103 protein-coding genes and 5 tRNA genes (2 of these 108 only partly in view) are annotated in these 115,343 nt (G+C 43.9%); 23 read left to right on the top strand and 85 right to left on the bottom strand.

What is annotated here, in order from left to right; all coding sequences use genetic code 11:
- The 4 genes from KUA50_RS14700 to KUA50_RS14685 form a co-directional block, all read right to left on the bottom strand.
- Positions 1-2,339, bottom strand: partial view of a SusC/RagA family TonB-linked outer membrane protein gene (locus KUA50_RS14700; RefSeq protein ID WP_218456437.1) — the 5' portion only. The gene continues 529 nt to the left of window position 1, outside the view; 2,339 of the gene's 2,868 nt are visible here — the first part of the coding sequence; its start codon is at positions 2,337-2,339; its stop codon lies off the left edge, out of view.
- A gap of 36 nt (positions 2,340-2,375) precedes the next feature.
- Positions 2,376-4,367, bottom strand: coding sequence for a RagB/SusD family nutrient uptake outer membrane protein (locus tag KUA50_RS14695; RefSeq protein ID WP_218456438.1), 1,992 nt, complete (start codon positions 4,365-4,367; stop codon positions 2,376-2,378).
- 18 nt (positions 4,368-4,385) lie between these two features.
- A complete protein-coding gene (locus KUA50_RS14690) occupies positions 4,386-7,517 on the bottom strand; it encodes a SusC/RagA family TonB-linked outer membrane protein (protein WP_413777435.1) in 3,132 nt (1,043 codons plus the stop codon).
- A 142-nt stretch (positions 7,518-7,659) separates the two neighbouring features.
- Entirely contained in the window at positions 7,660-9,054 is a 1,395-nt protein-coding gene (locus tag KUA50_RS14685; protein WP_218456440.1) for a cellulase family glycosylhydrolase, read from the bottom strand.
- A gap of 534 nt (positions 9,055-9,588) precedes the next feature.
- On the opposite strand from KUA50_RS14685, the gene KUA50_RS14680 reads away from it, so the two are divergent.
- A complete protein-coding gene (locus KUA50_RS14680) occupies positions 9,589-13,677 on the top strand; it encodes a two-component regulator propeller domain-containing protein (protein ID WP_218456441.1) in 4,089 nt (1,362 codons plus the stop codon).
- Between the two features lie 250 nt (positions 13,678-13,927).
- Positions 13,928-15,598 (top strand): glycoside hydrolase family 43 protein, encoded by a 1,671-nt coding sequence (locus tag KUA50_RS14675; protein ID WP_218456442.1) that lies wholly within the window; start codon positions 13,928-13,930, stop codon positions 15,596-15,598.
- 87 nt (positions 15,599-15,685) lie between these two features.
- Here KUA50_RS14675 and KUA50_RS14670 read toward each other — a convergent pair whose 3' ends face one another.
- Both KUA50_RS14670 and KUA50_RS14665 read right to left on the bottom strand, forming a co-directional pair.
- Positions 15,686-16,516 (bottom strand): bifunctional metallophosphatase/5'-nucleotidase, encoded by an 831-nt coding sequence (locus KUA50_RS14670; protein ID WP_256624190.1) that lies wholly within the window; start codon positions 16,514-16,516, stop codon positions 15,686-15,688.
- 70 nt (positions 16,517-16,586) lie between these two features.
- Positions 16,587-17,363 (bottom strand): 5'-nucleotidase C-terminal domain-containing protein, encoded by a 777-nt coding sequence (locus tag KUA50_RS14665; RefSeq protein ID WP_413777434.1) that lies wholly within the window; start codon positions 17,361-17,363, stop codon positions 16,587-16,589.
- 202 nt (positions 17,364-17,565) lie between these two features.
- Between KUA50_RS14665 and rplS the strand changes: the two genes are divergently transcribed.
- Positions 17,566-17,931: a 50S ribosomal protein L19 gene (gene rplS, locus KUA50_RS14660; RefSeq protein ID WP_218456443.1), complete on the top strand. Its 366-nt coding sequence runs from the start codon at positions 17,566-17,568 to the stop codon at positions 17,929-17,931.
- A 95-nt stretch (positions 17,932-18,026) separates the two neighbouring features.
- Here the strand turns inward: rplS and KUA50_RS14655 are convergent, their stop codons facing one another.
- Positions 18,027-18,359, bottom strand: coding sequence for a hypothetical protein (locus tag KUA50_RS14655; protein WP_218456444.1), 333 nt, complete (start codon positions 18,357-18,359; stop codon positions 18,027-18,029).
- A gap of 169 nt (positions 18,360-18,528) precedes the next feature.
- On the opposite strand from KUA50_RS14655, the gene KUA50_RS14650 reads away from it, so the two are divergent.
- Together KUA50_RS14650 and KUA50_RS14645 are read left to right on the top strand one after the other, a co-directional pair.
- Positions 18,529-19,713, top strand: coding sequence for a phosphoribosylaminoimidazolecarboxamide formyltransferase (locus KUA50_RS14650; RefSeq protein WP_233524625.1), 1,185 nt, complete (start codon positions 18,529-18,531; stop codon positions 19,711-19,713).
- A gap of 61 nt (positions 19,714-19,774) precedes the next feature.
- Positions 19,775-19,972 carry a hypothetical protein gene (locus tag KUA50_RS14645; RefSeq protein ID WP_022328416.1) on the top strand — a complete coding sequence of 66 codons (198 nt, stop codon included), beginning with the start codon at positions 19,775-19,777 and terminating at the stop codon, positions 19,970-19,972.
- A gap of 65 nt (positions 19,973-20,037) precedes the next feature.
- Here KUA50_RS14645 and pgeF read toward each other — a convergent pair whose 3' ends face one another.
- From pgeF to hpt, 5 genes are all read right to left on the bottom strand, one after another.
- A complete protein-coding gene (pgeF, locus tag KUA50_RS14640) occupies positions 20,038-20,877 on the bottom strand; it encodes a peptidoglycan editing factor PgeF (protein ID WP_218456445.1) in 840 nt (279 codons plus the stop codon).
- Positions 20,877-22,037, bottom strand: coding sequence for a GTPase ObgE (gene obgE / locus KUA50_RS14635; RefSeq protein WP_022109760.1), 1,161 nt, complete (start codon positions 22,035-22,037; stop codon positions 20,877-20,879). Before obgE ends, pgeF begins: the two co-directional genes overlap by 1 nt.
- 155 nt (positions 22,038-22,192) lie before the next feature.
- Positions 22,193-22,765: an adenylate kinase gene (locus KUA50_RS14630; RefSeq protein WP_022109761.1), complete on the bottom strand. Its 573-nt coding sequence runs from the start codon at positions 22,763-22,765 to the stop codon at positions 22,193-22,195.
- Positions 22,766-22,912: 147 nt separating this feature from the next.
- Positions 22,913-23,155 carry a DUF6722 family protein gene (locus tag KUA50_RS14625; RefSeq protein WP_153092324.1) on the bottom strand — a complete coding sequence of 81 codons (243 nt, stop codon included), beginning with the start codon at positions 23,153-23,155 and terminating at the stop codon, positions 22,913-22,915.
- Between the two features lie 10 nt (positions 23,156-23,165).
- On the bottom strand, positions 23,166-23,705 hold the full coding sequence (hpt, locus tag KUA50_RS14620; RefSeq protein ID WP_218456446.1) for a hypoxanthine phosphoribosyltransferase: 540 nt from the start codon (positions 23,703-23,705) through the stop codon (positions 23,166-23,168).
- Between the two features lie 133 nt (positions 23,706-23,838).
- On the opposite strand from hpt, the gene KUA50_RS14615 reads away from it, so the two are divergent.
- Positions 23,839-25,356: an NAD(P)H-hydrate dehydratase gene (locus tag KUA50_RS14615; RefSeq protein WP_218456447.1), complete on the top strand. Its 1,518-nt coding sequence runs from the start codon at positions 23,839-23,841 to the stop codon at positions 25,354-25,356.
- A gap of 60 nt (positions 25,357-25,416) precedes the next feature.
- Here KUA50_RS14615 and KUA50_RS14610 read toward each other — a convergent pair whose 3' ends face one another.
- The gene (locus KUA50_RS14610) at positions 25,417-26,373 is read right to left on the bottom strand and encodes a helix-turn-helix transcriptional regulator (RefSeq protein ID WP_218456448.1); all 957 of its coding nucleotides are present in this window, start codon (positions 26,371-26,373) and stop codon (positions 25,417-25,419) included.
- A 434-nt stretch (positions 26,374-26,807) separates the two neighbouring features.
- Between KUA50_RS14610 and KUA50_RS14605 the strand changes: the two genes are divergently transcribed.
- The 8 genes from KUA50_RS14605 to KUA50_RS14570 all read left to right on the top strand — a co-directional run bounded on the left by KUA50_RS14605 (position 26,808) and on the right by KUA50_RS14570 (position 38,591).
- A complete protein-coding gene (locus KUA50_RS14605) occupies positions 26,808-27,392 on the top strand; it encodes a DUF3575 domain-containing protein (protein WP_022109766.1) in 585 nt (194 codons plus the stop codon).
- 74 nt (positions 27,393-27,466) lie between these two features.
- A complete protein-coding gene (locus KUA50_RS14600; RefSeq protein ID WP_218456449.1) occupies positions 27,467-28,894 on the top strand; it encodes a DUF3868 domain-containing protein in 1,428 nt (475 codons plus the stop codon).
- A 221-nt stretch (positions 28,895-29,115) separates the two neighbouring features.
- Positions 29,116-30,549 carry an Mfa1 family fimbria major subunit gene (locus tag KUA50_RS14595; RefSeq protein ID WP_218456450.1) on the top strand — a complete coding sequence of 478 codons (1,434 nt, stop codon included), beginning with the start codon at positions 29,116-29,118 and terminating at the stop codon, positions 30,547-30,549.
- A gap of 250 nt (positions 30,550-30,799) precedes the next feature.
- Positions 30,800-31,942: a FimB/Mfa2 family fimbrial subunit gene (locus KUA50_RS14590; RefSeq protein ID WP_218456451.1), complete on the top strand. Its 1,143-nt coding sequence runs from the start codon at positions 30,800-30,802 to the stop codon at positions 31,940-31,942.
- A gap of 15 nt (positions 31,943-31,957) precedes the next feature.
- Positions 31,958-33,631, top strand: coding sequence for a hypothetical protein (locus KUA50_RS14585; protein WP_218456452.1), 1,674 nt, complete (start codon positions 31,958-31,960; stop codon positions 33,629-33,631).
- A gap of 19 nt (positions 33,632-33,650) precedes the next feature.
- Positions 33,651-35,768 (top strand): DUF1566 domain-containing protein, encoded by a 2,118-nt coding sequence (locus KUA50_RS14580; protein WP_218456453.1) that lies wholly within the window; start codon positions 33,651-33,653, stop codon positions 35,766-35,768.
- 23 nt (positions 35,769-35,791) lie between these two features.
- Positions 35,792-37,582: a hypothetical protein gene (locus KUA50_RS14575; protein WP_218456454.1), complete on the top strand. Its 1,791-nt coding sequence runs from the start codon at positions 35,792-35,794 to the stop codon at positions 37,580-37,582.
- A 208-nt stretch (positions 37,583-37,790) separates the two neighbouring features.
- Complete coding sequence (locus tag KUA50_RS14570) at positions 37,791-38,591, top strand: DUF5106 domain-containing protein (protein WP_218456455.1); 801 nt, start codon at positions 37,791-37,793, stop codon at positions 38,589-38,591.
- Positions 38,592-38,618: 27 nt separating this feature from the next.
- On the opposite strand, the gene KUA50_RS14565 is transcribed toward KUA50_RS14570, so the two are convergent.
- The 10 genes from KUA50_RS14565 to KUA50_RS14520 all read right to left on the bottom strand — a co-directional run bounded on the left by KUA50_RS14565 (position 38,619) and on the right by KUA50_RS14520 (position 51,549).
- Positions 38,619-39,113 (bottom strand): hypothetical protein, encoded by a 495-nt coding sequence (locus tag KUA50_RS14565; RefSeq protein ID WP_218456456.1) that lies wholly within the window; start codon positions 39,111-39,113, stop codon positions 38,619-38,621.
- A gap of 422 nt (positions 39,114-39,535) precedes the next feature.
- Positions 39,536-40,549 carry a class II fructose-bisphosphate aldolase gene (locus tag KUA50_RS14560; protein WP_118190424.1) on the bottom strand — a complete coding sequence of 338 codons (1,014 nt, stop codon included), beginning with the start codon at positions 40,547-40,549 and terminating at the stop codon, positions 39,536-39,538.
- 220 nt (positions 40,550-40,769) lie between these two features.
- Positions 40,770-41,981, bottom strand: coding sequence for a sugar MFS transporter (locus tag KUA50_RS14555; protein ID WP_022111366.1), 1,212 nt, complete (start codon positions 41,979-41,981; stop codon positions 40,770-40,772).
- Between the two features lie 1,226 nt (positions 41,982-43,207).
- Entirely contained in the window at positions 43,208-44,761 is a 1,554-nt protein-coding gene (locus KUA50_RS14550) for a glycoside hydrolase family 43 protein (RefSeq protein WP_218456457.1), read from the bottom strand.
- A gap of 295 nt (positions 44,762-45,056) precedes the next feature.
- A complete protein-coding gene (locus tag KUA50_RS14545) occupies positions 45,057-46,367 on the bottom strand; it encodes a DUF58 domain-containing protein (protein ID WP_218456458.1) in 1,311 nt (436 codons plus the stop codon).
- A gap of 44 nt (positions 46,368-46,411) precedes the next feature.
- A complete protein-coding gene (locus KUA50_RS14540) occupies positions 46,412-47,377 on the bottom strand; it encodes an AAA family ATPase (protein WP_118116678.1) in 966 nt (321 codons plus the stop codon).
- Between the two features lie 46 nt (positions 47,378-47,423).
- Positions 47,424-48,809 (bottom strand): DUF4350 domain-containing protein, encoded by a 1,386-nt coding sequence (locus KUA50_RS14535; RefSeq protein ID WP_318346049.1) that lies wholly within the window; start codon positions 48,807-48,809, stop codon positions 47,424-47,426.
- Positions 48,799-49,485 (bottom strand): DUF4129 domain-containing protein, encoded by a 687-nt coding sequence (locus KUA50_RS14530; RefSeq protein ID WP_218456460.1) that lies wholly within the window; start codon positions 49,483-49,485, stop codon positions 48,799-48,801. Before KUA50_RS14530 ends, KUA50_RS14535 begins: the two co-directional genes overlap by 11 nt.
- Before the next feature lie 37 nt (positions 49,486-49,522).
- Complete coding sequence (locus tag KUA50_RS14525; protein ID WP_218456461.1) at positions 49,523-50,503, bottom strand: hypothetical protein; 981 nt, start codon at positions 50,501-50,503, stop codon at positions 49,523-49,525.
- A gap of 38 nt (positions 50,504-50,541) precedes the next feature.
- Positions 50,542-51,549, bottom strand: coding sequence for a stage II sporulation protein M (locus KUA50_RS14520; protein ID WP_022111374.1), 1,008 nt, complete (start codon positions 51,547-51,549; stop codon positions 50,542-50,544).
- 128 nt (positions 51,550-51,677) lie between these two features.
- On the opposite strand from KUA50_RS14520, the gene KUA50_RS14515 reads away from it, so the two are divergent.
- The gene (locus tag KUA50_RS14515) at positions 51,678-52,406 is read left to right on the top strand and encodes an RDD family protein (protein WP_218456462.1); all 729 of its coding nucleotides are present in this window, start codon (positions 51,678-51,680) and stop codon (positions 52,404-52,406) included.
- A 16-nt stretch (positions 52,407-52,422) separates the two neighbouring features.
- Here KUA50_RS14515 and KUA50_RS14510 read toward each other — a convergent pair whose 3' ends face one another.
- Positions 52,423-55,488, bottom strand: a complete 3,066-nt coding sequence (locus KUA50_RS14510) for a PEP/pyruvate-binding domain-containing protein (RefSeq protein WP_218456463.1) — start codon at positions 55,486-55,488, stop codon at positions 52,423-52,425.
- Between the two features lie 141 nt (positions 55,489-55,629).
- Between KUA50_RS14510 and KUA50_RS14505 the strand changes: the two genes are divergently transcribed.
- Both KUA50_RS14505 and KUA50_RS14500 read left to right on the top strand, forming a co-directional pair.
- On the top strand, positions 55,630-56,403 hold the full coding sequence (locus KUA50_RS14505; RefSeq protein ID WP_413777433.1) for a septal ring lytic transglycosylase RlpA family protein: 774 nt from the start codon (positions 55,630-55,632) through the stop codon (positions 56,401-56,403).
- A gap of 206 nt (positions 56,404-56,609) precedes the next feature.
- Complete coding sequence (locus KUA50_RS14500) at positions 56,610-57,815, top strand: IS256 family transposase (RefSeq protein ID WP_218458245.1); 1,206 nt, start codon at positions 56,610-56,612, stop codon at positions 57,813-57,815.
- Positions 57,816-57,948: 133 nt separating this feature from the next.
- Here the strand turns inward: KUA50_RS14500 and KUA50_RS14495 are convergent, their stop codons facing one another.
- From KUA50_RS14495 to KUA50_RS14235, 53 genes are all read right to left on the bottom strand, one after another.
- Positions 57,949-58,806, bottom strand: coding sequence for a hypothetical protein (locus KUA50_RS14495; protein ID WP_218457706.1), 858 nt, complete (start codon positions 58,804-58,806; stop codon positions 57,949-57,951).
- 180 nt (positions 58,807-58,986) lie between these two features.
- On the bottom strand, positions 58,987-59,484 hold the full coding sequence (gene rplQ / locus KUA50_RS14490; protein ID WP_218457705.1) for a 50S ribosomal protein L17: 498 nt from the start codon (positions 59,482-59,484) through the stop codon (positions 58,987-58,989).
- 28 nt (positions 59,485-59,512) lie between these two features.
- Positions 59,513-60,508: a DNA-directed RNA polymerase subunit alpha gene (locus KUA50_RS14485; protein WP_118116698.1), complete on the bottom strand. Its 996-nt coding sequence runs from the start codon at positions 60,506-60,508 to the stop codon at positions 59,513-59,515.
- 12 nt (positions 60,509-60,520) lie between these two features.
- Positions 60,521-61,126, bottom strand: coding sequence for a 30S ribosomal protein S4 (rpsD, locus tag KUA50_RS14480; RefSeq protein WP_118116700.1), 606 nt, complete (start codon positions 61,124-61,126; stop codon positions 60,521-60,523).
- Between the two features lie 50 nt (positions 61,127-61,176).
- Positions 61,177-61,566, bottom strand: a complete 390-nt coding sequence (gene rpsK, locus KUA50_RS14475) for a 30S ribosomal protein S11 (RefSeq protein WP_022122153.1) — start codon at positions 61,564-61,566, stop codon at positions 61,177-61,179.
- A gap of 20 nt (positions 61,567-61,586) precedes the next feature.
- Positions 61,587-61,967 carry a 30S ribosomal protein S13 gene (rpsM, locus tag KUA50_RS14470; RefSeq protein WP_006848813.1) on the bottom strand — a complete coding sequence of 127 codons (381 nt, stop codon included), beginning with the start codon at positions 61,965-61,967 and terminating at the stop codon, positions 61,587-61,589.
- 98 nt (positions 61,968-62,065) lie between these two features.
- Positions 62,066-62,182 (bottom strand): 50S ribosomal protein L36, encoded by a 117-nt coding sequence (gene rpmJ / locus KUA50_RS14465; protein ID WP_006848814.1) that lies wholly within the window; start codon positions 62,180-62,182, stop codon positions 62,066-62,068.
- 17 nt (positions 62,183-62,199) lie between these two features.
- Positions 62,200-62,418 (bottom strand): translation initiation factor IF-1, encoded by a 219-nt coding sequence (gene infA, locus KUA50_RS14460; protein WP_022109852.1) that lies wholly within the window; start codon positions 62,416-62,418, stop codon positions 62,200-62,202.
- Positions 62,419-62,420: 2 nt separating this feature from the next.
- Positions 62,421-63,221, bottom strand: coding sequence for a type I methionyl aminopeptidase (map, locus tag KUA50_RS14455; protein WP_022109853.1), 801 nt, complete (start codon positions 63,219-63,221; stop codon positions 62,421-62,423).
- A 15-nt stretch (positions 63,222-63,236) separates the two neighbouring features.
- Positions 63,237-64,574, bottom strand: coding sequence for a preprotein translocase subunit SecY (gene secY, locus KUA50_RS14450; RefSeq protein ID WP_118116704.1), 1,338 nt, complete (start codon positions 64,572-64,574; stop codon positions 63,237-63,239).
- Between the two features lie 4 nt (positions 64,575-64,578).
- A complete protein-coding gene (gene rplO, locus KUA50_RS14445) occupies positions 64,579-65,025 on the bottom strand; it encodes a 50S ribosomal protein L15 (protein ID WP_218457704.1) in 447 nt (148 codons plus the stop codon).
- 25 nt (positions 65,026-65,050) lie between these two features.
- Positions 65,051-65,227, bottom strand: a complete 177-nt coding sequence (gene rpmD / locus KUA50_RS14440) for a 50S ribosomal protein L30 (protein ID WP_118116708.1) — start codon at positions 65,225-65,227, stop codon at positions 65,051-65,053.
- Positions 65,228-65,243: 16 nt separating this feature from the next.
- The gene (gene rpsE, locus KUA50_RS14435; RefSeq protein ID WP_218457703.1) at positions 65,244-65,756 is read right to left on the bottom strand and encodes a 30S ribosomal protein S5; all 513 of its coding nucleotides are present in this window, start codon (positions 65,754-65,756) and stop codon (positions 65,244-65,246) included.
- Positions 65,757-65,762: 6 nt separating this feature from the next.
- Positions 65,763-66,107 carry a 50S ribosomal protein L18 gene (rplR, locus tag KUA50_RS14430; RefSeq protein ID WP_118116712.1) on the bottom strand — a complete coding sequence of 115 codons (345 nt, stop codon included), beginning with the start codon at positions 66,105-66,107 and terminating at the stop codon, positions 65,763-65,765.
- An 18-nt stretch (positions 66,108-66,125) separates the two neighbouring features.
- On the bottom strand, positions 66,126-66,698 hold the full coding sequence (gene rplF, locus KUA50_RS14425) for a 50S ribosomal protein L6 (protein WP_118116714.1): 573 nt from the start codon (positions 66,696-66,698) through the stop codon (positions 66,126-66,128).
- Between the two features lie 14 nt (positions 66,699-66,712).
- Positions 66,713-67,108 (bottom strand): 30S ribosomal protein S8, encoded by a 396-nt coding sequence (gene rpsH, locus KUA50_RS14420; RefSeq protein ID WP_118116716.1) that lies wholly within the window; start codon positions 67,106-67,108, stop codon positions 66,713-66,715.
- A 76-nt stretch (positions 67,109-67,184) separates the two neighbouring features.
- Complete coding sequence (gene rpsN / locus KUA50_RS14415) at positions 67,185-67,487, bottom strand: 30S ribosomal protein S14 (protein WP_118116718.1); 303 nt, start codon at positions 67,485-67,487, stop codon at positions 67,185-67,187.
- A 5-nt stretch (positions 67,488-67,492) separates the two neighbouring features.
- On the bottom strand, positions 67,493-68,047 hold the full coding sequence (gene rplE / locus KUA50_RS14410) for a 50S ribosomal protein L5 (protein WP_022122149.1): 555 nt from the start codon (positions 68,045-68,047) through the stop codon (positions 67,493-67,495).
- Complete coding sequence (gene rplX / locus KUA50_RS14405) at positions 68,047-68,364, bottom strand: 50S ribosomal protein L24 (protein ID WP_118116720.1); 318 nt, start codon at positions 68,362-68,364, stop codon at positions 68,047-68,049. Before rplX ends, rplE begins: the two co-directional genes overlap by 1 nt.
- 19 nt (positions 68,365-68,383) lie before the next feature.
- On the bottom strand, positions 68,384-68,749 hold the full coding sequence (gene rplN, locus KUA50_RS14400; RefSeq protein WP_004369535.1) for a 50S ribosomal protein L14: 366 nt from the start codon (positions 68,747-68,749) through the stop codon (positions 68,384-68,386).
- A 2-nt stretch (positions 68,750-68,751) separates the two neighbouring features.
- A complete protein-coding gene (gene rpsQ, locus KUA50_RS14395) occupies positions 68,752-69,018 on the bottom strand; it encodes a 30S ribosomal protein S17 (protein WP_006848827.1) in 267 nt (88 codons plus the stop codon).
- A gap of 2 nt (positions 69,019-69,020) precedes the next feature.
- Positions 69,021-69,215, bottom strand: a complete 195-nt coding sequence (gene rpmC, locus KUA50_RS14390; RefSeq protein ID WP_006848828.1) for a 50S ribosomal protein L29 — start codon at positions 69,213-69,215, stop codon at positions 69,021-69,023.
- Positions 69,216-69,217: 2 nt separating this feature from the next.
- Positions 69,218-69,646, bottom strand: a complete 429-nt coding sequence (gene rplP, locus KUA50_RS14385; protein ID WP_118116722.1) for a 50S ribosomal protein L16 — start codon at positions 69,644-69,646, stop codon at positions 69,218-69,220.
- 14 nt (positions 69,647-69,660) lie between these two features.
- Positions 69,661-70,389, bottom strand: a complete 729-nt coding sequence (rpsC, locus tag KUA50_RS14380) for a 30S ribosomal protein S3 (protein WP_118116724.1) — start codon at positions 70,387-70,389, stop codon at positions 69,661-69,663.
- Positions 70,390-70,397: 8 nt separating this feature from the next.
- A complete protein-coding gene (rplV, locus tag KUA50_RS14375) occupies positions 70,398-70,802 on the bottom strand; it encodes a 50S ribosomal protein L22 (RefSeq protein WP_218457702.1) in 405 nt (134 codons plus the stop codon).
- 36 nt (positions 70,803-70,838) lie between these two features.
- Positions 70,839-71,105, bottom strand: a complete 267-nt coding sequence (rpsS, locus tag KUA50_RS14370) for a 30S ribosomal protein S19 (protein ID WP_006848832.1) — start codon at positions 71,103-71,105, stop codon at positions 70,839-70,841.
- 10 nt (positions 71,106-71,115) lie between these two features.
- Positions 71,116-71,943: a 50S ribosomal protein L2 gene (gene rplB / locus KUA50_RS14365; protein WP_089543925.1), complete on the bottom strand. Its 828-nt coding sequence runs from the start codon at positions 71,941-71,943 to the stop codon at positions 71,116-71,118.
- Between the two features lie 8 nt (positions 71,944-71,951).
- On the bottom strand, positions 71,952-72,245 hold the full coding sequence (gene rplW / locus KUA50_RS14360) for a 50S ribosomal protein L23 (RefSeq protein WP_118116730.1): 294 nt from the start codon (positions 72,243-72,245) through the stop codon (positions 71,952-71,954).
- Positions 72,246-72,262: 17 nt separating this feature from the next.
- The gene (rplD, locus tag KUA50_RS14355) at positions 72,263-72,892 is read right to left on the bottom strand and encodes a 50S ribosomal protein L4 (protein WP_118116732.1); all 630 of its coding nucleotides are present in this window, start codon (positions 72,890-72,892) and stop codon (positions 72,263-72,265) included.
- Complete coding sequence (gene rplC / locus KUA50_RS14350; protein WP_118116734.1) at positions 72,892-73,506, bottom strand: 50S ribosomal protein L3; 615 nt, start codon at positions 73,504-73,506, stop codon at positions 72,892-72,894. The genes rplD and rplC overlap by 1 nt, the downstream gene beginning before the upstream one ends.
- A 20-nt stretch (positions 73,507-73,526) precedes the next feature.
- Positions 73,527-73,832 carry a 30S ribosomal protein S10 gene (gene rpsJ / locus KUA50_RS14345; protein WP_006283658.1) on the bottom strand — a complete coding sequence of 102 codons (306 nt, stop codon included), beginning with the start codon at positions 73,830-73,832 and terminating at the stop codon, positions 73,527-73,529.
- A gap of 111 nt (positions 73,833-73,943) precedes the next feature.
- Entirely contained in the window at positions 73,944-76,058 is a 2,115-nt protein-coding gene (gene fusA, locus KUA50_RS14340; protein ID WP_218457701.1) for an elongation factor G, read from the bottom strand.
- Positions 76,059-76,082: 24 nt separating this feature from the next.
- Positions 76,083-76,559, bottom strand: a complete 477-nt coding sequence (gene rpsG, locus KUA50_RS14335) for a 30S ribosomal protein S7 (protein WP_022110377.1) — start codon at positions 76,557-76,559, stop codon at positions 76,083-76,085.
- Between the two features lie 180 nt (positions 76,560-76,739).
- Positions 76,740-77,120, bottom strand: coding sequence for a 30S ribosomal protein S12 (gene rpsL, locus KUA50_RS14330; protein WP_022110378.1), 381 nt, complete (start codon positions 77,118-77,120; stop codon positions 76,740-76,742).
- A gap of 338 nt (positions 77,121-77,458) precedes the next feature.
- Complete coding sequence (locus KUA50_RS14325) at positions 77,459-77,779, bottom strand: DUF3467 domain-containing protein (protein ID WP_022110379.1); 321 nt, start codon at positions 77,777-77,779, stop codon at positions 77,459-77,461.
- A gap of 335 nt (positions 77,780-78,114) precedes the next feature.
- Entirely contained in the window at positions 78,115-82,446 is a 4,332-nt protein-coding gene (gene rpoC, locus KUA50_RS14320) for a DNA-directed RNA polymerase subunit beta' (protein ID WP_218457700.1), read from the bottom strand.
- 31 nt (positions 82,447-82,477) lie between these two features.
- Positions 82,478-86,290: a DNA-directed RNA polymerase subunit beta gene (gene rpoB, locus KUA50_RS14315; RefSeq protein WP_218457699.1), complete on the bottom strand. Its 3,813-nt coding sequence runs from the start codon at positions 86,288-86,290 to the stop codon at positions 82,478-82,480.
- A gap of 108 nt (positions 86,291-86,398) precedes the next feature.
- Positions 86,399-86,776 carry a 50S ribosomal protein L7/L12 gene (gene rplL, locus KUA50_RS14310; protein WP_089543935.1) on the bottom strand — a complete coding sequence of 126 codons (378 nt, stop codon included), beginning with the start codon at positions 86,774-86,776 and terminating at the stop codon, positions 86,399-86,401.
- A gap of 57 nt (positions 86,777-86,833) precedes the next feature.
- Positions 86,834-87,352 carry a 50S ribosomal protein L10 gene (gene rplJ, locus KUA50_RS14305; protein WP_218457698.1) on the bottom strand — a complete coding sequence of 173 codons (519 nt, stop codon included), beginning with the start codon at positions 87,350-87,352 and terminating at the stop codon, positions 86,834-86,836.
- An 18-nt stretch (positions 87,353-87,370) separates the two neighbouring features.
- A complete protein-coding gene (gene rplA, locus KUA50_RS14300) occupies positions 87,371-88,063 on the bottom strand; it encodes a 50S ribosomal protein L1 (RefSeq protein WP_218457697.1) in 693 nt (230 codons plus the stop codon).
- Positions 88,064-88,084: 21 nt separating this feature from the next.
- Positions 88,085-88,525: a 50S ribosomal protein L11 gene (rplK, locus tag KUA50_RS14295; RefSeq protein ID WP_118116751.1), complete on the bottom strand. Its 441-nt coding sequence runs from the start codon at positions 88,523-88,525 to the stop codon at positions 88,085-88,087.
- 58 nt (positions 88,526-88,583) lie between these two features.
- Positions 88,584-89,126 (bottom strand): transcription termination/antitermination protein NusG, encoded by a 543-nt coding sequence (nusG, locus tag KUA50_RS14290; protein ID WP_118116754.1) that lies wholly within the window; start codon positions 89,124-89,126, stop codon positions 88,584-88,586.
- A gap of 12 nt (positions 89,127-89,138) precedes the next feature.
- The gene (gene secE / locus KUA50_RS14285) at positions 89,139-89,327 is read right to left on the bottom strand and encodes a preprotein translocase subunit SecE (protein ID WP_118116756.1); all 189 of its coding nucleotides are present in this window, start codon (positions 89,325-89,327) and stop codon (positions 89,139-89,141) included.
- Positions 89,328-89,343: 16 nt separating this feature from the next.
- Positions 89,344-89,416: transfer RNA gene (locus KUA50_RS14280), tRNA-Trp, on the bottom strand.
- A 58-nt stretch (positions 89,417-89,474) separates the two neighbouring features.
- A complete protein-coding gene (tuf, locus tag KUA50_RS14275; protein WP_118116758.1) occupies positions 89,475-90,671 on the bottom strand; it encodes an elongation factor Tu in 1,197 nt (398 codons plus the stop codon).
- A 71-nt stretch (positions 90,672-90,742) separates the two neighbouring features.
- Positions 90,743-90,814 (bottom strand) — tRNA-Thr (locus KUA50_RS14270).
- A 14-nt stretch (positions 90,815-90,828) separates the two neighbouring features.
- Positions 90,829-90,901 (bottom strand) — tRNA-Gly (locus KUA50_RS14265).
- Between the two features lie 13 nt (positions 90,902-90,914).
- Positions 90,915-90,996 (bottom strand) — tRNA-Tyr (locus tag KUA50_RS14260).
- 14 nt (positions 90,997-91,010) lie between these two features.
- A tRNA-Thr gene (locus tag KUA50_RS14255) sits at positions 91,011-91,084 on the bottom strand.
- A gap of 99 nt (positions 91,085-91,183) precedes the next feature.
- Positions 91,184-91,483, bottom strand: coding sequence for a ribosome hibernation-promoting factor, HPF/YfiA family (gene hpf, locus KUA50_RS14250; protein ID WP_022110492.1), 300 nt, complete (start codon positions 91,481-91,483; stop codon positions 91,184-91,186).
- A 22-nt stretch (positions 91,484-91,505) separates the two neighbouring features.
- Entirely contained in the window at positions 91,506-92,387 is an 882-nt protein-coding gene (locus tag KUA50_RS14245) for a tyrosine-type recombinase/integrase (protein ID WP_218457708.1), read from the bottom strand.
- A gap of 140 nt (positions 92,388-92,527) precedes the next feature.
- Positions 92,528-92,719, bottom strand: coding sequence for a 30S ribosomal protein S21 (gene rpsU, locus KUA50_RS14240; protein WP_006848852.1), 192 nt, complete (start codon positions 92,717-92,719; stop codon positions 92,528-92,530).
- 225 nt (positions 92,720-92,944) lie between these two features.
- Positions 92,945-94,750 carry an aminopeptidase P family protein gene (locus KUA50_RS14235; protein WP_218457696.1) on the bottom strand — a complete coding sequence of 602 codons (1,806 nt, stop codon included), beginning with the start codon at positions 94,748-94,750 and terminating at the stop codon, positions 92,945-92,947.
- Between the two features lie 570 nt (positions 94,751-95,320).
- Between KUA50_RS14235 and KUA50_RS14230 the strand changes: the two genes are divergently transcribed.
- The 4 genes from KUA50_RS14230 (at position 95,321) to KUA50_RS14215 (ending at position 99,538) form a co-directional block, all read left to right on the top strand.
- Positions 95,321-96,313: a malate dehydrogenase gene (locus KUA50_RS14230; protein WP_118116762.1), complete on the top strand. Its 993-nt coding sequence runs from the start codon at positions 95,321-95,323 to the stop codon at positions 96,311-96,313.
- 433 nt (positions 96,314-96,746) lie between these two features.
- Positions 96,747-97,607 (top strand): DUF3737 family protein, encoded by an 861-nt coding sequence (locus KUA50_RS14225; RefSeq protein ID WP_218457695.1) that lies wholly within the window; start codon positions 96,747-96,749, stop codon positions 97,605-97,607.
- Between the two features lie 106 nt (positions 97,608-97,713).
- The gene (locus tag KUA50_RS14220) at positions 97,714-98,913 is read left to right on the top strand and encodes a MalY/PatB family protein (RefSeq protein ID WP_218457694.1); all 1,200 of its coding nucleotides are present in this window, start codon (positions 97,714-97,716) and stop codon (positions 98,911-98,913) included.
- Between the two features lie 100 nt (positions 98,914-99,013).
- Positions 99,014-99,538, top strand: coding sequence for a nitroreductase family protein (locus KUA50_RS14215; protein WP_218457693.1), 525 nt, complete (start codon positions 99,014-99,016; stop codon positions 99,536-99,538).
- A 381-nt stretch (positions 99,539-99,919) separates the two neighbouring features.
- On the opposite strand, the gene KUA50_RS14210 is transcribed toward KUA50_RS14215, so the two are convergent.
- Complete coding sequence (locus KUA50_RS14210) at positions 99,920-101,221, bottom strand: 3-deoxy-D-manno-octulosonic acid transferase (protein ID WP_218457707.1); 1,302 nt, start codon at positions 101,219-101,221, stop codon at positions 99,920-99,922.
- 130 nt (positions 101,222-101,351) lie between these two features.
- Positions 101,352-102,869, bottom strand: a complete 1,518-nt coding sequence (gltX, locus tag KUA50_RS14205) for a glutamate--tRNA ligase (protein WP_118116770.1) — start codon at positions 102,867-102,869, stop codon at positions 101,352-101,354.
- Positions 102,870-103,080: 211 nt separating this feature from the next.
- Between gltX and KUA50_RS14200 the strand changes: the two genes are divergently transcribed.
- On the top strand, positions 103,081-105,132 hold the full coding sequence (locus KUA50_RS14200; protein ID WP_218457692.1) for an HD family phosphohydrolase: 2,052 nt from the start codon (positions 103,081-103,083) through the stop codon (positions 105,130-105,132).
- Between the two features lie 167 nt (positions 105,133-105,299).
- Positions 105,300-106,859 carry an OmpP1/FadL family transporter gene (locus KUA50_RS14195; RefSeq protein ID WP_218457691.1) on the top strand — a complete coding sequence of 520 codons (1,560 nt, stop codon included), beginning with the start codon at positions 105,300-105,302 and terminating at the stop codon, positions 106,857-106,859.
- A 147-nt stretch (positions 106,860-107,006) separates the two neighbouring features.
- Here KUA50_RS14195 and priA read toward each other — a convergent pair whose 3' ends face one another.
- The 6 genes from priA to KUA50_RS14165 all read right to left on the bottom strand — a co-directional run.
- A complete protein-coding gene (gene priA / locus KUA50_RS14190; RefSeq protein WP_256624332.1) occupies positions 107,007-109,409 on the bottom strand; it encodes a primosomal protein N' in 2,403 nt (800 codons plus the stop codon).
- 122 nt (positions 109,410-109,531) lie between these two features.
- Entirely contained in the window at positions 109,532-110,161 is a 630-nt protein-coding gene (locus tag KUA50_RS14185) for a porin family protein (RefSeq protein WP_218457690.1), read from the bottom strand.
- 149 nt (positions 110,162-110,310) lie between these two features.
- The gene (gldN, locus tag KUA50_RS14180) at positions 110,311-111,357 is read right to left on the bottom strand and encodes a gliding motility protein GldN (protein WP_218457689.1); all 1,047 of its coding nucleotides are present in this window, start codon (positions 111,355-111,357) and stop codon (positions 110,311-110,313) included.
- A gap of 110 nt (positions 111,358-111,467) precedes the next feature.
- Positions 111,468-113,024 (bottom strand): gliding motility protein GldM, encoded by a 1,557-nt coding sequence (gene gldM / locus KUA50_RS14175; RefSeq protein ID WP_218457688.1) that lies wholly within the window; start codon positions 113,022-113,024, stop codon positions 111,468-111,470.
- A gap of 32 nt (positions 113,025-113,056) precedes the next feature.
- Positions 113,057-113,989, bottom strand: coding sequence for a gliding motility protein GldL (gene gldL / locus KUA50_RS14170; protein WP_218457687.1), 933 nt, complete (start codon positions 113,987-113,989; stop codon positions 113,057-113,059).
- Positions 113,990-113,994: 5 nt separating this feature from the next.
- Positions 113,995-115,343: the 3' portion of an SUMF1/EgtB/PvdO family nonheme iron enzyme gene (locus tag KUA50_RS14165; protein WP_022110542.1), read on the bottom strand. It continues 112 nt past the right edge of the window; only the last 1,349 of its 1,461 coding nucleotides appear in the window; its start codon lies beyond the right edge, outside the window; it ends in the stop codon at positions 113,995-113,997.

The raw sequence follows: 115,343 nt of genomic DNA, 5'->3' as shown, positions 1-115,343 counted from the left end.
TCGATGTACTTCAAGTCACCAGGCTTCACTTCATTACCCAGTTTGCTCTGGTCAGCCCACTCAGCTATCTCTTCCTTACTCTGGAAAATGCCTGCGGTCTTGAATCCCCAGATGCCATCGAGTACCTTTCCTTGACGATTCTGATAATCATAGAGGTTGACCTCGTCACGCTTGGTGGCCTTGGTAGTATAATAAGTACCGGTTACACCGAGTGCCAAATCTACCTCACCAAACTTCTTGTTGGCTGTCAACGCAAAGTCGAAACCTGTACGACGGTCGGCATTGAAGTTGACCACAGGAATGAAACCACCTGTAGGATAACCATTACTCAAGTAAGATGGATAGTAAGTTGGATTGGAAACCAACAAGCCATCGGTTGTCGTTACGAAGAAGTTGGCATCCAAGGTCAGCAATTTCTGCCACAAAGATGTACGGAAGTTGACTGAGAACTCCTTACGGCTGATAAATCCCAAGTCATTATTTCCACCTTTGGTAGAATAGGCATATTGGTTGGTACCACCATCAGCCCAAGCATATCCGTAAGTCTGGCTCCAAGCTGGCATATAGAGATAATAACGCTGGTCATTAACAGCAAAGTCTATATCTTGCTTGATGTCGCTGTAGGATGCACTGATCATCATATCATCCACCACCTTGCTGTCCTTCAAGAAATTCTCATTCTTCAATCTCCAACCCAATGTCAAGGAAGGTGAAAGAGCCTCGCGATGTCCTGGAGCCAACTGTGCTGAATGGATGGCTGCCATACCGAAGTCGAGATAGTACTTCTGGGCGTAGTTGTAAGACGCATCCAAAGCTAGGTTGGCACTTGAGTTCTTGTGATAAACAGCCGACTTGGTCTGCTGGAAACCAGAGGCAATCAACATGGCAGAAAGGTTATGCACCTTGCTGAATGTATTCTGATAGTTGAACTGCGCAGAGAAGAGCATCGTCTGGTTATCCACACTATTACTGATGTTCTGTACACCAGGATGCTTGTCATCGCCTTCCTTCTTCAAGCTTACGATTTCATCCTTACCATTGATGTTTGCCCAAGTTGGGATATACACCGCATAATTATTGTCGAAAGAGGTATTATAAGAGGTGGCGTAATCGACTGCAAACTTTGTCTCGAAGGACAAGCCCTTGAGTAACTTCGCTAAGTTGATCTTGATACCTGTGTCGAACTGGAACTGGCGGCTTGTATATTTAGTCTTACCAGCTGAATAGATGTCACCAAAGATATGGGTAGAGTTCTCCTGGCTACCTGCCAAGAAGTACTTACCATCTATCAAGTTGGCATTGTTGATCAAAGCCCAGGCATTGGTTGCCGATGGAGAGATATAATCAATTGGTATCAATGGAGCTGCATTCTGTGGATAGTTTGGACGCATAGAAGCGGCAGTTGACCAATAGTTACCCTTGGCAGAGCTTGCATCATAGAATGTAGCATTGGCATTGACATAAGCCTTGATATCATCGCTGATGTTGACATCTACGTTACCACGTACATTGAAACGGTTGGTATGGTTGTGTTTAGCCTCACCAAACTTGAAGACATCACCTACTCGATAGAAGTTGATGTTGCTGTAGAAGTGAGCACGCTTGCCACCACCCTCAATCTCAGCAGTAGCCTCAGAGCGGTTGTATGCCTTTCTGATGTAATCAGAAGAGTAGTAATCCACATTAGGATAACGGTAAGGATTATCGCCAGCACCGAAGTCATAAATCTCGTCCTTATAGAGAGGAGACAAGCCATCGCTGGCACGTCCCTTATTATATAAGGTCATGTACTCAGCTGAGCTAAGATACTCAGGATAAGACTTGGCTACATACCAGCCTGTATTGGCAGTGACATCTACCTTGATGCCATCCACCTTACCTCGCTTGGTGGTGATGAGGATAGCACCCTTGGCAGCCTTGCTACCATAGAGTACCACAGCCTGAGCACCCTTGAGGAAAGTAATCTGAGAAATCTCTGAAGGAAGTACATTGGTTGCCTCACGTGGCACGCCATCCACCAAGACTAAGTAGCCTGCGTTGTTGGCATCCTGTGCCCAGAGTGAGTTGCCATTCCAACCACCTACCAACGCTTGCATGTTGTCAAGGCTATAGGTATGGTAGTCTTTCTTCATCAAGTCCTCTACATCGACCACAGAGACACCACCGAGGAGTTCATCCTTAGCCACCTGGCGGTAAGCCACTTGAACCATCTCCTTGTCAGCGTTCAGCGAGTCGGTTTCGTCTGCTGGCGCCGTCTTGGCATCGGCACTCAATGGAGCCAAAGCCACAAGACCTGCGACAAACAACTTGTAATTATATGATTTGAATGTTGAATTCATACGATCATCTATTAATTTGATATATTATAGTTTTGCTTACCAACCAGGATTCTGTGGGAACTCTGCATAGAGTTGAGTCTGATCGGTTGGGAATGGGAACCAATAGTGCTTGGCGGTGAAGTCACGTTTAATGATAACTTTCTTGCCATAGCCAGATACTTGTCCATTCTCAGGATGTTTAGGGTCGCTGTTGACACGCTCAAACACCTGTTCGTACTTGGTATTGTAAGGAGCCTCCGTCAAGAGCAACCAACGCTGCAAGTCATTGAAACGCATTCCCTCAAAAGCCAACTCCACCTCACGCTCACGACGAACTTCGTCCATGAACTTGTGAGCATTGGCTACATATTCAGCTGCTACATGTCCTGCGCCACAACGGTCACGAATGGTATTGATGGCAGCTTCAGCCGTCTTGCTAAAGTTGGATGACTTACCTTGCGCACCAGAGGTGGCGGCACAAGCCTCAGCATACATCAAGTAGATATCGGCAAGACGCATGTAAGGCAAATAGGCATTAAAAGCCTTGTCGTAATATTGATCAACAGAATTTGCAGTATGAGGAACCAATTTCTGAATGAAGTACCCCGTTTGGCTACCATTCTCTACACTACGCATTGTCTGCATCCCATCTGAGGTGGTAGATTCTGATGAAGAAAGGTTACAATAGATATAATTTTTCAATACACCTGCTGCGCTACCAACATCATTGATAAACTTACATCCATCATATACGATGTCGTGATAGAAACGAGGATCACGGTTCTTCCAAGGATGCTCTGGGTCGAAACCGCCTGCAAGATTAGGCACCAACTCGCCATTCTCTATCAAGAAAGCAGGCTCGCCATTCGCCATACCATAAGCCTCTACCAAGTTGGCTGTAGGCTGGTGGATGACATTGTCATGAGGAACGATGCCATTCATCTTAGGACCAAACAACTTACCATGGTTCCATGGTGAAGCCCATCTATTCTCATCACATGGACCACGGAAGATAGCTTCTGTAGAACCAGGCATCTGGTAGTTCTGATTGACGGTGTAGAAGATGTCATCGAAGCTAGAAGACTCGCTGGAAGAGATGACGTGATTATAAATATCGTCATAATTATAGGAAGCCAAAGCATATTGCGTCTGACCACCTTCTACCAAGTTGAGCAACTCACCGAGAGCCTCAGCTGCCTTCTTGCTATACTCTGCATCATAGTCGTATGTGATTTCACTCTTAACAGCTCCGAGTTTTGCACCATTCTTCATCAAAGGACTGGCTGCCCAGAGATAGTTCTTGCCAAGATAGCCCAATGCCATGATCTTGTTGATGCGAAGTTGGTTATGACCAGAGGTCTGCTTACCAGCTGTGGTCTTATCCCAATCGATAGGCAACAGGTCGGCAGCCTTGCGGAAGTCCTCTCCAGCCTTGGCTGCACATTCTTGATAAGAGAGACGAGGCAAAGTCAATTTACTACTAGCATCCAGCACTTGATCGATGTATGGAAGACCACCCAACTGCTGCATCATCTCGAAATGCCACCATGCACGGAAGAAATAAAGCTGACCAGCAATCAAGTTTTTCTCCTCTTGGGTAGCAGTTGTCAACTTGTCGAGATTAGCAAGACCTAAGTTGCACTTACGGATGCAATACCAAGCATGAGGATAGATAGAGTGAGACTTGGCATTAATGGATGTAGGATTGCTATCTGAACGATAGAACCAAGATCCATACCCATTCTCATAGATGTTACGGAAGTTTCCCAAGTCCATCTGATGAGTCATCTCGCCATCAGCCTTCGAGTTAAAAACTTCATCGTCACCCCAATTCCAAGAAGGGCAATAGTTACACTTCACCTTGTCAGGTACACAGTTGTAGATTTCCTCGATGAATCCTTGGAAATTCTTGAAGGTCTTGAAAGCATCCTCAGAAGACACCGTTGCCTCTGGCGACTTATCCAAGTAATCCTCGCAGGAACTCAACGATGTGGTGAGCGTCAGGGCTAGACAACCTGTATATAGTATGTTTTTAATATTCTTGTTCATTTGTATTCTCTTTAAAAATTACAATGTAAACTTGACACCTAAGTTGAAACGTCTTACAGTAGGATAAGCTCCAAGTGAGCCCCATGTAGAGAGGTTTGACTCACGGTCGTCTGGCATACGTGTCCAGAGCCAAAGGTTATTACCATTGAGATAGACCTTCAGGTAGTTGATTCCCAAGTGCTTGATCCATCCCTTTGTCCAAGTATAGGCAATTTCCACATTCTTCAGACGGATATAAGAACCATCATAAAGGAACTGGGTACCATTGCTGTAATCTGAACTCGTAGCACCCCAACGAGGAACGCGGACATCAGCATTGGTATTGTCCTTATCCCACCAAGAGCCTTGATCAAAGACGGTATTCAACTTGCTGCCAAAGCTGGTAAGACTTACCTCACGAGTTACATTGGTGACACCATAGAACTGAGCAAACGCTGAGAAACCTTTCCACTCGAAACCGATGGTGGCATTGTAAGTATTCTGAGGACTGTTGCTATAGCCGTATGGAGCCTTATCGTTGGAATCAACCACACCATCACCATTGTAGTCGATGATGTAATAGTCACCTACCAAACGGTAGTTCTCATTCACATCATGGGCAGGAGAGCCATACAAGTCATCGATGTTGTTTAAGTAACCATTGCTCAACCAAGCCTTGGTCTGGTTGATGGCATAGCCTGCTTGTCTCAAGTTGGATGGTGCCATACCTGGGTCATCCTTGATGAGCACCTTGTTCTTGGCATGGGTCATATTGAAGTTACCCCAAAGACGAAGACCATTAGCAAAGGTCTTGTTGAGCTTTACTTCCCACTCATAACCTGTGGTACGAACTTTACCCAAGTTGGCTGTTGGCGCAGAACCACCGAGATAAGAAGGAACGGAACGCTCGTTACCACGTACCAAGATGTTGTCACGAACATCACGGAAGACATCGAAGGAACCTGTAATCAAACCACCCAAAAAACCGTAGTCAGCACCAATGTTCAACTTCTTAACTGTCTCCCACTTCACGTTTTCATTGCCGATGGAAGCCTCACGATACCAAGTATAGATACTCTTGTTGTACTTTTCATCCATGATGGTGTTGCCACCGTATGCCCACTGGCTCATATACAACCAACGGTTGCTATCGAGGAATGGATCACCCAAGTTGTCATCACCAATCTCACCGTATGATGCACGGAACTTCAACATATCAATGATGTGCTTGTCACGAAGATTCTTCATGAATTTCTCCTCAGTAACAGTCCAACCAATAGCACCTGAATTGAAGAAAGCGAAGCGATTATCCTTGCTAAACTTCTCTGATCCGTTGTAAGCACCATTGTACTCGATGAAATAGCGACCATCATAGTTATAGGTAGCACGGAAAGCCCAGTCTTCACGATAGGTAGGAATGACACTACCTCTAGCATCTTCCTGGCGTGAGAACAAGCCCATGGCAGAAACGTCGTGCTTGCCAAACTTGCGTGCCCAGTTGAGCTGTGCCTGATAGTAGAGGTTGCGAACGGTAGCAGAGTTGTTGACCTCACCTGCCATTGTTGTCCAACCCAGAGGTTGCTGATAATCAAACTTGTTGTTCGTCTCATTCTTATATCTATAACTAACAACACCTGTATCAGGATCGATCCATTTCTGAACAGGATTATTGTTGGCATCATTGATACCACGCTTTACCTCGATGAAGTTATTGTCCCAAGATACCGTAGCACGGAAATTCAAGCCCTTGGTGATGAAGTCGAGTTTCTGTTCCAAGGTGAAGTCGGTGTTGATACGAGTGGTAGTGGTCTTAGAAGCACCACCTGTAGAAAGTATCATCGCCGAGTTGGTGGTGTTGGAAACAGCATCGTAATAACCCCAAGTTCCATCTGAGTACTTTGGAAGAAATACATCTGGAGCGATGTTGTAAGCACCTGACCACTGCTGACCCATCTGCCAAGCATCATTACTATTGATATCGTTGAGCATAGGAGCCTTCTTCACACCATTGGAACCTGCGAGGTTCACCTTCAAGGTCGTAGTAGGAGTGATGGTGAAGTCCAAGTTGCTTCGCACGTTGATACGATCATAGCCATATCCAGACTTGTAGTTTCGTCCGTTGTCATACACACGGAAGAGGTCACCCTCATGCACATAGTCGGCAGAAGCGAAGTATCTTACAAACTTGGTACCGCCACTTACATTGACATTGGCATTGTAAGCCATAGCAGCATCCTTGAAGAGGGCATCTTGCCAATCCACATTAGGATAACGCTCACGCTGTTCCTGGGTGGTCTGATTGCGATAGTTGTTGATGAATTCCTGTGAGCGGATATTTGCCCAAGAATCAGGCTTAACTCCCAACTCATGCTCGATAGCTCTGTTGCGGAGCATCAAGGCATCGTAAGAGTCGTACTTGTTAGGCAACTTAGAAGGAGACTTCAATGTAGTATTGAAACCTACGTCAATCTTAGCCTTGCCTTCCTGACCACGCTTGGTGGTAATCAAGATGACACCATTGGCACCCTTCACACCATAGACGGCGGTGGCAGAAGCATCCTTCAATACAGAGATAGACTGTACGGAAGAGATATCCACACTGCTCATAGGACGCTCGATACCATCGACGAGGACGAGAGGGTCGCTGTTGTTCCAAGAGCTAGAACCACGAATGATAATCTGTGGCTCCTCCTCACCAGGCATACCATTACCCTGCATGGTAGTAACACCAGGGAGGTTACCCGTCAAGGCTGCACCAATGTCGCTGACACCGGCGGCACGCTCCAAAACCTCACCAGTAGTCTGGGTGATGGAACCTACGACAGAAGCCTTCTTCTGCTGACCATAACCAACGACTACAACTTCGCCGATGGCATTGTCGTCTTCGAGGGTAAGTTTGATCTCTCTCTTCGTACCTACCTTTACTTCCTTGGTCTTCATACCTACGTATGTAAATACGAGGGTAGAATTCTCTGAAGGAACACTGATACTGAAATTACCATCTAAGTCGGTGATAGCACCGACACTGGGATTTCCCTTTACTTTTACAGTGGCACCTATCAGAGGCTCACCTGTACCGTCAACAAGATTACCCTTGACCAGGATCTTCTGCGCCTGAGCATTCAGGCTACAGAAAGCACCCACCAAGCATAAGGCTGCTGTCCGTTTCATTGTTAACACTTGTTCAATCATGTTCTATTCATTTTTGATTTATGCTTTAAAAATTTAGGCGTGTACTAAAATTGTTTATTCACGGCGACAAAGGTATGGATTTCTTTCGAAACTTACTTTGCGTGGTGTAACATAAAGTTTATCATTTCAGAAAAACCTTGCGAGAACGTATTTTTCCATTACTTAACAGTTGTTTTATTATATAAACACCTGCAGTTGGTTTTTCAACCTCTTTTCCTTCTATATTATAATATAAGGTGGAAACCACGTCTTCCTGGGTTTCTAATTGTTTAATTCCTGTTGTATTTTGTTTCAAATACCATTCCTTGTACCAGTTGAAGCAAGCATAGGAGCAGCACTCCTCAAAGAGACCATGTTTCTTGGCATTTTGCAAACCAGGCTGTACCTTTCCCGTCTTCAGATACTCATCAATGTCGTAATACTCTTGTGGATGAGTGATGGTCATGCCGATGTTGCTAAAGTGGTCATGCACTGCCTTCCATGCCAAGCCCCATTTGGAGGTGGAGCCTGTAGCCCAAGTGCCGAGATTAGGAGCTGTCCACTGTCCCCACTCATTGTAGTGCCCTTCGCTTGCCTTGTCAGGATCCTCTGGGCTCCAGTCTATCTCTGTTACCATGATAGGCTTGCTTGTTACCATAGGCACCTGCGCCTGGAAGTTCTTGATAAAGGTATTGTGATCACAGTTCTTATCTGTCATGTTGCCATACCAGCCTGAGTAGACATGCACTGCGTAAGAGAAATTGTTCTCCGTATCGGTAATAGGATATTTTGAATAGCCCACATAGTTGCTCTGATAGCCAGAACCTGGCACCCAGATAATGCCCTTGAAGCCAGTGGCACGAATCTCATCTACCACAGGCTGGAAGAAATCATGGAGAGCCTTGTCTGATTTAGAGCCATTTGCCAGCAACACATTAATAGGCTCATTGGCTAGCTCTATGCTCACCTGTCCGGCATTCTTCTGGATGGTGGCATTGGAAGCGAAGAGTTTCCACACCTTCTTAAGATATGCCTGATATTCATCTCCCACCTTGATATTCTGTGGACAAACGCCAGGAGGGCGAACGATTACATATAGTCCATGAGCCAAGGCTTTCTCCACAAGCTTGACATAAAGTCTGCTCAAGAATGTCTTGTATCGAGCCTCACTAAAATATTGGATGTTGTTTTCTTGGGTTCCAACTGGTGCCTTGTAGTTAGTCCAACAAGGATCCATATGAAGACGGAACACCGTACAATAAGCACCTTGGTTCTTGTCGGTGATAGCGGTGAACATCTTCTCGAAATAATTCAAGCAAGGAGTCACATCACCTACTTCATAACCACCCATACCCCAACGGTTACCGTTGAAGTAGCGGTTCGGCGTATCCATTACGCCATGCAAGACAACAATCTTACCATTGGCATCCACCAGGTTCCTACCCTGCACACGGAGTGCCGGCAGATTATCTGCAGCCTGCCCCGCCATTGACAGCATAGCCATAGCGAGTGATATTAACAATTTCTTTCTGTTCATGTTATTTTATTTTTAGATTTTATCACTTTTCCAAATTGTCAATTAATTATTAAGCCCGAAAAACAATTTTAGATACCTTTAAAGAGAATGGCGCGTATCCCTACGCACCATTCATAGAAAACCAATTAATCATGATCTTTTCAATCATAAATGTTCATTTAAAATTGAACTCAAATGCTATAAACCTATATTAAACTAACTAAAAACCATTCTAACTAAAATCATTCAAAAAACTACTATTTCGCATATTTCACAATAACCATAACCTAATGCCAATGCAAAATTGACTCTGTTTGACGGGGCAAAGGTATCAAGAAATCGGGAAACAGGCTTTATCCTGCGTAACCGATAGTTTATGAGGAGTTTAGACGTGTAACATATACTTTTCGTCATGTAACATCACCTGATAATAAACACCAAAAGGCATATTATTTGTTTCCTGTAATCAAAAAAGAAAGAATTATTGGGATATTCCAACTAAAAATCGTATTTTTGCAAGCAGAAAATAACACTATATAAATATAAACAAGAAACATGAAAACGATAAGCCAATTAATCATCACGATGATGATTTGCCTCTTCTCCATCCAGACATGGGCACAGAGCGGCAAACTCTTCAACACGGACAATCAGCTCTCGAGCAACCTCGCCACGCAGGTGTTCCAGGACAAGAGCGGATTCATCTGGATAGCCACCCGCAACGGTTTGAACAACTACGATGGTTACCACATCACCGTAATAAAGAAGGATATGTCAAATTTTTTAGGTCTCAACAGCAACTACATCAATAGCATTGCTCAAGACGAGAAAGAACATATCCTGCTAGGTACCAACAACTCTCTATTGGAATTTACGGGAAGTGAATTCCTAAAAATCCCTATGCTCGATTCCAAAGGCAAAGAACTCGCCACCTACGTAAAGCAGATATATCCGCTAAGAAACAAAGACGTAGCCGTGGCTACATCGGGCTATGGCATCATGCTCAAAAAGCAGGATGAGCAAAAATGCCATGCCATGAAGGGAGAGGTGGAAAAACTGAAATATATCCACAAACTCCTGGAAGATAAACGGGGCAGACTCTGGATCATCACCGAAGACGGGAAACTCTACCGCAAGGAAACAAACGGCAGAGTCACCTCACACTTTACCGGTACCGAAGGCGTGGGCGCACAGGATATCCGGCAGGACGCCCTGGGCAACCTCTATCTCGCCAGCAAGAACCAGGGCGTATATCTGCTCAGGGCAGGAAGCAACGCCTTTACCCGAATCAGCAACATCGGAAACCTGCCCATCGACAACATCTATATCAGCCGCAACAACAAGCTCTATATCGGCTGCGACGGACTGGGCATCTATGTATATGACCCTCAGACCGGATTCCTGCAGGATAACCCTCTCTTCAGCCGACTGGTGAACCTGGCAAAAAGCAAGGTGACCAGCATCATAGAAGACAATCAGGGCAACATCTGGGTGAGCATGCTGCAGAAAGGCGTGTTCATGCAGAGCAACATACAGAACGACTTCAACTACATGGGCTTCCGCCTGGGCAACCGCAACGTGATTGGCGAAAACTGCGTTACCAGCCTCAGCATCAACCAGGGCAACCAGGTGTGGGTGGGTACCGACAAGGATGGCCTATACCTATTTAATATAGCAACCCGCAGCGTAGAGGGGCATTTCCTAAACCAAAGCACCGTGCTCACCCTCTGTAAGGACCAGCAGGGCAGAACCTGGGTGGGAACCTATACCGACGGTCTGGGCTATATGGATGCAGCCGGAAGCTTCCACCCTGTTGATTTGGGCATCAGCAAGTCGGTGGGCATCTTCGATATCAAGCAAGACCCACAGGGCAACATCTGGATAGCCACCATGGGCGAAGGTCTCTTCTGCCTGCAGAAAGACGGTAGCCGAAGGAACTACAAGGCTAAATATGGTGCAGATAATAACCTCAAAATCAATTGCCTGCCCAACAACTACCTCATCAAGCTCAGCTTCTCCAACGATGGAAACCACCTATATGTAGCCACCTCAGTGGGACTGGCGTGCCTCGACCGCAAGCAAAACAGCTGGGTTTCCACCTTCAAGGGCATCAACTGCCTGAACAAGAACAGTTTTTCGCACTGCGTGTTTGTAGATAGCAAAGACCACGTATGGTATGGCACCGAGGATGGAGCCTTCTGCTTCGACTTCAGAAAGGGAATAGAGCCTAAACATTATTCCACAGCCCAAGGACTCACCGACAACGGTGTGGCGAGCATCACAGAAGACAACAAGGGCAAAATATGGCTGGGTACAAACAGCGGACTCAACATGCTGAACCCCAAGGATGGCAGCATCATCAGGTTTTATACCGAAAGCGGACTGCAGAGCAACGAGTTCAGCGATGCTTCCGTATGCACCACCCAGGATAAGAAGGTGATTCTGATAGGTGGCTCTGGCGGAATCAACTGGTTCCAGGCCGACCGGGTAAAGCAGCACCCATGGCAGGCAAAGGTGGTTATCTCGGGCTTCGTGGTCAACAACAAGGCAGTGACCCCAGGCATGGAGTCGGGCAGCTATACCATCACGAACAGCTGGGTAACTGTGGCACGGGAGTTCAATCTCTCGCACGATGACAACACCTTCTCCCTGCAGCTCTCTACCCTCACCTATAATAATGTGGAGCAGATAAGATACGCCTACAGCATCAACGGCGATGCCTGGCGCACCGTGCCAGCCGGACAGAACGAACTTGCCTTCTCGCACATGGCTCCCGGCAGCTACAAATACCGCATCAAGGCCATCTGCAACGGCTACGAAACACCGGTGAAGGAGTTCACCATCATCATTCACCCAGCCTGGTATGCCAGCATCTGGGCAAAGCTCTTCTATCTGCTGCTCCTCATAGCAGCCATCATGCTCTACCTGCGCCACCGCAAGCGCCAGATGGAAGACCAGCTCATCCTGCAGCAGCACATCCACGCCGAAGATATGGGCGAGGCGAAGATCAAGTTCTTCATGAACATCAGTCATGAAATCCGCACGCCGCTCACACTCATCATCACGCCGCTGCTCTCGCTCATCAAGGAAGACAAGGAGCCTCACCGACAGGGCATCTACGAGATTATCCGAAAGAACTCGGAACGTATCCTCCACCTCATCAACCAGATGATGGACCTGAGAAAGATAGACAAGGGGCAGATGGTGATGCGCATGTGCCAGACCGACATGGTGGGGTTCATCAACGAGGAATACGAACTCTTCAGGCAGCAGGCTCTGGCCAAGAACATCGACTTCGAATACCAGCACGACAGCGAAGAACTGCCCGTATGGATAGACCGAAACAACTTCGACAAGGTGATTATCAACCTCCTTTCGAACGCCTTCAAGTTCACCCCTACGGCAGGCCACATCCTACTCTCGCTCACCCACACCGACCACCATGCCTACATCAGCGTCAAGGACAGCGGCATCGGTATTCCAAAAGACAAGCTGGAAACCATCTTCCAGCGCTTCTACCAGACCCCTGCCGACACTAGCGACCGCAACGTCGGTACGGGCATCGGTCTCGACCTCACCCGCTCGCTCGTGGAACTGCACTACGGCACCATCTCTGCCCGCAACAACGAGGGCGAGAAGGGAAGCAAGTTTGAGCACGGCAGCGAGTTCATCATCCGCATTCCGCTGGGCAAGGACCATCTGAAACCCGAAGAACTCATCGACGAAGAAGAGATAAAGGAAAAGCAGAACCAGGAACTTGCCGAGGTAGAGCAGCTGGAACAGGAGGTGAAGGAGACGGAAAATGCCGAAAAAGCCGAAAGCGCAGCCGGCACAACGGATATGCAGGGCAATCTGCCAGCCTCAGCAAGTGGAAACAAGGCTGAAATCGTGATTGTGGAAGACGAAGAGGATATTCAGGATTACCTGAAGGCCCAGCTCTCCAGCGACTTCAAGATTCGCACCTACCCTAACGGAAAGGTGGCACTCAACGAGATTCTGAAGAATAAGCCTGACCTCATCATCAGCGACATCATGATGCCGGAAATGGACGGAACCACCCTCTGTGCCAAGCTGAAATCAAACATCAACACCAATGATGTGCCTATCATCCTGCTCACCGCCAAGAGCCGTGAAGAAGATCAGCTGGAAGGATTACAGACCGGTGCCGATGCCTACATACTGAAGCCATTCAATATGGACATCCTGCGCCGCACCATCATCAACCTGCTCACCATGCGCCGCACGCTGAAAAACAAATTTACGGGCAAAGAGAGTCAGGAGGAGAAGGTGGAGCAAAGGAAGATTCAGACTCCAGATGATGCACTGATGCAGCGCGTGATGGAGGTGATTAACGAGAACATCGGCGATTCCGACCTGAGTGTCGATATGATAGCCCAGAAGGTGGGCATCAGCCGAGTGCACCTGCATCGCAAGATGAAGGAGCTGACCAACCAGACTCCACACAGCTTCATCCGCAACATCCGACTGCAGCAGGCAGCCAAGTTGCTGAAGAATGGCAAGCAGAGCATCACCGAAGTGATGTACGCTTGCGGTTTCTCCAATTCCGCAAGTTTCAGCACCATGTTCAAGAACCTCTATGGCTGTTCTCCTAGAGAATACATGCAGAATGCCACAAAGGAGTAGAAACATTTCTAAAAAGGATAGATAAAAATTATATGTAACAATACAGACTGGCTACGAAACATAGCGAAAAGTTTTGGTTACATTTCAAAAAGAAAGATTATAAAGAAAGCAGTAACTTTGCAGCGGAAAATCCAAAGGCTTATCACCCTCTTGGTTTTCCGCTGCTTTGTTTTTATCAAAAGAACAGAAAATCAGCAGCTTTTGAAATATAATCTTTGAAATATATAATCTTTAAAAATTAACGGACATAATGAAGAAATTAGCAATCTTATCGCTTTCGATGATGCTTGCTGCCGGAGCTCAGGCGCAGAACGCTCAGTTCGACTACTTCAAGTATGCAGGCAACGATGCACGATTCAACGTGCCTATCGACAAGACTCATCAGTATTACAACCCTGTGCTGGCAGGTTTCTATCCTGACCCATCGCTCTGCCGCGTGGGCGACACCTATTATCTGGTGAATTCATCCTTCACCTTCTTCCCAGGTGTACCTCTCTCTACCAGCAAGGATTTGGTAAACTGGACTCCTGCCGGACATGTGCTCACCCGCCAATCGCAGGTGCCTCTGAAGGGACAACAAGTATCAGCCGGCATCTTCGCACCAGCCATCAGCTACAACAAGAAGAACAAGACCTTCTATATGATCACCACCAACGTGGGTGCCGGAAACTTCTTCGTCAAGTCAAAGAACCCATCCAAGGGCTGGAGCGATCCTATCTATCTGAAGAAGATTGACGGCATCGACCCTAGCTTCTTCTTCGATGACAACGGAAAGGGATACATCGTGCATAACGGTCCGGTGGCAGGCGGTGCCGACTATGAGGGCCAGCGTGCTATCCGCTGCTTCGAATTCGACGTGAAGGGCGACAGCATCAAGGGCGACTTCAAGGAGATTCTGCGTGGCGGAACCCATGTTGAGGCTCGTCCTATCTGGATTGAGGGTCCACACCTTTTCAAGAAGGGCAGGTTCTATTATCTGATGTGTGCAGAAGGCGGTACGGGCGGATGGCACAGCGAGGTAATCCTGCGTGCCAAGAATCCGATGGGTCCATGGGAGGAATGCCCTAACAACCCTATCCTCACCCAGCGCACAGGCTTGGATCCAAACCGCAAGGACCCTGTATCAAGTGCCGGCCATGCCGACATCGTAGAAGATGGCAAGGGCAACTGGTGGGCAGTGTTCCTGGCTTGCCGCCCTTACGAGGAAGATATGTACAACACAGGTCGCGACACCTATCTCCTGCCTGTAACATGGAAAAACGGATGGCCAGAGATTCTCGCCAAGAACACTCCTATTTCTACAGTAGGCGAAAAGGCAGGTTTGAAGCCAGCCGCAAAGAATGAGTTCTCAGGCAACTTCAGCTATGTGGATAACTTCGATGCAGCCGACAACGGTGTAGGTCTGAAGGATTTGAACCCACGCTGGATGTTCCTCCGCGACTTTACAGATTGCTATAAGGTAGAAAACGGCAAGCTGAACCTGAATCTGCTGCCAGGCAATATCTACAAGCGTGAACCGATGTCTGCCATCTGGGCACGCCAGCAGCACGGCACTTTCTCTGCCGAGACAGAAATCAACTTCACTCCTCGCAACGACAAGGAGATAGCAGGTTTGGCACTTCTCCAGAAGGAAGACCACAACTTCGTGTTGGGCAAGACCATGAAGAATGGCAAGCTGATGATTACCCTGACCCGTGCCGAGAAGAACAACGTCACCATCGCCTCAGCCCCTATCAAGGCTGGCAAGCTGAAGCTGAAGGTAGAAGGTCATGACAGATATTATGATTTCTATTATGCAGAGGAAGGTGGCGACTGGCAGCTGCTCGCCAAGGGCGTGGATGCCTCTAACCTGAGCACCCAGAAGAGCGGCGGCTTCCTCGGTGCCTGCATCGGACTCTATGCCTCTTCTAACAAGGAATAACAGATATCATGATATGATATAAAAAATACAAAAAGACTCCCCGGAAAAGCTCGGGGAGTCTTTTTGTATTTTGTCTTTGTATAAGTTTTATTTATTTTTCACAATATCCAATGTCATTTTGCCAACCCAGATGGCGCCCTTGCCGTTCTGATCTACAGGCACTGGCTTGCCATCAAGATTATTCAGGAATTCCAGCTGCTGGAAGTAGGTGTGGCTATGACCGCCCAATATCAGATCGATGTCGCGGGTGGCTGGGGCTACCTCGGAATCATCAATGCCATCTATCTTCCAGCCCAGATGGGAAATGCAGATGATGACATCACATTTCTCCTTCTTCTTCAATATCTCTGTCATTTCCTTCGCCTTGGCGATGGGGTCGAGATATTTGATAGGGCCATAGTTGGCTTCGGTAACCAAACCGGCAAGTTCCGGACCTAGGCCGAAGACGCCTATCTTCAGGCCCTTGCGCTTCAACACTACGTAAGGTTTCACGATGGAAGCCAGTTCAGTGCCCGCGAAATCGTAGTTGGAGCAGACGATAGGGAACTTCGCCATCTTGAAGATGCGAACCATGTTGTCGATGCCGAAATCAAACTCGTGATTGCCGATGGTGGCGGCATCATACTTCATCTCGTTCATCAACCCTACCTCTACATCGCCCTTGAAGAGTGAATAATAAGGGGATCCCTGCGAGAAATCGCCACTGTCGAAGAGCAGCAGGTCGGGATTCGCCTTGCGCTCCTGCTTGATCATGGCTACGCGGCGGAGATAGCCGCCACGGTTTGCCATCGCCGTATCGGCAAGATTGGGATTGATGGGCATCACGCAGGAATGCGTATCGTTGGTATGGAGCACCACCAGTTGTTTCTCCACTTTAGCCGGCTTTTTCGTTTTGGCCTGAGCTGCATCTGGCTGCATTGCAAAAAATGCAAGAGCCATCCCTATATATAATAATGTATGCTTCATCATTTCTACTTTTATTTTCTCATTACTCAACTATGCATCGTCCTTCTATCTTAGACTCCACGCACTTTCCTTGCTTCTGCATCTCACGGAAATAATCCATGATAATATAGCGCACGTTATTTTCTTTCTGCTTAGGTGAAAGAACATCCGTACCGCTCTTGAAAGCCACTAACTGGTCGTTACCTTCAGCCAGGTAATCGAGCGTAGCAATGCGATAAGACTTAGAAGGGTCAACAGGCTGACCGTTGATAGTAGCCTCCTTCAATTTGCCATCCTTTGTAATAATAAGGCGGACAGCATGACTCAAACCTTCTCCCCCACGATGGGCTATCTGCTGGAAGAGTTCGAGCACCTTATCGCCCTTGAGGGTGAGGAAACAGATTTTGTTCTCAAAAGGAGCCATATCGTTTACATCACCCACGGTGATCTTTCCCTTGGCAAGATTGCTTCGGATGCCACCCATGTTATACACCGAGAAGACAGGCTGCTCATTAAACTGTCTGCCACCCCAAACTAAGATATCACAGAGCAGATTACTGAGTTCGCTTTCAGGGCGATGACGAGTCATATCGTGGGCAATACTACCAACAACAGGCCCCATAATACTATCCACCTTATTTTTATAAGGAGCAATAAACTGGGCAGCCTCAGCATCAGGTTTAGCATCCCACCGCTGATCGATGAGAATGCGAGTACGTTCCACCTTTGCCACCTTGTATTTTTGAGCAGCAGAAGGACTGACCATCAGCAACATAGCAGCTGCTGCCAGCATACATTTACCACTATTTTTTTTCTTCATACTTACTAAATTTAAAACATGATGACACAAAGATACGAATATTTGTGGAAAAAACTAAGAAAAATGATTGAAAATTTGCGAGATAGAAGAAAAAAGCGTAACTTTGCACCCGCTTTTCGGCGTAACCGCTGTTGTCTGGGCAGAAGAGTTGCCCGTCCATGTTGCGCAGGAACGACAAACAATTTTTAATTCTATACAAAAAATGGATTTGATTAAAGTTGCTGAAGAAGCATTTGCAACCGGCAAGAAGTTCCCTGAGTTCAAGGCAGGTGATACTATCACAGTCGCTTACAAAATCGTCGAGGGTACAAAAGAGCGTATCCAGCTCTACCGTGGTGTTGTTATCAAGATCTCTGGTCATGGTGACAAGAAGCGTTTCACAGTTCGTAAGATGTCTGGTACAGTAGGTGTTGAGCGTATCTTCCCTATCGAGTCACCAGCTATCGATTCTATCGAGGTGAACAAGCATGGTAAAGTACGTCGCGCTAAGTTGTATTACTTGCGTAAGCTCACTGGTAAGAAGGCTCGTATCGCTGAGAAGAAGACTATTGCCAAGAACGCAGAGTAATTCACTTGATTACTATCCAAGTAAAATAAAAAGGAGATTCCTTGCAAATCATTTGCGGAATCTCCTTTTTTGTTTTTTCACAAGACAATTTTCTATCAATCAATATCATCCGAAGAATCAGGCTTCAGTTCATGATCTTCATCCGTATCATAGCTCAGATTTCCATCATCTTCACCATGAAGAGCCTCATGAAAATCATCCCAACTTTGATACCCTACGAAAAGTGCCAGTTTATTGAGCGTTTCCTTGGTAGGTTTTTCCTTACCACTCACATATCCCCACACCTTGTGCAGTCCCTGTGCACTCACCTTGAGATGATGTTTCACAGAGAAGATAGAAGCTAATTTTTCAAAATCAGAACCTACATGAATCTTCTTACCAATCTTCTTCTCCACCTCATGGGTGAGAAGTACTAAGTCATTTTTCATAACATCATGAAATTTGCAATTCTCTTTATCTTTTTACTAACGTATTCTCTACTTTTTCTCTATCGTTACCTAATTGCCTGCAAAAGTACAAAAAAGTTTGATTCGATGCTACAAAAATGCGATATTTTTTGTAACTTTGCAGCAAATTCTTAATAAATACATGTTTGCAATGAAAGAATTAGCACTCAAGTACGGATGTAATCCGAATCAGAAACCTTCCAGAATCTATATGGAGGATGGAAGCGAACTGCCTATCGAAGTAGTGAATGGCCGCCCTGGCTATATCAACTTCCTCGATGCCTTCAATTCTTGGCAATTGGTCAAGGAGCTCAAGGCTGCCACTGGTCTTCCAGCTGCAGCAAGTTTCAAGCACGTATCTCCTGCCGGAGCCGCAGTAGGACTTCCTCTCAGCGACACTTTGAAGAAGATCTACTTCTGCGATGATGTCAACTTCGAGTTGTCTCCATTGGCTTGCGCATACGTTCGTGCACGTGGTGCCGATCGTATGTGTTCTTATGGTGACTTCGTAGCATTGAGCGATGTTTGTGACGAGGCTACAGCTCTCCTCATCAAGAGAGAAGTCAGCGATGGCGTGATTGCTCCTGGTTATACTCCTGAGGCCATCAAGGTGTTGAAGGAGAAGCGCAAGGGTACCTACTGCGTCATCCAGATTGATCCTGACTACGTGCCAGCTCCTATCGAGCACAAGCAGGTATTCGGTGTTACCTTCGAGCAGGGACGTAATGAAGTTAAATTAGACGACCCAGCACTCTTCGAGGATATTCCTACACAAAACAAGAATTTCCCTGCAGATGCTAAGCGTGACCTCATCATAGCACTCATCACATTGAAATATACACAGAGTAACTCTGTATGCTATGTGAAGGACGGACAGGCTATCGGTATCGGTGCCGGTCAGCAGAGCCGTATCCACTGTACTCGTCTGGCTGGTAACAAGGCTGATGAATGGTGGTTGCGCCAGTGCCCTAAAGTCATGAACCTGCCTTTCAAGGAGAAGATCCGCCGTGCAGACCGTGACAATACCATCAACGTATATATCTCAGACGAATGGGAAGACGTTCTTCAGGATGGTGTTTGGGAGCAGTTCTTCACTGAGAAGCCTGAGCCTTTGACACGTGAGGAGAAGAAAGCATGGATTGCACAGAACACAGGTGTTTGCCTGGGTAGTGATGCCTTCTTCCCATTCGGTGACAACATTGAGCGTGCTCACAAGAGTGGCGTAGAATATATCGCACAGGCTGGTGGTTCTATCCGTGACGACAATGTTATTGAGACATGTGACAAATATGGTATCGCCATGGCGTTCACACATGTTCGCTTGTTCCATCATTAATTTAGTGAAGAACGAAGAGTGAAGAGTGAAGAATTCATCCCCCCTTCAATATAAAAACGACATGAATGATATAGACGATATAATCATGGGCGGCATGGTCTTCAAAAGCGGTGGTGGTCCTAAAAAGGACGACGACGGCAAGGTGAAGACTAAGGCCAAAAAGAAAAAGTACATTACCGGCGCCCACGGCAGTGGCTCTGCTCGTCAGAAAGCTAAATATCGCCAACAACGCGCCAACCGCAAGTCGCAGAAAAAGTAATCAATAGAATATAAAAAAACATCCACGAACGTACCGAAATGCGTTTCGTGGATGTTTTTTTATCATTATTTCAACATAATAGCTGTATAAATTCGTCCGCTATCTGTTCCAAGTTTGCGGGCTGAAAAATATTCATCAGAATGAGCAAATGTACAAATGCCACAATCATGGATATTTTCCTCCAGAACACCGCAATGGGTAAGAATCTCCTTGTTGCAAAGTGGCAGATTGATGTGCCATTTCAAAGGTTGATCAATATTTCCCTCAGCTGCCATGCGCTCACGTTCCTCAGGATTGGCCTTGAAAGCAGCGTTAGGATATTGCGCTGCTATTTCTTCCATTGGGAAAGCGGCTTGTTCAAAAGCCTCGTAAACCTCATCTCCCACTTCAAAATTCTCCATAGAGATGCCAGGACCTATCACTGCCTTGAGATGTTTAGGCTCTGTCTTGTAGGCAAAAGCCATCTCTTGCATGGTCTTATGTACGATGCGAGCCAAGGTTCCTCTCCAACCGGCATGAATGGCAGCCACGGCATGATGCTCCTCATCATAGAGAAGTACAGGAATGCAATCAGCCGTTGAAACACCGATACAGACATTTTTCAGATTGGTCATAATAGCATCAACTCCCTCCAACACCATTTTACGGATATTTTCAGGCATTGAAAGAAACTCACCTGCAATCTGTCTTACCTCCACGCCATGAACCTGATGTGGGATGAGAATAAGATTTTCCTCAACACCCAGTTCATGAGCCAAAGCCTTGCGGTTAGCCTCCACGCATTCCGAATTATCACCACAAAACTCATTTATATTAAATTCACCATAGTTGCCCTGGCTCACCCCACCCTGACGAGTGGTAGAAAAAGCCATGACATCAGAGGCTATATTATATTCCTTTATCATTACTCGTATTCAAAATCATCCAGGTCTTCTACGTCCTCGATATCATCCTCATCGATATATTCAACGATATCCTCACCTTCATCAGCCAATTCCTGCTGGAAGCGAGACATATCCTTATCACGATGAACTAACGTATCTTCTGCAGTAATCTCCTGGAGCTTATTACTCTCTGAGTTCAACTCTTTCCACAGAATATCCTTGAGTTCCTGAATACCCTGTCCTGTCACTGAAGATATGAAAACCACAGGCAGGTCGGTAGGAAGCGTTTCCTTGAGCATCTCTATGAGTTCCTCGTCAAGAAGGTCACACTTGGTGATGGCAAGTACACGATGCTTGTCGAGCATCTCCGGATTGAAATTCTTCAACTCACCCAGCAGCACCTCATATTCTTTCTTGATATCGTCCGTATCTCCTGGTACCATAAACAGCAAGAGAGAGTTGCGCTCAATATGGCGGAGGAATCGCAAACCGAGTCCCTTTCCTTCGCTCGCACCCTCGATGATGCCAGGAATATCAGCCATGACAAAACTCTGGTGATCGCGATAATCCACGATACCTAATGATGGTTCAAGCGTAGTAAATGGATAGTTGGCTATTTTAGGACGAGCACTTGACACAGCAGAGAGAAGAGTTGACTTTCCCGCATTAGGGAAACCAACAAGACCCACATCAGCCAGAAGTTTCAACTCCATGATGATGGTCATTTCCTGCATAGGTTCTCCTGGTTGAGCATAACGTGGCGCCTGATTGGTAGAAGTACGGAACTGGAAATTACCAAGTCCACCACGACCACCCTTGAGCAGGAGCACTTCTTGCCCATCATAAGTTACATCACAAACGTACTTGCCAGTCTCAGCATTGTAAACCACCGTACCACAAGGTACGTCAATATAGATGTCCTTACCGTCAGTGCCATGACATTTATCACGTCCACCATTACCACCATGCTCAGCAAAGAAGTGACGTTGATATTTGAGGTGCAGCAACGTCCAGTAATTGTGGTTGCCGCGAAGATAAATGCTTCCTCCACGTCCGCCATCACCACCATCAGGACCACCATTAGGTTGGTACTTCACGTGGCGCAGGTGCATGGAGCCTTTACCACCCTTACCAGAGCGGCAATTGATTTTTACATAATCTACGAAATTGGATTCAGCCATTTTTTTTCTATTGTTTAATGTTTATGTTTGATTCTCTTCCTGATAGATCCTCTTCCTGGTTGAAAGAAAGTAATGTGCAATGCCTAATTTTTATCAAGCTGCACCCAAGGCGCAAACCCAACTAAACATTAAACATTACACATTAAATATGATCATTAGAGGTTGTCAATCACATTGCAAACACGAGCGAAGATCTCATCTACAGTACCGAGACCCTCGATGTGGTGATGAATACCTTCCTTCTCATACCAATCGATGAGAGGAGCAGTCTGTGTATGATATACATTGAGACGCTTCTTGATAGTCTCCTCGTTATCATCAGAGCGACCGCTTTCCTTACCACGGTTGATCAAACGAGCCATCAACTCATCCTCAGGAACAGCCAACTCAATCATGGCAGCAATCTTATGACCACGCTCAGCCAACATCTTCTTCAAAGCCTCAGCCTGTGGAGTGGTACGTGGGAAACCATCAAAAATCACACCCTTATGCTCTTTACCAAAGCTATCATATACGCTTGCGAGGATGTCGATCATCAACTCGTCTGGAATCAACTGACCATTGTCGATATAACCCTTAGCAGTCTTACCAAGTTCTGTACCGTTCTTGATTTCATTACGGAGTACATCACCTGTAGAAATGTGACCGAGACCATATTTCTCGATCATCTTGTCGCTCTGAGTACCTTTACCAGCACCTGGAGCACCGAAAATTACGATATTTTTCATTTTTACCTTAATATATATAAATTGTTTTATGTTGTGTCAGAAATTAATATTCATTCATCCATTTCTGCCCCCAAGGAGACAAAAGTATAGCAATCGTTACACCAAAGAAAACAGTGAACATACCTAAAAAGATTAAAGTGTTCATACTTATATCCTCCTATTTTTATTATTAAACTTAGTATATTTTTTACGTCTTTCTTCTTTCTCTTTCTTACCTTTCTTGTCAAAATACAGAGCGACCCAAAAAAGCCCCACTGCCAAGATAAAGCTAATCAGATAAATAAGCCAATGAAGTTCTTCCCCAATATCACCAACAAAAGTCGTTATAAACGCTGCTGTTATAAGATACTTGGAGACATCCAAGCAATAATCACTAATTTTCTCCCACATGCTTCACCCCCTATTCTTCTACAATCGTGTAGATGTCGCGGAGGTTTCTGCCTTCTTGGTCATAATCTAATCCATATCCTACGATGAAATCGTTAGGGATTTCCATCACTGCATAATTGATATCGAGATTAACCTTCAAGTTACCCGGTTTCACGAGAAGAGAGCAGATTTCTACTGATGCAGGATTCATTTTCTTGAGTTCCTCTATCATGTGGGCCATGGTAAAACCAGAATCAACGATATCCTCCACAATAATGACATGGCGACCCGCCAAATCCTGATTGAGACCCATGAGCGTCTTCATGCTGCCGGTAGAGGAAGTGCCCTCATAGGAAGCATATTTCACAAACGAAATCTCACTCGGTATCGTTATCATGCGCATCAAATCGGCAGCAAAAATAAACGAGCCATTCAACACTGCCAAGAACACAGGTTTCTTACCCTCAAAGTCCTTGTTTATGCGGTCTGCCACGACCTGTACTTTCTTCAAAATCTCTGCTTCCGGAATGGAAGTCTTAAAGGTTTTGTCCTTGATTTTAACTATACCCATAGTCTTGAAAATAATATTTTGTGCAAAATTACGAAAAAAATACGAAACTTCGTGCTTTCATCGGGCTTTTTTTAGTACTTTTGCATTTGTAGAAAAAGAACACCCCCACAATAATAGGAGAAATAGGAGAAATATGAAGATATTTACAAGTACTCAGATTCATGAATTGGACAGATATACCATCGAGCATGAACCTATCTCATCGCTCAATCTGATGGAGCGTGCGGCTAAAGCCATTACCCGAAGCATTGAGGAAGAATGGTCCAGCCGTACTCCCATTGTTGTCTTTGCCGGTCCTGGCAACAATGGCGGTGATGCGCTTGCGGTGGCCCGACTACTGGCAGAAGATGGTTATCCTGTTTCGGTATATCTGTTTAACGTACATAATAAACTCTCTGCAGACTGTGCAGCCAATAAGAAGAGGCTTACAGAATGCAAACAGATCAGACAATTTACAGAAATTACGGTCAACCTTGATCCGCCGCAGCTCACAGACAAGACCGTTGTCATCGACGGCATGTTTGGCAGCGGTCTTAACAAGCCTTTAGCCGGAGGTTTTGCTGCAATGGTGAAATACATCAACCAGAGTGCAGCCAAGGTGGTAAGTATCGACATCCCGTCCGGACTGATGTGCGAAGATAACACCTATAACATCCACGCCAACATCATCCATGCAGACCTAACCCTGACACTCCAGCAGAAAAAGCTTTCCATGATGCTTGCCGACATGCAGCAGTACATCGGGCGCCTCAAGGTACTGGATATCCGCCTTTCGCATGAGTTCATACAAAATGCCGACTGCAAATGTTCCATCCTGGAAGAAAGCGATATCCGCCACATGATGAGACCTCGCAACGACTTTGCCCACAAAGGCAGTATGGGCAATGCGCTTCTCATCGCAGGAAGCTATGGAATGACAGGAGCAGCCATATTGGCAACCAAAGCCTGTCTGAGAGCCGGTGTAGGAAAAGTTACTACCCATACGCCCAAGCGAAATTACGATATCATGCAAATCAGCGTACCGGAAGCTGTCCTCCAACTGGATCACGAAGAGACATATTTCAGTGAACCTACAGATGCAGACACCTTTGATGCCGTCGGAATCGGTCCGGGATTAGGTATCAACGAAGGAACAGCCATCGCCCTGATTGCACAAATACGACGTACCGCCTGTCCACTCGTCGTAGATGCAGATGCTATCAATATTCTGGCAAGTCATAGAGCCTGGATGCAGCAACTGCCGAAGGGAATCATCATGACTCCCCACCCTAAGGAATTAGACCGTCTGGTAGGTAACACCTGTACAAATAGTTACGAACGGCTGATGAAAGCCAGTGAACTGGCAGAGCGGCTCCAGGCGTACATCATTCTCAAAGGGCATTATTCTGCACTCTGCTCGCCAAACGGGCATATCGAATTCAATTCCACAGGCAACAGCGGAATGGCTACTGCCGGCAGCGGAGATGTCTTGACAGGCATTATCACTGCCTTATTAGCCCGAGGTTACAGACAGGCAGAGGCTTGCAGGATAGGTATGTATCTTCATGGACTCGCTGGCGATTTAGCTATAAAAGACATAGGTAAGGAGAGCCTCATCGCAGGCGATCTCATAGACTATCTGCCTAAAGCTTTCCTGAGAATGGAAGATTAAAAGACAGTTCATCAACATCAATGAACGGTTGACACAAAAATAATAGAGATAAGAGATGGCCTAAAGCGCATCTCTTATCTCTATTATTTTTAATTCCAAAGTACGCCGCAGATCATCCTTACGGCCCATTTTCAGTTTTCTGCGAATATGGCAGCGCTGGCTGGTGATATTAGACTCAGACTTGTTGAGTAAAGAACAGATTTCCTTCAGAGTCTTTCCTTCCAATATCAATTTGCAGATAACCTTTTCGCTTTTGGTCAGTTCCACACATACCAGATCCCAAGCTAAGAGTTCCCTTTCTTCCCGTTTCAACCGCTCAGTGGCTAGCCCCACTAAACGGTGACGCATTTCAGGACTAAGTCTTTCCAGCAAACTTTCTGCTTTATCGTGATCCAAATCGCGAATATTGGCAAGCATTTCCAATGCCTTCTTCTCTTCCTGATTGATTTCACGCGGTTGGCGCAATCCTTTAGTCACCTTACTCATATTATAGGTATAGACATAGCCAAACATCAATATGCCCACGAGTAAAGGCTTCAATGAAAGCCATAAGGTAACAGAAGGTTCTGCATAGATATATATAGCTAATACAGGAATCATCGCCAGAGCTACGACCAAAGCCGTTTTACGCAACATCAGACTGAGAGCGGTAATTCCGATAACCATCATGACGAAGACATTACCCAAAACCGTGATATGGTCTTCGACAACTCCAAAAAAAATACAGAATATACTGTCAATCATCAGTTTACCAGCAGCCAGCATCAGCAGGGCAGACAAACCATTATCGAAACTTAAGCGTTGCTTCCAGATGGTCCATTGGATGACAGAGAAAACTATCAGATGCGCACAGGTAAGTGCAAAGCCTATAGGCTCCCAGAACATCAGGAACAAGAAAAAATGCAGAGGAATCACAACAGCTTCTATCAGTGTAAAGAACAGATAAGCTATCACTCTTCTTCTATCAATAACACCACAATATTGTGGACAAAGATACAATTCTATAAATCGTATCATTTTCACCGTACTATTACTAAGACCTTTCATACAATAATTCTATCAAAAAGTTAATGATCATCTTTTTCGCAAAAATACGCTTTTATTTTGAGATCCGTATTCTTTTTGGGGATTTTTTTAGTTTTTAGGGGTAAATTTCAGTGTTTTTTAGTTGTAAATATAGAAAAAATCGCATTTTTCAGTATTTTTCAGTGCTAAAAAACTTGCAACCAAAGAGAATTCATCATAAATTTGCCACCAGAAAGAACAAAAAATCTACCATTTAACGATTCTAAGAACTTACAAAGTTTAGAGGAAAGATAAAAGTAATGATTTCTAAAACCAATAAAAAGTAAAAGACAAGAATCATAAAAGTAATTTTTCTAAGAACTTCAAAGTTTAAAAGAATAATAAAAATAAATATTTCTAAGAACAAAATCATAAAACATAAGATTATGAAGCAAAAGATGATTATAACAATGATTGCCTGCATAGGATTTTCCTATTCGGCAATAGCCCAAAAGGCAGCCATCAAGACCAACCTCTTGTATGATGCAACAACCACCTTCAATCTTGGAGTTGAGTTCAGCCTTGCACCAAAATGGACATTCGATCTGTCGGGAAATTATAATCCTTGGTCTTTCTCTGACAATAAGAAGTGGAAGCATTGGATCGTACAACCTGAAGCGCGATATTGGTTCTGCAACAAGATGATGGGTCACTTCCTTGGTTTCCATGCCTTGGGTGGACAGTATAATATAGGTAATATTGATGCAGACTTCATGTTACTGGGAACTGATTTCTCCAAGTTGAAAGAACATCGCTTCGAGGGATGGATGATAGGAGCCGGAATCGCATACGGCTACACCTGGACACTCTCCAAGCACTGGAACTTGGAAGCAGAGTTGGGATTAGGGTACGTTTTCTCCAAGTATGACCAATACGAATGTGAGAAATGCGGCGAGAAAGTAGAAAGTGACAAGAGCCACCACTACGTAGGCCCTACCAAGGCAGCCATCAACCTGGTGTATGTCTTCTAAACGACATCAGCAAGGTAGTATTCTTATCATTTAGGCATTACATTGTTTCTATCATTTAGTAAAAGACTTCAATTATGAGAACATTTCATATCATCAAATTAAGCCTCGCAGCAGCAGTCATTCTGCTCTGTATGCCTGCCAAAGCACAGCAATTGGTAGGTGGAAAAGTGAGCCTTCTCAACAAGGAAGTGAAAAAAACAGGCAATAACATTGCTGTCAATATGGATTTCAAGCTTGACAACCTTCAGGTGAAAAGCAATAAGGGAACCGTCATCATCCCGATGATCGTCAACCAGCAAGATACGCTCAAAATGCCTGCGGTGGAAATCATGGGACGCAAACGCTACATCTATTACCAGCGCAACAATAAGACTGCCACCCAAAATCCACTTATCGTTACCAGACGTAACAATAAGGAAACGCAGACCATACATTATGCTTATACAATTCCATATCGCGAGTGGATGAACAACTCACAACTCGTTGTCGGACAAGATGTCTGCGGATGTAACCAAGCTATTGTGGAAAACGGTTTGTTCAGCCGCATCGGTGAAGCCCTGCCAGGACCAATGAAATTGCAATATGCATACGTGAGACCTAAGGCAGAACCTATCAAGAACCGACAGGAAAAGGGTACGGCACAACTCAACTTTCATATCAACAAAGCAATTATCAATACAGAACTAGGCAACAATCAAGCAGAATTAGACAAGATGCGCAAGACTATCGACCTGGTGAAGAACGACGCAGACGTACACATCACTTCGATTACACTACATGGTTACGCCTCCCCAGACGGCAGCTATGCCAACAATGAGAAATTGGCTAAGAACCGTACTAAAGCCGTTTATGACTATCTGCGCAACCTCTATCCAGTGGAAAAGGAACTGTTCAAGTTCTCCTCTACTGCAGAAGACTGGCAGGGAGTGCGTGACTACGTAGGCAAGAACAACATCCCTCAGAAGGCAACCGTGCAGAACATCCTCAACAGCAACATGGGACCAGACGAAACGGAAAGAGCTATTGCAGCCAAGGCAGGAGATGCACACAGATATCTTATCAATCAAGTATATCCATCTTTGCGCCGCACCGAATATGAAATCAATTACGACGTAAGACATTTCAATCTCGAAGAAGCTCGCAAGATTATCAAGACCCGTCCACAAAAGCTATCCCTCGAAGAGATGTATGCCGTAGCCAACAGTTACGAAAAGGGAAGCAAGGAATACAATGAGGTATTTGATATCGCCGTAAAGATGTTCCCAGAGGAAGAACTTGCTAATCTCAACGCAGCCTATACTGCCATCGACAGAGGCGATAAGGTAAGCGCAGAGAATTACTTGAAGAAGGCTGGAAATGGTCCGGAAGTGGACAACGCTAAAGGCGCACTTGCTGTTCTGAAGAATGATTATCAGACTGCCAAGACCTACTTCGAAAAAGCTGATAAGGCTGGATTGAAGGAAGCCAAGATCAATCTTCAGGAACTTCTCAGAAGGATGTAATCAAAGGATGAATATCTATATATATAATGTATAGTAAAAGATGATTATTCAACAAAAGAGGATTTCATAAGTAAAAGATGACTCATAAATTGTAAAGAGGTTTAAGTTTAAGAAGGTTTATACAAAAAGCAAATAACTTTTGCTACAAAATATGCGAAACTTCCTTTTTAGAATTAATGTATAAGTAAAATAATTGTTTAACGTTTTAAGAACTTAAGATTATGAAGAAATTTAATCTATTCGCAATGAGTATGTTAGCGATAGCAGCATTCACATTCAACAGTTGCAGCACTGACGATACAATGTCTCCTACCACTGGTCAGGAAACAGTAGATGGTTTCTATAACATGACTATCCAAGTAAAAGGTTCTGCTGGTGATGCTACCAGAACTATCCAATCTAACCCTGAAAACGGAACTGTAGAGGAAAGTGCCATCACATCTGGTACCATCTATATCTATCAAGGTTCAGAAAGAATCTTCAAGAAGAACGTAACGGCAAGCGACTGGAAGACAGCTCCTACCCAGACAACAGTTGGTGAGACCAAGCCTATCAAAGTGAGTGTAACCAAAGTGAAAGAGAACACACCATACACCGTTTACTTCTTGGCAAACGCAGAATTGGACAATCCTCTCGCAGCCAATGCAGCATTTGCAGGATCAACAGTCGGAGGTGCAAACTATGCAGGCAACAACCATTTCGTGATGTTCAACCAGAACGACAAGAACAAGCAGGCAGCTCATAGTACTGTTACCTTTACAGCAGACAATAAGAACGAGGCTACCCCTGCCATTGCTACCCAGATCTCTCTCGACCGAGTTGTAGCAAGAGTAGATGCTCCTACCGTAGAGGTAAACAAGATTGAAAGAAAGCCAGAAACTACCACCAAGAACTTTGAGGATTATCTGGAAGGTGTAGTTTATGACACATACGCACTGTCAAACTTGAACAACAACTCTTACGTAGTGCAGAATTGGAACACAACAGGTAAGTGGACACTCAATGCGCTGATTGCAGAAACTACTCCTTACTACAAGCCAACAACAGAGTACGGTAACAAGTATCAGGCTGCAGGTCTTGAGAATTTCACCACCAACGCCCGTACTCCTAAGAACTATATGTTTGAAAATACGACAAATGAAAAGGATGATGCAACATCAATCTACTTCTGCATCAAGGCCACATTGACAGAAAGTGCTAAGGCAAATGCAGACTTCGCAGATGGCACATTCTATCGCTATGACGGCAAGCTTTACACCCGTATCGCAGATTTGATGGCAGACGATGAAGTAAGTAACCCATTCGGAGAGCTCACAGCAGCAGAAGTGGTAAATAATATTAAGGATGCAAACGGCAAATTGATTGAGGAAGGCGAAAAGTTAGCAAACTTCCGCAAGGCCAACAACATCGAAGTTTACCGTGCAGGTAAGATGTACTACTGCTACACCATTGAGGACAACTACTACGTACGTGAAGGTTATTACTCAATTCTCCGCAACAGCATCTATCGCATGAATGTGAATGGTATCTACGACTTAGGTAAGGATGTTCCTAACGGACCAACTCCAGACGATATCCAGCCTAACTACTACATGAATGTAACAGTAGCTATCAACCCTTGGGTACTTAACTCTACTAATATTCAGTTGAAGTAACAATCATCAATCTTTCGGGGGCATTGCCTCCGAAAGATTTCCTCCAAAGAATCAAGAACGAAGCCTTCATAAGACAGTGATATAAAACTCACCCCCTACTACTTCCTCCATCCGAAAGATGGGATTACCCAGTGCTTCCAGTAAAGCACCCCAAAGACGAAATCAACGATGCCCTACCCTAAAAGCAGGGCACTCCAGATAACTCAAGAGAACTTTTCTAAGAATATTAACAATATAAAGATTTAACGATATGGCAAAATTCATCAACAACAACTGGTTTAAATTGGTATGTTTCTCAGCCATAGCACTAACCACAATGTCTTCTTGCATCAAGGAAGACATGGACGACTGCCCGCCTGCAATAAGTAAAGTGGCTCTCCAGTTCGACTATACATATAACGTGAAACAAGCTGACGCTTTCGCCGCTGAAGTTAAGAATATCAACGTTTATGCCTTTGATGAAAACGGCAAATTCTTTGACTCTTATATCGAAAGCCGAGAAAAGTTTGAAACTGGACACACGATGGAAATTACGGGTCTGAAGGATGGGAAATATACCTTCGTATGTCTGGCTCGCGACCGTCAGGTGATGTCAAGAGCAGAAGATGACGAGATGGAGTTCAGCTTTGCTTCTCTTACACCGGGCGTTTCTACCATTGACGACCTGACCGTAAGGATGGGTAAGGACAATAGCGAAGAAATCAAGAACGACAAGGAGTTTGCTGCCTTATACACAGCAAAGACTCAGGTGGACTTCCAGCGGCTGAACCAAAATGGAAACGAAGGTACAGTAGTGACTTCTACACTCAGTTTAATGAAGTGTACCAAGACTTACCGCATCGTATTGCTCCCTTACGAGAACGACCAGGCGGATTTCAAACCTGAGAATTTCGACGTTCGCATCGAAGGTTCTGCTGCATGGCTCGATCACAATGGAGAGAAAGTGAAGAACGAAGGAATCACCTACTTGCCATACAACATGGAGCGCAGAGCAAACTATGACGGTGCACATACCGAGGTGAATGAAGAACCTGTAGATCAGGCCTTGATTTACGATCTCTCATCTTCTCGTATGTTTGAAAGACAGAGTGACAGACGTGCCGTAAGGGATGGTGACAAAAGCAAATATGATGACAAGCGCATCATTATCACCGACCTGCGCGATAAGGATAATCCTATAGAATTATTCAATCATTCTCTCCCTTGGTTCCTTGCTCTTTGCGGAGAAAAGGTAAACCAGAATTGGGATGATCAGGAATATCTGGACCGTGAAGACCATTACGTTCTGATGTTCTACGTATCGGACAAGAGAGATTACAACATGATCACCAAGGTGAATGTCAATGGTTGGAATGTCAACCTCAAAGATACAGAATTAGGCAATAATCAATAAAGAAAGGAGGACGCTATGAATGACTTCATTAAATTATACAAAAGAAGGAATCGAATCAAGACCTTCTTGATGGCACTCACGGCATTGCTACTCTCGCTTTTAGCCATCAGCGTCTTCACATCATGCGTCTATGACGATTATGGTCCAGGCACTGCCAATGACGACAGCGAGACCTATTTGAATCTCAGTTTTCTGACTTCCTCTCCTACCGAGTCAAGGGCAGCGATGAGTAGAGCAGATGACTTCGACAGCAACCCAGCCAATCCTGCTACGGAAAGCAGCATCCACAGCATCAGAGTTTGGGCTTTCAATTCCAACTCTACAGGTGATGATGCCATCGCAGTAAGCTATAGAGAAGAAATTCTCACCACTCCTGTCAACGGCGAAACAGCCGTAAAGACAGTAAGCATGAAAATTCCTCGCAAATCGGGAGGAAACGAACTTGAGAATCTCGACCTTTTCATTCTGGCAAATGCGGAAAGCATCGAGGGTATTTTCCCAGAAAATACTGCCAACAAGATGTTGCCCCGCAAGCAATTGAAGGAAATGGTCATCAAGAATCAGTTCGGCATCAACGGTGAAGGTAAAGCTCAGGCAACAGAAGTTCCTGCTACAGGACTGCCACTGTCAAGAGTCATCACCCATATCTCTGTAGCAGATCATGTGGCAGATACAGAAACTGCTGCTGCAGCCAAGAGCGTGATCATCCCGTTGGTAAGAGCCGTTTCTAAATTGCACTTCTTCTTCGCAAGAAAGACTGATGGAGGAACAGAAGAGGCATTGATCACCAAGATAGAATTGAATGAGGACATCATACCACAAGCCAGTTATGTCTTCCCTGATGCAACCACCTATGCATACCGCGAGACTGCCGGACTCATCTCCACCCAGTATAATAGAACTACCACCTACGTACAGTCAAAGGTGACGCTCGGAGGAGTTTCCAACAGATACATTACCAGTGTTGCAGACCCAACAACTTTCCACAGAGGAAGCAGTGAAAAAGCAGCTGAATACATGACGCGTCTGGATGGAGCCAACTTCGTATCCCAGCACCGTACTTATCTCAGAGAGAGCAACCGACCTATCACAGGTAGAATTTATTTCAAACTGAGTGAGGACTCTCCAGAGCAAAGTACCACCTTCACGATACCTTCCAACATGAAGCCTGCAGCACGCAACCACGAGTTGGTAGTCTATGCATACTTTCTCGAAGGCGGCAAGTTGCAAATCAACCCTACCGTACTCGACTGGGAAGATGGCGGAAAGTACAACTATGTAGATAAGGTAGAAATCCATACCGTCGTAGAAGGCGATTATCAAACCCATGACGGAGGCATACAAGTAGCTTTCAATGAGCCTACCTGGGGACCGAAGATTACCTTCGAAAATATCTATACAGGTGGCAGGAAATGGATTCTCCAGAGCAACAATCCAGTCTTCGGATTTGTGATAGCGGGAGACGAAAGTGGAGAAATCAAGAATACCCTGGAAGGCAACGGCAACAAGGAAACCATCAGCTTCTATGTAGTGCCTAAGAAGATTCTTGATATGGCAAATCCACACAACTATCATGCAAATATCTTCTTGACGATCGTTCCAAGCAACAAAGCACTCATCAACGTGGGTGAAGGCGAAGAAAAATTGCCAGGAACCTCTACGGAAATCAGTTTTGTTCAAGTGAAGTAACATTTAAAATGACACCATCATGAAGATCAATTATCAATATAACAGAACCTGGAAAGCAATGCTGACCTTCATCATGGGCGTACTCTTATCCGGGTGCGCTGGGGAAGATGCCTTCAACGATACGATCGGAATGGAAGAGAGCCTCAGCATTTATCCACAGGTGACTGATGCCAAGACAAGAGTTGCATCCGACATGAGCCTCAACGAGGCTAAGTTGGATAAGCTCGATGTGAAAATCTTTGGTAAAGCCGATGCAACGCTCAAGTTGAGCAAGACATTGCCAAGCATGACTCAAGGTACTACTGCTACTTTGGACCAGGGCAACTGGAAAGACAAGAACCAGCTGGTAGAAAATGAAACTTACCAGGTTGTTACCATTGCCAATGCCAAGGAATCACTGCAAGGCATCAATGTTCTGAGCGAATTAGCAGGAAAGACCCAGACGGATGCAGACATCTGGAAACCATACCAGACGAATACCAATCCTGGCAAGAACTTCCTGATGAGCAGCACGACCGATTATCTCGTAACAACAGCTGCCCGCCAGACCATTCAAACCAGTCTCTGCCGTGCAGCAGCTAAAATCCTGGTAAAGCTCAACATCAATGTGCCTGGATACACTGTTGGCAATCCAAGTTGGAATTTCCAGAACTACAATACTGCTACCACATTCTTCGGCGAGAACTCTGCCAAGACTTTGGGCAATATGAGTGGAGCTTACGAAAGTGCTATGGGGGAAAACGGAAACTTTACCATTACCACCTACAGCTATGCTACCCAATGGGACAATACGGAGCAGATGCCTAAGTTGATTGTGAAAGTACCGCTGACCAAGATTTCAGAAGATGCTGAAGGAGAAGGAACCGTTGGCGAAACCACAGACAACTTCTATAGCATACCTGTACGTGACATCAACGAAACAGAGTTGAAACGCAACCATATCTATACCGTCAATGCCAACATTACCAATCGTGGCAGCAGTACTGAAATCGTCTATGGAACCCAGGCGGATATCCAATACGACGTGATGAAATGGACAGAAGGCGAAGAAACCGTTATCAATGCCGATAAGCATAGTTATCTCCTGGTTACCCCTACCTTCCATATCATGAGAAATGAGAAAGTGGATAACAAGACGATCCAATTCTATGCTTCCGATGCTTGTACTGTCCAAATAGACGAAGTTTATTATTACGACAAGAACGGCACGAAGAAGACGATTAAGTCAGGAAGTACTTATCCACAAATCAGTCTGAATTTCGCCAATGGTCATACAGAGAAGAAAGACCAGGGTATCGTCAATATCCAAGCTAAAGAATTTGTTCCGTTGACCGTAAAATACATCAAGTTTACCATATCCTGCGGTGAAGGAGAAAACAAGAAGACAGAACAGGTAACCATCAAGCAATATCCATTGGAGTACATACAGGCCATTGCAGGATGGTACTCTACCAAGAGTCTGGACGGATGGATTGATTGGCAAGAACATCAAAAAGCCCACAAAACCAGCAAGATATCATCTGATAATAACTTCAAGGCAAAGGTTTATACCTATGGTAAGATACAAGAAGGATGGGGTTGGTGGTCAGATATCATAGAAGGCACATATATTTGGGAATACCAAGATGAATATAAAGAAAATGCATACCAAGCCACTCTGAATAAAGCAAGAAAAGACCAATCCAACAACAACATGTATGTGGTTCAAATCACGCACACCAACGGAAACTATACGATTGGGCATGTAAACAACATCAATCCGACCACAAAGTTGTCTTCAGAAGACGTAGTATCACCTGCTTTTGCTCTGGCATCTCAGCTCGGTACCGTAACCGTTTTCAGCAAAGGAGTCAACGCATCCAAGCACTGTGATGACTATGTAGAAGTAGGAACAGACGGAACCCGTTATGACAATTGGCGACTTCCTACGGAATCGGAAATCAAAGTGATTGTAAACTACCAATACAAATCTGGTCAGGATGTCGTAACAGAGGTCCTTAGAGGCTATTCATATTGGTCTTTGAGTGGAAAGCTGGTAACAGCAAATTCGAAAGGTTCTGATGAAGAAGGATTCGTACGCTGCGTCCGCGACCTTACACCTGAAGAAGTAACTGCATTAGAAAACAAGAAAGAATAAACCATCACAAAGGAGGCACTATTATGAAACATTTAAAATATTATATGAGTATGATTGCAGGACTGTTGGCTATGCTGACAGCCTGCACAAACGACATGGTTGAGAATGGTCCTTCTGAGCTTTGGGAAAAACAAGGAAACGAATATACCATTACCACTTATGTTGGTATTCCGAGCTATGAGGAGAACCAGACCATAACCAGAAGTCAGACATACGGTAATGAAGGTATTGACCGGGCAGAAGACATCCAGCTTTTCTGCTTCGACAAGGACGGTTTCTTCTTAGGACTTGCAAAAGATCTTACGCTTGAAACAACGCCTAAAGGAGATATCCTGGAAAACGGCAGCAGCAATCCGAAAGGCATCAAGGCTACAATACCAAATTCTACCGCAAGAATCCACTTTGTTGCCAATGCTACGTTGGACATCACCCAATCTCCTAAATGGATCGGAATGCATGAGAATATGCTCATGACTTCATTCGAATCAAGCGCTGGAGAAGATCAGTCTCAAAAAATCGTCTATTGGGGATATGTCAAGAAAAATACGCCGGAGGAGATGAAAGCTTTCCTCAATGGTGGAGCCGACAAGCCTGTGATACATCTCATCAGAGACAGAGCCAAGGTGAAGGTTGAACTGGAAGACGAGGTGGCTAACGAAATTGAAAAGGTGATAGTATCTATCTACGACGGTCAGGAACACGGTACGATTGCTCCATTCAAGACAGACCTCACCTTCCCTGACACCCATGAGATGGCAGTATGGAACCCTGATTATATCACTCCTACCAAAGACCAGAAGACATACCAGGGTTCTGAGGGACAGATGGAGAATATCGCCTATACCTTTGAGAATCGCAATGATGCCAGCAAACCGCTGAAGGTTATTCTCTGGGCAACTTACAAGAACGGTACCCACAAACGTTTCCTCGTGCTTTTGCAGGACAAGGACAACCAGCTCTACCGCATCAAGCGAAACCATATCTATAAGATTAAGGTGAAGAAACTGGATGCTTCATTGGGCTATGACAGCTTTGATGCAGCCGTAAATGGAACACCAGCCAACAACCCTTGGATTGTAGTAGAAGACATTGTACCAGAAGTTTCAGACGGAAAATATACCCTCAGTATCACAAATGGCACCTATATTCTCTTGAACGAGGGAGCTACTGCAGCACAAAGTATTTCCTTCAAGTATGCTGGCGATACCGACATTACCGCAAATGACTTTGAAGCAATTTGGATGAAGAATACCAATTGTGCTATCAATGAGACTCCTGTCATTACATTCAATAATGGCGAAGGAAGCATTCATTATACATTGAGCACCATTGATAATTCCATGAAGGAAGGAATCATCCGACTGTTGGACAAGAAGCATGGTCTGAGCAGGAATATCCACATCTATACCATCAAGAATATGGAATATGAGTTTGAGTTCCCTGCTACGATGGGTAAGGGTATCAGCGCCACAGCACAACTGAAATTCAAGATTCCGGCTAACTATCCGAAGGAATTGCTTCCAATAGAAATCAAAATCGCTTCTAATGATATCAATCCGCAGAATTGCGGTATAGAAGTAGGTTCTACTGCGGAAGTAGATGGAGGAAAAGGATGGAACAACTGGTTTGTTGTGAAATATGAATCTGCCAGCGTAGTGGGTACGACACAGACCATTACCATCAAGAACATGAGAGTCAACACATCCGGTACTCGGGGTAAGTTCTATGTGAAAGCCAGCTACTACAACGGAGGCTATATAAACGCAGCAAACGTGAAGACAAAGGCTAAAGAAATTACTTTTACATATAGATAAAAACAACGGATTTTACAGAATCATTAAATATCATTTACTTTTACTAAGAACACCAAATAGCGAAAACTATTTAAACTGGTCGTCGGAGATATAGTTGCCGAGTTGAACTCACCTTCTATAGCTCCACGACATTCATTTTTTGAAAAACTGCACATTATTGTTGCCTTTTTCAGATTTATTATTTAACTTTGCAAAAAAGAATTGGCTTATGAGATATCGAATTATTATTATCACCGCATTGGTGTTCTCATTGAACATTCTGCAAGCTATCGGACAAAACCGCTCGTTTGTCTATCCTGTGATGCCCGACTCTCTCAAATCCGTAGAACAACGGCTCAATTATCTGGGTCTCCATTATTGGGACAATTTTGACTTCAAGGATACCTTGCAACTTAGCAATGCCAATATCTCAGAACAAGGATTTGTCAATTTCATCGATCTCATTCCTCATTTTACCCCAACTACCGCAGAGCAGAGTGTGCATATCTTTGCTTCAAAAGCTTTTGGGAGCCCGAAGAGTAAAGACAAATTCGAGAGCCTCATCGAACACTATCTGGGTAATCCGAAGTCGCCTATGAGGAACGACCACACATACCTCCTTTTCATAAAAGATATAATAGCCTCACCATGCATAGATGATGTGGAAAAAGAAAGATGGACTTTTAAATACAAGCAGACCAATAAAAACCTGCCCGGCAATACGGCTATTGACTTCAAATGGAAGGATGAAAAAGGAATGAGACATCAGTTGAACGAATATAAGAATCAGAAAGTAATTCTCTATTTCTATGATCCTGACTGCGAGAATTGTCATAAGATTACTGCATGGCTTAACAAACAGACCATACCGGAGGATATCCAACTCCTAAGAATTCATGCAGATGATAAAATCAGTGATTTATATAGCTTACGCGCTATGCCAACCATTTATCTGTTGGACAAGAATAATAAGGTTATACTAAAGGACTGTTCACCTGAGCTATTAATCAGTGAAATTAACAAAAAATAAAATTTAAACTGGTCGTCGGAAATACAATTATTGGTTCTTAGCCTTAGATGAATCGTAAGACATCTGGAACTCTGCTCTCACATTCTGGTTGCGCATGACAACAATCGTATAGTTACCATCTTTCAGCGTACCTACTGTAGTATTCAGAGTATAGTAGCCATAGTTGCCAGACACTCCATAGTCAGCATTCTCTGTGATAATCAACTTGTTGCCCACCAAAGTTGTTTCCATCTTAATGCTTACAGCATCATCAAAAACAACATTCTTGTGAGTCAGCATCAACTTTCCACCTGGCAGAATCTTGCAGACAAGCTTCTCTTCCATTTCAGCGTTGTTGCTACCATCCTGTAGGATAGGTGTACTTGCAGACTGTGTGTAACTCAACATTGAGAACGAAGGCATGAATGTAGTGGTCTGTTGACCAAGCATTCCATCGTTTACTCCATCATCACTTGCACTGCAGCTTACAAAGCCCAATGCCATTGCCAATACCAAAATCGGCATCATTGAAAATTTTCTCATAATCTAATATCATTTACTTGTATTCTATTTATTGCTTGTTTATTTTTGTTTAATCATTCTATATTGTCTTTAGTTACTTTACACTTATGTTTTTAGTTAAATTGCGTTACTCCAAACGCTGTCGTCATCTTCTACCAGTACAATGATATTATATAAGAATAAAAGCATACTTGCCCAAGCAAAGTATTTCTTTCGGTTGCAAAAATATGAAATCTTTCTTGAAGAATAAGAGCGAATACCGTCAAACTATGCTAACGGATATTAATATGGTTTATAGCAAACTGATTTAAAACAAAAAGTACACCTTTTCAAAACAAAAGACCACCATCAATCTGCCTATCAAGAGTCAGCCTATAAAAAGCAAAAAAAGAGTGGAAGCCTTTCGGATTCCACTCTCATATCTTAGATTGAAAAAACTCGAATTAGTCGAGGTTAGCCAACTTGTTGTCAGAATGAAGAACATCCTTGATCTTGTGGCTATAGAGATCAACCATGTACTCACGAGCCTTACCGCAGTACTGACGTGGGTCGAAGTACTCTGGGTGAAGAGCCAATGTCTCACGAACACCTGCTGTGAAAGCAAGACGAGAGTCAGAGTCGATATTGATCTTGCAAACAGCGCTCTCAGAAGCCTTAGTCAACTGCTCCTCTGGGATACCAACTGCATCTGGCAACTTACCACCGAACTTGTTGATGATATCAACATACTCCTGAGGAACTGAAGAAGAACCGTGGAGAACGATAGGGAAACCAGGAAGCTGCTCCTCAACTGCTGCCAATACGTCGAATGCCAATGGAGGAGGAACGAGGTGACCAGTCTTAGGGTCACGTGTACACTGCTCTGGCTTGAACTTGTAAGCACCGTGAGATGTACCGATAGAGATAGCCAATGAATCAACACCTGTACGTGTAGCGAAATCAACAACCTCCTCAGGCTTTGTATAGTGAGACTCCTCAGCAACTACGTCATCCTCAACACCAGCGAGGACACCGAGCTCACCCTCTACAGTTACACCGAACTGATGAGCGTAGTCAACAACCTTCTTTGTCAATGCAATGTTCTCCTCGTATGGAAGTGCAGAACCGTCGATCATTACAGAAGAGAAGCCGAAATCTACACAGCTCTTACATGTCTCGAAGCTATCACCGTGATCGAGGTGGAGAACGATCTCAGGATGGTTGCAACCCAACTCCTTTGCATACTCTACAGCACCCTCTGCCAAGTAACGGAGCAAAGTAGGGTTAGCATACTTACGAGCACCCTTAGATACCTGGAGGATAACTGGTGACTTCAAGTTAGAAGAAGCCTGGATGATAGCCTGCAACTGCTCCAAGTTGTTGAAGTTGAAAGCAGGAACGGCCCAACCGCCCTTGATAGCTCTTGCAAACATTTCCTTAGTGTTCACAAGACCGATTTTCTTGTAATCTACTGCCATAATATTTAATTTATTATTTTAATGAAACATTCTTCTATACTATATTAATAAGGTAAAGCACTCTTACCAAACACTTCCCTAAAACGAGTGCAAATTTACTTTTTTCTTTTGACACGGCAAAATGTTAACTTGCTTTTTCGTATTTCAAACGAGTTAAAAAAGTTAATTCTTACTTTTTGATGCGATTTTTCTAATGTTTTGCTAAATACAGATAGCAATTTTAGCTCTTTTGAGCAATTTTGTATTCACGAACTGCAAAAGCTAATACTATTACAAAACTGATAAATGGTACGATAAATGGCAAAGTAACATGAGTAGTGTCGGCTATCAGACCCATCAGCAGGAAGCCACAGCCACCTATCGGGGTCATCATCAGCAAGGAAGATGCTGATTTGGTAAGATTGCCCAAACCTGTCAAAGCAATGGCAAATATCGTAGGAAACATAATCGCTTCAAAAAGATAGTTGCCTACCAATGCGACTAAGGAAACAACCCCTAAATCACAAAGCACCAAGCCGATACAGACAACACTACCAGCTGCACAGATGAGCAACATCGTAGTGGCTGCCACCCGGCGCATAATCCAACTGCCTAAGAAACGTCCCACCATAAAGAATCCCAAAGCTACAGTCAGCACCAGGGATGCCGTACGGTCATCCATCCAGCGCATTCCTGTTACGAAATTGATGAAATAGGAATTGATGGAAATTTCTGCAATCTCATAGCATAAAAGTGCCAACAGACCGAAGACAAACATACCATGATGCGCAAAGAGTTTGCCGATATTACTACCCTTAGCCTCATCCTCGGCAGTTACTTCATGCTTTATTTCTGGCAAATGAACACGCGAAAAGACGAGCGCTATCAATAGCACGAGAATACCCAATATGGTATAAGGCACCACTACATTACCGCCTTCTTCTGTATTATTGAACAGAAACTGACCGACGCAAAAGGTAGCGAAAAGACTTCCTAAACCATTAAATGACTGCGAGAGATTCAGACGACTCGTTGCCGTCTCCTTGGCACCCAATTCTGTAACATACGGATTGGCAGCCGTCTCAAGAAAGACAAGACCACAACCGATGATAAACAAACATAGCAGAAAAGCAGAAAAACTGCCCATCGCTGCGCCAGGAATGAACAGCAAGGAACCTGCTCCGAAAAGAATCAATCCGAATACGACACCACGGCGATACCCATACCTATTAATAAAGATACCTGCTGGAATCGCCATCAGGAAATAACCCAAATAAGTGGTTACCTGAATCAGCGAAGAATGCGTAATACTAATATGCAAAGCATTCTGGAAATGCTTGTTGAGTACATCCAGAATGGCACGAGCGAAGCCCCACAAGAAGAAGAGCGACGTGATTAATACAAAAGGTACGAAATACTTTCTGTCTGTAATTTTCTTTTGTTCTGTTGACATTATTTTAAATTTTAATCTTTTTCATCATATTACCTATCTGCTGCCAATGCACGAGATCCTTGCTTTGGAAGATAGATTTTGTCTATTCATAAGTCATTCATTTTAATTGTGAGTTAAAATCGGGAACAAAGGTAAGGTCTTTTGGTGAGAATTCCAAACTTTCTCACCACTTTTTGTTGCTTATACTAAATAGAAATGTTTTTGAGCCTAACAGAAATCTCCGTTCAAAGACGCTGAACGGCGGTTCAAAGACGTTGAACGAAGAATTTGTATAGGAGCAAGAACATTTATCTGCCTCAATTTATCTGATAATTCAGTAATGAGAGGACGTGTACACGCAAGAAGGACGTTGAAGGGCTTAGTTGCGGATTTGAGGGTGATAGAGAGTAATGTTGGTTTTTAGTTATTTTCAGGTATAAAATAGTATGTTATTGTAAAAGTTTTTATACTTTTGCAATAGCATAGTTTAATGATACAAAATAATGATGAAACAAACTTTTATACTTCTGTTCTCCTGTTGGTGGCAAGAGTTCGCAGTCTTGAGATAAAGTGTAATTTGCTGATTTTCAGTAATATAGATGATAGAAAATCTGCATAACCTAACGAAGCGCTTCATTAAGGTCTAATGATGCGCTTCATTAACACTTAACGATGCGCTTCATTAAGGTCTAACGATGCGCATCATTAACACCTAACGATGCGCATCGTTAAAGTTCGTACTTGCACTTCTTTAGAGGAAATGGAACTTAAATATATATTTGTTAATAAAAATATCAAATTTTGTTTTGTACTCTGATGGACATTTTCAAAAACGTGTTCTCAAAAATCATTCACTTTCCTTATTCTTGTTTTGGACTGAAACAATGGGGCACTTTTAGGGTTAATCGAAACTTGTATTTGGCTTTACATGTCTCAATCAAACTCATTATTAGCTAGCAAACTTAAACTTTGCCCATTTACTTGTTCCAAACAGCCACCAAGGAGAATACTAATGAATAAAAATATCCATTTGCAAGAAATCGGTTTATATAAGTTTAGTTTCATATGCCCACAACATGGTTAGTTCGTGGGGCAAATTTAATTATTTAAAATGAAAGTTCCAAACTTTTATTGATTTTTTCAAGAAAAACAAAAAGATAATCAGAAAACACTACACTTTTCTTTGAATCATTGCCCACTTAGCTATAACAAACAAAGTGACTCCATTTTAGATGGAGCCATTTTGCTTATTTTTCCTCATAATGGAAGTAAGAAAAGTCGGCAGAGCCACTATTTTCCTTTCCATCCACATACATACCCAAGGTTACGCCAGTAAATCCGCCAGCCACCTCGGTACTCATCAGACTGCAATTCATGGAAGCAAGCTCCTTGAAGGTCTTGCCGTCTGTGGAATAATCGAAATAATACATGATGCCCTCACTGCGCACACGAAGCTTAACAGCTTTCTTTCTGACATTCGGTACACTCTTCACGATATAATCAATGCTCTTCAACTTACAGCGCAAAGCTATCTGCTTATCCGTAACAAAGAAATCCAAGTGACCATCATTGATTTGATAAACCGTCAATCCCGCCTCTACATTTCCTTTAGGAAACACTTCTGACTGCAATTCAAAGTTGGCACTCTCTTGACGGCGACCAAAGGACGTAGGCTGATTATTCGCCGTCAACGTACCATGAGGATAAAGACGAAGACTAAATCCTTCCTCGGTTGCTAGTGAATCATAATTGGCTATGATAGGATTTTGAATACGAATCCATTCTGCGTCACCCGTATTAGGATTTACAATTTCATCAGCCCCCAAATGCTTCTCCAACAAAACAGAAGGCAAGGTGTTCGCCTTCACCAAGGTATCTATAGGCAAGCCACCGTTGACCACAGGCCATTCACCCGCCTTCCACTCCACAGGGGCGAGGTAGGTCTCACGACCGAGATGATGATAAGAACCTCCATAGTTGCGATAAGCCAAGAATACCATCCACCAAGAGCCATTCTCTGCTTGCACAAAGTCACCATGGCCTGTGCCTTGTATCTGCAAGGATTGCCCGAGGCGGCTGCAGTTGGTCAAGATAGGGTTGTTCGGATTGCTCTCGTATGGACCTTCGATGTTCTTGCTTCGAGCAATAGTAAGATGATGCGCCAACTCCGTTCCTCCCTCTGAAATCAAAAGATAGTAATAGCCATCTTTCTTATAGATGTGTGGTCCCTCAGGATAACGACCGCCATCCCCCTGCCAGAGTTTCTTACTCTCGGTAAGTTGCTCACCTGTCTCGGGATTGATTTCGCAAAGCCAGATGGCATCGTCAGGATTGCTCACCATGTAGCACTTTCCGTTTTCGAAATAAAGAGAAGGGTCGATGCCTTGCTGCTTCAACCAAATAGGTTCACTCCAAGGTCCACGAGGGTCTTTGGCTGTGACCATGAAGTTGCCGCCATTTCCCACATTGGTCGTTATCATATAATAGATGCCTTCGTGATAGCGGATGGTTGGCGCATAGATGCCGAGCCATGAGCTGGCTCCCTTCAAAGGCAACTGGCTTTCACGGTCGAGTACATTACCTATCTGCTGCCAATGCACGAGATCCTTGCTTTGGAAGAGCGGAACTCCTGGGAAATACTGGAAGGAGGAATTGACGAGATAGAACGTATCTCCCACTCTGCAAACAGAAGGATCCGGATGATAACCTGGGATAACAGGATTACGATACTCCTGTGCAGAAACTGGCAAACATACCAGCATCAGCATCCATAAAAATCCAAATAGGTTTTGTCTATTCATAAGGCATTCATTTTAATTGGGAGTTAAAATCGGGAACAAAGGTAAGGTCTTTTGATGAGAATTCCAAACTTTCTCATCACTTTTTTGTTGCTTATACTAAATAGAAATGTTTTTGAGCCTAACAGAAATCTCAGTTCAAAGACGTTGAATGTCAGTTCAAAGACGCTGAACGGCGGTTCGAAGACGTTGAATGGCGGTTCGAAGACGTCGAACGAAGAATCCTTATAGGAGCAAGAACTTTTTTGTCTAAGATAGAGAACTATTCGTCTAAGATAAGAAAATATCATACAAAAGATCACAACAGTTCACGAGTCTTGATTTCGAGATATTTATTAAGTACATCAACCGAAAGAGCCTCGGGCGTGGTAAGCAAAGCCAAGATGCCACGCTGCTTGAGCGAAGAAACGATGAGACGCTGCTCGTAAGCAAACTGCTCGGCAACAACATGACGATAATATTCCTCATCACTATCGGGACGAGTGGCAAGATAGTCTTTCACTTCATGATCCTCAAAGAACACCACCAAAAGACGATGACGGCGGTTGAGCTGAAGGAGATAAGGCAACTGCCTCTCCATGCTGATGCGATTGGCAAAGTTCGTATAAAGTATCAGGAGTGAGCGCTTGGTGATGTGCTGGTTGACCTCTGCCACCAAAGCTGAATAATCGGATTCGGCAAAGCGAGTCTGCTGGCGATAAAGCATTTCAAGAATATTCTGCATGTGCCCTGTACGACGGGAGGCTGGAACAAAATCCTCAAAATGGTCGCTGAACGTTACAACACCTGCCTTGTCTTCCTTTCTCATCGCAATATACGAAAGCACCAGCGAGGCATTGATGGCATAATCAAGGTAGGTCATACCCCGGAAAGCCTGTTGCATCACCCTACCTTTATCAATGATATTGAAAACCTGCTGAGAACGCTCGTCCTGATATACATTCACCATCAATCTGGAAGTGCGGGCTGTGGCTCGCCAGTTGATCAACCGGAAATCATCGCCCGAAACGTAATCCTTGATTTGTTCGAATTCCGTATGATTGCCCACCTTCCGTATTTTCTTGATACCCATTTCCGCAAGATTGTTGCTCATAGCCAACAATTCATAACGGGTAAGCATCAGATAGGAAGGATACACCTTGACATCACAAGGCTGGCACAGAGTAAACCGACGCTGCACCAAACCTATCGGTGTGGAAGCGAAAACACGGACATGCCCAAAGGAATAAACTCCACGCTCCGTAGGACGTAGCTTATACCTGATATTCTTTCCCTCTCCCATCGCCAACTTCAAACGAAAGAGAACATCTCGGCGCTGGAAAACTGGCGGAATCTCATCTATGACTTCCAACCGAACAGGAAAGGAATAGATACTCTCCACCCGGATGTTCACTTCATTATCGTCGCCATTGGAAAATCGCTCCGATAAAGTGCGACTGGCCATCATTCCCCGCTCATGATACAACAGGAATAATTCAACAAAAACCAGAATGACAAGGGCAAGGAACATCCATCTCCCTACATCAAACAGCAGGGGGAAAACATACCCAGCCCCCGTCATCAAGACCAAGAAGGCAAGTACTATATAAAATCTCTTCGTTAAATACACCTTAAATCAATTGAATTCTTCACTCTTCGTTCTTCACTCTTCACTTACTTCGGCACCTCCACCTTATCTATCAGCCGTTGTGCCACCTTATAAGCTGTATAGCCTTCCATCTCAGCTTCTGCCGTAAGCATAAGTCGATGCTGCAAGATAGATGGTGTTACGAACTTGATGTCTTCTGGAGTGACAAAATCACGACCTTGCAAGAGAGCGTATGCCTTGCTCGCATGCAACATGGCAACTGAGGCACGAGGGGAAGCACCCAGATAAACGGCACGTGTGGTGCGGGTCTGCTGAACGATCTGTGTGATATAACGCAGAAGGCTCTCATCAACAACGACATGGTGCATATAAGAGCGCAACTGGAGCAATTCTTTCTTTGTCAACACAGGTTGGATATCAGTAAGTTTCACCAAATCAGTTTGATGTTCATGGCGCTTCAATATTTCCAGTTCCTCATCAGCCGTAGGATAACCCATCGTTACTTTCATGAGAAATCTGTCGAGCTGCGCTTCGGGTAAGCGATAAGTTCCTTCTTGTTCCACAGGATTCTGGGTAGCAAGGATGGTATAAAGGTCACCCATCTTGTGGGTACAGCCATCTATGCTGACCTGACGTTCTTCCATCACCTCGAAAAGAGCAGCCTGAGTCTTTGCTGGTGCACGGTTGATTTCATCCACCAATACAATATCAGCAAACACAGGACCTTCATGGAACTCAAACTCCTGATTCTTGACATTGAAAATATTTGTACCCAACACATCACTCGGCATCAAGTCGGGAGTAAACTGTACACGACTAAACTTGGCATCTACCAACCGGGCCATCAATCGTGCCAAAAGGGTTTTGGCAACTCCAGGCACACCCTCCAAGAGCACATGACCATTAGCCAAGAGGCAAGTCAAGACCAGATCCACCGCCTTGTCCTGTCCTACTATCACCTTGGATATTTCTTCACGAAGACACTCTATCTTTTCTGAAAAAAGAGTCAAATCCAATCTTTGTTCTTCCATTGTTTCCTATGATTTTAAATAAAAGACTTACTTTTCTTATCCTACGCTAACCATTCTTAGCGTGCCTAACTATAGTATCCATTGCATCTATCAAACTCCGCATTTCTTCAACTGAGATATTGCCCTCCGAATGTAGGACCAAGCGAATTTGTCGAATCACCTTCTTCAATCTATCGCTGTTCATACCTGTTTTCTCTGCAAGGAGCAGATATTCACGGTCATCAGTATTCACATCAGATATGTCCACACCAGCCGTTTTTCTCAATTCCTCTGCGAAGAGTTTAAACTTTTTCCTGACCAAATCCACATGATCCTTACGTTGATAGTAGAGTGTTCCAATGAGTTGGATAAACTCCAAAGACCGATTGGCAGGCTTCGACATGATAGGGATGACCCGTTGCCTACGACGAGCGGTAAATATCATAAAGAGAACGACACCCAACAGCGCAAGATAAAGAGCCCATCGCAATGGTGGGCGCTTGATGAACTCCCGGAATGGAGATTGCTCCGCCACAAGCATGGCATCGGTCTTGACATACGCCTCCGTTCTATACACAGGCAAATCCGCCAGATAAGACATCAATCGGAATATATAGACAGATGTGTTGCCTTCCAACATTCCATAGTTGGTGAAAAGCAATGGCGAAGAGACAAAAATGACCTCACCCTTGCCGTACGGAACAGACACCGCCACAGGTATTTTCTTGATGGCGAAAGTATCGATTCGCTCTATCCTTTCTTTTTTATCCACAATAGTGTCAAAGCGAGTAAAATCTCCGACATACAAAGAGTCATGTTTGTAATCATACCCTGCCGTTGACAAAGTATAAGCCAGTCTTTTCACCTTTGGAACGGAATCCACGAAAAGGGTTCCACCTACCATGTTGTAGAACATTCTATAAGACTGAGCTGCATACATCGTCTCCCGGTTATTCCAATAAATGGTATCGTACATATCATTGTCATGCGCTTTGAGACCGGCTAAGATGCCACGTAACGAAAAGTACAGTCCGTCTTCTATTCTCACCTTGAAGGTACGTTCCAATTCATCCACCACTACCGTATCGGCATTCCGACCATCATCTAAACTACTTGAAGCAACCACCATGACCTTGCCACCACGGCGAGCGATATTGCAGAGGTACTTGACATCCAACTGTTTCAAATCTTGCTGATCCACGACCATCAACACGGAGATTTTCTCCTTGGCATGCTCCTGATCAAGTTGGAAAAACGTCTTTTTCGTCACGTGATAGCCATTGGGCAAAGATTGGGTCAAGACACTGTCAAAGACAAAACAGCCCAAAGGTTGCTTATCTACATGGCTAAAGGTAGGAGACCATACGAACTTCTTGGGCAGATTGACTTGCAAAAGACAGAACAGCACAAAGAGGACTAACATGGCAAAAAGGAAATTACGACTACTTTTCATCACGACCTCCTTCCTTCTTGAAAGTTCCTACATTTTGTTCGGCAGAACCATCTCTACCTGAGTTCTTTACAAAGTTATCCACACTTGCCTGCAGATTGTGCATATCTCGAATCATGTCCTTGTCAGCACCAAAGCCACCATAGCGAACTCGCACAAACAGACTGGTCATTCTCTTGAAGTCGGCCTGTCGGAACTCAAACGTATATTGAGTAGGAGTCTTGAAAGGTTGCCACTCTATTTGGTGATAGTCACTCAAAGACTTCAATGTCTGAAGATACATCAATCGCAATGCCTCACGGAAATTTTCATTTTCCAAAGCTTTTTCTATTTCACTTGGGAAATCAATGCCATATATCGTATCTTCCGTAACCTCGTATTCCATCGGTTTCCTTCGTCCAGAACGAGCGAACAGCTCAGGATGCTTCCACAAGAGGAACGCCAAGACAGCTCCCAATGCCGCCAATCCGATACATATCCATAAAGTGTCTTGATGGTCCTGATAGAAATTGCTGCCAAAGATATTCTCGAAAAATTCGTTCAGCCTTTTCGCTACCCAGTCCATCAAGCTATCTTGGGAAGGCACTAACTCTCGACCATAAGCGTAATCGTCATCCCGCCGCCAAACTTGCAGTCGGGCGGTATCAATAACCAAGGTGTCGGAAGGATTGGAAAACATATCTCTCTACAACAAATATAAATAATGTATAAAATGATTAGACTTTGAATAGATCGTCATCATCCTGACTCTTGTCTGCCATTTCCTCAAAATCGTCAATACCTTGACCAACGGACATATCATCAAGTTTCTCGGCGGCATGACTATAGAGATAACCCGTACTGATAAAAAACAAGTTGTAAATCAAATAAGAGCCTATCCACATGACAACGCCAAAGATATATTGGAGAATAACAAAGGCAACACTACCAACAAATGTTTCCTCACCTACATAATCCTGCACGAATAGCGTCTTGACAAAGATACACACCTCCCAAGGCATGACAAAGACAACAGAAACGACATTCGACAACAGGCTCAAGACAAATCCCAAGCCAAAGATTCCTCCCCATGTGCTCCATCCCAAGCGAAAGCCACGAACATAAGCATGCCATACAGAGATATCCTCAAATATATAGGTAGGTGTAACCAATATCAAAGGTACACCAAAAGCAACGACCGCCGCAACTGCCAAGAAGCAAAAGATGGCTGTCATCGCTCCAGAATTTATCGCTGCCCCTAAAGCTATCACGGTAAAAAAGACTGCCAAGAACACGATGCCTATCAGAAAACCAACCAGTCCGCATTTGAACAAACGCCAAGCATTTCGGCGGAAAGAAGGTTTCAACTCCTGGAAAGTAACACCTTGCAAGCCCTCGTCGTGAGCATTATAAAACTGCATCATAGAAAAAACAACCGTTCCTATCCAAATATAAGCTGCCAAAGAAGTTGGCAGCAAGAGGGCGTAAGAAAAGAGCATACTGTAACTGAGTTCATCACTAAACATGGAATTACCAGAACTAACATCCACCATATTTTGCATCAAACTGTTCAGCGACAAGGCTCCTACGAATGCCAACGGCAAGATACCATACAAAGCATAACGAAGCAGTATTTTCCAATTCTGCTTGACAAACTCGAAAGTGACATTAAACTTCTCTCCGAAATCCCTCTCTTTGTAAAATACGATTTTATCCATAAGCTATCTTTATTAAATAATTCAAAACTGACTGGTTCTTAATGAATGAAGTTGTAATCTAAAGGACATTCTTTTCTGCCTATCAACTTACTTTTTCTTTGCCGATGTCTGATCTGGGGTAAAACCACAAAATAACCTATGACAAAGACGAAAGAGACGATGATAATCGACAAGCGAAAATAATTAGAAATTTCCGTATGTCGTGTTACAAATCCTTCGATAAAACCAGCGAATATAAATATAGGTACAGTACCGACAATAATCTTCATTCCCCTTTTCGCACCATGACGAAAAGATACGATTCGCGAATACGTGCCAGGGAACAGCCAGCTGTTACCCATCGCCAACCCTGCCGCTCCTGCAATAATCAATGCCGAAATCTCAAGTGTTCCATGAAGGAAGACGGCAAGAAAAGATTCATACAAGAGACCATGCTGGGCGAAGAATGTCTCAAAGCATCCCAACATCACACTGTTTTGGAATATCAGAAAACCCGTGGCGATACTGGTAAATATACCAGAAACAAATTCCAGGAATGACACCCTAATGTTATTGAGGGTAATGCCCAAGAACATATTCAGTTCATCTCCACCATCATAAACCGCCATCGGTTTTCCATCCTTGATATTCTGCAATGTCATATCCACATAATAATCTCCTAATATAATACGACAAAAGTCGGTATCAAAGCATTGGGATACCACACCGATGAATACACTGATGAAGAATATGCAGAAAGAAGCCAAAAGTAACTTTCGAGCCTCAAACATCGTCAAAGGAATTTCCTGCGTCCAAAACGTAATCAGGCGAGACCACTTCTCCCGTTTGTTACGATAAATGGAATTATGAAGGCTTGAAGCCAGGTTGTTGAGATAAAGGGTAATACGAGAATTAGGGTAATGTGTTTGCGCAAAAGCCAAGTCAGATGTAAGGTCGGTATAAGTATCGGCCAAAACATCAGGCGTTTGGGAAGCGGCATCGTCAATAATGATCTCTGCACGTTGCCATTTATCTATGTTATTTCTTATAAAGGCAAATTCTTTCACAATTCTTTTATTATAAGGGAAAATTCGGTTACGATTATTTTATTTTTCCTAAAAATTGATGCAAATTTAAGTAATTATTCTTATATTTGCAAACAATTTAAGCATTATCTTCTTAAAACAAAGGAAAAATGACAAATTCAAACATCATAACCAATCAATTTGTAAGAATCAACCAAACGCCAGCGAGTATCGGTGAACGAGTGTTGGCTCGCATCCTTGACACCATATTCATATCTTTTGGATTCACTGGTGTCTATTTTTTGTTTGATGGGCTTATGGGGAGCATGGACGAAACACGTTGGCTCATGTTCTTATTCTTTATGCTTGTCATATTTATCTGGATGTATGATTTCTGGTGGGAAACATTCAACAACGGACAGACTCCGGGGAAATATATCATGAAGTTAAGAGTCATCAACAAGAATGGGTCACGACCAACCATGGGCTCTTTTTTCATGAGATGGCTTCTCAGCACAATAGACGTAGGATGTGGGGGCATTGGCATGCTCTTCATCTTACTCACCAAAAATTCACAACGATTAGGAGACTTGGCGGCAGGAACAATGGTTATCAAACTTACCGACATCCGAAAGATACACATCTCCCTGGACGAATTCTATTATGCCAAGAAAGATTACCATCCTGTATATGAGGAAGCCAAGAATCTCTCACAAGCACAAGTCGCCGTCATAGAGAAAGCCCTGTATTCCTCCAATGGCAACCATGAAAACCAAATAGAGACCTTGGCAGATAAAGTCGCGAAGTTCCTCAAGGTGCAGCCCAAAGAAAATAGCAAGGAAAAATTCCTTGCTACCATTCTTTATGACTATAATTATTATCTCATGGAATTAATCTAAACTACCCATGCATCCATCATTTCGGCCGAGGTGCCGTAACTTGAGAACCAGGCAGGAGCACAGCACCCTCCTGCTTCTTGCCATCCATCAAGATTCTCATCGGATGCTCGAAGCGAACATGGCGCACATACTGCGTTTCCTCTACCGCCGGCATCACATCCAATATCTCCTTATTGACGAATCCTCCTTCTTCTGTGTTTGTATCTACCGTAAAGTAACCTACCCCGAAAGAGGTAAGATTCTGGAAGAAATGGGTGCCCTGACTTGGGTCGATATTATAGTTCTTCAACGCTACTTCTACGATGACACGGGCAGCACTGATATGCGGCCACTTGACCGGAACGCCTAAATAATGATCGCTTGAACCCCAGCGGCCAGGTCCTATCAAGACGTAATTCTTTCCTTCGGCAAGGAACTTGCGGTTGATTCGTTCAATATCATCAGCCACATAGAAATTGTTCATCGCAGAGAACTGATCATCATATTTAACATAGACTACATCTGTGACGTCCTCACTGATTCCATGTCCCAATGAATTGTGGGAACGGAGCAGACAATCTGCATCTGGTATCGCCTTCACATCCTCATCAAGCATCTCCTTAGCATCCACTATCGGACGAATCTGGAGGAGATAGAACTCGCAGGTTTTATCATCATTGATATTGCATGCAAACTCGATTTCCACAGGACGGCGCATCGCCTCGGATCCAGATTTCATCGACATCTGCATCAGCTCCGGCAGTGGTACCACGCCATGCTGGAGTACACTGGCAAAGGTAATCAGCTTTCTTCCTGTTTCATACACGCCATCATTGATGACTTGATCGTATGGGTCGAAAGTAGAGGCGATATAGGTAAGACTCTGGTCTTCTACCGCATCCTTCACACGGAGCTTGAGGATATTGAAGCCATCATCCACCTTGAAATCCTCACCCACATGTTGCATGTCGAGAGCATAGAACTGGGTTTGGGTATCACGCAAAGCCATCTCCATCTCTGAAGTTTGTAGCACTTGGGTTGGATGATAAGGGCAAACTCTCAAGGTTTGTCCGCCATCAACGATATATTTCCCCAATCCAAGAGCCAGACTGGCAATACCTTCCTCCGCCGTCTCATCACCAATCGGATAATAATTGAGGGAGCGTAGCACACCACTCATCGTCGGATAAAACCGGTCGCCATAATCCTTACCTACTACCTGTTGCAGAATGACAGCCATTTTTTCCTGATCAATCACATTGCTGGTAGCTGTCATATACGCCTTCGAATCACGATAGAAAACAGAAGCATATACTCCCTTTATCGCACAAGCCAACATCTGGAGCATCTGATACTTATCCTCCAGATATGGAATCATATAGGTGGAATAAATACCTGCGAAAGGCTGATAGTGAGCATCCTCAAGAAGCGAACTGGAGCGGATGGCAATAGGACTCTTCGTTGCCTCAAAGAAAGTGAAAAAGTCAGCAATCAGGGAATCCGGTAACTGAGCATGAAGGAAATGCTTCAATATCTCCTCATCACTTGCATCACTTAAAGCTATCGGATAGAGATTATTGCTCATCATAAACTCATCAAAAATATCAGTACAAAGCACGACTGTTTTTGGAATCTGAACAGTGGCATTCTCATACTGATTAAACTCCGGATGGCGCTTGATGATATTGTCGAGGAAAGCCAGACCTCTACCCTTTCCACCCAAGGAGCCTTCACCGATACGGGCAAAGTGGGCATACTTATCGAACTTCATTCTATCAAAGACTGCCACGACTCCAAGATTTTTCATATGACGATATTGCACAATGGCATCAAAGATAATCTGACGGTGGGCATCCACATCTTGAAGTTTTTGCCAGGTGACATGCTTCAAGAAAGCAGATACAGGGAAGATGGCCCGGGCGCACAACCAACGGCTCATGTGATTACGACTGATGTGATAAAGCATCGAGTCGTTAGGAATATTGAAAATATTATCCTGCAGTTCCTTCAAACTGCGGATACGCATGATCTCCTCATGAGTCTTCGGATCTCTGAAAATGAAATCGCCAAAGCCCATATGTTCCTCCATCAAACGGCGCAAATCTACACTCATCTTCTTGGAGTTCTTATCTACAAAACGAAAACCTTCAGCCTCTGCCTTTGCTCGATTTTCACTCTCAGAACTCTCAAGGATAAGGGGCACAAAGGAATCATTCTTTCGGATATAACGGAAAAGTTGCAAACCCGCATCTGGACATTTTTCACGACCAAAGGTATCTGTTCCATGCTTTGGCTGCACATCCTCATCCACAACATTACCAAAAGCTTTGGCTGCACTCTTTAATGGAAAACGTGCATCACTAATGACACCAAGGGTATTATCTGAGTACTTATCATACAGTTTTTGGGCCTCTTCATAAGTACGTGCCAATACCACTTTCGGTCGACCACGCATACGCATGGTAGCTGCATGACGATTCAGCGCTTCTTTGGAAAAGTTCTTACTCTGTTCAAGAATATAATTATAAAGGTTTGGAAGAATAGAACTATAGAAACGTATAGAGTCTTCTACCAAAAGTATCATCTGGACACCTGCCTCCTGAATATCATGCTCCAAATTCATCTTATCCTCTATCAACTTAATAATAGAAAGGATCAAGTTAGTATTACCCAACCAGCAGAATACATAATCGAAGATACTCAAATCCTCATTCTGCATACGCTTGGTGATACCATGAGAGAATGGAGTCAACACAACACAGTGGATATTAGGAAACTTACCTTTGATATCGCGAGCAACATCAAAAGCATCATTATCCGCATTACCTGGCATACAAATCACCAGATCTACAATTGTAGAACGCAAGACTCCAGCAGCCTCTTCTGTGGTAGAAACTTGGGTAAAAGTTGGCGGATAACGTAATCCTAACTCCATATACTCATTGTATATCTTTTCTTCAATACGCCCATCGTCCTCTAACATGAAGGCATCATAAGGGTTAGCTACAATAAGTACATTGTATATGCGACGCATCATCAGATTAACAAATGATACATCCTTTAAATAGAATTTATTCCACTCTTGAGGTACATTATTCTCCATAATTGTAAGATTTAGCAATGCAAAGATACTGTTTTTCTTATATTTACTTGCATTTTTCAACATATTTTTTTAAATTTGCAGCATTATAATAGAATTTAAAGATATATTACGCTGTAAAATCAATAGATAAAACCATAAACTATGTTTAGATTTAAAGAAGCATTTCTTGCTAAATATAAAGGAAAAGCGATAGCAGGCATTAAAGAGGGAGGAAAAATCCTCCTGAAAATCTTGCCGTGCTTTTTCACTATATTCAGCATGCCGTGTATGGCGCAAAAGCAGCATGGAAAAGCATCCTATTATTCAAAAAAGATAACGGGAGCCAGGACTGCCAGTGGACAGAAACTTCACCACGACAGTTTGACGTGCGCCCATAGATTCTATCCATTTGGCACCATGCTGAAAGTAACAAATCTCAGTAATAAAAAAACGGTTATAGTGAAGGTTACAGACAGAGGACCCTATGGTAGAGGACGAATTATAGATCTCTCGTGGGGTGCAGCTAAAGCTATAGGTATGTTATCACAAGGTGTAGCTACTGTAAAAGTAGAAATGATAGACAAGCCTATTCCTTATCGCCCAGAAGATCCAAAATTACCTCATATCGACTTTGAGGTAGCAGAATCAGACTATGATTTTCCGCAGAAATGGAATCACAAAGAAAAACATGAGAGTAAGCCACACCAACATGGAGCAGAAGCTGGTAAACAAGAACATAAAAACAAACATCAAAAGGATATTAAAGAAGAACAACAAGAACATAAAAACAAAATAGGAAACTTCTCTGAGCATAAAAACAAAACCGGGAACTTTGTTGAGCAAAAACATAATTCAGAACATAAACATAATACGGAACAAAATCATAAAACAGAACACTATCAAAGCAAAGAAGGAAATAAGACAAAAAGGAAATAGAATAAACAAAGATAAAGAATAATTTGAGATAATCATTTTCAAAATAAAAGCAAAAAAGCCTCAGTAAGACAACTTCAAAATCTTACTGAGGCTTTTAAATATCCTAAATACTATTCTCCAAAATAAGTAGGAGAAAATGAATGTCGAGAGTGTAAATTAAACTGTGTCAAGCTACAATAAAAGTAGTTTAACACAGTTTTTATATTATGGACAACTTAGAAATTGATTACAAGAAAGCAGCTCAGCAGTTGCGTAGTGGTGAAGCCTTATTTGGCAAGGACGGAGCATTAGCTCCATTGTTAGAGCGTATTCTCAACTCAGCTCTCGAAGGTGAGATGGACGCTCATTTAAGTGAAGAGGAACGCTCTTCCGGCAACCGTCGTAATGGTAAGATGAGTAAGAAGGTTCAAACAAAATATGGTGAGGTCACTATAGAGACTCCTCGTGACCGAGACGGAACTTTCCAACCTGAGACCGTAAAGAAGCGTGAGACTATTCTTGCCAATGGCATGGCAGACCAGATTATTGAGATGTACGCCATGGGCACCAGCACACGTGACATCAGCAGCTACTTTGAGCGTGAGTTCAACACAACTCTATCAGCCGATACTATCAGCTCTATAACAGACCGTGTATTACCCGAAATCACCGTCTGGAAGTCTCGCATGCTCGATCCTGTATATGCCATTTGCTGGCTTGATGCTATCCATTATAAGGTAAAGGATGAGAATGGCAGAGCTGTCACACGAGCCATTTACAACATTCTTGGTATCAACAAGGAAGGCCAAAAAGAACTGTTAGGTATGTATGTGTCTAAGAGTGAAGGAGCTAACTTCTGGCTAGAAGTTCTTACGGATCTTCAGAACCGTGGTGTTCGAGACATCTTGATTTGTTGTATTGATGGTCTCAAAGGCTTCCCAGATGCCATCCAAAGCGTATTTCCTGAGAGTTCTGTGCAGCTCTGTATTGTCCATCAGATACGCAATTCTATCAAGTATGTTGGCAGTAAGCATCAAAAGGAGTTTATCAAGGATTTAAGAACAGTATATGGTGCAGTAAACAAAGACTCCGCTGCTGCTAATTTAGACCTGTTAGAGTCTAAGTGGGGAGAGATGTACCCAATTGTCATCAAGTCATGGCGTGACAATTGGGAACGTCTGACAGAGTATTTCCAATATACTCCAGCCATCCGTAAACTCATTTATACGACCAATACGGTTGAGGGGTATCACAGACAGGTAAGAAAGGTCACAAAGACTAAAGGGGTCTTTCCTACGGATAATTCTTTGGAGAAGCTTGTGTACTTAGCTTACCGCAACATCCGTAAGAAATGGACTATGCCACTGGCAAATTGGGGACAACTTTCTCAACAATTGGCAATAAAATTTGGAGATAGATTTAAAATTATGTAACTTTGCAGCCGAAAAGGCTTCCCTGCTGGGGGCATGCCCCCAGCAGGGAGTGGGAATGAAAGTTAAGAACAAGCCTTGACACAGTTTAATTTACACCCCCTGAATGTCTTAAGAAACTAAGAAAACACTAACACTATTTAGTCGTAGGTATATTAAATTCATTCACCTTAGAAATTGCTTTATCTCCATGAATTACAGATACACAAAATCGAGCAATACCTGGCTTTAAACGTGAGTCCGCCTTTACCATAGCAGTATAACGAATACCTTTACCGGCATCTATTTTTTCCACATGTATATTTGGAGATATGTAGATATGCTTATTTCCTGTGGTTTCAACAACTGTAGGAACTACATCATAGACAGGAAGATTTCCACGATTGAAGACTTCAAATATAACTTTGCAAGTTTCATTTCTATTCAACTTATTATCTTGATTGGCATCTACAAAGCGAGCATTGACGATCTCCAATAAAGGACAATAAGAAAAACCTGCATTATTAATTTCTTCAACAGTACTGCTTGAACTTGGATAAGAAGTTATGGGCTGTTGAGCACTATACGAACCGGTATAATCAGAACCGGTAAAATCATATAATCTATCGTCTCCACTATTAGTAGAATCAAATCCACTGTTAGTGTTAGGATTATATAAATAGGTATCATCAGCTTTTCGAGAAGACCTATCATATCCTTGGTTTCTTTGATAATCTACATCTTGTCTATGACGGATACGCTCCCGTCTTTGTTGAATACGCTCCTCTTGTTGCTGATCAGCCTGATTACCTATAGCCGCACCTACAGCAGCACCACCAGCCATACCAATGATTGTACCAATATCAGAGCCACGAGGGCCACCAGCTATTCCACCAATAGCAGAACCTAAAATAGAACCAAACGATCCACCAACATATGCGCCACTACCAGTATAAGTTCCACAACTACTAAGAAGTAACGCAGAACTAAATAATAAAATCAAAGGCTTTTTCATATCTAAATAAAATTAAATCCTACATTTGTGAACATACTATATATTCATTTGATGGTGCAAAAATAAGAAATAAAAAGCAAAGTCTAACAACAAAATCCCTAAAAATATAGGGAAAATCCCTAAAAAACAAAAAAGCGCTTTCATCAAAAAGATGAAAGCGCTCATATTGAGATATTGAAATTATTCAGCCTTTGGAGCTTCCCCAGCTACAGTCTCTGCAGCTGCATTCTCTGCAACTGGAGCATCCTCAGCCTTAGCCTTGCGGCTACGACGAGTCTTTTTAGCTGCTGCCTTAGGAGTCTTAGCCATGTTCTCATCAAAGTCAACAAGCTCGATGAATGCGATTTCAGCAGCGTCACCCTGACGAGTACCCAACTTGATAACACGTGTGTAACCACCAGGACGATTAGCTACCTTCTCTGCAACCTCACCAAAGAGAGCCTTAACAGCATACTTGTTCTGAAGATAACGGAAAACAACACGACGTGAAGTTGTTGTATCATTCTTTGAACGAGTAATTAATGGCTCAACATACTTCTTAAGAGCCTTTGCCTTTGCAAGAGTCGTAGTGATTCTTTTGTGCTCACTCAAGATAAGAGATGTTGCCATGTTAGCCAACATTGCGTTACGATGAGAAGCAGTACGACCTAAATGGTTGAATTTTTTATTATGTCTCATTTTAATTTAAATCATTTAAGACAAGAGATTAACCTTCCTTGTCTAATTTATACTTTGAAATATCAGTCCCAAAAGAAAGATTCAGACTCTCGAGCAAATCATCAAGCTCAGAAAGCGATTTCTTACCAAAGTTGCGGAACTTCAAGAGATCAGTCTTATTATACTGAACCAAATCACCTAAGGTCTCTACATCAGCTGCCTTCAAACAGTTGAGAGCACGAACACTAAGATTCATATCTACGAGACGAGTCTTAAGCAATTGACGCATATGAAGAACTTCTTCATCAAACTCCTGATTACTCTCTTGGTCTGGACTTTCAAGAGTAATTTTCTCATCAGAGAAGAGCATAAAGTGATAAATGAGAATCTTCGCAGCCTCTTTCAATGCATCCTTTGGACTAATGGAACCATCTGTTGTAACTTCAAGAGTCAGCTTGTCATAATCAGTTTTCTGTTCAACACGATATGGCTCAACTGCATACTTTACATTACGAATAGGGGTGTAGATGGAATCGATTGGGAGAACGTTGACGTCAGTGCAGAATTGACGATTCTCATCAGCAGGAACGTAACCACGACCCTTGTTAATAGTAAGATCAATCTGCATCGAAGCTTTGGCATCTAAATGACAAATCACCAAATCAGGGTTTAACACTTCAAATCCAGTCAGATACTTACCAATATCACCTGCCTTGAATTCTGTAGAATTCTCAACGGTGATACTAACTTTTTCATTCTCGAATTCTTCTACTACTTGCTTGAATCGAACTTGCTTGAGATTCAAGATAATGTTGGTAACATCTTCCTTCACACCAGGAACTGAAGAAAATTCATGCTCAACACCACTAATACGGATAGTATTGATTGCATAACCCTCCAGCGATGAAAGGAGAATGCGGCGTAAGGCGTTACCAATGGTAACACCAAAGCCAGGCTCTAAAGGACGGAATTCAAACTTACCGAACTTATCATCAGCCTCCAGCATTACTACTTTATCAGGTTTTTGAAATGCTAATATCGCCATTAATTTAATGATTTATTTAGAGTACAACTCAACGATTAACTGCTCCTTAATGTTCTCTGGGATATCGGCACGCTCTGGCTTGTGCAAGAATTTACCGCTCTTAGAATTGTCATCCCATTCGATCCATGGATATTTGCTATGATTGAAACCAGCAAGTGCTGCCTCTACAACTTCGAGAGATTTAGACTTCTCACGAACACCGACAACCATACCTGGCTTAACAGCAAAAGAAGGAATGTTAACTACCTTGCCATCAACAACGATGTGCTTGTGACCAACCAACTGACGAGCTGCTGCACGAGTTGGAGCGATACCCAAACGGAAAACAACGTTATCAAGACGGCTTTCAAGATTCTGAAGGAGAACCTCACCGGTAATACCATCAGCCTTAGCTGCCTTTTCGAACATATTACGGAACTGACGCTCTAACACACCATAAGTGTATTTAGCTTTCTGCTTCTCTGCCAACATGACACCGTACTCAGACATTTTTCTGCGACGGTTATTGCCATGCTGTCCAGGAGGGAAGTTTCTCTTGGACAAAACTTTGTCTGCGCCGAAGATTGGTTCACCAAAACGGCGTGCAATTTTAGATTTCGGACCTATATATCTAGCCATAATATTAATAAAATGCTATAATTAATGTATCTTAAATACTATATAAAGCGTTATACACGACGACGCTTAGGAGGACGACAACCATTATGTGGTAATGGAGTTACGTCAACAATCTCTGTAACCTCGATACCTGCACCATGGATAGCACGGATAGCAGACTCACGACCATTACCAGGACCCTTAACGTATGCCTTAACCTTGCGAAGACCAAGATCAAAAGCTACCTTAGCACAATCCTCAGCTGCCATCTGAGCTGCATAAGGAGTATTCTTCTTAGAACCACGGAAACCCATCTTACCTGCAGAAGACCAAGAGATAATTTGACCCTCATTATTAGCAAGAGATACAATAATGTTATTGAATGAGCTATGTACGTGGAGCTGACCAATAGCGTCAACGCGTACGTTTCTCTTCTTAGATGTTGCTTTTTGCTTTGCCATAATTAATTTCCTCCTTAGAATTACTTAGTAGCCTTCTTCTTATTAGCAACAGTCTTCTTCTTACCCTTGCGAGTACGAGCATTATTCTTTGTGCTCTGACCACGAACAGGAAGACCATTACGATGTCTAACTCCACGATAACAACCAATATCCATCAGTCGCTTAATGTTCATTTGAATCTCAGAACGGAGATCACCTTCAACTTTGAACTCAGCGCCGATAATTTCACGGATCTTGGCTGCCTGATCGTCAGACCATTCGCTGACTTTCAAGTCACGGTTTACACCTGCCTTATCCAATATCTTTGCTGAACTACTTCGACCAATACCATAGATATAGGTCAATGCGATTTCGCCACGCTTATTCTGGGGCAAATCTACTCCAACAATTCTTATTGCCATTGTTTAATAAAAAATTAAAAAATTAATACCTTTCGTTAAAAGCGGTGCAAAAGTACGACTTTTTTTTCAAATAGCCATGCTTTTACAAAACTTTAACATTAACCCTGACGTAATTTCATCTTAGGGTTCTTCTTGTTGATAACGAACAGACGACCTTTACGACGAACTATCTTACAGTCTGCTGAACGCTTCTTTAATGATGCTCTTGTCTTCATAACCTTATATATAAATATTATTTATATCTAAAAACAATTCTACCCTTTGTAAGGTCATAAGGGCTCATTTCAACCTTAACCTTATCACCAGGCAAAATTTTGATGTAATGCATTCTCATCTTACCAGAGATATGAGCTGTAATATCAACACCATTCTCTAATTCTACCCGGAACATAGCGTTAGATAACGACTCTACAATTGTTCCGTCTTGTTCAATAGCGGCTTGTTTTGCCATAATTAAAATTTTTGTCCTTCTAAATGTTCAACTTCTACGAATGAAGATAAAATTTCAGCTTTACCTTTTCGAACAACTATCGTATGCTCAAAATGAGCAGCAGGTTTGTGATCCAAAGTTACAATACTCCATTTATCAGCAAGCATACCTATCTTACGATTTCCCATAGTAACCATTGGCTCTATGGCTATACACATTCCTGATTTTAGTAAAATGCCATTTCCCTTACTTCCATAATTAGGAACAGGAGGATCTTCGTGCATTTCTTTACCAATACCATGACCTGTAAGTTCTCGTACGATACCATACCCGAACGATTGGCAGTAATCTTGTATCGCAAAACCAATGTCACCAATGTGATTTCCAGCTACGGCTTGTTCAATTCCTAAAAATAACGATTTTTTAGTGACTTCAAGCAATTTACGTTTTTGATCGGAAATATCACCGACCGCAAATGTATAACAGCTATCACCATTATATCCATCAAGTAATGTTCCGCAATCAATAGAAATTATATCTCCATCATCAAGAACATCATTGTCAGAAGGAATACCATGTACTACAACATCATTAATAGATGTACAAATACTAGCAGGAAAAGACTCTCCATATGGATTAGGAAAATTTTTAAACGTTGGAATAGCACCATGATCACGGATAAATTCCTCTGCTATCCTATCCAAATGAAGAGTCGTCACACCTGGTTTTATATGTTTACCTAATTCTGCAAGAGTTAAACCAACGAGTTGGTTTGCCTTGCGCATTAGATTAATTTCATCCTCTGTCTTCAGAAATATCTTCATTTCAAAAGAAAAAGATTAATATGCAGCAACACCACCTTGGCGGGTATGGCCTGAATTTAAAAGACCATCATAGTGGCGCATAAGCAAATGACTCTCGATCTGCTGTAAGGTATCTATAACAACACCTACTAAAATCAACAGAGAGGTTCCTCCAAAGAATTGAGAGAATGCCTGTTGAACATCGAGAAGCCCTGCAAGTGCAGGCATAATCGCAATAAATGCTATAAATAAAGAACCTGGTAAAGTAATACGAGACATTACGGTATCAATGTACTCAGCAGTATCCTTTCCTGGTTTTACACCTGGAATGAAACCATTGTTACGCTTCATATCCTCAGCCATCTGAGTAGGGTTCAATGTAATAGCAGTATAGAAATATGTAAATGCAATAACCAAGATTACATAAACAACATTATACAACAAACTGCGATTATCCATCAACTGCTGAACAACACTGGAAGCATTTTCAGACTGATAGCGAACTATCGCCAATGGAATGAACATCAAAGCCTGTGCAAAGATAATAGGCATTACGTTGGCAGCAAAAAGTTTCAAAGGAATGTACTGACGCGCACCACCATATTGCTTATTGCCAACCAGACGCTTAGCATACTGAACAGGTATTTTACGAGTACCTTGCACCAAAAGAATAGAAGCACAAACTACAGCATAAAGGATTAAAATCTCAACAATAAACATAATCAGACCACCACCAGAAATTGCCTGCAAACGAGAAGTAACCTCCTGAACGAATGCCTGTGGCAAACGGGCGATAATACCAATCATAATAATCAGAGAAATACCATTACCAACACCTTTATCAGTAATACGTTCACCTAACCAAAGGATAAACATACTTCCTGCTGCAAGAATAATAGTAGCCGGAATCATGAAGACCGTCCAACTGATACCAGTTGCCAAAGCATTAGCTGCTTGCATCTTCAAGTTCAAAAGGTAACTAGGAGCCTGAAAGACCAGAATGGCTACTGTCAGGACTCTAGTGTACCATTGTATTTTTTTGCGGCCACTTTCACCTTCACGCTGCATCTTCTGGAAATAAGGTACAGCGACAGCAAGAAGCTGCATAACAATTGAAGCTGAGATATAAGGCATAATTCCTAATGCAAAAATAGACGCATTGGAAAATGCACCACCAGAGAACATGTCCAAAAGCGACATAAGACCGCCAGAGGTCTGCGACTGAAGTTTTTCCAACATGCTCGGATTGATACCAGGAAGTACGACAAACGAGCCAAAACGGTAAATAGCCGTAAACAGAAGAGTAATGAGGAGTCTCTGACGGAGGTCCTCAATCTTCCAACAGTTCTTTAGTGTCTCAATAAACTTTTTCATTTACTTAGATTATAGTTGCGTTACCACCTACTGCCTTGATTGCTTCTTCGGCAGTCTTTGAGAAAGCATTAGCTTCAACTTCCAATTTTGCTTTAAGTTCACCATTGCCGAGAACCTTAACGAGGACCTTACCATTAGTAAGACCAGCCTCTTTAAGTTCAGCAATACCAATCTTAGTAAGGTTCTTTGCCTCAGCAAGAGCCTGAAGAGTAGAAAGGTTTACAGCAAAATACTCCTTATGGTTGATATTCTTGAAACCAGCCTTTGGAACACGACGCTGCAATGGCATCTGACCACCTTCGAAACCAATCTTTCTCTTATAACCAGAACGAGCCTTGGCACCCTTGTGACCACGGGTAGAAGTACCACCGAGTCCAGAACCTGGACCACGACCAATACGACGACGTGAGTGGGTTGAACCTTCAGCAGGTTTTAAATTATTTAATTTCATAATCGTTCCTAATTTAAAAGATTAATTAATCTACTACATTAACGAGGTGATGAACCTTACGGATCATACCACGGTTGCTAGGAGTATCCTCTACCTCAACAACCTGAGAAATCTTGTGGAGACCAAGACAAGCGAGTGTACGCTTCTGATCTACCGGAGCACCGATTTTACTCTTAATCTGCTTGACTTTAATTGTTGCCATATTCGATAAATCCTAATTAACCGTTAAATACTTTATCCATACTGATACCACGCTCACCTGCAACAGTGTATGCATCACGCATCTGAGCAAGAGCAGCGATAGTAGCCTTTACAAGGTTGTGTGCGTTAGAAGAACCCTTTGACTTAGCAATAACGTCCTTAACACCGACACTCTCAAGTACAGCACGCATAGCACCACCGGCCTTCAAACCGGTACCGGCAGCAGCTGGCTTAAGAAGAACCTTAGCACCACCAAAAGCTACCTCAACCTCATGAGGAACAGTACCCTTTAAAACTGGAACTTTTACCAAATTCTTCTTGGCAGCCTCAGTACCCTTAGCGATAGCAGCAGTAACTTCGCCAGCCTTACCAAGACCATAACCGATAACGCCATTACCGTCACCAACAACGACGATAGCAGCGAATGTGAAAGTACGACCACCTTTAGTAACCTTAGTTACACGGTTGATAGCAACCAAGCGATCCTTAAGTTCTACATCACTATTAACTTTTACTTTATTCATTGCCATAATCGTTTAAAATTTAAGACCACCCTTACGAGCACCATCAGCCAACTCCTTAACACGACCATGGTAAAGATAACCATTACGGTCGAAAACTACTGACTCTACACCAGCAGCCTTTGCCTTTTCAGCAACGAGCTCGCCTACCTTAGCAGCCTGCTCCTGCTTAGGCATCTTCTCCAAACCGAGTGAAGAAGCAGAAGCAAGTGTGGTACCTGTCAAATCATTAATAACCTGAGCGTAAATCTGCTTGTTAGAGCGGAAAACACTAAGACGTGGACGCTCAGCTGTTCCATTAACATTCTTACGAATACGGAACTTTATCTTAATTCGTCTTTCTACTTTCTTTGTTGTCATAATCGTAAATAATTAAAATTACTTAGCTGAAGCACTCTTACCAGACTTTCTGCGAATAACTTCACCCTTGAACAAGATACCCTTACCCTTGTAAGGCTCAGGCTTACGGAAAGAACGAATTTTTGCACAAACGAGTCCTAACAACTGCTTGTCACAAGACTCCAATGTAATGATTGGGTTCTGATTTCTTTCAGACTTAGTCTCAACCTTAATCTCCTTAGGTAACTGAATGAAGATAGGGTGTGTATAACCTAAAGCAAATTCGATGAGATTACCCTGATTTGAAACACGGTAACCAACACCAACCAACTCCATAGTCTTAGAATAACCAGCGCTAACACCAACAACCATGTTGTTAACGAGAGAACGATACAAACCATGGAAAGCCTGTTTCTGCTTAGAATTAACAGGACTATTTTCATCAATCTCAAATACAATGTGACCATCTGCAACATTCATCTTGATAGATGGATCAATCCACTGAGAAAGTTCACCCTTAGGGCCTTTTACAGACACTACATTAGAATTAGCATCAAAATTAACGGTAACACCTGCAGGGATACTAATTGGCAATTTTCCTATTCTTGACATATTCAATCCTCCAATTAATAAATATAGCAAAGAACCTCACCACCAATCTTAAGATCAGCAGCCTCTTTGTCTGTCATTACACCTTTGGATGTAGATAAGATAGCAATACCTAATCCGTTAATAACTCTTGGCATGTCCTTATAACCAGTATACTTACGCAAACCTGGAGTAGAAACACGCTTCAAACACTTAATAGCGTTTTGCTTAGTAGTTGGATTGTACTTCAAAGCAACTTTGATAGTACCCTGAGGACCATCCTCTACAAACTTGTAGTTAAGGATGTAACCTTTCTCGAAGAGGATCTTAGTGATCTCTTTCTTCAAGTTAGACGCAGGAACTTCTACAACACGGTGATGAGCCATGATTGCATTTCTGAGTCTTGTCAGATAATCTGCTATTGGATCTGTCATAAAAATAAAATGTTTAATTAATCGGGACGCCCCCGACAATATTAAATAAAATAAATCTTTCTAACCTAAAAGGGGATTACCAGCTAGCCTTCTTAACGCCTGGAATCAAACCTGCAGAAGCCATCTCACGGAACTGGATACGAGAAAGACCGAACTGGCGGATATAACCCTTTGGACGACCAGTGATCTTGCAACGATTGTGAAGACGGATAGGGTTTGCATTCTTTGGAATAGCCTGAAGCTTACGAGCTGCCTCGTATGCTTCAGCTGGGTCATTAGAAGTTGCAATAATCTTTTTCAGTGCTTCGCGCTTTTCAGCGTAACGAGCTACAAGCTTTGCACGCTTAACCTCGCGAGCTTTCATTGATTCTTTTGCCATATCTCTTAGTCTTTATTTGCGTTCTTGAATGGAAGACCGAATGCCTTCAAAAGAGCAAAACCTTCTTCGTCAGTCTTAGCTGTTGTAACGAAGGTAATGTTCATACCCTGGATGCGATCGATTTCATCGATATTGATCTCAGGGAAGATGATCTGCTCAGTAATACCCAAAGTGTAATTACCACGACCATCAAACTTGCTTTCAATACCCTTGAAGTCACGGATACGAGGAAGAGAAACACGAACGAGCTTCTCCAAGAACTCATACATACGCTCACGACGCAATGTAACCATAACACCGATAGGCATCTTCTTACGAAGTTTGAAGTTTGCGATATCCTTTTTAGAATATGTAGCAACAGCCTTCTGACCTGTAATTGCTGTAATCTCATTAATAGCTACATCAACAATTTTCTTGTCCTGTGTAGCATCACCGAGACCCTGGTTGATAACAATCTTCTTCAATACAGGAATCTCCATAGCAGAAGAGTAGTTGAACTGCTTCTGCAAAGCTGGAGCGATTGTCTCTTTATATACTTTCTTTAACTGTGCTGTATCCATTACTTGATTTCCTCCCCTGACTTTTTAGCGATGCGAACAACATTTTTACCCTCATGCTTGATAGCTACTCGTGTAGCCTTGCCACTCTTAGGATCGATCAAGCTTAAATTAGAGATATGAATAGGAGCCTCTTGCTTTACGATGCCTCCCTGAGGATTCTTAGCAGAAGGCTTCATGCTCTTAGATACCATGTGTACGCCTTCTACAATGGCACGATTCTCATCAACGAGAACCTTGAGCACCTTACCAGTCTTGCCCTTATCTGCACCGGCAATAACGATAACATTATCGTCTTTCTTTATATGTAACTTACTCATTACTTTAAATTTTTAATAATTAAAGAACCTCAGGTGCCAAAGAAACGACTTTCATGTTGACTGCACGGAGCTCACGAGCAACAGGACCGAAGATACGGCTACCACGAAGCTCACCAGCATTATTGAGCAATACACAAGCGTTATCATCGAAACGGATGTAAGAACCATCAGCACGACGAATTTCCTTCTTTGTGCGAACAATCAAAGCCTTTGATACTGCACCTTTCTTCAAATCACTTGATGGAATAACGTTCTTGACAGAAACGACAATCACGTCACCAACACTTGCGTAACGACGGCCTGTACCACCGAGAACTCGAATGCAAAGAGCCTCGCGAGCACCGCTGTTATCACATACTGTAAGTCTTGATTCTGCTTGTATCATAATTACTTAGCTTTTTCTACGATTTGTACTAATCTCCATCTTTTTGTCTTAGACAGAGGACGAGTTTCCATGATCATAACAGTATCACCTACGTTAGCCTCATTATTCTCGTCATGTGCATGGTACTTCTTTGTCTTCTGGACAAACTTACCATAAATAGGGTGCATCTCCTTGAACTTAGCTGCAATAACAATGGTTTTATCCATTTTGTTGCTAATAACAACACCCTGTCTTACTTTTCTTAAATTTCTTGTTTCCATCTGGACCATTATTATTTGTTAAGTTCTCTCTGACGAAGTTCAGTTTTCATGCGTGCGATATCACGACGAGCAACCTTAATCTCTGATGGATTCTCAAGTGGAGTTACATTGTGGTTGATCTTCTTCTTGTTCAAAGCGTCAACTGCTGCCTCCAACTTCTCAACCAATTCCTTGGTTTCGATATTTTTAATTTCTGCGATCTTCATAATTAAGCGTTTTTATCGTAATCACGTCTAACAATAAACTTAGTCTTAACAGGAAGTTTCTGTGCTGCAAGACGAAGACCCTCTTTAGCAACATCAAAACTAACTCCCTCTACTTCGAAGAGAATGCGACCTGGTGTAACAGGAGCAACCCATCCTGCAGGATCACCCTTACCTTTACCCATTCGGACATCAGCAGGCTTACGAGTGATTGGCTTATCAGGGAAGATACGGATCCACACCTGACCCTGACGATTCATGTAACGGTTCAATGCTACACGAGCTGCCTCTATTTGACGGCTATCGATCCACTTTGGCTCAAGAGTTTTGATACCGAAAGAACCGAATGCCAATTGTGTACCTCTGTGAGCGTTGCCTTTGTTGCCACGTCCATCTTGAGGTCTTCTATATTTTACTCTTTTTGGCTGTAACATGATAGCTTTCTAATTTAACGGTTATTGTTTTTCTTGCGATTACCACCACGGTTTGAACGACCGTTACCACGGTTGTTGCCCTTGTTATCAGCAGTAAAGTTAGGAGTAAGATCAGCCTTACCATAAACTTCACCACGGCAAATCCAAACCTTGATACCAAGCAAGCCTACCTTAGTAAGTGCCTCGCACTGGCAATAATCGATGTCTGCGCGGAATGTGTGAAGAGGAGTACGACCCTCTTTGTACATTTCCTTACGTGCCATTTCTGCACCATTCAGACGACCTGTAATCTGAATCTTGATACCCTCAGCACCAGCACGCATTGTGTTAGCAACTGCCATCTTGATAGCACGACGATAAGCAATCATATGCTCGATCTGGCTAGCGATGTTCTTACCTACAATAGTAGCATCAAGCTCAGGCTTCTTAACCTCGAAGATGTTGATCTGAATATCTTTCTTATAAAGCTTCTTCAACTCTTCCTTCAACTTATCTACATCCTGACCACCTTTACCAATGACAATACCTGGACGGGCTGTACAAATAGTAATGGTAACAAGTTTCAATGTACGCTCGATAACGATACGAGAAACACTTGCCTTAGCAAGGCGCTCGTTAAGATACTTACGGATTTTCTGATCCTCTACGAGGTTATCACCGAAGTTCTTACCACCGAACCAATTTGAATCCCAACCACGGATAATACCAAGTCGGTTACTTATCGGATTAACTTTCTGTCCCATTCTACTATTTATTTATCGTCATTAGTTTTTGCATCAACAAAAAGAGTAACATGGTTAGAACGCTTGCGAATTCTATAACCACGACCCTGTGGTGCAGGTCTCATACGTTTCATTGTAACGCCTTCATCAACAAAGACCTTACTGATATAAAGCTCACCATCCTCAGCTTTGCGATCATTCTTAGCTTCCCAGTTAGCGATAGCTGAACGGAGTAATTTCTCAACGTCAGCAGATGCCTGCTTCTTAGAGAAGCGAAGTACTCCGAGTGCACGGTTAACCTCCATACCACGAATCATGTCTACAACGTAGCGCATTTTACGTGGAGAAGAAGGAACACCTACCAACTTAGCGAAGTACAAGTTTTTACGGGCCTCTTTCAATTTCTCAGCCGCAATATGTTTTCTTGCTCCCATTATTTACTTAATATTTTAAATGGTTTAACCCTTAGTTTACTTTCTGTTACCAGAGTGGCCACCGAAACGACGAGTTGGAGCGAACTCTCCAAGCTTGTGTCCTACCATATTCTCTGTAACATAAACAGGGATAAATTTGTTACCGTTATGAACTGCAACAGTATGTCCTACAAAATCAGGAGATATCATTGAAGCTCTAGCCCATGTCTTAACAACATTCTTCTTGCCACTTTCGTTCATTGCAAGAATTTTCTTCTCCAAAGAAACGTTGATATATGGACCTTTTTTAAGTGAACGACTCATAATTTACTCTTTATTTTTTGTTAGCTCTTTCAATAATATACTTGTTAGAAAGCTTCTTAGGTGCGCGAGTCTTAAGACCCTTAGCGTACAAGCCCTTACGTGAACGTGGGTGACCACCACTCTGGCGACCTTCACCACCACCCATTGGGTGATCAACAGGGTTCATAACAACACCACGGTTGTGAGGACGACGTCCCAACCAGCGTGAGCGACCAGCCTTACCAGACTGTTCAAGAGCGTGGTCAGAATTACCTACACTACCTACAGTAGCTTTACAAGCACTCAAGATCTGGCGTGTTTCACCAGAAGGGAGCTTAATTACACAATAACTGCCCTCACGAGAAGTCAACTGAGCAAAATTACCAGCCGAACGAACCAACAAAGCACCCTGACCAGGACGCAACTCAATGTTGTGGATCACTGTACCAACAGGGATGTTTGCCAAAGGAAGACAGTTACCGATTTCAGGAGCAGCTTCTGCACCTGACATCAAAGTAGCGCCTACCTGAAGTCCGTTAGGAGCAATAATGTAACGTTTTTCACCATCAGCATAGTAAAGCAATGCGATACGAGCAGAACGATTAGGATCGTACTCGATTGTTTTAACAACTGCTGGAACACCATCTTTCTCACGTTTGAAGTCGATTAAACGATACTTCTGCTTATGACCACCACCAATGTAGCGAACGGTCATTTTACCGGTGTTGTTTCGACCACCGGTAGAACGCTTACCGTAAACGAGAGACTTCTCTGGCACGGATGCAGTAATATCCTCGAACGTGCCAATAACTTTGTGTCTTTGACCCGGAGTAACCGGTTTTAATTTACGTACTGCCATTTTTTATTTTAAATATTGCTGTAAAAATCAATTGTTTCGCCCTCTTTCAGAGTAACGATTGCCTTCTTGAACGCATTCTTCTGGCCCTTAACAAGACCTGCCTTAGTATAACGAGCAGAGCGCTTGCCTGAGTAACGCAGAGTGTTTACGTCAACTACTGTAACATTATACAGACTTTCAACTTCCTTCTTAATCTCGAGCTTATTAGCCTCAGGACGAACAACGAAGCCATAGCGGTTAGGCTGCTTGTCTGTAATCTTGGTCATCTTCTCAGTAACCAATGGTTTGATAATAAATGCCATATTCTAATATCTCCTTTTTACTTTGTTAAGATTTGGTCGATTGTCTCAAGCGACTTTTCAGTAATCACTACAACATCAGCATTCAAAATTTTGTACGAATTGACGTTAGATGCGAGAATAACCTCAGAGCGCTGTAAGTTACGAGCAGACAAATATACGTTTTTATTTGATTCTGGCAAAACGAAGAGTACCTTTTTGCCCTCGATTTTAAGATTCTTAAGAACACTTAAGAATTCTTTAGTCTTTGGAGCCTCAAAAGTGAAATCTTCCAACATCACGATAGAGTTCTCCTGAGCCTTGTAAGACAGAGCAGACTTACGAGCAAGAATCTTTACTTTCTTATTCAATTTGAAGCGATAATCACGTGGCTTAGGACCAAAAACGCGAGCACCACCTACGAGTACAGGTGAGTTAATATCACCACGGCGAGCACCACCGCCGCCCTTCTGGCGACCAAGCTTACGAGTAGAACCACTCATCTCGCTTCTCTCCTTGGACTTAGCTGTACCCTGACGCTGGTTAGCGAGATACTGCTTTACGTCGAGATAGAGAACGTGATCGTTAGGCTCAATACCGAAGATTGCATCATTAAGAGCTACCTTACGGCCGGTCTCCTGACCTTTGATATCTAATACGCTAACTTCCATTATTTCTCAATTAAAACAGTTGAACCTTTGCATCCAGCGAAAGAACCCTTCACGATAAGAAGATTCTGCTCTGGAATAACCTTTAACACCTGAAGGTTCTGAGTAGTAACTCTGTCACCTCCCATTTGGCCGCCCATGCGCATACCCTTGAATACCTTAGCTGGGTAAGAACATGCACCAATAGATCCCGGCTTACGAGCGCGGTCATCCTGACCGTGAGTAGACTGACCTACACCACCGAATCCGTGACGCTTAACAACGCCCTGGAAGCCTTTACCCTTTGATGTACCGATTACATCAACGAACTTGCAGTCGTTGAAGATTTCAACTGTAATGGTGTCACCGAGGTTGTACTCCTCATCAAACTTGAACTCGGCCAAGTGCTTCTTAGGTGTTGTGCCTGCCTTTTTGAAGATTCCCATCATAGGCTGAGAAGTTCTCTTCTCCTTAGCCTCGCCGAAACCTAACTGATAAGCCTTGTAACCATCCTTCTCTACAGTTTTAACCTGGGTTACAACACAAGGACCTACTTCGATAACAGTGCACGGAATATTCTTACCGTCGGCACTGAAAACGGATGTCATTCCGATTTTTTTTCCAATTAATCCTGGCATTTCAATTTAAATTTAAATAATTAGACTTTGATTTCTACTTCTACACCACTTGGCAATTCAAGCTTCATCAAGGCATCAACTGTCTTAGCTGTTGAGCTGTAGATGTCGATGAGACGCTTGAAATCTGAGAGCTGGAACTGCTCGCGAGACTTCTTGTTAACGAAAGTACTGCGGTTTACAGTAAAAATACGCTTGTGTGTTGGCAATGGAATAGGACCGCTAACGATAGCACCTGTTGCCTTAACAGCCTTCACAATCTTCTCAGCTGACTTGTCAACCAACTGGTGGTCGTAAGACTTCAGCTTAATTCTGATTTTCTGACTCATTTTTAAAATTAAGTTATTATTATATGAATTATTTAGTCTAATGGAAGAAGAGGTACGCTGCTTAAGAGTCATTCGCTAAGCAGCGCCTCATCTTACCGTTATTTCTTTTTATTAAAGGAGTTCTGCGTGACCCTTAACCTCCTCCAACACTGCCTTAGCAATTGTTGAAGAAAGAGGTGCGTGATGATCGTACTCCATAGAACTTGTTGCACGACCAGAAGTGATAGTACGCAAAGCTGTTACATAACCGAACATTTCAGCCAATGGAACCATTGCCTTTACAATGCGAGCACCGCTACGACCTTCTTCCATACCCTGAACGAGACCACGGCGCTTGTTCAAGTCACCGATTACGTCACCCATGTTCTCTTCTGGAGTAACAACCTCCACCTTCATGATAGGCTCCATCAAAACTGGACCTGCCTTAGGGCAAAGAACCTTGAAAGCCTGATGTGCTACCAACTCGAATGACAACTGGTCAGAGTCAACTGGGTGGAAGCTACCATCGGTCAAAGTTACCTTCAAACCTGTCATTGGGAAGCCACCGAGTACACCATTTGACAAGCAATCAGCGAAGCCCTTCTGTACAGATGGGATGAATTCCTTAGGAACGTTACCACCCTTAACTTCGTTGATGAACTGTAAGTCGCCTTCCTTGTAATCCTCATCCTTAGGACCGATGGTTACATCGATACAAGCGAACTTACCACGACCACCAGACTGCTTCTTGTAAGTCTCACGGCTCTGAGCTGTCTTAGTAATAGCCTCCTTGTAGTTAACCTGAGGCTTACCCTGGTTACATTCAACCTTGAACTCACGCTTCAAACGGTCGATGATGATATCCAAGTGGAGCTCACCCATACCAGAGATGATAGTCTGACCGCTCTGCTCGTCTGTACGAACTGTGAAGGTTGGGTCCTCTTCAGCCAACTTAGCGAGACCATTGTCCATCTTAGCGATGTCAGCCTGGCTTTTTGGCTCAACTGCAATAGAGATCACAGTATCAGGGAATGTCATAGACTCCAATACGATTGGGTGATCCTCATCACAGAGTGTATCACCAGTACGGATATCCTTGAAACCTACACCTGCACCGATATCACCTGCGTCGATAGACTCCATAGGAATTTCCTGCTTAGAGTTCATCTGGAACAGACGGCTGATACGCTCGCGCTTGCCAGAACGTGGATTGTAAACATAAGAACCTGCAACAACCTTACCAGAGTAAACGCGGAAGAATACCAAGCGGCCCATGAATGGGTCAGTAGCAATCTTAAATGCGAGAGCAGATGTTGGCTCATCCTCAGATGGCTTACGATCCTCTTCCTCCTCTGTATCAGGGTTAGTACCGATGATATTTGGAGTATCCATTGGTGAAGGCAAGAATGCACAAACATAGTCAAGCAAAGGCTGAACACCCTTGTTCTTATAAGAAGAACCGAGCAACATTGGGCAGCACTCCATAGCACAGCAACCCTTACGGATAGCAGCGAGGATTTTCTCCTCAGGAATATCCTGACCATCGAGATAGAGTTCCATCACTTCGTCATCGAAGTTAGCAGCACCCTCAAGAAGCTTATCACGCCACTCAGCAGCCTCATCAGCCAAGTCAGCAGGGATTTCCTCTACGTCATACTCAGCACCCATAGTCTCATCGTGCCAAAGGATAGCCTTCATCTTAATCAGGTCAACTACACCCTTGAAGTTTTCCTCAGCACCAATAGGAATCTGAATAGCAATTGGATTAGCACCCAAGATATCCTTCATCTGCTGAACTGTCTCGAAGAAGTTAGCACCAGAACGGTCCATCTTGTTTACATAACCGATACGAGGTACATTGTACTTATCAGCCTGGCGCCATACAGTCTCTGACTGAGGCTGAACACCGTCAGCAGCAGAATATGTAGCAACAGCACCATCAAGTACACGGAGAGAACGCTCAACCTCAGCAGTGAAGTCAACGTGTCCCGGAGTATCAATCAAGTTAATCTTATAAGACTTACCAAGATAGTTCCAGTTACAAGTAGTAGCTGCAGAAGTGATAGTAATACCACGCTCCTGCTCCTGGGCCATCCAGTCCATAGTTGCAGCACCATCGTGTACCTCACCGATCTTATGAGTCTTACCTGTATAGAACAAGATACGCTCAGATGTTGTTGTCTTACCGGCATCGATGTGCGCCATGATACCGATGTTACGTGTCAAATGTAAATCGCGATTTGCCATTTTCTTATATACCTATTAATTAAATTAGAATCTGAAGTGAGCAAATGCACGGTTAGCCTCAGCCATACGATGCATATCCTCCTTACGCTTAAATGCACCACCCTGGTTGTTGTAAGCATCCATAATCTCAGCAGCCAACTTATCTGCCATAGTCTTACCACCACGCTTACGAGCGAATATAATAAGATTCTTCATAGAGATACTTTCCTTACGATCAGGACGAATTTCAGTAGGAACCTGGAACGTAGCACCACCGATACGACGACTCTTAACCTCTACCTGAGGAGTGATGTTATCGAGTGCCTGCTTCCAAATTTCAAGTGCAGACTTCTCCTCGTTAGCCATCTTAGCCTTAACGGTATCCAATGCATTATAGAAAATTTCATATGATGTATTCTTCTTACCATCATACATCAAGTGATTAACGAACTTTGAGACCTTCTGGTCGTTGAAGACTGGATCTGGGAGGATCACACGCTTCTTTGGTTTTGCTTTTCTCATTTTTAATTGAAAAATTTTAAATTCTGCGGAGGCTGTTTACTGTTCTTCAACGTTCGCACCCGAACATTTACTCAACCTATTTACTTCTCCAGCAAAACGTTTTGAATAAAAATAATGTTTTTACCTAAACTCCCAACCTTCTCCGATCGTGAGTTTTCGGTTTTGTCTAAATTTTAAGAATTACTTCTTAGCCTTTGGACGCTTAGCACCGTACTTAGAACGACGCTGTGTACGATTTGCAACACCTGCAGTATCAAGAGTACCACGAACGATGTGATAACGTACACCTGGAAGGTCTTTAACACGACCGCCACGAACCAACACGATTGAGTGCTCCTGCAAATTATGACCCTCTCCTGGGATGTAAGAGTTAACCTCTTTAGAGTTTGTCAAACGAACACGAGCAACCTTACGCATTGCTGAATTAGGCTTCTTAGGAGTAGTGGTATAAACACGAACACAAACACCACGGCGCTGAGGACATGAATCCAAAGCAGGTGACTTGCTCTTGTCAACCAAAACCTGTCTGCCTTTTCTTACCAATTGTGAAATAGTAGGCATAATTAAACTTTTTAATTTATATATTATTTTTTGTTATTATCTACCAATTTTCGAAAAAGCCACTTCGTCGGTGCCTTTTTCGGGGTGCAAAGTTACGATTTTTCCTTTAAACCACCTAATTTATCTAAAAGCAAATTTCACGCAGCTTTGATTTTTAACTAAATATAACTTTTCTATATTAAAATTAAAAAGCAAATAGGTAAAAATAAATATTTTGTAGCGTTTGTTACAATGTAATTAGAGCTTTTCTATAGTATGCCAGTTTGGTTATTACAACTCTGTTAATATCAGTTTTTTATTGGCTAATTTAGTATAAGGAAGTATGCTACATCAAAGAGTTAAGCTTCACCCTTTGGAATCTTGAATGGAGCAATTGGCTCTTCAGGTGCCTGTGGCAACTTGATTGTACCAAAAGCCTGTTCAAAATTATAGATATTACTCTGCAGAGCCTGCAACAAACGCTTAGCATGTTCTGGAGCCATAATCACGCGACTCTTAATTTGTGGCTGTGGCATACCTGGCAATGCGCAAGCAAAGTCTAAGATGAAATCTGAAGTAGAGTGAGTGATGAGCGCCAAATTAGAATATGTGCCCTCAGCTACTTCAGGATTAATACCCATTTGAAACTGGTTCTGATTGTCTTTCTTATTATCTTCCATATTTCTTTAAGTTTATAAGGTAAAACATTTAATTAACGGATGCAAACTTACACAAAAAATCTGATATGAGCAAACTTTTTTGCTATTTTTTAAAGAAAGACAGAAATAAGAAGCGAAACAAATGAGAATAGAAACTACAAATTTCAGAGGATCAAAGGTTAAACATCAAAGGTCAAAAGCAAATTTCACTTAGAATAGAAACCAAAGATTATATAATAAAAATGGGTATATCATTGCTGACATACCCATTTTATTATATATATATACATTATTATATATGTATATAGAAATCTATTTACTGTTATCTCCTATTTATATATAGAAGTCAAGTAGCATTAATCACCAATAGAAGGATCAGTATAGTCGAGCACATTCTTTCTGTTGGCCTGCATACGCTCATATTCTTCCTTAGAGCCTACGATAAGCTTATCCCACTGACGAAGACCAGTACCTGCAGGAATCAAGTGACCACAGATCACATTCTCCTTCATACCCTCGAGATAATCTACCTTACCACGGATAGCAGCCTCATTCAAAACCTTAGTAGTCTCCTGGAATGATGCAGCACTCATGAAGCTTTTAGTACCGAGAGCGGCACGGGTGATACCCTGAAGAATCTGAGTAGATGTAGCAGACACTGCATCACGCACCTGAACAAGTTTCTTATCACGGCGCTTCAATGCAGAGTTCTCATCACGCAACTTACGGGCTGTAATAATTTGACCTGGCTTGAGATTCTCGCTATCACCGGCATCGGTAACAACTTTCTTACCCCAGATACGATCATTCTCTTCAGCAAAGTCGAGTTTATCTACCAACTCCTGCTCAAGGAATGTAGTATCACCTGGATCGTCGATACGAACCTTACGCATCATCTGGCGCACAACAACCTCGAAGTGCTTATCGTTGATAGCAACACCCTGAAGACGATATACGTCCTGGATCTGGTTTACGATATACTCCTGAACGGCAGTAGGACCCATAATAGCAAGGATATCGCCTGGAGTTACACTACCATCAGACAAAGGAGTACCTGCGCGTACGGCATCGTGCTCCTGTACCAGGATCTGCTTAGAAAGAGATACGAGATACTTCTTCTGGTCGCCAGTCTTGGAAGTTACGATAATCTCACGGTTACCACGTTTTACCTTACCCATAGTTACCTCACCATCGATTTCTGAAACGACAGCAGGGTTGGATGGATTACGTGCCTCAAGCAACTCGGTTACACGTGGAAGACCACCGGTAATATCGCCGGCACCACCTACGGCACGTGGAATCTTAACCAAAACCTCACCTGTCTTGATAGTCTGACCATCCTCAATAGCCAAGTGACCACCTACAGGGAAGTTGTAAGTACCAAGAACCTCACCGTTAGCATCGATGACATCACAAGATGGAACCATTGCCTTATTCTTAGAGTCGGTGATAATCTTCTCTTCAAGACCAGTAGTTTCATCGACCTCAGCACGATAAGTAGCATCTTTCTGTACATCATTGAATTTCAATGTACCAGCATACTGGCTCACGATTACGGCGTTGAATGGATCCCACTTAGCAATGACAGTACCCTTTTCTACGATCTCACCTTCTTTATGATAGAGAGAAGAACCATAAGGTACATTCAATGTAGAAAGGATGATATTTGTATTAGGATCTACGAAACGGATTTCTGCAAGGTGGCTTACAACCTTCTCGCAATTAATATCGTTTCCTTCCTCATCTTCCTCTACGAATGGAACAGTGCTCAACTCGTCGAATTCGATACGTGCCTTGTTCTTTGCCTCAATCTTAGCATTAGCTGCAGCGTTGGAAGCAATACCACCGGCGTGGAATGTACGGAGAGTCAACTGAGTACCTGGCTCACCGATAGCCTGTGCAGCGATGACACCCACAGCCTCACCCAACTGTACCATACGAGCAGTAGCCAAGTTGCGGCCGTAGCACTTCATGCAGACACCCTTCTTGCTTTCGCAAGTGAGCACAGAGCGGATTTCTACACTCTCGATAGGAGAGTCCTCGATTGCCTTAGCCTTAGCTTCGGTAATCTGGTCACCAGCAGCAACAATCAATTCGCCAGTTGTAGGGTGAATTACATCATGTACAGATACACGACCCAAGATACGCTCATAGAGAGAAGAGATGACCTCATCGCCATTCTTCAAAGCTGTGCAAACCAAACCGCGCAATGTACCACAATCCTCCTCAGTAATGATCACATCATGAGAAACGTCTACAAGACGACGGGTGAGGTAACCAGCATCGGCTGTCTTCATTGCGGTATCAGCAAGACCTTTACGGGCACCGTGAGAAGCGATAAAGTACTCCAACACAGACATACCCTCCTTAAAGTTGGAAAGGATAGGGTTTTCAATGATCTGCGCACCTTCAGCACCAGCCTTCTGAGGCTTAGCCATCAAACCACGCATACCAGACAACTGCTTAATCTGATCCTTAGAACCACGGGCTCCGGAATCAAGCATCATATACACAGCGTTGAATCCCTGGTCTGCCTCGGTCATTTCCTTCATCAGGATATTACCCAAGTCGGTGTTAACGTGAGTCCAAGTATCAATAACCTGGTTGTAACGCTCCTTGTTGGTAATGAAACCCATATTATAGTTGTTGGTGATTTCCTCAATCTCCTTCTGACCTCTTGATACGATTTCCTCCTTCTCTGGTGGGATAATGATATCACCAAGGTTAAATGAAAGACCTGCGACATAAGCCATGCGGTAACCCAGGTTCTTGATACCATCAAGGAATTCACAAGCCTGTGCCATACCCACACTCTTGATTACGTCAGAAATCAGGCCACGCAATGTCTTCTTTGAGATGACATCATTGAAGAAACCTACCTCTTCTGGAATAATCTGGTTGACGATCACACGACCTACAGATGTTTCCACCATACGCTTCTGTGGCTTGCCATCTACAACATCGTTAACGATTACCTTAACCAGAGAGTGAAGATCGCAACGACCTTCATTACGGGCAATCAGAGCCTCTTCCGGACCGTAGAATGTCAAACCTTCACCCTTAGCACCTGGGCGGATCTTAGTAATATAGTAAAGACCGAGCACCATATCCTGAGAAGGAACGGTGATAGGCGCACCATTGGCAGGGTTCAAGATGTTGTGGCTCTGGAGCATCAGAATCTGTGCCTCCAATACTGCCTCATTGCTCAATGGAAGGTGAACAGCCATCTGGTCACCATCGAAGTCGGCGTTGAACGCAGTACAAGCCAATGGGTGTAACTGGATAGCCTTACCCTCAATCATCTTAGGCTGGAAAGCCTGGATACCAAGACGGTGAAGTGTCGGAGCACGGTTCAGCATAACCGGATGACCCTTCATCACGTTCTCCAGGATATCCCAGATAACAGGTTCGCGACGGTCAACAATCTTCTTGGCACTCTTAACTGTCTTTACAATACCACGCTCTATCAACTTACGGATAATGAATGGTTTGTAAAGTTCAGCAGCCATCAACTTAGGAAGACCGCACTCACCCATCTTCAACTCAGGACCTACGACGATTACGGAACGTGCAGAGTAGTCAACACGCTTACCGAGGAGGTTTTGACGGAAACGACCCTGCTTACCCTTCAAAGAGTCAGAGAGTGATTTCAATGGACGGTTACTCTCGCTCTTCACAGCAGAACTCTTGCGTGAGTTGTCAAACAAGCTGTCCACAGCCTCCTGCAACATACGCTTCTCATTACGGAGAATTACCTCAGGAGCCTTGATTTCTACGAGTCGCTTCAAACGATTGTTACGGATGATAACACGACGGTAGAGGTCGTTCAAGTCAGAAGTAGCGAAACGGCCACCATCAAGCGGAACCAACGGACGGAGTTCAGGAGGAGTCACAGGAATCACCTTCATGATCATCCACTCTGGCTTGTTGATGCCCTTGCTTGCACGGAAGCCCTCTACTACCTGAAGACGCTTCAAAGCCTCAGTCTTACGCTGTTGGCTTGAATCGTTGTTGGCATGATCGCGAAGCTCGTAAGACAAGCTGTCGAGATCAATGTTCTGAAGCAGTTCATAGATTGCCTCAGCACCCATCTTGGCAACAAACTTGTTAGGATCGTCATCTGAAAGATACTCATTTTCAGGATCCAGATGATTGTCAAGGATATCAATATACTCTTCCTCTGTGAGGAGGTCGAGCTTATGAGAGCCGTTGATTTCGAGACCGTCAGCATCAGTTTTTCCTTCCAGTGCACCTGGACGGATCACTACATACTTCTCATAGTAGATGACAGCATCCAGTTTCTTGGTAGGCATACCCAGTAGGTAACCTATCTTATTAGGAAGGGAACGGAAATACCAGATATGAGCAACAGGTACGACGAGTTCGATGTGACCAGCACGCTCACGGCGCACCTTCTTCTCAGTCACCTCTACACCGCATCGGTCGCAGACGATTCCCTTGTAGCGGATACGCTTGTACTTGCCGCAGGCGCACTCATAGTCCTTGGTAGGACCAAAGATGCGCTCGCAGAACAAGCCGTCACGTTCCGGCTTATATGTACGATAATTAATGGTTTCAGGCTTAGTCACCTCACCATACGAATTTTCCAAAATCTCCTCTGGAGAAGCGAGACCGATGGTAATCTTCGTAAAATTATTCTTTACCTTTGTATCTTTTTTGAAAGCCATGTTTCTATATCTAAATTAGGGGTTCTCAAAATTAATCAAGTTTGATGCTCAATCCAAGACCACGAAGCTCATGGAGCAATACATTGAGAGACTCAGGAATGCCAGGTGTTGGCATTGGGTCGCCCTTCACGATTGCCTCGTATGCCTTGCTACGTCCTACAACGTCATCCGACTTGATAGTCAGAATCTCCTGCAATACGTGGCTTGCACCGAATGCCTCGATGGCCCAAACCTCCATCTCTCCGAAACGCTGACCACCAAACTGTGCTTTACCACCAAGTGGCTGCTGAGTAATCAGAGAGTAAGGACCGATAGAACGAGCGTGCATCTTGTCTTCTACCATGTGACCCAACTTCAAGAAGTAAGTCATACCTACGGTAGCTGGCTGATCGAACCTCTCACCTGTCTCACCATCATAGAGGTAAGTAGAGCAGAAACGAGGCAGACCAGCCTTGTCTGTCCATACAGAGAGGTCCTCAAGATGAGCACCGTCGAAGATAGGAGTAGCAAACTTCACGCCCAGCTTCTTACCAGCTGCACCCAGAATACACTCGAAGATCTGACCCAGGTTCATACGAGAAGGCACACCCAATGGGTTCAATACCATATCTACAGGACGACCATCCTCCATGAATGGCATATCCTCAAGACGTACCACCTTAGAAACGATACCCTTATTACCATGGCGACCGGCAAGCTTATCACCTACCTGAATCTTACGCTTCTTGGCGATATAAACCTTAGCCATCTGAAGAATACCTGATGGAAGTTCATCACCGATAGTAATAGCAAACTTGCGACGCTTCAACTCAGCATCCAGCTGCTTGTACTTGCGGATGAAGTTCATAATCAGCTTCTGGATCAAGCTGTTGGCATGCTCATCGTCAGTCCAGTTGTTAGACTGTACACCGTCATATTCGAGGTTCTTCAGAGCAGTTGTAGTAAACTTAGAACCCTTAGTGATAATCTCAGCACCAGAATAGTCTTTCACACCCTGAGAAACCTTGCCCTCAGTCAATGTGAGCAACTTATCTACGAGGATATCCTTCAAGTCCTCACCCTTTGCCTCATATTCCTCGTCGATTTTAGCGAGAATTATCTTATCCTGCTTCTTAGATTCGCGAGTCTTGATAGCACGAGAGAACATCTTCTTGTCGATGACAATACCGCTCAGAGAAGGGTTAGCCTTCAATGAAGAATCCTTCACATCACCAGCCTTGTCACCAAAGATAGCACGGAGCAATTTCTCTTCAGGAGAAGGATCACTCTCGCCCTTAGGTGAAATCTTACCAATCATGATGTCACCTGGCACGATACGAGCACCAACACGTACTACACCATTGTCATCCAGATCCTTAGTAGCTTCCTCACTTACGTTTGGAATATCGCTGGTAAATTCCTCAACGCCACGCTTAGTCTCACGCACGTCGAGAGAATACTCATCTACGTGAACGGATGTCAATACGTCATCACGAACCATGCGCTCTGAGATAACGACAGCATCCTCATAGTTGTAACCCTTCCAAGGAATATAAGCCACAAGCAGGTTACGACCCAATGCCAACTCACCATTCTCTGTAGCATAACCCTCTGTCAAGATATCACCCTTCTTCACGCGCTGACCCTTGTTACAGATAGGGCGCAAGTCGATGGTCATATTCTGGTTGGTACGGCGGAACTTAGGAATGCGGTACTCCTTGAGTGCAGGCTCGAAGCTTACAAACTCCTCGTCCTCTGTACGGTCGTAGAGAATACGAATAGTTGTAGCATCTACATATTCGATAACACCCTCGCCCTCAGCAGTAATCATCGTACGTGAATCCTCACATACCTGCTTCTCAAGACCAGTACCTACGATAGGAGCATCATTGTGAAGCAATGGAACTGCCTGGCGCATCATGTTACATCCCATCAAAGCACGGTGACCATCATCATGCTCCAAAAAAGGAATCAAACCTGCAGATACAGAAGCAATCTGCTGTGGAGATACGTCCACGTAATCTACATTATCTGGAGTTACAACAGGATAATCGGCATCCTGACGGCACTTTACAACGTCTCGAATGAAAGCACCATCCTCTGTCAGAGGTGCATTACCCTGTCCGATAATCTTTTCTTCTTCGTCCTCAGCTGTCAGGTAAACTACATCCTCGTTTGCCATATCCACCTTGCTGTCTCTAACCTTACGGTAAGGAGTTACGATGAAGCCGAGGTCATTAATCTTGGCATACATACAAAGTGAAGAAATCAAACCGATGTTTGGACCTTCAGGACTCTCAATAGGACAAAGACGACCATAGTGAGTATAGTGTACGTCACGAACCTCGAAACCGGCACGCTCACGAGACAAACCTCCAGGACCTAAGGCTGAAAGACGACGCTTGTGAGTAACCTCTGCCAATGGGTTGGTCTGATCCATGAACTGTGACAATGGGTTGGTACCAAAGAAAGAATTGATCACGCTGGAGATAGTCTTTGCGTTAATCAGATCAGTTGGAGTAAACACCTCGTTGTCACGTACATTCATACGCTCACGGATAGTGCGACTCATACGAGCCAAACCTATAGAGAACTGATTAGCCAACTGCTCACCTACTGTGCGTACACGGCGGTTAGACAAGTGGTCGATGTCATCGACAGTAGCACTTGAATTAATCAGCTGAATCAGATATTTGATAATTTCGATGATATCATCTTTAGTCAAGACACGAACATCCATATCGGTATCGAGTCCCAACTTCTTGTTGATACGGTAACGACCAACCTCTCCCAAGTCATAACGCTTGTCAGAGAAGAAAAGGTTCTGGAATACCTCGCGTGCACTAGCATCATCAGCAGGATCAGCATTACGCAGCTGGCGGTAGATGTAGTTCACAGCCTCCTTCTCAGAGTTACTTGGGTCCTTTGCCAAAGTATTGAAGATGATAGTGAACTTGTTGGCAGCCTCCTCATCCTTGTGGAGAAGCACAGTAGAAGCACCACTTTCGAGGATTTCTTCTACATTTTCCTCAGTAAGTTCAGTCTCACGCTCCATGATTACCTCGTTACGCTCGATAGATACAACTTCACCAGTATCCTCATCCACGAAGTCCTCATTCCAGCTCTTCAAAACACGAGCAGCAAGTCTCTTGCCGATAGCAGCCTTCATGTTCTTCTTGTTCACCTTCACTTCCTCAGCGAGGTCGAAGATCTGAAGGATATCCTTATCCTGCTCATAACCGATGGCACGGAGCAAAGTAGTTACAGGCAACTTCTTCTTACGGTCGATATAGGCATACATGACGTTGTTGATGTCAGTAGCAAACTCAATCCAGCTACCCTTGAATGGGATGATACGTGCAGAATAGAGCACAGTACCATTGGCGTGAACACCCTGACCGAAGAAAACGCCAGGAGAGCGGTGCAACTGAGAAACGACAACACGCTCAGCACCATTGATCACGAAAGTACCATTATCAGTCATGTAAGGTATAGTACCCAAAAATACATCCTGGATAAAAGTACCGAAATCCTCATGGTCAGGATCCGTACAATACAGCTTCATTTTAGCCTTCAAAGGTACGCTATATGTAAGACCTCTCTCCAGGCACTCATCGATAGAATAGCGAGGAGGGTCAATATAGTAATCCAAGAACTCAAGAACGAAATTATTACGCGTATCGGTGATAGGGAAGTTCTCAGAGAACACCTTAAACAAACCGTCATTCTTGCGTTCCTCAGGCGGAGTATCCAACTGTAAGAAGTCTTTAAAAGACTTTAACTGCACATCGAGGAAATCCGGATATGGGTACGGATTATGAACGCTGGCAAAATTTACTCTGTTATCAACAATTTTTGTAGCCATTAGAAGTATTAAATGGTTTTATTAACATTATAAGAAAAGACACAAAAAGGTTAGGACTCGCCTACTGGGAGAATCCTAACCATTATGTAAGAGATGTAATTAATCTAATTACTTGAGCTCTACCTTAGCACCAGCCTCTTCGATAGCCTTCTTAAGGTTCTCAGCCTCGTCCTTAGATACACCCTCCTTGATAGTAGAAGGAGCACCGTCTACGAGATCCTTAGCCTCTTTCAAACCGAGACCACAAGCCTCCTTAACAGCCTTAACAACCTGGAGCTTAGCGCCACCAACCTCAGCGAGGACTACGTCGAAAGAAGACTTTTCCTCAGCTGCAGCTGCACCACCAGCAGCAGGACCAGCAGCTACAGCTACAGCTGCAGCAGCAGGCTCAATACCATACTCGTCCTTGAGGACTGTTGCCAACTCATTAACTTCCTTAACAGTAAGATTTACTAACTCTTCTGCAATAGCTTTAATATCTGCCATTTTTATTCTAAATTTTAATTTTATTTATACTATGAAATGATATAACATTGTGATTGATTACTCAGGACGCTCGCCCAATGTCTTAAGCACACCGTGAATAGTGTTGCCTCCTGATTGAAGAGCAGAAATAACGTTCTTTGCTGGAGACTGGAGCAAAGCAACAATCTCTGCAATAACCTCGCTCTTGCTCTTGATTGCTGAAAGTTCAGCGAGTTTGTCAGCACCTACATAGACGCCTTCCTCAGCATAAGCAGCCTTGAGAGCTGGAATGCCATCCTTCTCGTATTCCTTCAACAACTTAGCTGGTACGTTAGCCACGTTAGTGAACATAACTGCTGTAGTACCCTTCAAGCTTCCATAAAGTTCAGAGAAATCGATGTCTGAAGCCTCGAATGCCTTGTGAAGCAAGGTGTTCTTAACAACAACCATCTTGATTTCATTCTGGAAGCACTTGCGACGAAGTGCACTTGTCTTCTCAGCGTTCAATCCTGTAAGATCTACAAGATAGAAGTGAGGAAACTCCTGAAGCTTCTGTCCAAGTTCGGTGATAATAGTATCTTTAACTTCTTTCTTCATTTTACAAAACTTTTAGAGTTATTCAACTGATTTAGGATCAATCTTGATACCCTTACTCATAGTGCTAGAAATAAAGATACTCTTGATATATGTACCTTTAGCAGCAGCAGGCTTCAACTTGATAACTGTATTGATGAACTCCTTAGCATTTCCGTAGATCTGCTCAGGTGTCATGCTAACCTTACCGATTGAAGTGTGGATAATACCAGCCTTATCAACCTTAAAGTCAATCTTACCTTGTTTAACTTCCTTAACTGCCTTAGCAACATCCATAGTTACAGTGCCACTCTTAGGGTTAGGCATCAAACCGCGAGGACCGAGAACACGACCCAAAGGACCGATCTTACCCATGCAAGAAGGCATAGTGATGATAACATCAATATCTGTCCAACCACCCTTAATTTTCTCAACATATTCGTCGAGACCTACGTAGTCAGCACCTGCTTCCTTAGCAGCAGCTTCCTGATCAGGAGTACAGAGAGCGAGCACACGTGTTACCTTACCAGTACCATTTGGCAGTGAAACAACACCGCGAACCATCTGGTTAGCCTTACGTGGGTCAACACCTAAGCGTACATCGATATCGAGAGATGCATCAAACTTGGTTGTGGTAATTTCCTTAACCAACTCTGCAGCCTCTTTCAAAGTGTATGCCTTCCCTGCTTCAACCTTATCAGCTACTGATTTTTGATTTTTTGTCAGTTTACTCATTTTTCTAATTGAAGTTTTAAATTATTTACCAGGGAAGTCCCCTTTTACAGTAATACCCATACTTCTAGCAGTACCAGCGATGAGCTTCATAGCTGATTCAACAGTAAAGCAATTCAAGTCCTTCATCTTATCCTCAGCGATAGTCTTTACCTGATCCCAAGTAATAGTAGCTACCTTCTGACGGTTTGGTTGAGCAGAACCTGATTTAACTTTAGCAGCTTCTTTCAACTGTACTGCAGCAGGAGGAGTTTTGATTACGAAATCGAATGACTTGTCAGTGTAGTATGTGATAACGACTGGCAACACTTTACCTGCTTTATCCTGGGTGCGGGCGTTGAACTCCTTGCAGAATCCCATAATATTAATACCTTTAGAACCCAGTGCAGGTCCAACTGGAGGTGAAGGATTTGCAGCGCCACCTTTAATCTGTAATTTGATTAATCCAGCAACTTCTTTAGCCATTTCTTTGTTAATATTTAAAATTGAAACTTATAAAGGAGAATGTGTCCGTAACGGCACATTATTCCTTTTCTACTTGCGTATAATTTAACTCTAACGGAGTTTTACGTCCGAAGATCTTAACCATCACCTTCAGCTTATGCTTCTCGGCGTTTACCTCTTCGATAACACCACTGAAACCGCTGAATGGACCATCTGTTACCTTCACAGTCTCATCAACTGCGTATGGCACATCAAGATTTTCTTCAAACTCTGTCTCCTCTGCTGTACCCAACATACGATTGATATCAGACTGAGGAACAGGTGTTGGCTCATCCAAACCTCCAAGGAAACCTAAAACATTAGGCATGAAACGCAGCGTGTGCGCAACATCACCTTTCAGTTTAGCTTCAACAAAAACGTAACCTGGAAGAGAAACCTTCTCTTTAACTACACGTTTACCATTGCGCACAGTTGCATGTTTTTCCACAGGAATCAGAATCTGTGAAACATGAGCTGCGAGCAAATCGTTGTGCTTCATTTCAGCCTCGATGTATTCTTTCACCTTAGCTTCCTTACCGCTTACGGCTTTCAGCACATACCATTTATTACCTGTTGCTGCCATTTCCTATAAAAATTAACCTGGATAAACAACGCCCATGAGAGCCCTAAAAATAGAGTCCATTGCGAACACCACTAATGCAATGACAAGGGAAGCAGATAATACAACCATTGCACTGTGAGTAAGTTCGGCACGAGTTGGCCAAGTAGTCTTATGCGCAAGTTCATCGTAACATGCCTTGCAATAATTTACTATCTTATTCATATTATCTTCTTATTAGCACGGGTTGAAGGGCTCGAACCCTCGACACCTGGTTTTGGAGACCAGTGCTCTACCAACTGAGCTAAACCCGTAAGTAACTCCCACTTCCGCAGAAGCGGGAGTCTTTATTTAGTAAATAGAGTATTCTAATTACTTAATGTCGTCAAGAATTGCTGTGATCTGACCAGAACCTACTGTACGACCACCCTCACGGATAGCGAAACGAAGACCCTCGTTCAAAGCAACCTTGTAGATCAATTCAACCTCGATCTCAACGTTATCACCTGGCATTACCATCTCAACTCCCTCTGGAAGCTTGATTTCACCAGTACAGTCCATTGTACGGAGGTAGAACTGTGGACGATATTTGTTACCGAATGGAGTGTGACGACCACCCTCTTCCTTCTTCAATACATAGATAGAAGCCTTGAAGTGATCGTGAGGAGTAATAGCACCTGGGTGTACGACTACCATACCACGCTTAACCTCAGCCTTATCGATACCACGGAGAAGCAAACCTACGTTATCACCTGCCTCACCCTCAGCGAGTACCTTGCGGAACATCTCAACACCAGTGATGACAGACTTCTTGTCCTCACCAAGACCGAGCAACTGAACTTCGTCACCAACCTTGCAACGACCAGTCTCGATACGACCTGTAGCAACAGTACCACGACCTGTGATTGAGAATACGTCCTCGATAGGCATCAAGAATGGCTTATCAACCTCACGCTCAGGCTCCTGAATCCACTCGTCAACTGTATCCATCAAAGTCTCAACAGACTTAACCCACTTCTCAACACCATTCAAAGCACCGAGAGCAGAACCACGGATGATAGGAGTATCCTCTTCGTAACCATACTGCTCAAGGATCTCATGAACTTCCATTTCAACGAGTTCGAGCATCTCCTCATCGTCAACCATATCGCACTTATTCAAGAAAACAACCAAGCGAGGTACGTTTACCTGACGTGCAAGAAGTACGTGCTCACGTGTCTGTGGCATAGGACCGTCAGTAGCAGCAACTACCAAGATAGCACCATCCATCTGAGCAGCACCAGTAACCATGTTCTTTACATAGTCAGCGTGACCCGGACAGTCAACGTGTGCATAGTGACGCTTTGCAGTTTCATACTCGATGTGAGCAGAGTTGATGGTGATACCACGCTCTTTCTCCTCAGGAGCATTATCAATCTGATCGAATGACTTAACTGCCTCAGATGTACCGAGCTTCTCGTTCAATACCTTAGAGATAGCAGCGGTCAGAGTAGTCTTACCATGGTCAACATGACCAATTGTACCAATGTTAACATGCGGTTTGGTACGCACGAATTCTTCTTTAGCCATAGCTTTTCTTTTTATTTATATAAATGAATAATCTGTTCCTCTACCATCCTTAGAAAACTACCGAACGATAGAGCTGTAACTGAGAGTTGAACTCAGGACCTCTTCCTTACCAAGGAAGTGCTCTACCACTGAGCTATTACAGCAAGTTAATAAATTGAGCGGAAAACGGGGCTCAAACCCGCGACCCCCAGCTTGGAAGGCTAGTGCTCTATCAACTGAGCTATTTCCGCAAGTCAAAAGAAGTGGGTGGTGATGGATTCGAACCACCGAAGGCATAGCCAGCAGATTTACAGTCTGCCCCATTTGGCCACTCTGGTAACCACCCTTTTCTTTTTCTTGAGCCTCTTGTCGGATTCGAACCAACGACCCCGAGATTACAAATCACGTGCTCTGGCCAACTGAGCTAAAGAGGCAATCTTTACAGCCGTAATACGACTGATTTTCCACCTATCGGAAAACGGCTGCAAAGATACAACATTATTTTGAATCTACAAAATTTTTTTCGACTTTTTTTATCGATTGCGCATTTTTTCTTTAAATTTTGTCAATTGAACCTTCATAGAATCCACTGCCTGGTCAATTCCCTCTTCAAATGTATCGCATGTCTTCTCAACAAATAGTTTCGATCCAGGAACTGCGATTTCCAGGTGAACTTCCTTATTCAAGGCTGTGGCAGGTTTTACGACCTTTAATTGCACCTCTACTTTCTGTATATCTTCGTAAGTTTTTTCTAACTTGGCGATTTTCTTCTCGATAAACGCCTGTAACTTCTCGGTAGCATCGAAATGAATCGACTGAATTTTAATTTCCATAGTGACCTCCAATTTTAAAAGGTTATGCCCTTGGATGGGCTTCTGTATAAACTCGCTTCAACTGCTCGAAGGTGGTATGCGTATAGATCTCCGTGGTGGAGAGCCGGGCATGCCCGAGCAATCTTTTCAAACTTTCTATTCCTGCGTCATGATTCAGCATCGCCGTAGCAAATGTATGTCTCAAGACGTGTGGACTTTTCTTTTTCAACGAGCATACTCTTGATAAGCACTCCTTCACGATGTCTCTTACTTTGGCAGACGTCATTCTTTTTCCCTTATCTGAAAGGAACAAGGCTGGAGATTGACTCTCCACGGTCTGATTGCGCAAGCGAATATACGCTTGGAGGGTTTCATCAAGCTCGTTTCCGAAAGGTACGATGCGCTGCTTGTTGCCCTTGCCGGTAATCTTGATTTCGTGGTTCACAAAACTGATCGCCTCATCATCAAGTCCTACCAATTCCGATAATCTCATACCTGTTTCATAGAATGTCATTATAATAGTACGCGCACGCACGCTATCATAATCTTCACCCCATTTCTGCCTGTCCAGAAGTTCATTCACCTCGCTCTCTTTCAAGAACTGCGGTAAAGGTTTCTCCTTTTTGGGCGTCAGAATGCTATGTGCTGGATCAGTATCTACATAATGCCTTGCCAATGCATACCGGTAGAAAGTGCGAACTGCACTCAGCCGGCGACCGACAGATGATGCCTTATTGCCTTTATCCATCATAGCCTCCATCCAGTTACGGATAATATCGGAGTCAATGGTCTCCCAAGTGAGGGAGTCTGACAGATTCTGGAAGTATGTCTCAAAGGCCCGAAGGTCTTCCGCATAGCTGTCTATTGTCATTTGCGAGCGATTCATCTCGCATTTCAAATAGTCCAAAAATCCATCAATATTCAACATAACGCTACTCGTATTCTTTTTACGGCAACGAAATTAAGGAAATTATTTCAAACTACCAAATTTTTTGAGGATTTTTTAATCTTTCTGCCAAACTTTGAGGATATTCTCGAGGAAAATCCTCAAAGATGGCGGTAAAATTACTCCTCGTTAGCGCGCAACTGCTGTACGTAGATGGCGTGTTCCATCTTGAGACGCTTCAAAACAGATGGCTTGTCATACTGCTGACGAGCGCGAAGCTCCTTAACAACACCTGTCTTTTCAAACTTTCTCTTAAACTTCTTGAGAGCTCTCTCGATGTTCTCACCGTCCTTAACTGGTACAATAATCATTTTTTTTGCTTTTAATTTATTATGTTAAACTTATAATTTCTGAGCGAAAAGGGCACGATGCCACAATTTGCGGGTGCAAAATTACATCTTATTTATCAAATAACCAAGATTTTAGCCGACTTTTTGCGCAAAATCGTTTATTTTGTGGCATTTAGCCCATTTTCATCCTCTCTAAAACTTCATTTTCTGCTGAAAATCATGCTTTTAGATACAGGAGTACAACTTTTATCTGCCGGAAGACTTCACTCTATCCACCGGACGAGTTGCTTCCCTCAACCATTCCAGGTCTTCGCCTTCGAGATAAGGAGAAAGCTTTTCAAAAACATCACGATGATAGGTATCGAGCCATTCGATTTCTTCTGGCTGAAGCATGCTGAAATCTACCGGAGTCAGGTCGATAGGACAAAGCGTGAGGGATTCCATCTGCAGGAATTTGCCGAATTCCGTCGTCTGATAGTCTTTTATCAATAATGTATTCTCGATTCTCACTCCGAATTTGCCTGAAAGATAGAGGCCCGGCTCATCGGTCACGGTCATGCCGGCACGCAAAGGAGTTGGCTTCCATTCCATACGGATTTGGTGAGGACCTTCGTGTACACTGAGATAAGACCCCACTCCATGTCCCGTACCGTGCAGATAATTATACCCCTCGCGCCACATGCATTCCCTGGCCAGAGCATCCAGTTGAGTGCCCGATGCGCCATCAGGGAATTTGGCGAGTTCCAGTTGGATATGTCCTTTCAGCACCAGCGTATAGACGTGCTTCATCTCCTCTGTCACCGGTCCGAGCGCTATCGTACGGGTGATATCGGTGGTTCCATCCTGATATTGTGCTCCGGAATCTATCAGAATCAGACCTTCCGGCTTGAGAGCAACATCTGTTTCAGGCGTCGCCTCATAGTGAACAATGGCGCCATGTGCCTGATAACCGGCTATCGTATCAAAGGAAATATCACGGAAAAGATGCTGCTCTGCACGAAACGAAGTAAGTTTGCGGTCGATGGAAATTTCAGTCTGTCCACCAGCCTCCACAGCCGGTTTGAGCCATCTCAGGAACTTGACCATCGCCACTCCGTCTCTCAGCATTGCCTGTCGGAAACCCGCGATTTCCCTATCATTTTTCTGTGCTTTCATCGCTGGAACAGGTGAATTTCCTGCAATAATCTCCTTACATTTCACGGTTTTCCACAGAAAATAGCTGGTTTCATCGCCATCCAGAAGGATATTATACTCGGAATATCGCTCCAATCCTTCAGCCATCTTATTATATGGATAGAGCAAAATGCCGTTTTCAGTCAGATAAGCCTTCACCTCGTCATTGATTTTAGCTGAATCCACATAGAGCGAAACCTGCTGGGAGGAGATGAGAAGATAACTGACGAAGACAGGCACACAATGAACATCTGTGCCACGGAGATTGAGTGTCCAGGCGATATCATCGAGCGCAGAAATGAGCATTCCGTCGGCATGACGCTGGCGGAGAGCAGTCCGGATGCGGGAAATCTTGGAAGCAACGGATTCTCCTGCAAATTCCATCGGCTGAATTTCTACAGGATTGGCTGGGATGGCAGGACGATCTGTCCAAATCAGCCCCAACGGGTCTAAATTGGTTCTCACCGTGATGCCGCCCGACTTCCGAAGATCGGCTATCAGCCCCATCGTTTCGTGATAGGAATTTACCATACCATCGAGGCCCACTTCTGCATTTTCGCCCTGCAATTCCTGAGCAAGCCATTCAGAAATAGTAGGAGTACCCTCAATTTTCAGCTTCATCAACAGGAATTCCGTACCCTTCAACTGCTCCTCGGCAGCCAGGAAATAACGAGAATCAGTCCACAAAGCAGCTGATTTCATCGTAACCACCGCCGTTCCGGCAGAGCCGTTGAATCCGGAAATCCAAGTCCTACCCTGCCAATGATCGGCCACATATTCGCTCTGATGAGCGTCTGTACTTGGGAAAATAAAGGCAGAAAGATGCTCTCGGCGCATCACTTCCCTCAAACTTTCCAATCTCTGATTGATTTCATTCATAATTTTATCTCTATTATATCTTAATTTGCATCTGATTATATCTCTATCATATCCTAATTTGCGTCTGATTAAATCTCTGTCATACATCTTAGTTTGCATCTGATTAAATCTCAGCGATATCTTCATCTCTGAGATTCCATTCTGAGCATTTTACACCTTATTATATATATAGGGAAAGGAAGCATCAGAAGAATCGCCCCAAAGGCGCAGAAAGAATCATCAAAATAATCCAGTAGAATCTTCGAAAACGACCGAAAGATCCGATAAGAACTTCAGGAGTGTGATCGAAACGACTGAAAGATTCGATAAAAACCAGCCGGAAGCAGGAATTTTTCTTTCCATCAGAACGCATTTTGCTAATTAGAGATTACAAAGATAATAATTTTAAGAATTAACAACAAATTTAAGCGCAAATAAATGCACGTTTTACATTACTTTTTAGTAATTTTGCGGTCGGAAAAGAAAAATGAAGGTAAATATACTTTCAGATAGGTTCCACACCTCTCAAAGAGGGATTTCAGCAGTTAAGAAAAAGAATTTATAAACAACTTAATATAAAAAATTGTAGTTATGGAATTTTTAACTAATGACAAGCTTTTGATCGTCGGTGCCGGCGGTATGATTGGTTCTAACATGGTTCAGAGCGCTTTGATGCTCGGTCTTACTCCAAACATTTGTCTCTACGATATCTACGAGCCAGGTGTTCACGGTGTATTCGATGAGATTCAGCAGTGTGCATTCCCAGGCGTTAACGTAACTTATACTGTTAACCCAGAGGAGGCTTTCACTGGTGCTAAATATATCATTTCTTCAGGCGGTGCTCCTCGTAAGGAGGGTATGACTCGTGAGGACCTCCTCAAGGGTAACTGCAAGATTGCAGCAGAGTTCGGTGACAACATCAAGAAGTACTGCCCAGAGGTAGAGCACGTAGTTGTTATCTTCAACCCAGCTGACGTTACAGCTTTGACAGCATTGATCCACTCAGGTTTGAAGCCAAACCAGTTGACATCACTCGCAGCTCTCGACTCTACTCGTTTGCAGCAGGCTTTGGCCCTCGAGTTCGGTGTACAGCAGGATAAGGTAACTGGCGCTCACACTTATGGTGGTCACGGCGAGCAGATGGCTGTATTCGCTTCTCAGGTTAAGGTTGACGGCAAGCCATTGTCAGAGATGGGTCTTTCTGACGAGCGTTGGGAGGAGATCAAGCACCACACAGTACAGGGTGGTTCTAACATCATCAAGCTCCGTGGCCGTTCTTCATTCCAGAGCCCAGCTTACAATGCAGTGAAGATGATCGAGGCTGCTATGGGTGGTGAGAAGTTCACATTGCCTGCTGGCTGCTATGTAAACCACGACAAGCTCGGTTTCAAGAACGTAATGATGGCTATGCCTACTACTATCGACAAGACTGGCGTTCACTTCACAGAGCCTACAGGTACTGAGGAAGAGCTTGCAAGCCTCGCTAAGTCTTACGAGCACCTTTGCAAGATGCGCGATGAGATCGTAGAGCTTGGTATCGTTCCTCCAGTAGCTGAGTGGAAAGAGATGAACCCTAACTTGTAATTCTTCTTCTTAGAATTTTTATAAGTGAATGAGATAGGGCTGAATTGTGAGATGATTTCTTGCGATTCAGCCTTTTTCTTTATTCCTTAAAGAAACTGTCATTACTGTATCTGTCATTACTATCATCAGCTGTATTTTGTCAATAATGCTATTACGGTCATGGCTTGCTGGTTCAAAATCAGCCCATAATGGTTATTTTTTCCGTAATTTAGATGAAATGACTTTGGCATATTTTTTGTAATTTTGCAAACGAGAAAGAATTCATCCCCCAAAAAGATGGGAAAAAGTTGGGAAACAATCAAGAAAAAAATCCCAACGGATAGAGGAAATTCATTCCGTTTCCATAAAAAACATGGGAAGAATTGAGAAAATCTTTCCACAAAAAAATGGGAAATAGTTGGGAAAGACAAATCATAATATTAAAGAAAGGAAAATGGAACTGATTAAAAACAAAACTTTCGGTGGTGAACGCCCACTCTTTGGCGCGCACGACGCCCGTTTGGAAGATATCACTATCACTGATGGAGAATCAGGTATCAAGTGCTGCAAGAACATAGAATGCCACAACTCTAAATTCTATGGAAAATATCCTTGGTGGCACGTGGACGGTTCTCTCATCACAGACTGCTATTTCGCACCTGAAAGCCGATCTGCTATCTGGTACAGCAACAATATGGTGATGAAAGACTGCACTATTGACGGACCGAAATTTTTCAGGGAAATGAAAAACCTCGAACTGGAGAATGTCAATATCACGGATGCTGACGAAACTTTCTGGAAAGTGGATAGACTGAAAATCAAGAATGTAAAACTGCACGAAGGTACATACCCATTCATGTTCTCAAAGAATATCTATGTGGACGGACTGGAAAGCGACTCGAAATATGTATTCCAGTACTGCCAGAATGTAGAAATTCACAACGCCAAGATTACCACCAAAGATAGTTTCTGGGAATGTGAGAATGTAACCGTATATGATTCTGAACTGAACGGAGAATATCTCGCATGGCACAGTAAGAACATCAAGTTGGTGCGCTGCCACATCAGCGGCGAACAACCTCTCTGCTATATGGATCATGTGATACTGGAAGACTGCACTTTCGACAAGGAATGCGACCGTGCTTTCGAGGACTGTAGCAATATCGATGCACATATCAAGGGCAGTATCACCAATATCAAAAACCCTATTTCCGGTCGTATCGAGGCCGACAAAGTGGGCAGCATCACCTACACCGAGTTTGCCAAAGCTCCTCAGGGCGCCTGCGAAATAATCGACAAATCGGAAGGTAAATAATCAAATTCTACGGACCTAACTTTTATGAAGGTCCGTAAAAAAGCGATACACCCATATCCTCGTTCTTTAAAAGAACCTGACTAACAAAGAAAATAGAAAAAGAAATATGAAATACAATTTTGATGAAATCATTGACCGCCGGGGCACCAATTCCTACAAATGGGACCTGGTAAAGGAGGAAGATGTTATCCCTATGTGGGTAGCCGATATGGACTTCCAGACTGCTCCTGCCATCATTGAGGCCCTGCAGAAGCGAGTGGCTCACGGCATCTTCGGATACACCCTGGTACCGGACTCTTACTACGAGGCCATCACCAGCTGGTTTGCCCGCCGCCACCATTGGAACATCGAGAAATACTGGATACTCTATACATCGGGCGTAGTGCCTGCCATTTCCTGCTGCCTGAAGGCCATCTGCATGCCTGGCGAACAAGTGCTGGTGCAGACTCCTGTATATAACTGCTTCTTCTCATGCATCAAAAACAGTGGTTGCGAGGTGGTAGAAAACGAATTGAGACGAGTAGGAAACTGCACTTACGAGATAGATTTCGAGGATTTCGAGCGCAAATGTGCTGACGAAAAGACGACTGTTTTCATCCTCTGCAACCCTCACAACCCTGCCGGAAGGGTATGGAAAAAGGAGGAATTGGAGCGCATGAACGACATCTGTCTGAAGCACAACGTAAAGATAGTTGCCGACGAAATCCATTGCGAACTTGTGATGCCGGGCTATCAGTATATTCCTTTCGCAAGCATCAGCGAAGCCGGCAGAGACAATTGCGTGGTATTGAATTCTCCATCCAAATCATTCAATATTGCCGGTCTGCAGATAGCCAACATCATCTGTCCGGATGCCGCATTGCGTCGCCGCATCAACAGGGCTATCAATATCAACGAGGTGTGTGATGTTAACCCATTCGGAGTCATTGCTCTCCAGGCTGCATACAATGAGAGCGAGGAATGGCTGGACGAACTGAATCAGTATCTCTATGAGAACTATCAGACTGTAAAGGAATTTTTCAATTCCGAATTACCTCAGGTTCGAGTTACCCGTCTGGAAGGCACATACCTGGTATGGCTCGACATCCTGCCTTTCGAACTATCGAGCGACGAGGCTTATGAGAAGCTGATGAATGACGGCAAGGTATTTGTGAATAGCGGCACCATGTATGGCAGAAAAGCCGGTCAGGGATTCCTGCGCCTCAACATCGCCTGTCCTCGCAAGACCCTGATGCAGGGACTGATCCGTATCGCCCGAGTATTAAGCCAGTACGTGGAGGATGAGGACACAGGTTGTCCGATGTAATTTTGAGTGAAGAGTGAAGAACGAAGAGTGAAGAATTCAAATGCTTTTCGTGCTTCACTCTATTAGAATATAAACAATTAAAATATAAAACTGAAAGACAATGGAAAATGAAGTTTTGAAAGCCATTAAGGAGAGAAGAAGTATCCGTAGATACAAGGCTGATCAGATCACAGATGAGGAACTGAAAACCGTATTGGAGGCAGGCACATGGGCTGCCACCGGTCATGGCACTCAGGAACCATTCATCATCGCAGTACAGAATCCGGAGACCTGCGCCCAGCTTCGCAAGATGAATGCTAAGGTGATGGGTGTAGAGAGTGATCCTTACTATGGAGCACCAACCATCGTCATCGTTTTGGCTCCAGAGAGCAATGCGAACGCCATCAAGGACGGCAGTCTCATCCTCGGCAATATGATGTTGGCAGCCCACTCTATCGGTCTTTCTTCTTGCTGGATCAATCGCGAGGATGCCATGTTTGCTTCCGAGGAGGGCAAAAATCTGTTGAAGGAATGGAAGCTTCCTGAAGGTTTGATAGGAGTTGGAGCCTTGGCATTAGGCTATGCATCTGCTCATCCGCATACCGTGAAGCCTCGCAAAGAGGATTATTACCGCATCATAAAGTAAGAAAAGATATTTCAGTCTCATTTTACTGAATACAATATCCCCTTTTGATTACTGATTTTGTAGATATAAAAAAAATGCGCCAGACGAGTTCTCTGCTATAAAACTATGTTTTGTAAGTCATAAAACTATGACTTACAAAACATATCCTCATTTTGCTGTCATTTACCGCATCTGAAAACCGTCATTTATCACTTCAGAAGGTAGAAATTTATCACTTCTGCTTAAAATCGCAAGTTTATGCACACTAAAATTTGCTGGTTACAAAAAAAGCAATACTTTTGCACCATAAATACAAAAGTACTGCTTTCATAAAATTATATTCTCCCTGAGAAAGGGGGCTTACTTCTTTGCGAAAAGAAAATCTTCCTATACTGACTATACTTAAAGCTGCACCTTAGAAAGAACCTTATCTGTAGCGCCAGACAGGCTCGCTACGAATTCTCCTGCCTTTTCTCCCGCAGACTTCAGGAAAGCTTCGTCATTCATCATCGACTTCATCAAGACAGCAAAGTCCTCAAAATTGTTGATTTCGAATCCGCCACCCGACTTCAGCAAGCCCTGAGCTTCCTGGAATTTCTTATTGTTAGGACCGAAAATAACCGGCATATTCCATACGGCAGCCTCCAGGGTATTATGGATACCAACTCCGAAACCACCTCCGATATAAGCCACATCACCATAATGGTACATGCTGCTCAGCAGTCCGAAGCAGTCGATAATCAGCACATCAGCCCCAGCAGCTTCCTCAGGAGTAGTCTGAGTATAGCGCACTACCTTCTTATCCTTCAGCAGAGAAAGAATCAGTTTCAGATGTTCCTCGGCTATGACATGAGGAGCTATCAGCAAGCGCCAATCCTTATGTTCATTGAAGAAGCGGATGAAGATTTCCTCATCAGGAGGCCAAGAACTGCCTGCTACAAATACTTTGTAATCCTGAGAAGGAACGGATGCAGACTTACCGGCAGGGGATTCTGTCAAAAGACCATCAGAAGAATACCCATCAGCAGAAACTCCCTTTCTGAACGCCTCGCAGATAGGCAGATGCTTGGCAGCTTCCTTGATCTGCAGCACACGGTCGAAGCGGGTATCTCCCACCACATCCACATCCGTAATACCGATGCCGGCGAGCAATCGCTTGCTCTCCTCATTCTGCACAAAGAAGCGGGTGAAGCACTTCAAGACATTCGCATAGCTCCTGCCATACCACTTGAAGAAGACCTGATCCTCACGGAAGATACTGCTCACACTGTATGTAGGAATGTTGCGGTACTTGAGAATATGGAGGAAATTAGACCAGAATTCATACTTGATGAAGAAGGCCATCACAGGACGCACCAGGCGAAGAAAACGGATGGCATTCAGGCGGGTATCCACCGGCATATAGCAGATGATGTCAGCGCCCTCATAATTCTTGCGCACCTCATATCCGGAAGGCGAATAGAAGGTAAGCAGAATCTTATACTGGGGATAATCTCTGCGGATGCGCTCCATCAAAGGACGACCCTGTTCAAACTCGCCAAGTGATGCGGCATGAAACCAGATATACCTTTCAGTAGGATCCACATTTTCCCTCAGAATTCTGAAGGCATCGCGCTCACCTCGCCACATCTTGCGCACCTTCTCATTGAAAAGGCTGGCGATGGCGATTCCCCAAAGCACGAAATAAATGACGACATTATAGATCATGTTTTTCTTTTTTTTCGGTTAGTATCTATAAATATCTAAATATAAATTGAATTCTCTCTGAGGAAAATTCCCACACAAAAGCAGAAATTTTCCACAGAAAGAGATAAAATATGCTGACTGCGATGCCTTATCCGAGAACCTCAATGGCTCTGCGGAGACGCTTCAGAGTCTCCTCCTTGCCGAGGAAGGCTGAGATATCAAACATACCTGGACCCTTACCCTCGCCTACGAGCGTGAGACGGAAAGCATTCATCACATCACCGAGCTTATAGCCCTTATCCTCTACCCATTTCATCACAACAGGCTCCTGACCCTCGATAGAGAAATCCTCGATGCCCTCCAACACTTCAGCCAGTTCGGTCATCTGCTGAGCAGAATACTCCTTCCAGCGCTTCTTGGCTGTCTTGGCATCATACTCTGTAGGAGGAATGAAGAAGAATGAGCACAATGGCCACAACTCATATACGAAGTTCACGCGATCCTTCATCATGTGTACCACCTGCTTCACGCGGTCCATTGTCTCCTCCACACCGTTATTAGCCACGATAGGCGCAAAGAGATTGGCTATCTCATCATCGCTCTTCATGAGGATGTACTCATGGTTGAACCAGATGCCCTTCTTGAAGTCAAACTTGGCTCCTGCCTTAGAGCAGCGGGAGATATCGAAAGCCTTCACCAGCTCGTCGAGAGAGAAGATTTCCTGCTCTGTGCCAGGATTCCAGCCCAGCAATGCAAGGAAATTGACTACTGCCTCTGGGAAATAACCGCTCTCACGATAACCAGAAGAAACCTCGCCGGTCTTAGGATCGTGCCACTCCAATGGGAATACAGGGAAACCGAGACGGTCGCCATCACGCTTGCTCAACTTACCCTTACCCTCTGGCTTGAGAAGCAATGGAAGATGGGCAAAGCGAGGCATGGTATCCTCCCAGCCGAAAGCCTTGTAGAGAAGTACATGCAATGGTGCACTTGGCAACCACTCCTCGCCGCGGATCACATGAGAGATTTCCATCAGATGATCGTCCACGATATTGGCCAGGTGGTAAGTAGGAAGCTCGTCGGCACTCTTGTAGAGCACCTTGTCGTCGAGGATATCGCTCATCACCTTCACATCGCCACGAATCATATCGTTGACGTGGATTTCCTCTCCTGGTTCTATCTTGAAACGTACGGTATATTGCTTGCCGTCTGCGATGAGCTGGTCCACCTCTTCCTGAGAAAGGGTGAGAGAATTGCGCATCTGCATACGGGTGTGGGCATCATACTGGAAATTCTGGATTTCAGCACGCTTGGCCTCCAGTTCCTCTGGAGTATCAAAAGCGATGTAAGCCTTGCCATTGTCGAGAAGCTGCTGTACATATTTCTTATAAATGTCACGACGCTCGCTCTGACGGTAAGGACCATGCTCACCACCGAAGCTCACTCCCTCATCAAACTTGATGCCGAGCCACTTGAATGACTCCAGGATATATTCCTCGGCACCTGGTACGAAACGATGAGAGTCAGTATCCTCGATACGGAACACAAGTTCACCACCATGCTGGCGAGCAAACAAATAATTATAGAGGGCGGTACGAACACCACCAATGTGCAATGCACCCGTAGGACTTGGGGCAAAACGCACTCTTACTTTTCTATCTGCCATGTCTTATTTTATAGCTATTTTCAAAATTTTCTGCAAATTTACATCTTTTTTTGCGATTATAATAGTTTTTTTTCGTATTTTCGCACATGAAAAGGGAAATATGGGGCAAATCGGCATTTTTATTCAAAGAAATGCTCCTTTTTATCCATAAATATTCAAAAGTGAAGAGACTTTCCCACCAATCCAACAAGAAAAACAAAAACAAAAAAATATGAGTATATTCAACAATCCGGAAGAAAACTATTGGCGCAACCTGGTGACTAAGGCCATACTGGTCTGCATGACCGTGGCTGTCATCGTTTGGTTTCTGCCTCGCAACGAGGGTCGCCAGTACCGATACGATGTAGGAAAACCATGGATGTACGGCTCTGTCATCGCCAAGTTCGACTTTCCAATCTACAAAACCGATGAAGCTATCAAGCACGAACAGGATTCGATGATGAACCAGTTCCAGCCCTACTATGGCCTGAATCCAACGGTGGAAAACGTGCAGGTGAACCGATTTCTCCACGATTTCCAGAAGGGAATACCCGGTCTGCCTAATGATTTTGTGGGACTCATAGCCAACGAACTGCACAATGCCTATCAGATGGGCATCATCAACACCACGGAGTACAACCGCATCTTCAAGGATTCTACCAGCACCATCCGAATCATCAGCGGAAAGAACGTGAAAAGCGTGCCTATCAAGTCGTTCTACTCTACGATAGCCGCCTATGAGCATCTCTTTGCCAACGAAAAATTGGCTGCCCAGCGACCGCTGCTCTCCCGCTGCAACCTCAACAACTATATAGAGGCCAACATCATCTACGAAAAAGAGAAAAGCGAAACCGAGAAAAACGACCTGCTGAGCAGCATTCCATTGGCAAGCGGAATGGTGATGAGCGGACAGAAAATCGTGGACAGAGGCGAGGTGATCAGCGACTACACCTTCCGCGTGCTCACATCCTTCGACAAGGAAATGAAGCGGCGCACGTCCACTGAGGAGGAAATTACCACCACCATCATCGGACAGGTGCTCTTCGTATTCATTCTCGTCATGATGTTTACGTCATACCTCTCGCTCTTCCGCAAAGACTATTTCGAAAAACCGCGCAGCATCACGATGCTCTATGCGATGATCACGCTCTTCCCTATCCTGGTATCGCTGATGATGAAGCACAATTTCTTCTCTGTGTATATCATCCCGTTTGCCATGGTGCCTATCTTCGTAAGAGTATTTATGGATTCCCGCACGGCATTCATCACCCATGTCACGATGATTCTGATATGTGCGGCGGCTGTAAAATACCAGTATGAATTCATCATCGTGCAGCTGGCTTCCGGACTGGTGGCCATCTATTCGCTCCGTGAACTGAGCAAGCGCTCGCAGATATTCATCACAGCCCTGCTGGTGACGGTGGCAAGCGGAGTGGTATATCTGGCACTGCAGCTGATGCAGGACAACGAGGTATTCAATATCGACACCAGCATGTACACCCATTTCACCATCAACGGCATCTTCCTGCTACTCTCCTATCCGCTGATGTATCTGATAGAAAAGCTGTTCGGATTTATCTCGAATGTCACATTGTTTGAACTTTCGAATACCAACAAGGGACTGCTACGCAACCTGAGCGAGATAGCTCCAGGCACCTTCCAGCACTCCATCACCGTGGGAAATCTGGCTGCCGAAATCGCCAACCGCATCCATGCCAACAGTCTGCTCGTGCGTACGGGTGCATTATATCATGACATCGGCAAGATGAGCAATCCTGTATTCTTCACCGAAAATCAGGCTGGCGTCAATCCGCACGACCAGCTTACCGATCTGGAGAGTGCACAGATCATCATCAGCCACGTGACCGAAGGCTTGAAAATGGCAGAAAAGGCCAACCTTCCTGGCATCATCAAGGATTTCATCTCCACCCATCATGGCACCGGGCTTACCAAGTATTTCTATATTAATTATTGTAATGCCCATCCAGATGAAAATGTAAACAAGGAGCTTTTCCAGTATCCAGGTCCGAATCCATTCACCCGTGAGCAGGCTATTCTGATGATGGCCGACACGGTGGAAGCAGCCTCCCGCTCGCTCAACGAATATACCGAGGAAAGCATCAGCACGCTCATCAACAAGCTCATCGACGGTCAGGTGGCTGAAGGTTTCTTCAAGGAATGTCCTATCACCTTCCGCGACATCGCCCTGGCCAAAGTGGTGCTCACAGAACGTCTGAAATCCATTTATCATACGCGAATTTCGTATCCGCATCTGAATAAATAACTGGTGATTATAGAGCATAAATAAATCCCGATTTATTGCACATATCATTTATTCTGTGCAGTAAATCGGGATTTTATCGTTAATATACTTTAAATAAGAAATAAAAGTAGTAGCGAAATAGAACATTCTTCTTACCTTTGCGGACGTTTTTATTTAAATTTATTAAAATGAAGAAACTAAAATTAGTTTGTGTTGCCATTGCGATGGCAAGTGCAGCACCTACTTTTGCAGGTGGTTTGCTCACTAATACAAACCAACATGTAGCATTCAATAGAATGATGAGCCGTGAGGCTTCTATCGGTATTGATGGTGTTTATTACAACCCAGCAGGCGTTGTATTCATGGGTGACGGTCACCATCTTGCCATCAACTGGCAGTTGGCTTATCAAACACGTAACATTGAAAATGACTATGCATTGTTTAATTATAATGCAAAGAATCCAAAGACTCCTCGTACCTTCAAGGGTAAGGCATTTGCCCCAGTTATCCCATCTTTCCAGTATGCTTACAACAAGGGCAAATGGTCTTGGCAGGCTAATTTCGCCCTCACTGGCGGTGGTGGTAAGTGTACTTTTGATGATGGTCTTGGCTCTTTCGAGAAAGTCGTGGCAAACATCGGCCTACTTGGCAACGCACTTGCTCCATATATGGGTCACATCTTGCCAACCAATCCAAACATTCCGAACCCTGTAACAAAACAGATGGGCGGTTATATGTACTCATACGATAGCTATATGCATGGCCGCCAATACTACTTTGGCCTGTCTCTTGGCGCAGCATACAAAGTAAATGAGCATTTGGCTGTAGCTCTCGGCGTACGTGGAGTGTATGCGACATGCAATTATTACGGATACGTAGAAAATATCACATTCGTCGGGAATGAAGGTAAACTTCTTCCTTTGTCAACCATTGTAGACAAAAACGACCCTAAGAGTTCTGACATAGAATTGAACACTAACCAAAGTGGTATTGGTTTCACTCCAATCATCGGCATCGATTATAAGACTGGACGCTGGAATTTCTCTGCAAAATATGAATTTAAGACTCGCCTCCGTTTAAAGAACCAAGGCACAGTCATCAGTCCTGTTGGCAAACTTAACGATGTTGGTCCTAACCTCTTGCAATATGGTGTTCCTGCAGCAGCATTGGCACAAGTTGCCCCTGCCATTGCAGAAGCTAAAAACAGCATCAATGAGTTGATCGCTGAATATGATGAAGACCAAAACAAGAAAGTGGCTGGCGATATCCCTTCACTCTTAACCATCGGTGCAGGATACAGTCCAATTGATGCTCTTCGCATCAACGTGGGCTTCCATTGGTTCGACGATAAAAACGCAACATCTTCTTACTCTTGGACAGACAAAGATGGTGAAGCAAACCGAGTAGATCGTCATAAGAAACTAAAGCGTGGTACATTGGAATATAATGCCGGCATTGAGTATGACCTTGACAAAAAAGTTACACTTAGTACAGGCTGGCAAAACACAAACTACGGCTTGACAGAAGACTACATGGACGACAAGTCGTTCGTCACAAGTTCCAACTCAGTAGCAGTAGGTGGTGTTTACCACATCAACAAGAAAATGGATTTGAACGTGGCTTACTTCCACACATTCTATCAGCACAAGAAAACCTCAGAGACAGTAAAGCAAACAGGAAAAGACTACACCTCTGATTATACCCGTAACAACAACGTGTTTGCGGTAGGTCTCGACATCAATTTCTAAAGACGAGGTTGAAAAAAGTAGAATTAGACTTATGTTTCCTTAACATAATAGATCAGTTCATAACTACAAACATGCAAAAAAGGCTATCCCCTTCCTTCGATTGGGATAGCCTTTTTTTTTATTTTGTATCCGCAATCATCTGTCTGATTATTGCGGATCCACATCATAGTATATTTGCAAAGCCCCATACCTTGGGTCCTTCAGCATCATCGTCTGGGCATACTTCAGGTATTCCCTCACCTTCTTCTGATCAATGCCGTTCTCCAGTTTAAGCACTATCTTACGGATATTCATTGTCTTCACACGAGCCACTGCAGGCTTGTCAGGTCCTAAGATTCTCTCCCCAAACCATCCTCGCAAGGTCTGTCCCAGCTCCATACTTGCCTGCTGACAGACTTTCTCATGCTTGTGCTTCAGATAGACATTGATGAGATGATAGAAAGGCGGATAATGAAAGGCTTTACGTTCTTCCAGCAAGTCGCGGTAAAAAGTGGCATAATCGTTGTGAACCACCTGCGAGATAACCGGTAACTCCGGAGATTTCGTCTGGAGGATCACCAGTCCTCGCTTGCCCTTTCTGCCAGCCCTTCCACTCACCTGCGCCATCATCATAAAGGCATGTTCGTAGGCCCGGAAGTCAGGATAATTGAGCATCGAGTCGGCATTGAGAATACCCACAACGCTCACCTTGTCAAAATCCAGTCCCTTGGAAATCATCTGCGTACCGATAAGTAGGTTGGTCTTTCCCGAAGAAAAATCCTCTATCAGGCGTTCATAGGCATTACGGGTGCGGGTCGTATCAAGATCCATACGGGCAATACGCGCCTCAGGGAAGATTTCAGTCAACTGGTCTTCCACCTTCTCTGTTCCGATACCACGCCCCGTCAGTTCGGTACTTCCACAGTTAGGACATTCCGTAGGAACGGGATACGTGTAGCCACAATAATGGCAGGTAAGCAGATTGATATTCTTATGCAATGTGAGCGACACATCACAGTTTTTGCATTTCGGCACCCATCCACAGACCTTACACTCAATCATCGGTGCAAAACCGCGCCTGTTCTGAAAGAGAATAGCCTGTTCGCCACGCTGCAAGGCCTCTCTTACCGCTGCCAAGAGTTGTGGCGAATATGCCCCTTTCATGATCTTGCGATGGCGTAAATCCTTCACATCCACCACCTGTATTTCCGGCAGTTGGATGTCTTTATATCGCGTTTTCATCTCCACCAGACCATACTTTCCCTGCTGGGCATTGTAATAACTTTCCATCGAAGGAGTAGCCGTACCCAAGAGCACTTTGGCTTCGGGATACATACTTGCCAAAACGATGGCTGCGCTGCGGGCATGATAGCGAGGAGCCGGGTCCTGCTGCTTAAAACTGGTTTCATGCTCCTCATCCACTATCACAAGTCCGAGTTTCTGAAAAGGCAGGAAGACTGCACTTCTGGCTCCTAAGATGACATCATAAGGATGATCAGACATCTGTTTCTGCCAGATTTCCACACGCTCTGCATCGCTATATTTCGAGTGATAGATACCAAGTCGGTCTCCAAAAACCCGGTGAAGACGTTCCATAATCTGCACAGTAAGCGCAATTTCTGGCAAGAGATAAAGTACCTGCTTATGCTCATCGAGCGCCTGTTTGATGAGGTGGATATAGACCTCCGTCTTACCGCTGGAAGTCACGCCATGCAAGAGCACCACATTCTTCTTCATCATCTGCATCAGAATCTGGTTATAAGCATCCTGCTGGGGCATCGAGAGCGGTTTGATCAACTCGAAATGAGATTCGCCAGATGTATTCAGACGCCCTACTTCTATCTCATATGTAAAAAGAAATCCCTTATCTATCAGACTTTTGATAATGGCAGAGGTGGAATGACTCTCGTTCATCAGTTCCTCCTTCGTTACTTTTTCTATAAAAGAAGGGATATCAGGTGATTGGTTTCCATTTGAAGAAGAAACATCAGAAGGCTGGCTTCCATTTAAAGAAGGAATATCAGGAGACTGCATATTTCTCAATTCATAGAATTCCTCCCGCAACAGTCCGTTTTCATCTACCTCGTTTTCGAGAAGAATATCCCAATGAGACAGTTGGAGGAAGGTGGTAAAAGCCTTCATTTGCTTGACGGCCCGCCCCATCATCTGAAGCGCCACACGGAGCGTCTGAGGATTGCGATAAGCACTCGACAAACCGACATATTGCTCCATTTTGGGTTTAAACTTCTCTGTAGATTTCAGTCCAGCCGGGAAAGCAGCATTATAGACATCACCCAATGGAGACATGTAATAATCGCTAATCCACGACCAGAGCCGGTATTGCCTTTCCAGAAGCACAGGGTTTTCATCCAGCACCTGCTCTATCGGTTTCACCTCAAAAGCAGGCTTCTCATCATGCATTTTCACCGCCATACCGATATACTTCTTGCTCCTTCCCAGGGGTACGAGCAGGCGCTTGCCAAACACAACCCTCCCTTCCATTCCTTCAGGAACAGAATAGGTAAACAAGCCTGGAAGCGGCAAAGGAAGTATCACATCTACGTATTTCATACTGAAAAGTCATCTTGAGAATTATATCGTTGTGCAAAGATAACAATAAAAAAGCAGATACCCAATAAAGGATATCTGCTTTTATATATTTTAAGAAAGCCAAACTGAACTGGTCCCGATTTTTAGAACCAGTAGCCAAGCGCAATCTGCCAAGAATTGTTGCGGCTTCTATCGCTATGCAAAACTGTTTCGCCCACCTTTTCGACAGAGGCATCTGCTGTCTTTCCACAAGCAATATTGTAGTTAGCAGAAAGCTGTACGTGGCTCAACAAAGTAACACCAGCACCCACATTGACGCTGAAATTAGACTTCTTCAAAGAATAACTGCTACCAGTATTCCACTTGAAATTCTTATCACCTACGTTGATTCCCCACTGAGGACCCGCAAAGAGGAAGATATTTGCCACGCTGCTCAATCCCCAACCATAGCGTACATTCACAGGAATGTTGAGAGACTTCTGCTTCACATTCTCCTTGGAATATGAATTATCAATTCCCTGATACTTCACGTCAGCCTCTTTCTGATCATAGAGAGCAGCTGCATCAAAACTCAAGCCAACTACTGGCAAGGTGATCTTCACCATAGGCCCTACAAAGAAACCGGTCTTATTAGAAGCATCGAATACATCTTTGCTGAAAGACATATTGGTAACGTTCAAACCACCTTTCAAACCAAACTTAACCTGTGCGTTAGCCTGCTGCACGAACAGCAATGATGCCAACAACACCATAAAAGTCAATACTTTTTTCATACCTATTTCTCTTTTTTTATTTCTAATAATTGTTTTTCAAATCACATAATTCCAACGATTGTTACTCCAATCATAGTTATTCCAATCATTGTTATTTCATCAATTGATATTTCCAATCATAATTATTTCCAACAATCAGAACAATCCAATTAATGGCGCTCTCTTCTGACAGAAACGCGGGCTGCACTGGAGGTAGAAGAACCAGAACTGCGCTGGCGACGGCTTCTTACACTCGAAGAAGAACCTGAAGACTTAGAAGAACTTCTGCGGTTCTTCTTGACAGTCTTTGCATCCTTCTTACCGGCATTGGAAATACTATCCAGAGAATCCTTTCTCGCCTGATCGCCCCAGATATTCTTCTCGAAGGCAGCCAATTCTGCCTCAATCCTCTTCTGCTCCTTGCTCATAGCCGAATCAGAAGGACAGTATTGAGCCAAAGTCTTGCCCAACATATTATTGGTTTTGTAAATCTTTCCTTTATACTGATTTCTGACAAAGTAATCATCCACACTCATCGTCGCAGCATTGTTCAGATTACTGGTCATAATCTGCTGTTTAGATAAGTAAGGAGCCAGGTCGCTGTACTTCACCCAGAATAAAGGATATTTATTGCCACCATCTCCGAAATCATCCTCACGGGTCATGATAGGACAGAGTGCCAACACCTGAGTATGGAAGGTGGAAGTACGCTGGTCAAAATAAGAAGATTCCTTGACATAGTAAGATTTCACTTCGCGGGAAGGAATATCACTATTGTCAAGACGCATTCTTCCGTTTGCATCCTTCTCATAATAAATGTGGTAATTATCCAGGAATGCCTTTGGCTTCACCAAGTCTGCATCACTGAAACTCTCGTTGCCGTCCAACTTATACTGGTAAGCCTTGATGCGACCGGAGAGTATCAACTTAAACATATAGGTGAACAGGTTCACCTGGTTGCCCAATGGTTCCACAGGATAATACAAAGGCGCATTGGCATCATCGTTGAGATTCAACTCGCGATAGATGTCACGTCTCCATACCACATCCTCATCCATAGAAGCAGTAGTAGGAAACATGATTTGTGCACGGGTCGTCATGTTGTTGGCATTCGACTTCTGCTGAGCCTTCTGCTGTGCCTGGCGGTGCGCTTCAGGTTGAGCGCTGATTCCCAGCGTAACACCTGCAAGCATCAAAAGCATAAATATCTTTTTCATCACATTGATTTTATTTACTTTGATCATTATGTTATGCATTCTGGCAAGTTTCCATCCCGCCCAGAATGAATCTCCTGTCCAGATTCGCCTTTTTCCTATTCCAGACTCTCTTACCTCACAATCACTTCCATTGCAGCGGAGAGATTGCGGGTAATGCCATCAGGACCAACTGCCTTGATATGAGAAATGTAGAAACGGCGGTTTCTGGACAAGCGACGGAATTCCTCGCGCTGACGCTCTGAGAAATTGGCACCTGCTGAAGCAAGAGGAACCGCATTTCCCATATTGTCGAAGAATACAGTCTCGAAACTCAGCACCTTGAACGGAATATCGAGCAATCCGTCATCAATCGCGGCATGAATGCCTGTTGCTCCCATCAGAGAAGCCTTTGACAGAGCACCGCCTCTATATCTGTTGGTACCCAAAGCCAGATAAGCAGTTGGGTCTGGAAGTTTTCTGACATGGAAAACAAACGGTGGCATCGTACGGGTCTGTCCCTTGTCACGAGCCGTAACTGTAATCGTCACATCCTTGCCTACAGCAAATGGAACTGCCACGAAATGTCCATTTCCCTTGGAGATGAAGGAACCGCCACTCATGCTGGCAGAAATCGCATTGGCAGGAACTCCCGGGACGCTGATACTGATTGGATTGTGGAAACCGGCATAGAGCACATTCATCATGTCGGCTGCCACAGTAGCAGTATTAGGAGCCGGAATCACACTGTACTTCTGCAGGAAATTGCGTCGCAAGACATCTCCCTTGGCATTGTGCATCAGAATATATCCGCTGAACTGGTGTTCGCCTACGCCTCCAGCAGTAAAGGAATACTGTCCATGAGCCGTATTCACGCGCATACCATTCACATAGATTTCCGGTTGCTGGGTAGTATCCACAGCCGCCATCACAATGTTGGCATTGAAGCGCTCGCCAGGATAAAGCGTAGTCTTCTCCGGAATCACGAAGGCATCAAGTTTGTTGACGCGAATATCCTTCATATCTATATTAGAAACGAGGGTATGGAGCACCTCTCCTTCAGCATAGCGCACATCACTCTGCAGTTTGGAAAGCAAAGTGATAGCAGCAGCCACAGGCATATTCTCAAACATATATTCCTGCCAGTTTTTGCCCAAAGTCGTTGATTTCTTTGGCACAACTGTAGCGAGGTTGCTCTGAATGATCTTCTTCTGATGCTCGTCAGTCACCATGGTGAGGATACGCTCACGATAACGGTTGATGGCATCATAGAGTTTCTTGCCTTTCCCCGTACCAGGAGCCAGCATCACGATGCCCGCAGCTTCCAGATTATCCTTGTTCTCGATGTTTTTCACATCGCCATTCTTTCCATCAGCCTCTCTGACGATGGCTTCCTTCAACTGCTGTGCGAAGTTGTAGAGCGAGTCACTCATTTCCTTCACCTGAGTAGCCTTCTCAAACCATTCTCTCACCTTGGCAGGATTCTTCTTCATCTGATTGCTGAAATCCCCATAGAGCGCAGCATTCTCTGCAGAAGAATTGGCCGTGGTACGGTTCAAGCTCTCCTCCACAATAGAGAATCCGTTGAGCACCTCAGTAGAGATGTTCAATGCAAGCATGGCCATGAGGACGACATACATCAAGTTGATCATCTTCTGGCGCGGTGAAACGGGTCTTTTCTTTATTGCCATTTATTTATAACTGATAAATTCGATTGAATGCTTTACTCTTCACTTACATGTGGGGCAGCAGCTCTCATATTGACAGTCATTGCCTCGATCATGCGAGTATAAATCTTGTTGAGCTGCTCTATCTGCTGAGCCATCTTTCTGCTCTGCTCATTGATCTGGTCGATAGTACCAATCTGCTGACTGGCACCCTTCAGCTGCATCTCATATACCTTGCTGATACCGGTAAGCGTACGGTTCAGATTTTCCATTTCCTCGCTATCACGGGTCAGGCGGCTGCTCTGTTCATTTACCTTTTCGAGAGTTTCTACCAGCTTCTTCAACTCTTCCACATAGTTATTCTGTGCTTCCTCCATTTCTGGAGTTATCTGCTGCTGACCACCAACCCATGCAGTAGAACCAGCTACAGGCTGCTGAACGGCTGCTGACTGAGGCTGCTGAACAGCAACATCGGCATCCTTATCATCTGAAGATGATGCAGAGACAGAAGAAGCTGCTGCAGAAACAGGAGATGAAGCTGTGCCTTCAGAAGTTGCTGCAGAAGCAATGCCCTGAGAAGCAGTAGCACCAGAAGCAAAGACTATCGGCTGTCCCACAACCACAGCATCTCCGGAAACAGGATGAGAACCCGAAACCGGTTGAGAACCAGCTACAGAATTATTTGTATCATAAGTGACCTTGCCCGTCTCCAGATATTCTTCAGTAATATGTGTAGGAATATCACGACCATCGGCAGTCTTATCAAAAGGACGGTCGAAAGCTGACAGGAAGAATACCAATACCTCAGTACCCATACCCAAGAACAACATCAGATTGGCTCCCGGCAAGTGAGTCAACTTAAAGAGTGTACCCAAGATAACGATAGATGCACCCCAACTATATGCATAGTTCAGGAATGTTTGTCCAGGCACGCTATCCATCCACTTTTGCAGACGGTAAACGATATTAAACTTACTGTAATCGCCCATTTTTATTATCTCCTATTCTTTGATTTTGTAGGTTTCTGTTTTGCACTTGATGTTGTTGCGAGACTTCTCACACATCTGAATCCGATATACGAACGAGGCTGGTTCTGATATTCCCAAGAGCGCCATGCCGAACGTATGAAAGACTCTGGATCCTTCCAAGATCCACCCCTCACGCTTTTCTTCTTCAAGCGGTAAGGATCCTCCTTGGCTGCATTATAAACAAGCGTTGGATTCAGATCGTTCATGGCATCAACACCCGCTTCCGTATAAATCGTACTGGTCCATTCAGCCACATTACCTGCCATATCATACAGTCCGTTAGAATTAGGAGAATAGATGCCCACCCGGCTTGTTATCAGGTTTCCGTCCTTGGTATAATTACCACGGTCTGGCTTGAAATTGGCATAGAAACATCCATCCCCATTCTTTACATCCTTGTTTTCCCAAGGGAATTCATTCTGCTCCTTACCGCGGGCTGCATACTCCCACTCTGCCTCAGTAGGCAGACGATATCTCTGTATGAAACGTGCCTCAGGACCCAAGCCTTTCAATAAATAGTCCGTACGCCAGGCACAGAATGCATTCGCCTGTTCCCAAGTAACGCCTACCACAGGATAATCATTATAGGCAGGATTGCTGAAATAACTTCTGAGATAAGTCTCATTATCAGAATTCTTGAAGTCATTCACCCAACAAGTCGTATCCGGATAAACATTCACGATATAGGTATTGAGAAAATCCCAAGGTCCACTCAACTGTCGGTTGATGGTCTGTCTCACGATTCTTCCCTCGTCATCCACATAGGCCGTATCCTTGGAAATCATGACCACCTCGTTCGGATCCACCTCGATGTCCGTATTGAGGTTACGCTCAGAAGCATTGAGACGGTTGCGACGCAAGGCAGCGGCAGTATAATCATAGATTTCATACTTATAGTTGAGCTGACTCCAGTCTATCAACTTTTCTCCCGTCACAGGATTGGTCGTATAAAGACTCTCAATGGCACGCAGTTCATCCTCATTAGGTTTCTTAGGAAGATTCTTCTTCCAGTTGACACGCGGAGGCACAGGTTCACCATTCTTATCTTCCGTAATCATATAAGTTTCATCGCCTCCATAAGAAGGGTCAGCAAGACGGGTACGCAAGATAGAATCTCTCACGTAAGCAACAAATTGCTTATATTCAGAGTTGGTAATTTCAGTATCGTCCATCCAGAAACCATCCACAGAGATTTCCTTCACAGGCGTTTTTCCACCCCAAAGAGAGTCTTGCTTTTCCAAGCCCATCTTCAGGAAGCCACGGTTCACCTTCACCATGCCGTAAGGAGCTGGCTCGGTAAATCCCCTGCCAGATA

The organism is Segatella hominis (assembly GCF_019249725.2).
Taxonomy (GTDB): Bacteria; Bacteroidota; Bacteroidia; order Bacteroidales; family Bacteroidaceae; genus Prevotella.
Note: the sequence above shows the minus strand (reverse complement) of the source record. Positions and strands in the feature narration are given on the sequence as shown.

What these genes read in the sequence shown, in the direction of transcription:
- KUA50_RS14695 (WP_218456438.1), bottom strand. Translation starts at nt 4,367, where the DNA reads ATGAACAAGAATATTAAAAACATACTATATACAGGTTGTCTAGCCCTG.
- KUA50_RS14690 (WP_413777435.1), bottom strand. Translation starts at nt 7,517, where the DNA reads ATGAAACGGACAGCAGCCTTATGCTTGGTGGGTGCTTTCTGTAGCCTG.
- KUA50_RS14685 (WP_218456440.1), bottom strand. Translation starts at nt 9,054, where the DNA reads ATGAACAGAAAGAAATTGTTAATATCACTCGCTATGGCTATGCTGTCA.
- KUA50_RS14680 (WP_218456441.1), top strand. Translation starts at nt 9,589, where the DNA reads ATGAAAACGATAAGCCAATTAATCATCACGATGATGATTTGCCTCTTC.
- KUA50_RS14675 (WP_218456442.1), top strand. Translation starts at nt 13,928, where the DNA reads ATGAAGAAATTAGCAATCTTATCGCTTTCGATGATGCTTGCTGCCGGA.
- KUA50_RS14670 (WP_256624190.1), bottom strand. Translation starts at nt 16,516, where the DNA reads ATGCAGCCAGATGCAGCTCAGGCCAAAACGAAAAAGCCGGCTAAAGTG.
- KUA50_RS14665 (WP_413777434.1), bottom strand. Translation starts at nt 17,363, where the DNA reads ATGAAGAAAAAAAATAGTGGTAAATGTATGCTGGCAGCAGCTGCTATG.
- rplS (WP_218456443.1), top strand. Translation starts at nt 17,566, where the DNA reads ATGGATTTGATTAAAGTTGCTGAAGAAGCATTTGCAACCGGCAAGAAG.
- KUA50_RS14655 (WP_218456444.1), bottom strand. Translation starts at nt 18,359, where the DNA reads ATGAAAAATGACTTAGTACTTCTCACCCATGAGGTGGAGAAGAAGATT.
- KUA50_RS14650 (WP_233524625.1), top strand. Translation starts at nt 18,529, where the DNA reads ATGAAAGAATTAGCACTCAAGTACGGATGTAATCCGAATCAGAAACCT.
- KUA50_RS14645 (WP_022328416.1), top strand. Translation starts at nt 19,775, where the DNA reads ATGAATGATATAGACGATATAATCATGGGCGGCATGGTCTTCAAAAGC.
- pgeF (WP_218456445.1), bottom strand. Translation starts at nt 20,877, where the DNA reads ATGATAAAGGAATATAATATAGCCTCTGATGTCATGGCTTTTTCTACC.
- obgE (WP_022109760.1), bottom strand. Translation starts at nt 22,037, where the DNA reads ATGGCTGAATCCAATTTCGTAGATTATGTAAAAATCAATTGCCGCTCT.
- KUA50_RS14630 (WP_022109761.1), bottom strand. Translation starts at nt 22,765, where the DNA reads ATGAAAAATATCGTAATTTTCGGTGCTCCAGGTGCTGGTAAAGGTACT.
- KUA50_RS14625 (WP_153092324.1), bottom strand. Translation starts at nt 23,155, where the DNA reads ATGTGGGAGAAAATTAGTGATTATTGCTTGGATGTCTCCAAGTATCTT.
- hpt (WP_218456446.1), bottom strand. Translation starts at nt 23,705, where the DNA reads ATGGGTATAGTTAAAATCAAGGACAAAACCTTTAAGACTTCCATTCCG.
- KUA50_RS14615 (WP_218456447.1), top strand. Translation starts at nt 23,839, where the DNA reads ATGAAGATATTTACAAGTACTCAGATTCATGAATTGGACAGATATACC.
- KUA50_RS14610 (WP_218456448.1), bottom strand. Translation starts at nt 26,373, where the DNA reads ATGATACGATTTATAGAATTGTATCTTTGTCCACAATATTGTGGTGTT.
- KUA50_RS14605 (WP_022109766.1), top strand. Translation starts at nt 26,808, where the DNA reads ATGAAGCAAAAGATGATTATAACAATGATTGCCTGCATAGGATTTTCC.
- KUA50_RS14600 (WP_218456449.1), top strand. Translation starts at nt 27,467, where the DNA reads ATGAGAACATTTCATATCATCAAATTAAGCCTCGCAGCAGCAGTCATT.
- KUA50_RS14595 (WP_218456450.1), top strand. Translation starts at nt 29,116, where the DNA reads ATGAAGAAATTTAATCTATTCGCAATGAGTATGTTAGCGATAGCAGCA.
- KUA50_RS14590 (WP_218456451.1), top strand. Translation starts at nt 30,800, where the DNA reads ATGGCAAAATTCATCAACAACAACTGGTTTAAATTGGTATGTTTCTCA.
- KUA50_RS14585 (WP_218456452.1), top strand. Translation starts at nt 31,958, where the DNA reads ATGAATGACTTCATTAAATTATACAAAAGAAGGAATCGAATCAAGACC.
- KUA50_RS14580 (WP_218456453.1), top strand. Translation starts at nt 33,651, where the DNA reads ATGAAGATCAATTATCAATATAACAGAACCTGGAAAGCAATGCTGACC.
- KUA50_RS14575 (WP_218456454.1), top strand. Translation starts at nt 35,792, where the DNA reads ATGAAACATTTAAAATATTATATGAGTATGATTGCAGGACTGTTGGCT.
- KUA50_RS14570 (WP_218456455.1), top strand. Translation starts at nt 37,791, where the DNA reads ATGAGATATCGAATTATTATTATCACCGCATTGGTGTTCTCATTGAAC.
- KUA50_RS14565 (WP_218456456.1), bottom strand. Translation starts at nt 39,113, where the DNA reads ATGAGAAAATTTTCAATGATGCCGATTTTGGTATTGGCAATGGCATTG.
- KUA50_RS14560 (WP_118190424.1), bottom strand. Translation starts at nt 40,549, where the DNA reads ATGGCAGTAGATTACAAGAAAATCGGTCTTGTGAACACTAAGGAAATG.
- KUA50_RS14555 (WP_022111366.1), bottom strand. Translation starts at nt 41,981, where the DNA reads ATGTCAACAGAACAAAAGAAAATTACAGACAGAAAGTATTTCGTACCT.
- KUA50_RS14550 (WP_218456457.1), bottom strand. Translation starts at nt 44,761, where the DNA reads ATGAATAGACAAAACCTATTTGGATTTTTATGGATGCTGATGCTGGTA.
- KUA50_RS14540 (WP_118116678.1), bottom strand. Translation starts at nt 47,377, where the DNA reads ATGGAAGAACAAAGATTGGATTTGACTCTTTTTTCAGAAAAGATAGAG.
- KUA50_RS14535 (WP_318346049.1), bottom strand. Translation starts at nt 48,809, where the DNA reads ATGAAAAGTAGTCGTAATTTCCTTTTTGCCATGTTAGTCCTCTTTGTG.
- KUA50_RS14530 (WP_218456460.1), bottom strand. Translation starts at nt 49,485, where the DNA reads ATGTTTTCCAATCCTTCCGACACCTTGGTTATTGATACCGCCCGACTG.
- KUA50_RS14525 (WP_218456461.1), bottom strand. Translation starts at nt 50,503, where the DNA reads ATGGATAAAATCGTATTTTACAAAGAGAGGGATTTCGGAGAGAAGTTT.
- KUA50_RS14515 (WP_218456462.1), top strand. Translation starts at nt 51,678, where the DNA reads ATGACAAATTCAAACATCATAACCAATCAATTTGTAAGAATCAACCAA.
- KUA50_RS14510 (WP_218456463.1), bottom strand. Translation starts at nt 55,488, where the DNA reads ATGGAGAATAATGTACCTCAAGAGTGGAATAAATTCTATTTAAAGGAT.
- KUA50_RS14505 (WP_413777433.1), top strand. Translation starts at nt 55,630, where the DNA reads ATGTTTAGATTTAAAGAAGCATTTCTTGCTAAATATAAAGGAAAAGCG.
- KUA50_RS14500 (WP_218458245.1), top strand. Translation starts at nt 56,610, where the DNA reads ATGGACAACTTAGAAATTGATTACAAGAAAGCAGCTCAGCAGTTGCGT.
- KUA50_RS14495 (WP_218457706.1), bottom strand. Translation starts at nt 58,806, where the DNA reads ATGAAAAAGCCTTTGATTTTATTATTTAGTTCTGCGTTACTTCTTAGT.
- rplQ (WP_218457705.1), bottom strand. Translation starts at nt 59,484, where the DNA reads ATGAGACATAATAAAAAATTCAACCATTTAGGTCGTACTGCTTCTCAT.
- KUA50_RS14485 (WP_118116698.1), bottom strand. Translation starts at nt 60,508, where the DNA reads ATGGCGATATTAGCATTTCAAAAACCTGATAAAGTAGTAATGCTGGAG.
- rpsD (WP_118116700.1), bottom strand. Translation starts at nt 61,126, where the DNA reads ATGGCTAGATATATAGGTCCGAAATCTAAAATTGCACGCCGTTTTGGT.
- rpsK (WP_022122153.1), bottom strand. Translation starts at nt 61,566, where the DNA reads ATGGCAAAGCAAAAAGCAACATCTAAGAAGAGAAACGTACGCGTTGAC.
- rpsM (WP_006848813.1), bottom strand. Translation starts at nt 61,967, where the DNA reads ATGGCAATAAGAATTGTTGGAGTAGATTTGCCCCAGAATAAGCGTGGC.
- rpmJ (WP_006848814.1), bottom strand. Translation starts at nt 62,182, where the DNA reads ATGAAGACAAGAGCATCATTAAAGAAGCGTTCAGCAGACTGTAAGATA.
- infA (WP_022109852.1), bottom strand. Translation starts at nt 62,418, where the DNA reads ATGGCAAAACAAGCCGCTATTGAACAAGACGGAACAATTGTAGAGTCG.
- map (WP_022109853.1), bottom strand. Translation starts at nt 63,221, where the DNA reads ATGAAGATATTTCTGAAGACAGAGGATGAAATTAATCTAATGCGCAAG.
- secY (WP_118116704.1), bottom strand. Translation starts at nt 64,574, where the DNA reads ATGAAAAAGTTTATTGAGACACTAAAGAACTGTTGGAAGATTGAGGAC.
- rplO (WP_218457704.1), bottom strand. Translation starts at nt 65,025, where the DNA reads ATGAAATTAAATAATTTAAAACCTGCTGAAGGTTCAACCCACTCACGT.
- rpmD (WP_118116708.1), bottom strand. Translation starts at nt 65,227, where the DNA reads ATGGCAACAATTAAAGTCAAGCAGATTAAGAGTAAAATCGGTGCTCCG.
- rpsE (WP_218457703.1), bottom strand. Translation starts at nt 65,756, where the DNA reads ATGGCAATGAATAAAGTAAAAGTTAATAGTGATGTAGAACTTAAGGAT.
- rplR (WP_118116712.1), bottom strand. Translation starts at nt 66,107, where the DNA reads ATGACAACAAAGAAAGTAGAAAGACGAATTAAGATAAAGTTCCGTATT.
- rplF (WP_118116714.1), bottom strand. Translation starts at nt 66,698, where the DNA reads ATGTCAAGAATAGGAAAATTGCCAATTAGTATCCCTGCAGGTGTTACC.
- rpsH (WP_118116716.1), bottom strand. Translation starts at nt 67,108, where the DNA reads ATGACAGATCCAATAGCAGATTATCTGACAAGACTCAGAAATGCAATC.
- rpsN (WP_118116718.1), bottom strand. Translation starts at nt 67,487, where the DNA reads ATGGCAAAAGAATCAATGAAAGCTCGCGAGGTTAAGCGTGCAAAGCTT.
- rplE (WP_022122149.1), bottom strand. Translation starts at nt 68,047, where the DNA reads ATGGATACAGCACAGTTAAAGAAAGTATATAAAGAGACAATCGCTCCA.
- rplX (WP_118116720.1), bottom strand. Translation starts at nt 68,364, where the DNA reads ATGAGTAAGTTACATATAAAGAAAGACGATAATGTTATCGTTATTGCC.
- rplN (WP_004369535.1), bottom strand. Translation starts at nt 68,749, where the DNA reads ATGATACAAGCAGAATCAAGACTTACAGTATGTGATAACAGCGGTGCT.
- rpsQ (WP_006848827.1), bottom strand. Translation starts at nt 69,018, where the DNA reads ATGGTCCAGATGGAAACAAGAAATTTAAGAAAAGTAAGACAGGGTGTT.
- rpmC (WP_006848828.1), bottom strand. Translation starts at nt 69,215, where the DNA reads ATGAAGATCGCAGAAATTAAAAATATCGAAACCAAGGAATTGGTTGAG.
- rplP (WP_118116722.1), bottom strand. Translation starts at nt 69,646, where the DNA reads ATGTTACAGCCAAAAAGAGTAAAATATAGAAGACCTCAAGATGGACGT.
- rpsC (WP_118116724.1), bottom strand. Translation starts at nt 70,389, where the DNA reads ATGGGACAGAAAGTTAATCCGATAAGTAACCGACTTGGTATTATCCGT.
- rplV (WP_218457702.1), bottom strand. Translation starts at nt 70,802, where the DNA reads ATGGGAGCAAGAAAACATATTGCGGCTGAGAAATTGAAAGAGGCCCGT.
- rpsS (WP_006848832.1), bottom strand. Translation starts at nt 71,105, where the DNA reads ATGAGTCGTTCACTTAAAAAAGGTCCATATATCAACGTTTCTTTGGAG.
- rplB (WP_089543925.1), bottom strand. Translation starts at nt 71,943, where the DNA reads ATGGCAGTACGTAAATTAAAACCGGTTACTCCGGGTCAAAGACACAAA.
- rplW (WP_118116730.1), bottom strand. Translation starts at nt 72,245, where the DNA reads ATGGCATTTATTATCAAACCATTGGTTACTGAGAAGATGACCAAGATT.
- rplD (WP_118116732.1), bottom strand. Translation starts at nt 72,892, where the DNA reads ATGGAAGTTAGCGTATTAGATATCAAAGGTCAGGAGACCGGCCGTAAG.
- rplC (WP_118116734.1), bottom strand. Translation starts at nt 73,506, where the DNA reads ATGCCAGGATTAATTGGAAAAAAAATCGGAATGACATCCGTTTTCAGT.
- rpsJ (WP_006283658.1), bottom strand. Translation starts at nt 73,832, where the DNA reads ATGAGTCAGAAAATCAGAATTAAGCTGAAGTCTTACGACCACCAGTTG.
- fusA (WP_218457701.1), bottom strand. Translation starts at nt 76,058, where the DNA reads ATGGCAAATCGCGATTTACATTTGACACGTAACATCGGTATCATGGCG.
- rpsG (WP_022110377.1), bottom strand. Translation starts at nt 76,559, where the DNA reads ATGAGAAAAGCAAAACCAAAGAAGCGTGTGATCCTCCCAGATCCAGTC.
- rpsL (WP_022110378.1), bottom strand. Translation starts at nt 77,120, where the DNA reads ATGCCTACTATTTCACAATTGGTAAGAAAAGGCAGACAGGTTTTGGTT.
- KUA50_RS14325 (WP_022110379.1), bottom strand. Translation starts at nt 77,779, where the DNA reads ATGGAAGATAATAAGAAAGACAATCAGAACCAGTTTCAAATGGGTATT.
- rpoC (WP_218457700.1), bottom strand. Translation starts at nt 82,446, where the DNA reads ATGGCTTTCAAAAAAGATACAAAGGTAAAGAATAATTTTACGAAGATT.
- rpoB (WP_218457699.1), bottom strand. Translation starts at nt 86,290, where the DNA reads ATGGCTACAAAAATTGTTGATAACAGAGTAAATTTTGCCAGCGTTCAT.
- rplL (WP_089543935.1), bottom strand. Translation starts at nt 86,776, where the DNA reads ATGGCAGATATTAAAGCTATTGCAGAAGAGTTAGTAAATCTTACTGTT.
- rplJ (WP_218457698.1), bottom strand. Translation starts at nt 87,352, where the DNA reads ATGAAGAAAGAAGTTAAAGATACTATTATCACCGAACTTGGACAGAAG.
- rplA (WP_218457697.1), bottom strand. Translation starts at nt 88,063, where the DNA reads ATGAGTAAACTGACAAAAAATCAAAAATCAGTAGCTGATAAGGTTGAA.
- rplK (WP_118116751.1), bottom strand. Translation starts at nt 88,525, where the DNA reads ATGGCTAAAGAAGTTGCTGGATTAATCAAATTACAGATTAAAGGTGGC.
- nusG (WP_118116754.1), bottom strand. Translation starts at nt 89,126, where the DNA reads ATGGCAGCAACAGGTAATAAATGGTATGTGCTGAAAGCCGTAAGCGGT.
- secE (WP_118116756.1), bottom strand. Translation starts at nt 89,327, where the DNA reads ATGAATAAGATAGTAAATTATTGCAAGGCATGTTACGATGAACTTGCG.
- tuf (WP_118116758.1), bottom strand. Translation starts at nt 90,671, where the DNA reads ATGGCTAAAGAAGAATTCGTGCGTACCAAACCGCATGTTAACATTGGT.
- hpf (WP_022110492.1), bottom strand. Translation starts at nt 91,483, where the DNA reads ATGGAAATTAAAATTCAGTCGATTCATTTCGATGCTACCGAGAAGTTA.
- rpsU (WP_006848852.1), bottom strand. Translation starts at nt 92,719, where the DNA reads ATGATTATTGTACCAGTTAAGGACGGTGAGAACATCGAGAGAGCTCTC.
- KUA50_RS14235 (WP_218457696.1), bottom strand. Translation starts at nt 94,750, where the DNA reads ATGAATGAAATCAATCAGAGATTGGAAAGTTTGAGGGAAGTGATGCGC.
- KUA50_RS14230 (WP_118116762.1), top strand. Translation starts at nt 95,321, where the DNA reads ATGGAATTTTTAACTAATGACAAGCTTTTGATCGTCGGTGCCGGCGGT.
- KUA50_RS14225 (WP_218457695.1), top strand. Translation starts at nt 96,747, where the DNA reads ATGGAACTGATTAAAAACAAAACTTTCGGTGGTGAACGCCCACTCTTT.
- KUA50_RS14220 (WP_218457694.1), top strand. Translation starts at nt 97,714, where the DNA reads ATGAAATACAATTTTGATGAAATCATTGACCGCCGGGGCACCAATTCC.
- KUA50_RS14215 (WP_218457693.1), top strand. Translation starts at nt 99,014, where the DNA reads ATGGAAAATGAAGTTTTGAAAGCCATTAAGGAGAGAAGAAGTATCCGT.
- gltX (WP_118116770.1), bottom strand. Translation starts at nt 102,869, where the DNA reads ATGGCAGATAGAAAAGTAAGAGTGCGTTTTGCCCCAAGTCCTACGGGT.
- KUA50_RS14200 (WP_218457692.1), top strand. Translation starts at nt 103,081, where the DNA reads ATGAGTATATTCAACAATCCGGAAGAAAACTATTGGCGCAACCTGGTG.
- KUA50_RS14195 (WP_218457691.1), top strand. Translation starts at nt 105,300, where the DNA reads ATGAAGAAACTAAAATTAGTTTGTGTTGCCATTGCGATGGCAAGTGCA.
- priA (WP_256624332.1), bottom strand. Translation starts at nt 109,409, where the DNA reads ATGAAATACGTAGATGTGATACTTCCTTTGCCGCTTCCAGGCTTGTTT.
- KUA50_RS14185 (WP_218457690.1), bottom strand. Translation starts at nt 110,161, where the DNA reads ATGAAAAAAGTATTGACTTTTATGGTGTTGTTGGCATCATTGCTGTTC.
- gldN (WP_218457689.1), bottom strand. Translation starts at nt 111,357, where the DNA reads ATGAAAAAGATATTTATGCTTTTGATGCTTGCAGGTGTTACGCTGGGA.
- gldM (WP_218457688.1), bottom strand. Translation starts at nt 113,024, where the DNA reads ATGGCAATAAAGAAAAGACCCGTTTCACCGCGCCAGAAGATGATCAAC.
- gldL (WP_218457687.1), bottom strand. Translation starts at nt 113,989, where the DNA reads ATGGGCGATTACAGTAAGTTTAATATCGTTTACCGTCTGCAAAAGTGG.